This is a genomic window from Hansschlegelia beijingensis, from assembly GCF_014196425.1.
Taxonomy (GTDB): Bacteria; Pseudomonadota; Alphaproteobacteria; order Rhizobiales; family Methylopilaceae; genus Methylopila; species Methylopila beijingensis.
The window spans coordinates 55,552-167,149 of the sequence record NZ_JACIDR010000005.1; the positions used below are offsets into that span (position 1 = coordinate 55,552).

Annotated in this window: 114 protein-coding genes (2 of these 114 running past the window's edge); 65 read left to right on the plus strand and 49 right to left on the minus strand. The window is 69.3% G+C overall.

All coding sequences use genetic code 11. The annotated features are described in order from the left end of the window. From GGR24_RS14445 to GGR24_RS14465, 5 genes are all read left to right on the plus strand, one after another. Positions 1–840: the 3' portion of a sodium:solute symporter family transporter gene (locus GGR24_RS14445; protein ID WP_183396084.1), read on the plus strand. The gene continues 642 nt to the left of window position 1, outside the view; only the last 840 of its 1,482 coding nucleotides appear in the window; its start codon lies off the left edge, out of view; the stop codon is at positions 838–840. Positions 841–904: 64 nt separating this feature from the next. Next, positions 905–1,216, plus strand: coding sequence for a hypothetical protein (locus tag GGR24_RS14450; protein ID WP_183396085.1), 312 nt, complete (start codon positions 905–907; stop codon positions 1,214–1,216). 5 nt (positions 1,217–1,221) lie between these two features. Next, positions 1,222–2,322, plus strand: a complete 1,101-nt coding sequence (locus tag GGR24_RS14455; RefSeq protein WP_246398514.1) for an LLM class flavin-dependent oxidoreductase — start codon at positions 1,222–1,224, stop codon at positions 2,320–2,322. 59 nt (positions 2,323–2,381) lie between these two features. Next, complete coding sequence (locus GGR24_RS14460; protein WP_183396086.1) at positions 2,382–3,713, plus strand: LLM class flavin-dependent oxidoreductase; 1,332 nt, start codon at positions 2,382–2,384, stop codon at positions 3,711–3,713. Further along, the gene (locus tag GGR24_RS14465) at positions 3,710–4,237 is read left to right on the plus strand and encodes a flavin reductase family protein (protein WP_183396087.1); all 528 of its coding nucleotides are present in this window, start codon (positions 3,710–3,712) and stop codon (positions 4,235–4,237) included. The genes GGR24_RS14460 and GGR24_RS14465 overlap by 4 nt, the downstream gene beginning before the upstream one ends. A 13-nt stretch (positions 4,238–4,250) precedes the next feature. Here GGR24_RS14465 and GGR24_RS14470 read toward each other — a convergent pair whose 3' ends face one another. Continuing rightward, the gene (locus GGR24_RS14470; RefSeq protein ID WP_183396088.1) at positions 4,251–4,874 is read right to left on the minus strand and encodes a trimeric intracellular cation channel family protein; all 624 of its coding nucleotides are present in this window, start codon (positions 4,872–4,874) and stop codon (positions 4,251–4,253) included. Positions 4,875–5,004: 130 nt separating this feature from the next. Continuing rightward, positions 5,005–6,033, minus strand: coding sequence for an alcohol dehydrogenase AdhP (gene adhP, locus GGR24_RS14475; RefSeq protein WP_183396089.1), 1,029 nt, complete (start codon positions 6,031–6,033; stop codon positions 5,005–5,007). A 183-nt stretch (positions 6,034–6,216) separates the two neighbouring features. On the opposite strand from adhP, the gene GGR24_RS14480 reads away from it, so the two are divergent. Further along, positions 6,217–6,423: a hypothetical protein gene (locus GGR24_RS14480; RefSeq protein ID WP_183396090.1), complete on the plus strand. Its 207-nt coding sequence runs from the start codon at positions 6,217–6,219 to the stop codon at positions 6,421–6,423. 91 nt (positions 6,424–6,514) lie between these two features. On the opposite strand, the gene GGR24_RS14485 is transcribed toward GGR24_RS14480, so the two are convergent. Then, entirely contained in the window at positions 6,515–7,075 is a 561-nt protein-coding gene (locus GGR24_RS14485; protein ID WP_183396091.1) for a GNAT family N-acetyltransferase, read from the minus strand. A gap of 380 nt (positions 7,076–7,455) precedes the next feature. On the opposite strand from GGR24_RS14485, the gene GGR24_RS14490 reads away from it, so the two are divergent. The 13 genes from GGR24_RS14490 (at position 7,456) to phnY (ending at position 22,549) form a co-directional block, all read left to right on the plus strand. After that, on the plus strand, positions 7,456–8,997 hold the full coding sequence (locus GGR24_RS14490) for an ATP-binding protein (protein ID WP_183396092.1): 1,542 nt from the start codon (positions 7,456–7,458) through the stop codon (positions 8,995–8,997). Continuing rightward, a complete protein-coding gene (locus GGR24_RS14495; protein WP_183396093.1) occupies positions 8,994–9,629 on the plus strand; it encodes a response regulator transcription factor in 636 nt (211 codons plus the stop codon). The genes GGR24_RS14490 and GGR24_RS14495 overlap by 4 nt, the downstream gene beginning before the upstream one ends. A gap of 161 nt (positions 9,630–9,790) precedes the next feature. Next, on the plus strand, positions 9,791–10,141 hold the full coding sequence (locus GGR24_RS14500; RefSeq protein ID WP_343066267.1) for a response regulator transcription factor: 351 nt from the start codon (positions 9,791–9,793) through the stop codon (positions 10,139–10,141). A gap of 43 nt (positions 10,142–10,184) precedes the next feature. Further along, positions 10,185–10,838: a hydrolase gene (locus GGR24_RS14505; protein WP_343066268.1), complete on the plus strand. Its 654-nt coding sequence runs from the start codon at positions 10,185–10,187 to the stop codon at positions 10,836–10,838. Positions 10,839–10,894: 56 nt separating this feature from the next. After that, positions 10,895–11,365: a Rid family hydrolase gene (locus GGR24_RS14510; protein ID WP_428978232.1), complete on the plus strand. Its 471-nt coding sequence runs from the start codon at positions 10,895–10,897 to the stop codon at positions 11,363–11,365. Positions 11,366–11,501: 136 nt separating this feature from the next. After that, on the plus strand, positions 11,502–13,424 hold the full coding sequence (locus GGR24_RS14515) for an amidohydrolase (RefSeq protein WP_246398532.1): 1,923 nt from the start codon (positions 11,502–11,504) through the stop codon (positions 13,422–13,424). Between the two features lie 99 nt (positions 13,425–13,523). Beyond that, a complete protein-coding gene (locus tag GGR24_RS14520; protein WP_183396097.1) occupies positions 13,524–14,366 on the plus strand; it encodes an alpha/beta fold hydrolase in 843 nt (280 codons plus the stop codon). A 139-nt stretch (positions 14,367–14,505) separates the two neighbouring features. Beyond that, complete coding sequence (locus tag GGR24_RS14525) at positions 14,506–16,101, plus strand: MFS transporter (RefSeq protein WP_183396098.1); 1,596 nt, start codon at positions 14,506–14,508, stop codon at positions 16,099–16,101. Positions 16,102–16,108: 7 nt separating this feature from the next. Continuing rightward, positions 16,109–17,497: an alginate export family protein gene (locus GGR24_RS14530; RefSeq protein WP_183396099.1), complete on the plus strand. Its 1,389-nt coding sequence runs from the start codon at positions 16,109–16,111 to the stop codon at positions 17,495–17,497. A gap of 175 nt (positions 17,498–17,672) precedes the next feature. Next, a complete protein-coding gene (locus GGR24_RS14535; protein ID WP_183396100.1) occupies positions 17,673–18,599 on the plus strand; it encodes a fumarylacetoacetate hydrolase family protein in 927 nt (308 codons plus the stop codon). Positions 18,600–18,721: 122 nt separating this feature from the next. Next, a complete protein-coding gene (locus tag GGR24_RS14540; RefSeq protein ID WP_183396101.1) occupies positions 18,722–19,831 on the plus strand; it encodes a phosphonoacetaldehyde reductase in 1,110 nt (369 codons plus the stop codon). A 16-nt stretch (positions 19,832–19,847) separates the two neighbouring features. Next, positions 19,848–21,092 carry a phosphonoacetate hydrolase gene (phnA, locus tag GGR24_RS14545; protein ID WP_183396242.1) on the plus strand — a complete coding sequence of 415 codons (1,245 nt, stop codon included), beginning with the start codon at positions 19,848–19,850 and terminating at the stop codon, positions 21,090–21,092. Positions 21,093–21,097: 5 nt separating this feature from the next. Beyond that, positions 21,098–22,549, plus strand: coding sequence for a phosphonoacetaldehyde dehydrogenase (gene phnY, locus GGR24_RS14550; protein WP_183396102.1), 1,452 nt, complete (start codon positions 21,098–21,100; stop codon positions 22,547–22,549). A gap of 22 nt (positions 22,550–22,571) precedes the next feature. Here the strand turns inward: phnY and GGR24_RS14555 are convergent, their stop codons facing one another. Then, complete coding sequence (locus tag GGR24_RS14555) at positions 22,572–23,465, minus strand: LysR substrate-binding domain-containing protein (protein ID WP_183396103.1); 894 nt, start codon at positions 23,463–23,465, stop codon at positions 22,572–22,574. Positions 23,466–23,790: 325 nt separating this feature from the next. On the opposite strand from GGR24_RS14555, the gene phnC reads away from it, so the two are divergent. Genes phnC through phnE (GGR24_RS14575) form a run of 4 tightly spaced genes read left to right on the plus strand, consistent with a single transcriptional unit; the run spans position 23,791 to position 27,372 of the window. Next, a complete protein-coding gene (gene phnC / locus GGR24_RS14560) occupies positions 23,791–24,603 on the plus strand; it encodes a phosphonate ABC transporter ATP-binding protein (protein WP_183396104.1) in 813 nt (270 codons plus the stop codon). Positions 24,604–24,651: 48 nt separating this feature from the next. After that, entirely contained in the window at positions 24,652–25,584 is a 933-nt protein-coding gene (gene phnD, locus GGR24_RS14565) for a phosphonate ABC transporter substrate-binding protein (protein ID WP_183396105.1), read from the plus strand. A gap of 25 nt (positions 25,585–25,609) precedes the next feature. Then, on the plus strand, positions 25,610–26,503 hold the full coding sequence (phnE, locus tag GGR24_RS14570; protein ID WP_183396106.1) for a phosphonate ABC transporter, permease protein PhnE: 894 nt from the start codon (positions 25,610–25,612) through the stop codon (positions 26,501–26,503). Between the two features lie 41 nt (positions 26,504–26,544). Further along, positions 26,545–27,372, plus strand: coding sequence for a phosphonate ABC transporter, permease protein PhnE (gene phnE, locus GGR24_RS14575; protein ID WP_428978233.1), 828 nt, complete (start codon positions 26,545–26,547; stop codon positions 27,370–27,372). A gap of 65 nt (positions 27,373–27,437) precedes the next feature. On the opposite strand, the gene GGR24_RS14580 is transcribed toward phnE (GGR24_RS14575), so the two are convergent. Continuing rightward, the gene (locus GGR24_RS14580; protein WP_183396108.1) at positions 27,438–27,962 is read right to left on the minus strand and encodes an RNA pyrophosphohydrolase; all 525 of its coding nucleotides are present in this window, start codon (positions 27,960–27,962) and stop codon (positions 27,438–27,440) included. 135 nt (positions 27,963–28,097) lie between these two features. On the opposite strand from GGR24_RS14580, the gene GGR24_RS14585 reads away from it, so the two are divergent. From GGR24_RS14585 to GGR24_RS14595, 3 genes are all read left to right on the plus strand, one after another. Then, positions 28,098–29,240 carry a 2-aminoethylphosphonate--pyruvate transaminase gene (locus GGR24_RS14585; RefSeq protein ID WP_183396109.1) on the plus strand — a complete coding sequence of 381 codons (1,143 nt, stop codon included), beginning with the start codon at positions 28,098–28,100 and terminating at the stop codon, positions 29,238–29,240. A 125-nt stretch (positions 29,241–29,365) separates the two neighbouring features. After that, a complete protein-coding gene (locus GGR24_RS14590; protein ID WP_183396110.1) occupies positions 29,366–30,760 on the plus strand; it encodes an L-serine ammonia-lyase in 1,395 nt (464 codons plus the stop codon). Positions 30,761–30,857: 97 nt separating this feature from the next. Then, on the plus strand, positions 30,858–31,352 hold the full coding sequence (locus GGR24_RS14595) for an Hsp20/alpha crystallin family protein (RefSeq protein ID WP_183396111.1): 495 nt from the start codon (positions 30,858–30,860) through the stop codon (positions 31,350–31,352). A gap of 29 nt (positions 31,353–31,381) precedes the next feature. Here GGR24_RS14595 and GGR24_RS14600 read toward each other — a convergent pair whose 3' ends face one another. Continuing rightward, on the minus strand, positions 31,382–32,086 hold the full coding sequence (locus GGR24_RS14600) for a GNAT family N-acetyltransferase (RefSeq protein ID WP_183396112.1): 705 nt from the start codon (positions 32,084–32,086) through the stop codon (positions 31,382–31,384). Next, entirely contained in the window at positions 32,074–32,853 is a 780-nt protein-coding gene (locus GGR24_RS14605; RefSeq protein WP_183396113.1) for a hypothetical protein, read from the minus strand. The genes GGR24_RS14600 and GGR24_RS14605 overlap by 13 nt, the downstream gene beginning before the upstream one ends. Positions 32,854–32,967: 114 nt before the next feature. On the opposite strand from GGR24_RS14605, the gene GGR24_RS14610 reads away from it, so the two are divergent. Then, positions 32,968–33,996 (plus strand): substrate-binding domain-containing protein, encoded by a 1,029-nt coding sequence (locus tag GGR24_RS14610; RefSeq protein WP_183396114.1) that lies wholly within the window; start codon positions 32,968–32,970, stop codon positions 33,994–33,996. Between the two features lie 30 nt (positions 33,997–34,026). On the opposite strand, the gene GGR24_RS14615 is transcribed toward GGR24_RS14610, so the two are convergent. From GGR24_RS14615 to GGR24_RS14635, 5 genes are all read right to left on the minus strand, one after another. Then, the gene (locus tag GGR24_RS14615) at positions 34,027–35,373 is read right to left on the minus strand and encodes an NTP/NDP exchange transporter (protein WP_183396115.1); all 1,347 of its coding nucleotides are present in this window, start codon (positions 35,371–35,373) and stop codon (positions 34,027–34,029) included. Between the two features lie 34 nt (positions 35,374–35,407). Beyond that, positions 35,408–36,313: an aldo/keto reductase gene (locus GGR24_RS14620; RefSeq protein WP_183396116.1), complete on the minus strand. Its 906-nt coding sequence runs from the start codon at positions 36,311–36,313 to the stop codon at positions 35,408–35,410. A gap of 177 nt (positions 36,314–36,490) precedes the next feature. Further along, positions 36,491–37,483: an alpha/beta fold hydrolase gene (locus GGR24_RS14625; protein WP_281375396.1), complete on the minus strand. Its 993-nt coding sequence runs from the start codon at positions 37,481–37,483 to the stop codon at positions 36,491–36,493. A gap of 23 nt (positions 37,484–37,506) precedes the next feature. Further along, the gene (locus tag GGR24_RS14630; RefSeq protein WP_183396117.1) at positions 37,507–37,806 is read right to left on the minus strand and encodes an EthD family reductase; all 300 of its coding nucleotides are present in this window, start codon (positions 37,804–37,806) and stop codon (positions 37,507–37,509) included. Beyond that, on the minus strand, positions 37,803–38,654 hold the full coding sequence (locus GGR24_RS14635; RefSeq protein ID WP_183396118.1) for an oxidoreductase: 852 nt from the start codon (positions 38,652–38,654) through the stop codon (positions 37,803–37,805). Before GGR24_RS14635 ends, GGR24_RS14630 begins: the two co-directional genes overlap by 4 nt. 165 nt (positions 38,655–38,819) lie before the next feature. Between GGR24_RS14635 and GGR24_RS14640 the strand changes: the two genes are divergently transcribed. The 3 genes from GGR24_RS14640 (at position 38,820) to GGR24_RS14650 (ending at position 41,110) form a co-directional block, all read left to right on the plus strand. Beyond that, on the plus strand, positions 38,820–39,692 hold the full coding sequence (locus GGR24_RS14640) for a LysR family transcriptional regulator (RefSeq protein WP_183396119.1): 873 nt from the start codon (positions 38,820–38,822) through the stop codon (positions 39,690–39,692). 150 nt (positions 39,693–39,842) lie between these two features. Next, positions 39,843–40,526, plus strand: coding sequence for a guanitoxin biosynthesis heme-dependent pre-guanitoxin N-hydroxylase GntA (gene gntA, locus GGR24_RS14645; RefSeq protein WP_183396120.1), 684 nt, complete (start codon positions 39,843–39,845; stop codon positions 40,524–40,526). Further along, positions 40,523–41,110: a DUF1989 domain-containing protein gene (locus GGR24_RS14650; RefSeq protein WP_343066263.1), complete on the plus strand. Its 588-nt coding sequence runs from the start codon at positions 40,523–40,525 to the stop codon at positions 41,108–41,110. Before gntA ends, GGR24_RS14650 begins: the two co-directional genes overlap by 4 nt. Before the next feature lie 36 nt (positions 41,111–41,146). Here GGR24_RS14650 and GGR24_RS14655 read toward each other — a convergent pair whose 3' ends face one another. Both GGR24_RS14655 and GGR24_RS14660 read right to left on the minus strand, forming a co-directional pair. Beyond that, positions 41,147–41,713: a cytochrome b gene (locus GGR24_RS14655; RefSeq protein WP_183396122.1), complete on the minus strand. Its 567-nt coding sequence runs from the start codon at positions 41,711–41,713 to the stop codon at positions 41,147–41,149. Then, positions 41,713–42,747, minus strand: coding sequence for a catalase family peroxidase (locus tag GGR24_RS14660; protein WP_183396123.1), 1,035 nt, complete (start codon positions 42,745–42,747; stop codon positions 41,713–41,715). Before GGR24_RS14660 ends, GGR24_RS14655 begins: the two co-directional genes overlap by 1 nt. A gap of 222 nt (positions 42,748–42,969) precedes the next feature. Here GGR24_RS14660 and GGR24_RS14665 point away from each other — a divergent pair, with 222 nt between their 5' ends. Further along, the gene (locus tag GGR24_RS14665; RefSeq protein ID WP_183396124.1) at positions 42,970–43,695 is read left to right on the plus strand and encodes a spermidine synthase; all 726 of its coding nucleotides are present in this window, start codon (positions 42,970–42,972) and stop codon (positions 43,693–43,695) included. Here the strand turns inward: GGR24_RS14665 and GGR24_RS14670 are convergent. Further along, the gene (locus GGR24_RS14670) at positions 43,692–44,351 is read right to left on the minus strand and encodes a GntR family transcriptional regulator (RefSeq protein WP_183396125.1); all 660 of its coding nucleotides are present in this window, start codon (positions 44,349–44,351) and stop codon (positions 43,692–43,694) included. The genes GGR24_RS14665 and GGR24_RS14670 overlap by 4 nt on opposite strands. 133 nt (positions 44,352–44,484) lie before the next feature. On the opposite strand from GGR24_RS14670, the gene GGR24_RS14675 reads away from it, so the two are divergent. From GGR24_RS14675 to GGR24_RS14695, 5 genes are all read left to right on the plus strand, one after another. Then, positions 44,485–45,492: a TRAP transporter substrate-binding protein gene (locus GGR24_RS14675; RefSeq protein ID WP_183396126.1), complete on the plus strand. Its 1,008-nt coding sequence runs from the start codon at positions 44,485–44,487 to the stop codon at positions 45,490–45,492. 65 nt (positions 45,493–45,557) lie between these two features. Next, positions 45,558–46,121, plus strand: coding sequence for a TRAP transporter small permease subunit (locus tag GGR24_RS14680; RefSeq protein ID WP_183396127.1), 564 nt, complete (start codon positions 45,558–45,560; stop codon positions 46,119–46,121). Beyond that, the gene (locus tag GGR24_RS14685; RefSeq protein WP_183396128.1) at positions 46,118–47,434 is read left to right on the plus strand and encodes a TRAP transporter large permease; all 1,317 of its coding nucleotides are present in this window, start codon (positions 46,118–46,120) and stop codon (positions 47,432–47,434) included. The genes GGR24_RS14680 and GGR24_RS14685 overlap by 4 nt, the downstream gene beginning before the upstream one ends. Then, positions 47,431–48,807 (plus strand): malonyl-CoA decarboxylase, encoded by a 1,377-nt coding sequence (locus tag GGR24_RS14690; protein WP_183396129.1) that lies wholly within the window; start codon positions 47,431–47,433, stop codon positions 48,805–48,807. Before GGR24_RS14685 ends, GGR24_RS14690 begins: the two co-directional genes overlap by 4 nt. Next, positions 48,804–50,333 carry a malonate--CoA ligase gene (locus tag GGR24_RS14695; protein WP_183396130.1) on the plus strand — a complete coding sequence of 510 codons (1,530 nt, stop codon included), beginning with the start codon at positions 48,804–48,806 and terminating at the stop codon, positions 50,331–50,333. The genes GGR24_RS14690 and GGR24_RS14695 overlap by 4 nt, the downstream gene beginning before the upstream one ends. Here the strand turns inward: GGR24_RS14695 and tmpT are convergent. Continuing rightward, positions 50,330–50,962: a thiopurine S-methyltransferase gene (gene tmpT, locus GGR24_RS14700; RefSeq protein ID WP_183396131.1), complete on the minus strand. Its 633-nt coding sequence runs from the start codon at positions 50,960–50,962 to the stop codon at positions 50,330–50,332. The genes GGR24_RS14695 and tmpT overlap by 4 nt on opposite strands. A gap of 103 nt (positions 50,963–51,065) precedes the next feature. Here tmpT and msrA point away from each other — a divergent pair, with 103 nt between their 5' ends. Next, positions 51,066–51,590 (plus strand): peptide-methionine (S)-S-oxide reductase MsrA, encoded by a 525-nt coding sequence (gene msrA, locus GGR24_RS14705; protein ID WP_183396132.1) that lies wholly within the window; start codon positions 51,066–51,068, stop codon positions 51,588–51,590. Positions 51,591–51,614: 24 nt separating this feature from the next. On the opposite strand, the gene GGR24_RS14710 is transcribed toward msrA, so the two are convergent. Next, positions 51,615–52,031 (minus strand): (R)-mandelonitrile lyase, encoded by a 417-nt coding sequence (locus tag GGR24_RS14710; RefSeq protein ID WP_183396133.1) that lies wholly within the window; start codon positions 52,029–52,031, stop codon positions 51,615–51,617. A gap of 683 nt (positions 52,032–52,714) precedes the next feature. On the opposite strand from GGR24_RS14710, the gene GGR24_RS14715 reads away from it, so the two are divergent. The 3 genes from GGR24_RS14715 to GGR24_RS14725 all read left to right on the plus strand — a co-directional run bounded on the left by GGR24_RS14715 (position 52,715) and on the right by GGR24_RS14725 (position 55,861). Next, positions 52,715–54,226, plus strand: a complete 1,512-nt coding sequence (locus tag GGR24_RS14715) for a tripartite tricarboxylate transporter permease (protein ID WP_183396134.1) — start codon at positions 52,715–52,717, stop codon at positions 54,224–54,226. A 71-nt stretch (positions 54,227–54,297) separates the two neighbouring features. After that, positions 54,298–55,311 (plus strand): tripartite tricarboxylate transporter substrate binding protein, encoded by a 1,014-nt coding sequence (locus tag GGR24_RS14720; RefSeq protein WP_183396135.1) that lies wholly within the window; start codon positions 54,298–54,300, stop codon positions 55,309–55,311. Positions 55,312–55,345: 34 nt separating this feature from the next. Further along, the gene (locus tag GGR24_RS14725; protein ID WP_183396136.1) at positions 55,346–55,861 is read left to right on the plus strand and encodes a tripartite tricarboxylate transporter TctB family protein; all 516 of its coding nucleotides are present in this window, start codon (positions 55,346–55,348) and stop codon (positions 55,859–55,861) included. A gap of 8 nt (positions 55,862–55,869) precedes the next feature. Here the strand turns inward: GGR24_RS14725 and GGR24_RS14730 are convergent, their stop codons facing one another. Continuing rightward, complete coding sequence (locus GGR24_RS14730) at positions 55,870–56,130, minus strand: hypothetical protein (RefSeq protein WP_183396137.1); 261 nt, start codon at positions 56,128–56,130, stop codon at positions 55,870–55,872. Positions 56,131–56,267: 137 nt separating this feature from the next. On the opposite strand from GGR24_RS14730, the gene GGR24_RS14735 reads away from it, so the two are divergent. Continuing rightward, positions 56,268–57,167 (plus strand): PhzF family phenazine biosynthesis protein, encoded by a 900-nt coding sequence (locus GGR24_RS14735; RefSeq protein WP_183396138.1) that lies wholly within the window; start codon positions 56,268–56,270, stop codon positions 57,165–57,167. 4 nt (positions 57,168–57,171) lie between these two features. On the opposite strand, the gene parC is transcribed toward GGR24_RS14735, so the two are convergent. The 14 genes from parC to GGR24_RS14805 form a co-directional block, all read right to left on the minus strand. Next, the gene (parC, locus tag GGR24_RS14740) at positions 57,172–59,415 is read right to left on the minus strand and encodes a DNA topoisomerase IV subunit A (protein ID WP_183396139.1); all 2,244 of its coding nucleotides are present in this window, start codon (positions 59,413–59,415) and stop codon (positions 57,172–57,174) included. Positions 59,416–59,532: 117 nt separating this feature from the next. Continuing rightward, positions 59,533–60,768, minus strand: a complete 1,236-nt coding sequence (locus tag GGR24_RS14745; RefSeq protein ID WP_183396140.1) for a M23 family metallopeptidase — start codon at positions 60,766–60,768, stop codon at positions 59,533–59,535. Positions 60,769–60,892: 124 nt separating this feature from the next. After that, positions 60,893–61,555 carry a protein-L-isoaspartate(D-aspartate) O-methyltransferase gene (locus GGR24_RS14750; protein WP_183396141.1) on the minus strand — a complete coding sequence of 221 codons (663 nt, stop codon included), beginning with the start codon at positions 61,553–61,555 and terminating at the stop codon, positions 60,893–60,895. A gap of 13 nt (positions 61,556–61,568) precedes the next feature. Then, positions 61,569–62,336, minus strand: a complete 768-nt coding sequence (gene surE / locus GGR24_RS14755) for a 5'/3'-nucleotidase SurE (protein WP_183396142.1) — start codon at positions 62,334–62,336, stop codon at positions 61,569–61,571. Next, entirely contained in the window at positions 62,333–63,613 is a 1,281-nt protein-coding gene (gene serS / locus GGR24_RS14760; protein WP_183396143.1) for a serine--tRNA ligase, read from the minus strand. Before serS ends, surE begins: the two co-directional genes overlap by 4 nt. A 130-nt stretch (positions 63,614–63,743) precedes the next feature. After that, entirely contained in the window at positions 63,744–64,535 is a 792-nt protein-coding gene (tatC, locus tag GGR24_RS14765) for a twin-arginine translocase subunit TatC (RefSeq protein WP_183396144.1), read from the minus strand. Next, positions 64,532–65,044 (minus strand): Sec-independent protein translocase protein TatB, encoded by a 513-nt coding sequence (gene tatB / locus GGR24_RS14770; RefSeq protein WP_183396145.1) that lies wholly within the window; start codon positions 65,042–65,044, stop codon positions 64,532–64,534. Before tatB ends, tatC begins: the two co-directional genes overlap by 4 nt. 67 nt (positions 65,045–65,111) lie before the next feature. After that, positions 65,112–65,354, minus strand: a complete 243-nt coding sequence (locus GGR24_RS14775) for a twin-arginine translocase TatA/TatE family subunit (RefSeq protein WP_183396146.1) — start codon at positions 65,352–65,354, stop codon at positions 65,112–65,114. 156 nt (positions 65,355–65,510) lie between these two features. Next, a complete protein-coding gene (gene scpB, locus GGR24_RS14780; protein ID WP_183396147.1) occupies positions 65,511–66,260 on the minus strand; it encodes an SMC-Scp complex subunit ScpB in 750 nt (249 codons plus the stop codon). Further along, a complete protein-coding gene (locus GGR24_RS14785) occupies positions 66,257–67,075 on the minus strand; it encodes a segregation and condensation protein A (protein ID WP_246398516.1) in 819 nt (272 codons plus the stop codon). Before GGR24_RS14785 ends, scpB begins: the two co-directional genes overlap by 4 nt. A 19-nt stretch (positions 67,076–67,094) precedes the next feature. Continuing rightward, positions 67,095–68,114, minus strand: coding sequence for a beta-N-acetylhexosaminidase (gene nagZ / locus GGR24_RS14790; protein ID WP_183396149.1), 1,020 nt, complete (start codon positions 68,112–68,114; stop codon positions 67,095–67,097). 80 nt (positions 68,115–68,194) lie between these two features. Further along, positions 68,195–69,427, minus strand: a complete 1,233-nt coding sequence (locus GGR24_RS14795) for an SPOR domain-containing protein (protein ID WP_183396150.1) — start codon at positions 69,425–69,427, stop codon at positions 68,195–68,197. A 72-nt stretch (positions 69,428–69,499) separates the two neighbouring features. Then, positions 69,500–71,236: an arginine--tRNA ligase gene (gene argS / locus GGR24_RS14800; RefSeq protein WP_183396151.1), complete on the minus strand. Its 1,737-nt coding sequence runs from the start codon at positions 71,234–71,236 to the stop codon at positions 69,500–69,502. Between the two features lie 31 nt (positions 71,237–71,267). Continuing rightward, positions 71,268–72,449 carry a deoxyguanosinetriphosphate triphosphohydrolase gene (locus GGR24_RS14805; RefSeq protein WP_183396152.1) on the minus strand — a complete coding sequence of 394 codons (1,182 nt, stop codon included), beginning with the start codon at positions 72,447–72,449 and terminating at the stop codon, positions 71,268–71,270. Between the two features lie 116 nt (positions 72,450–72,565). Between GGR24_RS14805 and erpA the strand changes: the two genes are divergently transcribed. Together erpA and rpmG are read left to right on the plus strand one after the other, a co-directional pair. Continuing rightward, positions 72,566–72,907 carry an iron-sulfur cluster insertion protein ErpA gene (gene erpA, locus GGR24_RS14810; RefSeq protein ID WP_183396153.1) on the plus strand — a complete coding sequence of 114 codons (342 nt, stop codon included), beginning with the start codon at positions 72,566–72,568 and terminating at the stop codon, positions 72,905–72,907. Between the two features lie 120 nt (positions 72,908–73,027). Continuing rightward, positions 73,028–73,195, plus strand: a complete 168-nt coding sequence (gene rpmG, locus GGR24_RS14815) for a 50S ribosomal protein L33 (protein WP_183396154.1) — start codon at positions 73,028–73,030, stop codon at positions 73,193–73,195. 57 nt (positions 73,196–73,252) lie between these two features. Here the strand turns inward: rpmG and GGR24_RS14820 are convergent, their stop codons facing one another. Both GGR24_RS14820 and GGR24_RS14825 read right to left on the minus strand, forming a co-directional pair. Then, positions 73,253–74,623 (minus strand): PleD family two-component system response regulator, encoded by a 1,371-nt coding sequence (locus GGR24_RS14820; protein WP_183396155.1) that lies wholly within the window; start codon positions 74,621–74,623, stop codon positions 73,253–73,255. Between the two features lie 9 nt (positions 74,624–74,632). Then, the gene (locus GGR24_RS14825) at positions 74,633–75,004 is read right to left on the minus strand and encodes a response regulator (protein WP_183396156.1); all 372 of its coding nucleotides are present in this window, start codon (positions 75,002–75,004) and stop codon (positions 74,633–74,635) included. Between the two features lie 157 nt (positions 75,005–75,161). Between GGR24_RS14825 and GGR24_RS14830 the strand changes: the two genes are divergently transcribed. Continuing rightward, the gene (locus tag GGR24_RS14830; protein ID WP_183396157.1) at positions 75,162–75,452 is read left to right on the plus strand and encodes a DUF3572 domain-containing protein; all 291 of its coding nucleotides are present in this window, start codon (positions 75,162–75,164) and stop codon (positions 75,450–75,452) included. A 23-nt stretch (positions 75,453–75,475) separates the two neighbouring features. Further along, positions 75,476–76,747: a DNA polymerase IV gene (locus GGR24_RS14835; protein ID WP_183396158.1), complete on the plus strand. Its 1,272-nt coding sequence runs from the start codon at positions 75,476–75,478 to the stop codon at positions 76,745–76,747. A gap of 4 nt (positions 76,748–76,751) precedes the next feature. Here GGR24_RS14835 and GGR24_RS14840 read toward each other — a convergent pair whose 3' ends face one another. Then, on the minus strand, positions 76,752–77,591 hold the full coding sequence (locus tag GGR24_RS14840; protein ID WP_343066264.1) for a cell envelope integrity EipB family protein: 840 nt from the start codon (positions 77,589–77,591) through the stop codon (positions 76,752–76,754). A gap of 137 nt (positions 77,592–77,728) precedes the next feature. On the opposite strand from GGR24_RS14840, the gene GGR24_RS14845 reads away from it, so the two are divergent. After that, positions 77,729–77,899, plus strand: a complete 171-nt coding sequence (locus GGR24_RS14845; RefSeq protein WP_183396160.1) for a hypothetical protein — start codon at positions 77,729–77,731, stop codon at positions 77,897–77,899. Beyond that, the gene (locus GGR24_RS14850) at positions 77,896–78,666 is read left to right on the plus strand and encodes a glycerophosphodiester phosphodiesterase family protein (RefSeq protein ID WP_210286212.1); all 771 of its coding nucleotides are present in this window, start codon (positions 77,896–77,898) and stop codon (positions 78,664–78,666) included. Before GGR24_RS14845 ends, GGR24_RS14850 begins: the two co-directional genes overlap by 4 nt. A 2-nt stretch (positions 78,667–78,668) precedes the next feature. Here GGR24_RS14850 and GGR24_RS14855 read toward each other — a convergent pair whose 3' ends face one another. The 10 genes from GGR24_RS14855 to GGR24_RS14900 all read right to left on the minus strand — a co-directional run bounded on the left by GGR24_RS14855 (position 78,669) and on the right by GGR24_RS14900 (position 93,816). Continuing rightward, on the minus strand, positions 78,669–79,349 hold the full coding sequence (locus GGR24_RS14855) for a hypothetical protein (protein WP_246398520.1): 681 nt from the start codon (positions 79,347–79,349) through the stop codon (positions 78,669–78,671). Between the two features lie 242 nt (positions 79,350–79,591). Then, a complete protein-coding gene (locus GGR24_RS14860; protein ID WP_183396161.1) occupies positions 79,592–79,933 on the minus strand; it encodes an Hpt domain-containing protein in 342 nt (113 codons plus the stop codon). 31 nt (positions 79,934–79,964) lie between these two features. Further along, a complete protein-coding gene (locus GGR24_RS14865; protein WP_183396162.1) occupies positions 79,965–87,365 on the minus strand; it encodes a translocation/assembly module TamB domain-containing protein in 7,401 nt (2,466 codons plus the stop codon). A 49-nt stretch (positions 87,366–87,414) separates the two neighbouring features. Further along, positions 87,415–89,358 (minus strand): autotransporter assembly complex protein TamA, encoded by a 1,944-nt coding sequence (locus GGR24_RS14870; RefSeq protein ID WP_343066265.1) that lies wholly within the window; start codon positions 89,356–89,358, stop codon positions 87,415–87,417. A 93-nt stretch (positions 89,359–89,451) separates the two neighbouring features. Further along, entirely contained in the window at positions 89,452–90,075 is a 624-nt protein-coding gene (locus tag GGR24_RS14875) for a MerR family transcriptional regulator (RefSeq protein WP_183396164.1), read from the minus strand. Further along, positions 90,072–90,398: an integration host factor subunit alpha gene (locus tag GGR24_RS14880; RefSeq protein ID WP_183396165.1), complete on the minus strand. Its 327-nt coding sequence runs from the start codon at positions 90,396–90,398 to the stop codon at positions 90,072–90,074. The genes GGR24_RS14875 and GGR24_RS14880 overlap by 4 nt, the downstream gene beginning before the upstream one ends. Positions 90,399–90,526: 128 nt before the next feature. Then, positions 90,527–91,504 carry a beta-ketoacyl-ACP synthase 3 gene (locus GGR24_RS14885; protein ID WP_183396166.1) on the minus strand — a complete coding sequence of 326 codons (978 nt, stop codon included), beginning with the start codon at positions 91,502–91,504 and terminating at the stop codon, positions 90,527–90,529. Beyond that, complete coding sequence (plsX, locus tag GGR24_RS14890; RefSeq protein WP_183396167.1) at positions 91,501–92,580, minus strand: phosphate acyltransferase PlsX; 1,080 nt, start codon at positions 92,578–92,580, stop codon at positions 91,501–91,503. The genes GGR24_RS14885 and plsX overlap by 4 nt, the downstream gene beginning before the upstream one ends. Before the next feature lie 130 nt (positions 92,581–92,710). Then, positions 92,711–93,226 carry a YceD family protein gene (locus GGR24_RS14895; RefSeq protein ID WP_183396168.1) on the minus strand — a complete coding sequence of 172 codons (516 nt, stop codon included), beginning with the start codon at positions 93,224–93,226 and terminating at the stop codon, positions 92,711–92,713. Continuing rightward, a complete protein-coding gene (locus GGR24_RS14900; RefSeq protein WP_183396169.1) occupies positions 93,223–93,816 on the minus strand; it encodes a ubiquinol-cytochrome C chaperone family protein in 594 nt (197 codons plus the stop codon). Before GGR24_RS14900 ends, GGR24_RS14895 begins: the two co-directional genes overlap by 4 nt. Positions 93,817–93,946: 130 nt before the next feature. Here GGR24_RS14900 and GGR24_RS14905 point away from each other — a divergent pair, with 130 nt between their 5' ends. The 4 genes from GGR24_RS14905 to GGR24_RS14920 are packed head-to-tail and all read left to right on the plus strand — an operon-like array spanning position 93,947 to position 96,036. After that, on the plus strand, positions 93,947–94,399 hold the full coding sequence (locus GGR24_RS14905) for an outer membrane protein assembly factor BamE (protein WP_183396170.1): 453 nt from the start codon (positions 93,947–93,949) through the stop codon (positions 94,397–94,399). A gap of 25 nt (positions 94,400–94,424) precedes the next feature. After that, positions 94,425–94,862 (plus strand): hypothetical protein, encoded by a 438-nt coding sequence (locus tag GGR24_RS14910; RefSeq protein WP_183396171.1) that lies wholly within the window; start codon positions 94,425–94,427, stop codon positions 94,860–94,862. Between the two features lie 30 nt (positions 94,863–94,892). Then, positions 94,893–95,330, plus strand: a complete 438-nt coding sequence (locus GGR24_RS14915; RefSeq protein ID WP_183396172.1) for a DUF1489 family protein — start codon at positions 94,893–94,895, stop codon at positions 95,328–95,330. 28 nt (positions 95,331–95,358) lie between these two features. Continuing rightward, positions 95,359–96,036, plus strand: a complete 678-nt coding sequence (locus tag GGR24_RS14920; protein WP_183396173.1) for a DUF599 family protein — start codon at positions 95,359–95,361, stop codon at positions 96,034–96,036. Here GGR24_RS14920 and cimA read toward each other — a convergent pair. From cimA to GGR24_RS14935, 3 genes are all read right to left on the minus strand, one after another. Then, positions 96,010–97,638 (minus strand): citramalate synthase, encoded by a 1,629-nt coding sequence (gene cimA / locus GGR24_RS14925; protein WP_183396174.1) that lies wholly within the window; start codon positions 97,636–97,638, stop codon positions 96,010–96,012. The two genes, GGR24_RS14920 and cimA, sit on opposite strands and share 27 nt — an antisense overlap. Then, the gene (gene cysS, locus GGR24_RS14930; RefSeq protein WP_183396175.1) at positions 97,635–98,993 is read right to left on the minus strand and encodes a cysteine--tRNA ligase; all 1,359 of its coding nucleotides are present in this window, start codon (positions 98,991–98,993) and stop codon (positions 97,635–97,637) included. Before cysS ends, cimA begins: the two co-directional genes overlap by 4 nt. A gap of 76 nt (positions 98,994–99,069) precedes the next feature. Then, complete coding sequence (locus GGR24_RS14935) at positions 99,070–99,285, minus strand: hypothetical protein (protein WP_183396176.1); 216 nt, start codon at positions 99,283–99,285, stop codon at positions 99,070–99,072. Between the two features lie 136 nt (positions 99,286–99,421). Between GGR24_RS14935 and pqqA the strand changes: the two genes are divergently transcribed. From pqqA to lexA, 14 genes are all read left to right on the plus strand, one after another. Then, entirely contained in the window at positions 99,422–99,502 is an 81-nt protein-coding gene (gene pqqA / locus GGR24_RS17950; protein ID WP_128776471.1) for a pyrroloquinoline quinone precursor peptide PqqA, read from the plus strand. Between the two features lie 52 nt (positions 99,503–99,554). After that, a complete protein-coding gene (pqqB, locus tag GGR24_RS14945; RefSeq protein ID WP_183396177.1) occupies positions 99,555–100,505 on the plus strand; it encodes a pyrroloquinoline quinone biosynthesis protein PqqB in 951 nt (316 codons plus the stop codon). A 17-nt stretch (positions 100,506–100,522) separates the two neighbouring features. Then, complete coding sequence (gene pqqC / locus GGR24_RS14950; protein WP_183396178.1) at positions 100,523–101,275, plus strand: pyrroloquinoline-quinone synthase PqqC; 753 nt, start codon at positions 100,523–100,525, stop codon at positions 101,273–101,275. After that, complete coding sequence (gene pqqD, locus GGR24_RS14955; protein ID WP_183396179.1) at positions 101,272–101,553, plus strand: pyrroloquinoline quinone biosynthesis peptide chaperone PqqD; 282 nt, start codon at positions 101,272–101,274, stop codon at positions 101,551–101,553. The genes pqqC and pqqD overlap by 4 nt, the downstream gene beginning before the upstream one ends. A gap of 13 nt (positions 101,554–101,566) precedes the next feature. Next, a complete protein-coding gene (gene pqqE, locus GGR24_RS14960; protein ID WP_183396180.1) occupies positions 101,567–102,757 on the plus strand; it encodes a pyrroloquinoline quinone biosynthesis protein PqqE in 1,191 nt (396 codons plus the stop codon). 145 nt (positions 102,758–102,902) lie between these two features. Further along, positions 102,903–104,060: a DUF2865 domain-containing protein gene (locus GGR24_RS14965; RefSeq protein WP_183396181.1), complete on the plus strand. Its 1,158-nt coding sequence runs from the start codon at positions 102,903–102,905 to the stop codon at positions 104,058–104,060. A 66-nt stretch (positions 104,061–104,126) separates the two neighbouring features. Further along, on the plus strand, positions 104,127–104,747 hold the full coding sequence (locus GGR24_RS14970; protein WP_183396182.1) for an anthranilate synthase component II: 621 nt from the start codon (positions 104,127–104,129) through the stop codon (positions 104,745–104,747). 10 nt (positions 104,748–104,757) lie between these two features. Then, complete coding sequence (gene trpD, locus GGR24_RS14975) at positions 104,758–105,783, plus strand: anthranilate phosphoribosyltransferase (protein ID WP_183396183.1); 1,026 nt, start codon at positions 104,758–104,760, stop codon at positions 105,781–105,783. Continuing rightward, positions 105,780–106,583: an indole-3-glycerol phosphate synthase TrpC gene (gene trpC / locus GGR24_RS14980; RefSeq protein ID WP_183396184.1), complete on the plus strand. Its 804-nt coding sequence runs from the start codon at positions 105,780–105,782 to the stop codon at positions 106,581–106,583. Before trpD ends, trpC begins: the two co-directional genes overlap by 4 nt. A 15-nt stretch (positions 106,584–106,598) precedes the next feature. Next, on the plus strand, positions 106,599–107,165 hold the full coding sequence (locus GGR24_RS14985; protein ID WP_183396185.1) for a DUF1003 domain-containing protein: 567 nt from the start codon (positions 106,599–106,601) through the stop codon (positions 107,163–107,165). Continuing rightward, positions 107,162–107,539 carry a hypothetical protein gene (locus GGR24_RS14990; RefSeq protein WP_183396186.1) on the plus strand — a complete coding sequence of 126 codons (378 nt, stop codon included), beginning with the start codon at positions 107,162–107,164 and terminating at the stop codon, positions 107,537–107,539. The genes GGR24_RS14985 and GGR24_RS14990 overlap by 4 nt, the downstream gene beginning before the upstream one ends. Then, entirely contained in the window at positions 107,536–108,027 is a 492-nt protein-coding gene (gene moaC, locus GGR24_RS14995) for a cyclic pyranopterin monophosphate synthase MoaC (RefSeq protein WP_183396187.1), read from the plus strand. The genes GGR24_RS14990 and moaC overlap by 4 nt, the downstream gene beginning before the upstream one ends. Then, positions 108,024–109,244, plus strand: coding sequence for a molybdopterin molybdotransferase MoeA (locus GGR24_RS15000; protein ID WP_183396188.1), 1,221 nt, complete (start codon positions 108,024–108,026; stop codon positions 109,242–109,244). The genes moaC and GGR24_RS15000 overlap by 4 nt, the downstream gene beginning before the upstream one ends. Positions 109,245–109,365: 121 nt before the next feature. Further along, positions 109,366–110,079, plus strand: a complete 714-nt coding sequence (gene lexA / locus GGR24_RS15005) for a transcriptional repressor LexA (RefSeq protein WP_183396189.1) — start codon at positions 109,366–109,368, stop codon at positions 110,077–110,079. On the opposite strand, the gene GGR24_RS15010 is transcribed toward lexA, so the two are convergent. Continuing rightward, a protein-coding gene (locus GGR24_RS15010; protein WP_183396190.1) for a ComEC/Rec2 family competence protein crosses the window boundary here: on the minus strand, positions 110,073–111,598 show its 3' portion. 793 nt of this gene lie beyond the right edge of the window; 1,526 of the gene's 2,319 nt are visible here — the last part of the coding sequence; its start codon lies beyond the right edge, outside the window; its stop codon occupies positions 110,073–110,075. The genes lexA and GGR24_RS15010 overlap by 7 nt on opposite strands.

Sequence of the window (111,598 nt, forward strand, 5' to 3'; positions counted from 1 at the left end):
CTGATCGACGGCGGCGCGACCACCGTGTTCAACAAGGTCGCCGAAGACCCGGCCAAGTTGTCGGTGATGAACTGGGACGCGGCGGCGGGCTTCGGCATCACGCTCGCCTTCGGCCTGCTGGCCGCGACCGTCGCCGACCAGACCTTCTGGCAGAAGGTGTGGGCGATCCGCCCCAACCAGGTCGGCCGCGCGTTCCTGTGGTCCGGCGTGCTGTTCTATCCGATCCCGATCTGCTTCGGAGCGCTCGGGCTCGTCGGGATCGCCTATGGCCTGACGCCCGCAGACGTCGGCGGCGACATCGTGGCGGTCGGGCCGTACATCGTCTCGCACATCGGTCTGCCGGTCATCCTGATCGTCGCCTATGTGCTCGCGATCCTCGCGGCCTGCTACTCCACGATTGACGGCGCGAGCTCGGCCCTGTCCTCGATCGTCGCGGTCGACATCGTGAAGCGCTACGCGCCGAAGACGTCGGAGTCGAAGCTCTTCTACATCACCAAGCTCTCGATGTTGGCGGGCGGCATCGTCGCGGCCATCATCGTGCTCTCGGGCGCGGACTTCACCTCGCTGGTGCTGACGACCTATGCGCTGAAGACTTCGGTGCTGATGCCGCTGGTGCTGTCGATCCTGTGGCCGCGCACCAACACGCTCGGCTTCGTGGGCGGCATCGTCGCCTCGATCGCAATCGGCATGACGCTGCGCGGCCTCTATGGCGAGCTCGTCGGCACGATCTCGATCGTCGCCATCAGCGCGGCCGTCGTGATCATCGCCGGCCTCGCTTCGAGCCGCTCCTTCGACATGGGCGAGCTCGGCGTGAAGCGCGCCATCAATCTCGAAGGCTGAACGGGACAGCGACAGGCGGCGCTCGTGGAGCGCCACCTCACACCCCAATCATGAGGATTTCCAGATGACGCCGCTTCTCGCCGTCTTTCTCGTTCTCGCCGGGCTCGCCACGGCGCTCTTCATCGCAGGCTATGTCCGCGGCGCGAAGGTCGCGCTCGCGAGCTACGACGACGACACCGTCGAGGTCGACGACAGCGGGGACATCAAGACCTATTGGTGGGCGATCGCGATTGCGGTCGTGGGCGCCGGCGCGATCATCGCGCTTGAGGGAGTCCACCCTCTCTTCATCTATGCCGGCCCGCTGCTTGCGCTCGTGACCGCAGGCGGGATCGGCCTCGCCTTCTTCGTCGACGAATACTCCAAGCCGAAGGCGTGAGCGGAATGAGCTTGTCCGGCCCCAAGCCGATGCGCTTCGGCGTCTGGCTCCCGGTCTATGGCGGCTGGCTGCGCACGGTCGACCAGCCGTCCGCGCCGGACGTCGCGTCCTGCCTCGCAATAGCCCAGCAGGCCGAGGCGCTCGGCTTCGACTTCCTCTACGCGTCGGAGAACCTGCTGAACTGCATTCATGGGCCTCAGGAGGGCGTCGTCGACGCCTGGAGCCTGCTAGCGGCGATCGCCGCCACCACCAACCGCATCGGCCTCTGCGGCGCGGCGAAGCCCGGCTTCCGCTCGCCCTTCCTCGTCGCACGCATGCTCGACACGCTGACGAAGGTCGCCCGCCGCAAGCTCGCGCTCAACATCATCTGCGGCTGGTGGAAGGAGGAGTTCGAGCTCTCGGGCGTGAGCTGGCTCGACCACGCCGGCCGCTACGACCGCGCCAACGCCTTCGTGCGCGACCTCCACGGCCTGTTCCAGCCGCCGCCCGTGCTGCACGCCGAGAGCGGCGACGATCCGGTGTTCCCGGGCGGCGAGGCGGCCTCTCCGGAGAAGCCCCGCAGCTACGGCCTCGACGAGGCCTCGATGCCCGAGGTCTGGATCGCCGGACATTCGGACCGTGCGATCAAGATGGCGGCCGAATGGGGCAATTGCCTGTTCCTCAACGGAATGCCCGACGCCGCCATGGCGCGCCACATCGAGGCCGCGCGGCAGGAGGCGAACCGCTGGGGCCGCTCGATCGAGATCGCGGTCAACGCCTATGTGGTCGCGACCGAGACGCCCGAACAGGCCAGGGAGCGCTGGCGCGCCGTGCTCGCGCGGCGGAACGTCGAGACCATCGAGTTCTTCCGCGAGGTCATGCGGCAGTCGGGCGCCGCCGCATGGGCCGCGCTCGACGAGGAGCAGATGGTCGATTCCAACGCCGGCTTCGAACTCGGCCTGATCGGCTCATTCGACGAAATCCGCGAGCGCATCCCGAAGCTCGCCGAAATCGGCGTCGACCGGATCGTCTGCCAGTTCGACGACCCGATGCGCGACGCAGGCCCCTTCACCAAGCGGGTGATCCGCCCGATCCAGCGCGACGCTGCGGACCGGCGCGTCGCCTGAGGGCCGGCCCGGCCATCGCAACAAGCATTCCGCGGCGGCGCCGCGACAGGAGACCAGTGATGACTGACCAGGTCCGGAAGAAGCGAGCCCATCTCCTCGGCTTCATCCAGCACGGCGTGAACAGCCACGCGACCGGCATGTGGCGCAATCCGAAGGACAAGATCGGCTGGAACTTCGCCCGCCCCGAATACTGGCGGCACATTGCCCAGACGATGGAGCGCGGCATGTTCGACGCGATGTTCATCGCTGACGAGCTCGCGCCCTACAACACGTTCGAGGACTCCTCCGACGCGACGGTGAAGTGGGCGGTGCAGTGCCCGACCCACGAGCCCTCGACCATCGTCCCGATCATCACCGGCGCCACCAGGCATCTCGGCGTGGGCGTGACGCTCTCGACGGCCTTCGAGCACCCCTATTCGATGTGTCGGCGGCTCTCGAGCCTCGATCACCTGTCCGGCGGACGCGTCGCCTGGAACATCGTGTCGTCCTACTCCAAGAGCGAGTGGGACGCCTACGGCGCCGTGATGACCGACCGTTCGCAGCGCTACGCGCGCCTCGAGGAGTATATGGAGGTCTGCTACAAGCTCTGGAACTCCTGGGAGCCGGACGCGATCGTCGCCGATAAGGAGAGCGGGATCTACGCCGACCCGGCCAAGGTCCATGAGGTGATTCACGAAGGTCAGTTCTACAAATGTCGCGGCCGTCACTTCTGCGCGCCCTCGCCCCAGGGTCAGCCGGTGCTGTGGCAGGCGGGATCCTCCGGACAGGGTCGCGACTTCGCCTCGAAGCACGCGGAGGCGATCTTCGCCGTGCACCCGAACGTCGATCGGATGAAGCAGTACGCGGACGACCTCAACGACCGCACCATCAACAAGTTTGGCCGGGCGCCGGGGTCGGTGAAGCTGATCTACGGCCTGCAAACCGTCGTCGCCGAGACGCGGTCGGAAGCGCAGGAGAAGTATGAGCGGATCAAGGCCTGCATTCCGCTCGAAGGCGCGATCGCCTGGATATCAGGCCACTTTGGCCTCGATTTCTCGAAGTTCTCCATGGACGACATCGTCCAGAACATCGAGATCCCCGGCATTCAGGGCCTGTTCGAGTCGATCATCTACGCCAAGGGCGGCGCGCCCGTGACCGTGAAGGAGGCGGCGCTCATCTACGCGCAGGGCATGGGCATGCCGGTCGCCGTCGGCACCGCATCCGACATCGCCGACCAGATCGAGCACTACATGGACGAGGGCGGCGCCGACGGCTTCATGCTGGCCGCCACCTACACGCCCGGCTGCTTCGAGGAGTTTGCGGACCTCGTGGCGCCCGAACTGCAGCGGCGCGGACGGCTGCGCACCCGCTACGAGGGCGCGACGCTGCGCGAAAACCTGCTCGCCTCATGAGCGCGCTCGCCACGACGCGGGCGCGGAAGCCCGAAAACTCCCTCGTCGACGACTTCAAGGCGGCGTTTCGGCGGCTGGCCTCGGGCGTCTGCGTGGTGACGTTCGAGAAGTCTGGCGAATTGCACGGCTTCACCGCGACTTCGGTGACGTCGATCTCCGCCAGTCCGCCGATGCTGCTGTTCTGCGTCTCGAACCGCAGCAGCAGCTTCGCCAGCATGGCGGAAGGGCTGGAGGTCGGCGTGTCGATCCTGTCCGCCAGCCAGCGTCCGCTGGCCGAGCGCTTCGCGAAGCGGGCGGACGGCGGCGGCTATCCGGATGTGGAGATCTCTCGTCTCGATGACGGCGCGCCGGTTCTCAGCGGAGCTCTCGCCGGCGTTTCCGGGCGAGTGACCCGGATCGCATCGGCCGGCGAGAACATCGTGCTGTTCTGCGAGGTCGGAATGGCTCGTCACGCGCCAGACGGAACGCCGCTGCTCTACGGCGACGGTTCATATCTCGCGCCCCAGCCTGCGGCCGGCGTCTAAGCTCGCAAGGTGCTCATTCCGGAGGCTTCACGCTTGGAAGCCTCCAGTTCCAGTAGATCGCCGTCATGCGCAGGAAGACGCATGTCGCGGCGCCCGCGAGGGTGACGAGGCTCTCCGGCAGCTCCAGATAGAAGCCGGCCACGACCACAAGACCGGCGGCCAGGGCCGCGACGGCGTAGATGTCGGACCGCAGGACGACCGGGGTCCGGGCGGCGAGGACGTCGCGGATCATGCCGCCGCCGACGCCGCTGATCATCCCGAGCACGGCCGCCATCGGCCAGTTCAGCGCGGCGTCGAGCGCCTTCTGGGTGCCGACCACCGCGAAGATGCCGAGACCAACAGCGTCGAAGAACAGGACGGGGTGACGCAGACGGTCGAGCCGCTCGTGGAACCAGAAGGTCAACAGACCCGCCGCCATCGCCACGGCGAGGTAATGCCAGCTCGCAATGGCGGCCGGCGGGATCGCGCCGATCAGGAGGTCGCGGACGATCCCGCCGAACACTGCGGTGACGAAGGCCAGAACCAGAACCCCGAACAGGTCCATCCCCTGCCTCGACCCGAGCATCGCCCCGCTTATGGCGAACACGAAGGCGCCGACGAGATCCAAAACCCGAACGAGGAGATGCGCGGTGTCCATTCCGACCAAGCTAACACGCTCGCGCGGCGTCGCGGGCGTGGCGGCCCGGACCGCGGAACGTCGTCGGAGAGCAGGAGCCGCAGTTCGGGCCGCCGAGGCAAGCTCGCCCGAAGGGCGAGCCCGGCGCGCGTCAGTGGCCCATCCGCAGGACGATGCGGCCGTCGACTCCGCCCTGCTCCATGCGTTCGAAGATGGCGTTGATGTTCTCCATCGTGTCCCAGCTGAAATGCGCCGCGACCGCGCCGTCGCCGGCGAATTCGAGCGCCTCTTCAAGGTCCTGGCGCGTCCCGACGATCGAGCCGCGCACAGTGATGCGCTTGAGCACCGTGTCGAAGATGGGCATCGCGAACCGGCCGGGCGGCAGTCCGACGAGCGCCATGGTACCGTGCGGACGCAGAACGCCGAAGGCCTGCTCGAAAGCCGAAGGCGACACGGCGGTGACGAGCACGCCATGGACGCCGCCGAGGAGCTTCTGCAGCTCCGCCGCCGGATCGACCTCCTTCGCGTTGAGCGCGATCTCGGCGCCGAGCGACGTGGCGAGGTCGAGCTTGTCCGGGTGAATGTCGATGGCGGCGACATGCATGCCCATCGCCTTGGCGTACTGCACGGCCATATGGCCGAGCCCGCCGACGCCCGACACCGCGACCCATTCGCCGGGCTTCACCTCGGTCTCCTTGAGGCCCTTGTAGACCGTGACGCCGGCGCAAAGGACGGGCGCGGCAGGACCCCAGTCGAGACCGTCCGGGATGCGGCCGACATAGTTGGGGTCGGCAAGGGCGTATTCCGCGAAGCTGCCGTTGACCGAATAGCCGGTGTTCTGCTGCTGGCCGCAGAGCGTCTCCCAGCCCGTGCGGCAGTACGGGCAGTGGCCACAGGCGGTGTGAAGCCAGGGGATGCCGACGCGGTCGCCTTCCCGCACCCGCTTGACCGAACGCCCGACGCCGACGACCACGCCGACGCCTTCATGGCCCGGGATGAACGGAAGCGCGGGCTTCACCGGCCAGTCGCCGTTCACCGCGTGCAGATCCGTGTGACAGACCCCGGTCGCCTCGATCCGCACGAGGATCTGCTCGGGCGCAGGCTCCGGAACCGGAAGCTGCTCGATCCGGAGCGGCTGTCCAAAGGACCGCGCCACCGCGGCGGTCATCATGTTGGCCATGTCAGGTCGTCCTCCTTGATGTCAGAGAAGGAACTCGGTTCGGTCATCCGCCTCCAGGTGACGCTGGTCACATGATTTGAACGCTGCGGACGGCGGCATCATCTATGCCGCAACGGCTTTCCCACGGCCGTCCGAGGCCGCGACGGACTTTCCAGGCCGAGGCGCCTGCTTGGGAGATGGGGCATGCTGGACTGGTTCGTAAGGCTGTCGTTTGTGGTGGCGAGCTGGGTCACGGCGGTTTTCGTCGCCCGCGACGCCGTCAACTTCGGCGCCGTCAACGCCTTCGTCGCAGTCCTGCTGCTGGCGCTCGGCATCGCCTTCCTGGCCTTCTGGCCACAGATGCGGGACGCCTGGCTGCGCTTTTACCGGAGCCTGCGCCGCAGGCCCTGAGGCCACGACGACATCCGACGAGCCGATCTTCGAAGACCTTCGCCTCGCCGCCCTCCGGGTCAGGAGCGGCGGTTTGAGCCCGCGACAGACCTCAGAGGGCGGCCGTATCTGGCCGCCGCGCCGCCCACTCGCGCTGCAGGAGCGCGTATCCGAGTTCGTCGTGCCAGCGTCCGCCAAGCCATCGGCTCTCCACGGACTGGCTCTCCAATCGCATCCCCACCCGGTCCATCAGGCGGCGGGACGCGTCGTTGGTCCGAAGACAATGTGCAGTGACGCGATGGAGGTCTCGGCCGGAGAAACACCAGCCAATCAAGGCCTGTACGGCCTCGGTTGCAAAACCCTGCTTCTGGTGGACGGGATTCAACCACCAACCCAGGTCGCCCTCACGTGGACGCTCAGCAGAGCTGAAGACCCCGACCTCCCCCACAATGCCGGGTTCTTCGCGGCGCTCGACCGCGAACATTCTCCATCCGCAGGCATCTTCCCCCAGGCTGGACTGCGTATCGAGAAACGTCAGAGCGCGATCCGCATCCACGGCCGCCATCATCTGCGTGGCCAGGCCCGATAGCTCGTTGCGATAGGCCAGATAACCGCTGAGATCATCGGGACTTGGGGTGCGCAACACCAGACGAGGGGTGAACAGCCTTAGCAATATTCCCGCTCCGCCTTGAGTAACGGGCCAGCGGCGCACGTCGCCCCGACCCTGAGACTCTCCTGAGGCGGAAGTGAGGGCCCCTCGCCTCCGGGGGAACCCGGAGGTCAATCCCCACTCCGATGGATGGGAGGATCGGGCGGAGCCAATTGCGGGACGATACGGGCCATGTGCTCCGTGTCGGTCGGAGACCGACCTACACAGTCGGCCGATTCCGCCTGCGCCGTTCAACGCCTCGACGGCACACGAACGTTTCACTACGCCGGCTCGACAATCGACAGCCGGCGTCTGGTAGGTATGGCTGACGAGCCACGCCAGGCCGAGCAGGCGGTCGACTCCCGATGCTGCTGCACGATCGACCTCCGACACGAGCACAGACGTTGCTCGCCCTCTGGGTGGCGGCCGCCCTTCTTCTCGCGTTCTTCGCCGCCCTGCCCTTCGCCCGCGTTCAGTTGCCGGGCACGGAAGCCGCGCTGCCGGCCTACGCGACAGCCATTCTGATCAATGACGTCCTCACGGCCGCCCTTCTGCTCGCCCTGTTTTCGGCCCAGCCCGCGCCGGGAGTTCTTTTTCTCGCGATCGGCTATCTGTTCGTCGGGCTGCTCGCGGTTCCTTGGGCGCTGACGTTCCCGGGGGTGTTCGCGGAGCACGGACTCTTGGACGCCGGCCAGCAGACCACCGCGGCGATCGCGGCGCTCCGGCGATGCGGGTTTCCGGTCTTCGTGCTCGCCTACGCGCTGCTGCGCGGCGCTCGGTTTCCGCAGGGAAGCCTTCGGATCTGGTCAGGCCGGCGCGCGATTGCGGGCGCGGTCTTTCTGGTCTGCGCGGGCACGATCGTCGTGACGGCCGTCATCGTCGCGCATGACCAGAACATGCCGAAGTTGATGGCCGGCAGAATGGAGGCGTCCAGCCTCTGGACCTACGTGGCCGGCGCGTCGGTCGTGCTCTACGTGGCCGCGATCGTCGCCCTCCTGAGGGGCCCTCGTTCGGTGCTCGATCTGTGGCTGCTCGTCGTTCTCTTCGCGCTGCTGCTCGAGATCGTGCTGCTGTCGTTCATCAGCTCCGGGCGGCTGAGCGTCGGCTGGTGGGCAGGGCGCGGCTTCGGCCTCGCCGCCGCCAGCGTCGTGCTGTTCCAGATGATGTGGGAGACCACCGCGCTTTACGCGCATCTCGTGCGCTCCATCGTCGTGGAACGGCGCGCCAACCAGATGCGCCTCGCCAGCCTGGAGGCGCTCTCGGCCTCGATCGCGCACGAGCTGAACCAGCCGCTGGCGAGCATGGTCACGAACGCCGACGCCGGGTTGCTATGGCTGGACAGACCCGAGCCGAACGTGACGGAATGCAGGGGGGCGCTCGACCTCATCGCGTCGGAGGGGCATCGGGCCGGCAAGGTGATCGAGGCGATCCGGACCCTGTTCAGAAAGGACACGCGCGAGCGGGTCATGTTGGACCTGAACGAGGTCGTCACCGAAATGCTGCCCGAGATCCGTCGCCATGCTCGCCTCGGCGGCGCCGCCGTGCAGGTCGATCTGGCCGAGGGGGCGCCGCCGGTCGTCGGCAACGCCGTCCAGCTTCAGCAGGTGGTCTCGAACCTCGCCACGAACGCCGTCGAGGCGATGACCGATGTGGCGGATCGGCCGAAAATCCTTTCGATCAGGACGGCCGCGCGGGGGCCGAACGACGTGCTGATCGAGGTCACCGATACGGGCGAAGGGCTCGGCGCCGAAGACGCTTCGCGCCTGTTCGAGCCGTTCGTCACCACGAAGCCTGCGGGACTTGGCATGGGCCTGATGATCTGCCGCTCGATCGTCGAGGCGCATGGCGGACGGATCTGGGCGACCGCGAACGGTACGGCGGGCTCGACATTCACGGTCGCCCTGCCAGCGGCCGACGACCACGCGCCAGGGATCGCGGGATCATGACCCACTCCGGCTCGATCGTGTTCGTGGTCGACGACGACGCGGCGGTCCGCGCCTCGCTCGAGAACCTGTTCCGCTCCGTCGGGCAGGACGTGCGGACCTTCGCGTCCACGAAGGCGTTCGCGCTGGCCGACCCCGGGAACGCGGCGGCCTGCATCGTGCTGGACGTCCGGCTTCCGGGCCAGAGCGGGATCGAGTTCCAGCGTGAGCTCGCGCTCACCGGCCGGTCGCTACCGATCGTCTTCATCACCGGGCATGGCGACATCGCGATGTCGGTCGCCGCGATGAAGGCCGGCGCCGTCGAGTTCCTGACGAAGCCCTTCCGGCAGCAGGATCTGCTCGACGCGGTTCACCGCGCGCTCGAGATGGACCGGGCGCGGCGGTCGGCCTTGGCCGAGGCGCAGACGCTAAGAGACCGCTTCAACGCGCTCACGCCACGCGAGCGCGAAGTCATGGCGCTGGTGGCGACCGGAAAGCTCAACAAGCAGATCGCGGCCGAGCTCGAACTGAGCGAGATCACGGTGAAGGTTCACCGCGGCCACATCATGCGCAAGATGCAGGCGACCACCCTCCCCGACCTGGTGCGGTTCTGGGACCGCCTGTTGTCTGATCCAAACCGGCCGGCAGCCGGCTGACCGCACCGGCCGCCGAACTCGGGTTAGGCCGTCGGCGCCACCGTATAATTGAAGCCAACCTTTTCGCCGGCTTTCATTCGCGCACGTTCGATCGGATCCGCCATCGCGGAAAGGATCGGGCCCATCGAGGCGCGACCCGCGTGGCTTTGCTGATTTCTGTCGTGGACGACGACGGCGCCTCGCGCGCCGCCGTGACGGGACTGCTCCGTTCAATGGGCCACGACGCCGTCGGCTTCGCCAGCGCCGCGGAGTTTCTCGCGTCGGATGAACTCGGGAGGACGGGTCTCTTGATTGCGGATCAGCGCATGCCGGAAATCACCGGGCTCGATCTCCGCCGTCGCCTCCTTGCCGCCGGCGCGCCGATCCCGATGGCGCTCATGACCGCCTATCCAACCGAAGCCGGCCGCCGGCAGGCGCTGGACGCCGGAATATTTTCTTATCTGACCAAGCCGGTCTCTCCCGGCGAACTCGCAGCCTGCGTCGCCGCCTCTCAGGGCGGACCGCTCCGCTGAGCGCGACCGCCCCTTTCAGCCAGACATGGAGCTGACCATGACCATCACCGCCACCCCGACGCCCGGCTCCAGTCTCGTCTCGCCGGCAAACCACGCGCTCATCCTCATCGACTTTCAGTCGCAGATGTCGTTCGCGACCAAGTCGATCGACGCGGTCGCGCTGCGCAACAACGCCGCCCTCATCAGCCATGCGGCGAAGGGCTTCGGCGTGCCCACCATTCTGACCACGGTCGCGGAGAAGAGCTTCTCGGGTCCGATGTTCTCCGAGATCACCGACGCGTTCCCGGGCCAGAAGCTGCTCGACCGCACCTCGATGAACACCTGGGAGGACGCGGCCGTCATCGAGGAGGTGAATCGTATCGGCAAGACGCGTCTCGTCTTCGCGGGCCTCTGGACGTCGGTCTGCATCGTCGGCCCGACGCTTTCGGCGCTCGACCAGGGCTTCGAGGCCTATGTCATCGCCGACGCCTGCGGCGACGTCTCGGACGAGGCGCATGAGCGCGCCATGGAGCGCATGATCCAGGCGGGGGTGCGCCCGATGACCTCGCTCCAGTACATCCTCGAGCTCCAGCGCGACTGGGCCCGCGCCGAGACCTACGACTTCACCACCGGCGTCGCGAAGAAGTACGGCGGCGCCTACGGGCTCGGGATCGTCTACGCCAAGACCATGTTCGGCGCCTCCGAAGGCGGCCACTAGAGCCCCGCGCCGGGACGCCGCCTGCGCGGTGAGAACACAGTCGAAATGGGAGGACGATGATGACCGATCGCGGCGACGCGCGCGTCAGGCGGCTCGAAAACCTCGGCATGCCCTGGGAAAAGCTCTTCGGATACTATCAGGCGGTCCAGTACCGAGACACGATCTACCTCTCGGGGCAGCTCGGCCATGACGACGAGGGCCGGATCGTCGGGCCCGCCGGGCTCGACGACGCCGGCAAGGTCATCGACGTCTCGGGCATGGAGCAGCAGATCCGACAGACCTACGCGAACGCGTCGCGTCTGCTGGAGCGGTTCGGCGCGAGCCTCGACGACGTCGTCGAGGAGACGCTTTTCGTCCTCGACATGGACGAGGCCTTTGCGACCGCGCCCCAGGTCAGAAAAGAAGCCTACCGGACCGACATGCCGCGCTGCGCCAGCACGCTGGTCGCCACGCCGCGGCTCGCCATGCCCGAGCAGCTCGTCGAGATCACGTTCCGCGCCGTCCTCGGCGGCGGCGCCTCGTCCTGACCACGGCGAGGGCGCGCCCTGCTGGCGGCGCTCTCGCCGACCCTCGCTTTTCCGCTGAACCGGAGACACGCCCATGAGCCCGACGCGCCGCGAAGCGAGCTTCGGCGCGGCCGCCGCCGCTCTCGCCGCAGGCCTCATGTCGCCGGCGCGGGCCGCGCCCGCCGAAGGGACGAACATGACCGACGCGACGAACGCAGACCTCATCATGATCAAGGGCCTCGTGACGACGCTCGACCGTTCGGCGCCGACCGCCGAGGCGTTCGCGATCCGGGACGGACGCTTCCTTGCGGTCGGCCGCGAGACTGAGGTCATGGCCCATCGCGGGCCGGACACGAAGGTCGTCGATCTCAAGGGCCGGCGCGTGTTGCCGGGCCTCATCGACAACCACCTCCACATCATCCGCGGCGGGCTCAACTTCAACATGGAGCTGCGCTGGGACGGCGTGCCGTCGCTGAAGGACGCGATGGACATGCTGCGCGCGCAGGTCGCCATCACCCCGCCTCCGCAATGGGTGCGGGTCGTGGGCGGGTTCACCGAGAACCAGTTCGCGGAAAAGCGCCTGCCGACCATCGAGGAGCTCAATCAGGTCGCGCCGGAGACCCCCGTCTTCATCCTCCACCTCTATGACCGCGCGCTGCTGAACGGCGCGGCGCTGCGGGCGGTGGGCTACGGCAAGGACACGCCGAACCCGCCCGGCGGCGAGATCACCCGCGACGCGAAGGGAGAGCCGACCGGTCTGCTGCTCGCAAGACCGAACGCCGGCATCCTCTATTCGACGCTGTCCAAGGGTCCGAAGCTGCCGCTCGAGCACCAGGTCAACTCGACGCGCCACTTCATGCGCGACCTGAACCGCCTCGGCGTCACGGGCGCGATCGACGCGGGCGGCGGCTTCCAGAACTATCCGGACGACTATGCGGTCATCCAGAAGCTCGCCGACGAAGGCCAGCTCACCATCCGGCTCGCCTACAACCTCTTCACCCAGAAGCCGAAGCAGGAGAAGGAGGACTTCCTCGCCTGGACCAGGACGTCCAGGTACCGGCAGGGCGACGACTACTTCCGCCACAACGGCGCTGGCGAGATGCTGGTCTTCTCCGCCGCCGATTTCGAGGATTTCCGCGAGCCGCGGCCCGAATTGCCGGCCGAGATGGAGGCTGACCTCGAGGGCGTCGTCCGCGTGCTGGCCGAAAACCGCTGGCCGTGGCGGATGCACGCGACCTATGACGAGACGATCTCGCGCGCGCTGGACGTGTTCGAGACGGTCGACCAGGAGATCCCGCTGAAGGGCCTGAACTGGTTCTTCGACCACGCCGAGACGATCTCGGAGCGCTCGATCGACCGGGTCGCGGCGCTCGGGGGCGGCGTCGCGGTCCAGCACCGCATGGCCTATCAGGGCGAATACTTCGTCGAGCGCTACGGCGCCGAGGCCGCGGAAGAAACGCCGCCCTTCGCGCGGATGCTGGACAAGGGCGTGAAGGTCTCGGCCGGCACCGACGCGACCCGCGTCGCCTCGTACAATCCGTGGGTCTCGCTGTCCTGGCTCGCGACCGGCCGCACCGTCGGCGGTCTGAAGCTCTATCCCTCCCGCAGCCTTCTCGACCGCGAGACGGCGCTCAGGATGTGGACCGAGAACGTCACCTGGTTCTCGAACGAAGAGGGCAAGAAGGGCCGCATCGCGCCCGGCATGCTGGCCGACTTCATCGTGCCCGACCGGGACTATTTCGCCTGCGCGCCCGAAGAGATTTCGGCGATCACCTCCGACCTCACCGCCGTCGGCGGCAAGGTCGTTTTCGCCAAGGCGGACTTCGCGAAGCTCGACGAGACCGAGGTTCCCCCGGCCATGCCGGACTGGTCGCCAGTGCGCGCCTATGGCGGCTACGGCGCCTGGAAGGCGGAAGCCAGGAAGGACAGCGCGCTTCGCCTCCAGTCGGTCGCCTGCGGCTGCGCCACCGCCTGCGGCGTGCATGGCCACGCCCATGCCCGCGCAGCGTCCGGCCGGCTGCCCGTCGCCGATCTCAAGGCGTTCTGGGGCGCGCTCGGCTGCGCATGCTGGGCGGTGTGAAACAAGCGGCTCCGACGCTCCGTCGCACTCGTCTCTTTTACTTCCGGAGCCGCAGACGCAAAGATTTCGTCGGCCACCCGCCCTCATGGAGGACACACTATGACCAGCGCATTCGTGAAGACCAAAGACGGGGTCGACATTTTCTACAAGGACTGGGGTCCGAAAGACGCGCAGCCGATCATGTTCCATCATGGCTGGCCATTGTCATCTGACGACTGGGACGCGCAGCTTCTGTTCTTCCTGGCGAAGGGCTATCGCGTCATCGCGCATGACCGCCGGGGCCACGGGCGCTCCGCGCAGGTCTGGGACGGCCACGACATGGACCACTACGCCGCCGACGCCTCGGCGGTGGCCGAGCATCTCGACCTGAGGAATTCGATCCACATCGGCCATTCGACCGGCGGCGGCGAGGTCGCGCGCTATGTCGCCCGCCACGGAGAGCCGCAGGGCCGCGTCGCCAAGGCGGCGCTGGTCAGCGCGGTGCCGCCGATCATGCTGAAGACCGAAGCGAACCCCGGCGGCCTGCCGGTCGAGGTGTTCGACGGCTTGCGCGCCGCCACTGCGGCGAACCGCGCCCAGTTCTTCCGCGATCTTCCGTCCGGCCCGTTCTACGGCTTCAACCGGCCCGGCGCGAAGGTCGACGAGGGGGTGATCCAGAACTGGTGGCGGCAGGGCATGACGGGCTCGGCCAAAGCGCACTACGACGGCATCAAGGCGTTCTCGGAGACCGACCAGACCGAGGACCTGAAGGCGATCTCGGTCCCGACGCTGGTGCTGCACGGCGAGGACGACCAGATCGTGCCGATCGACGCCTCGGCGCGGCTATCGGTCAAGCTGCTGAAGAACGGGACCCTGAAGACCTATCCGGGCCTCTCCCACGGCATGCTGACCGTCAACGCAGACGTCCTCAACGCGGACCTGCTGGCCTTCGTGCAGTCCTGACAGCCCGCCGCCGTCGCTGTCCGCCCTCGCCCGTCCGGGGGCGTTCGGACCTCCGTCACGCGGCGTCCGATGAACTGGCCGTCCTCTCCCGGGCAAGCCGGGAAAGGACGGGCGGCGGAACACGCGGAACGAGACCGCCATGACCCAGACCCAGAACGCCTTCGCTCCTCTTCGCCGGCCCATCTTCGTCGTGCTGTGGGTCGCGACGGTCGTCGGCAACATCGGATCCTTCATGCGCGACGTCGCGAGCGCCTGGCTCGTGACGGACCTCGCGGCCTCGCCCGTCGCGGTCTCGCTGGTGCAGGCGGCCGCGACGCTGCCCATCTTCCTGCTGGCGATCCCCGCCGGCGTCCTCTCCGACATCATCGACCGCCGAAAGCTCCTGATCGCCATCCAGGCGCTGCTCGGGACGACCAGCCTGACGCTCGCAATCCTTGCCGCTTCGGGCGGCCTGACGGTCTATTCCCTCGTCGCGCTCACCTTCGTGGGCGGCGTCGGCGCGGCCCTGATGGGCCCGACCTGGCAGTCGATCGTGCCCGAGCTCGTGCCGCGGGGAGAGCTCCGCGACGCGGTGGCGCTGAATTCGCTCGGCATCAACGTCGCACGCTCGATCGGGCCGGCCGCGGGCGGCGTCCTGCTCGGCGTCGCGGGCGCCGCAGCGACCTATGGCGTCGACGTCGCCTCCTATCTGCTGGTGATCGCCGCCCTGCTCTGGTGGCCGCGGCCGAAGGCGGCCGAGGACGTTCTCGCCGAGCGCTTCCCGGGCGCCTTCCGGGCGGGGCTTCGCTACGCCAAGGCGAGCCGCGAACTGCATCGCGTGCTGTTCCACGCCGGCATCTTCTTCGCCTGCGCCAGCGCCGTCTGGGCGCTTCTGCCGCTGGTCGCCCGCAGCCTGCTGGGGGGCGACGCGAGCTTCTACGGTCTGCTGCTTGGCGCGGTGGGGCTCGGCGCCATCCTGGGCGCCCTGGTGATGCCGAGCCTTCGCGCCCGGCTCGGAGCGGACGGACTGCTGCTGTCCGCCGCGATCGTCGCGGCCCTGGTGATGGCCGGCCTCTCCTTCGCGCCCCCGAAGCCCGTCGCCCTCGCCGGCCTCCTGCTGCTCGGCGTCGCCTGGATCGTCGCGCTGACGACGCTGAACGGCGCCGCGCAGGCGATCCTGCCGAACTGGGTGCGCGGGCGTGGGCTCGCCGTCTATCTCACGGTCTTCAACGGGGCGATGACGGGCGGGAGCGTCCTGTGGGGTCTGGTCGCCTATCGCCTCGGCGTCGCGTCGACCCTGCTGGTCGCGGCCGCGTGCCTTGCCGCCGCAGGCCTGCTGCTGCGTCGCCGCGCGCTGCCGAAGGGCGAGACGGACCTCACGCCCTCGAACCATTGGCCGGAGCCCCTGACGGCCGCCCCCGTGGAGCACGACCGCGGCCCGGTGCTGATCCAGATCGAGTACCGGGTGCGCCGGGAGGACCGGGTCGGGTTTCTCGAGGCCATGGCGAGGCTCGCCGACGAAAGGCGGCGCGACGGCGCCTATGCGTGCGGCGTGACGGAGGACGCCGAGGATCCGGAGAAGATCGTCGAGTGGTTCCTGGTCGAGAGCTGGGCCGAGCACCTTCGCCAGCACAAGCGCGTCTCCAACGCCGACGCGGACCTGCAGCAGGCGACCCGGCGCTTCCATGTCGGTCCCGGGGCTCCGGTCGTGCGCCACCTGCTTGGCCTCGACCTGAAGACCGTCGCGGCGGGCTGACGGGACCGTGCTCCGCGCCCTCCGGACGGCCGCCGCGGCGGCCGTCGTCGGCGCGGCGGTCGCCGCCCCGGCGGCCGCCGAGCCGCCGTCCTTCTCGAACAACCGGGCGGACGAGGACTGGGGCGCCCTCCGGGATCCGGCCAACCGCACCGGCGCGGCATGGGAGTCGTTCAAGTTCCTGCCCCTCGACGCCGCGGGAGCAAGCTTTCTGACGCTGGGCGCCGACCTGCGGCTCCGGTTCGAGCGCTACGACAACAATTTCGATTCCGCGAAGCCCGACGAGGGGTACGGCTGGACGCGGATCATGCCCTATGCGGAACTCCGTCTCGGGCCGCACCTCCGTGTCTTCGGCCAGGCGCTGGGCGCGTGGGCGGACCGCAGCGCGCTGACCGAGGGGCCGGTGGACGAGACCGGGCTCGAGGTCCTGCAAGGCTTCGCGGAGCTCGCCGGGCCGGCGGGCACGGGCGAGCTTTCGGTCCGGGCCGGCCGGCAGATGGTCGCCTTCGGATCGGAGCGCCTGATCGGCCTGCGCTTCGGGCCGAACGTGCCGCTGTCGTTCGACGGCGCGCGGGCGCGGCTGCAGCTCGGCGGCTGGACCGCCGACGCGTTCGCCTATCGCCCCGTCGCGAACGCGCCGGGGGACTTCGACGACCGCGCCGACCTCGGCCGCAAGGTCTACGGCCTGTACGCCACCCGCGCTTCGCCCGAAATCGCGCCGAACGCCGGCCTCGATCTCTACTGGATCGGATATGAGCGCGAGGACGCGCGCTTTGACAGCGGCGTCGCCGACGAGCGACGGCAGACCTTCGGGGCCCGGTTTTTCGGCTCGCTCGACGGCTGGAGCTGGAACCACGAGGCGATGCTGCAACTCGGCTCCTTCGGCCGGGAGAGCATCTTCGCCTGGTCGGTGGCGACGGACACCCGCTACACCTTCTCCACAGTTCCCCTTGGGCCGTTCGTCGAGCTCAAGGCCAACGTCATCAGCGGCGACGGCGGGCCGGGCGGCCGCCTCGGCACGTTCAACGCGCTGTTCCCCAAGGGCAAGTATTTCGGAGAGATCGGGCTGATCGGCCCCGCCAACCTCATCAACCTGCATCCGGTCATCGGGGTGTCGCTCGGGTCGGGCTGGTCGCTGACGGCGGCCGCCGTCTTCTACTGGCGCCAGTCGCTCGACGACGGCGTCTACGGCAATCCCGGAAACCTCATCCGCCCGTCGGCCGGGAGCCGGGCGCGCTATGTGGGGACGCAGGCCGAGATCGTTCTGGGCTGGGAGGCGACGCGGAACATCACGCTCGAGTTGTCCTCCGCCGTCTTCGAACCCGGCCGCTTCCTGAGCGAGACCGGCCCCGGAAAGACCGTCCGCTTCGTCGGCGGAGAGATCCAGTTCCGTTACTAGAACCGGTCCTGCACTGCGGCCCGCGACGGCGCCGGGCCTGCGCCCCGGCGTCGCTTGGCCCTCACGCCGCCCGGATGGCCTCTTTGCCTCTCCCGTCATGGTGGAGCGAGTGGACAAGGCTCCCGTTCAGCGTAGGAACCGGTGAGCGGGACCCGCGTCGCGAGGAGGATCAGCCATGGCGCAGCAGAATTTCGACGACGTCGCGACGCTCGGCGCGCGGATCGCGAACCTCCGCCAGGACGGAGGTTACGCGCTCGGCGTCGAGACCGAGCAGGGCGTGCTGGACGTCGGCGCGACGGCTCGGGCCTTCGGGCTTCCGGCGCCGACCGACGTCGACGACCTCCTCCAGAATGGGCGCGGCGCGGAGCTTCGCGCGGTCATCGAGGCCGCGAAGGCGGCGCCGGCCGACGCCGTCCTGCTCGACCTTTCGGCCGTGGCCTTCGCGCCGCTCGTGACGCGGCCGGAGAAGATCATCTGCATGGGCTTCAACTACCGGGAGCACGCCCACGAGACCGGCACGCCGATCCCGAAGATCCCGCCGCTGTTCAACAAGTTCAACAACGCGCTCAACCACCATGGGGGCACGATCGCGCTGCCCACGCGGGTGGCGCGCCATTTCGACTTTGAAACCGAACTCGTCATCGTTTTCGGCCGGGAGTGCCGCGACGCGACGGAGGAGAACGCCCTCGACTTCGTCGCCGGCTACGCCACCGGCAACGATTTCAGCGCGCGCGACCTGCAGACGGCGACCTCGCAGTTCATGATCGGCAAGACGTCCGACGGCTTCGCGCCGATCGGCCCCTGGCTCGTCACCCGCGACAGGGTGGCGGACCCCAACGACCTGAAGCTCAAGACCGTGGTGAACGGCCAGATCCGGCAGGACTGGTCGACCAACGACATGATCTTCAACTGCCGCCAGCTGATCAGCTTCGCGTCCGGGATCATGACGCTGAAGCCCGGCGACGTGATGTTCACCGGCACGCCCCAGGGGGTGATCTTCGGAGAGAAAGCCCCGCCGGAGGAGCGCCGCTGGCTGCGGGCGGGAGATGAGATCGTGTCGACGCTCGAGGGCCTCGGCGACCTCAGGTTCACGCTGACCTGATCCGCGCGGGGGGCTAAGCGTCCGGCATAGCTTTTCTGTATGGCGGTCGCTCCAACTATCAATTGGAATGCGACAGCGATTGGCTGTCCTTTCTCCCCGACAGTCCTTGTCGGGGAGCGGAGATGTCGGCGGCGTGGGGATACGCGAACCCGGTCAGGGTGACCTTCGGGGAGGACGCAGCCTCCGCGATCCGCGAGAAGGTGGCGGGGCGCAGCTACTGCCTGCTCACCTATAACGATCACCCCTATTTCGACGAGATGGTCGAGGCGATCTCCCGGGCCGCCGGCGCGCCGGCGGTGGTGGTGCGCGACGTCGAGCCGAACCCGAGCTTCATCGGCCTGAGCACCGCCTGCCGCTCCTACGGCGCGGCGCCCACGGCGCCGGAAGTCATCGTCGCCTTCGGCGGCGGTTCCGTGATCGACACCGCCAAGGTGCTCGCCGCCGCCGGCTCAGACTTCGGACGGGTTCAGGCGTTCCTCGAAGGCCGCGCCGGAGCGGAGACGCTGAGCGCGACCCCGATCATCGCCGTGCCGACCACTGCGGGCACCGGAAGCGAGGTCACCAGCTGGGCGACCGTCTGGGACACCGAGGCCAGGAAGAAGTACTCGCTGAACCGGCCGAACCTCTATCCCGAGCATGCGATCCTCGACCCGAAGGCGTCGCTCGCCGCGCCCCGCGGCCTGACCATGTCGACCGGCCTCGACGCCCTCAGCCACGCGCTTGAGAGCATCTGGAACGTCAACGCCAATCCGGTTTCGGCCAATCACGCCGTGTTCGCCGCGACCGAGATCCTCGACGCACTTCCGAAGCTGCTCGACCGGCTCGACGACGTGGCGCTGCGCGTGCGCGTGGCCCAGGCGAGCCTCTTCGCCGGGCTCTCCTTCTCGAACACGAAGACGGCGCTCGCCCATTCGCTGTCCTACTACCTCACGCTGAACCACGGCACGGTGCACGGCATCGCCTGCTCATTCAGCCTGCCGGCGGTCATGCGCAGCGTGATCGGCCGGAACGCGGCTTGCGACGCGACCCTCCAGCGCATCTTCGGCCACGATCTCCACGTGGGGGCCGACAAGCTCGAGGCCTTCCTGAAGGCGCTCGGCGTCGCCACCCGCGCCACGGATTACGGAGTGACGCAGAATGACTGGCTGGCGGCGATCGAAGACGCCCTGAAGGGCGAGCGCGGCCTGAACTTCATCGGCAGCCGCGACGCCGTGCTCGCGGCGGCCGCCTGAGGAGAGCATCATGAACATGCACGCCAACACCGGCGCCGACGTCGTGGCGAACGGCCGGAGCTACAGGCGGCCGGAACGGCCCGTGGTCGTGATCTGCATCGACGGCTCCGAGCCCGGCTATATCGAGCGCGCGATCGAGGCCGGCCTCGCCCCGAACCTCGACCGCCTGATGAAGACCGGCGCGAACACGACCGCGCTGTCGGTCATCCCGAGCTTCACCAATCCGAACAACCTGTCGATCATCACCGGCCGTCCGCCGGCGATGCACGGGATCGCCGGCAATTTCTTCTACGACCGAGACGCCGGCGTCGAAGTGATGATGAACGACGCCCGGTTCCTGCGCGCGCCCACCATCCTGGCCGCGTTCCAGAAGGCCGGCATGAAGGTCGCGATGGTGACCGCCAAGGACAAGCTGCGCGTCCTGCTCGGCAAGGGCCTCGATTTCACCTACGGAACCGCGATCGCGTTCTCGTCGGAGAAGGCGGACAAGGCGAATCTCGTCGAAAACGGGATCGAGAACGTGCTCGAATTCGTCGGACTGCCGCTGCCGGAGGTTTACTCGGCCGACCTGTCGGAGTTCGTGTTCGCCGCCGGCGTGAAGCTCCTGAAGACCTTCCGCCCGGACGTCATGTACCTCTCGACCACGGATTACGTGCAGCACAAGGCGGCACCGGGCTCCGAGGTCGCGAACGCCTTCTACGCGATGTTCGACCGCTATGTCGGCGAACTCGACGCAACAGGCTGCACGCTCGTCATGACCGCCGACCACGGCATGAACGACAAGCATCTCCCGGACGGCTCTCCCGCCGTGATCTACCTGCAGGAGATCCTGGACGCGACGCTCGGCGCGGGCGCCACGCGGGTGATCCTGCCGATCACCGATCCCTACGTCGCCCATCACGGCGCGCTCGGCTCGTTCGCGACCGTCTATGTCGACGCGGCGATGAAGCCGGCCGTGATCGAGGTCGCCAGGGCGATCGAGGGCGTAACGGTCGCGATCACGGCCGAGGAGGCGTGCGAGCGCTTCGAGCTGCCGGCGGACCGCATCGGCGACGTCGTGGTGCTCTCCGACCGCAACAAGGCGCTCGGCGCGTCGGCGGCGAAGCACGATCTGTCCGGCCTCACCGAGCCGCTCCGCAGCCACGGCGGCCTCACCGAGCAGACCGTGCCGATGATCGCGAACCGCCCGATCGAAGTTCCGGCCGGGCGGACCCTGCGCAATTTCGACGTCTTCGACGTCGCGCTCAACCTGGTCCGGTGATGCCCATGAACGTCATCGTCAAGCCGCCCTTCCGCCGCGAGGCCATGCGGATCGCGGGCAAGCTCGTCCAGACCGACGACATCGTCGAGGTCTTCCACCCTTACGACAACTCCGTCGTCGGCACGGTGCCGGCGGCGCGGCCGGAGCACGTGCGCGACGCCTTCGCGAAGGCTCGCGCGTTCAAGCCGAAGCTCACCCGCTACGAGCGTCAGCAGATCCTGCAGAGAACCGCCGAGATCCTGCGGGACCGCAAGGAGGAGTTCGCCCGCCTCATCGTCGCCGAGACAGGGCTCTGCTGGAAGGACGGGCTTTACGAGGCCTCGCGCGCCTATGACGTCTGGTCGTTCGCGGCGCAGCTCACGATCAGGGACGACGGCGAGATCTACGCCTGCGACATCTCCCCGATGGGCAAGGCGCGCAAGATCTTCACGACGCGCACGCCCTTGCTCGGCGTCATCTCCGCGATCACGCCATTCAATCACCCGCTCAACATGGTGAGCCACAAGCTCGCGCCGGCGATCGCGACCAACAATCGCGTGGTGCTGAAGCCGACGGAGCTGACGCCGCTGACCGCTCTCGCGCTCGCCGACGTGCTGTACGAGGCGGGGTTGCCGCCCGAGATGCTGTCGGTCGTGACCGGCAACCCCTCCACCATGGGCGACGCCATGATCACCGACCCGGACGCCGATCTCGTGACGTTCACGGGCTCTGTGCGCGTCGGTAAGCACATCGCGAACACCGCGGGCTACAAGCGCGTCGTGCTGGAGCTCGGCGGCAACGACCCGCTGATCGTCATGGAGGACGCCGACCTCGACAAGGCGGCGGAGCTCGCGGTGGCGGGCGCCACCAGGAACTCCGGCCAGCGCTGCACGGCGGTGAAGCGCATTCTCGTGGTGAACGCCGTCGCCGACGAATTCTCGAAGCTCGTGGCGGAGATAGCGAAGACGCTGAAGTCGGGCGATCCGCTCGACCCTTCCACCGACGTCGGCACGGTGATCAACGAGCGCTCGGCCATCCTGTTCGAGAACAGGGTCAACGCGGCGGTCGAGCTCGGCGCCGAGGTGCTGCATGGCGCGCCGCGCCAGGGCGCGCTGTTCGCCCCGACCGTGGTCGATCACGTGCCCTATGACTGCGAGCTGGTGCGCGAGGAGACCTTCGGGCCGGTGATCCCGATCATCCGCTGCCCCGGCGACATCGCGGAGGTGATCCGCATCTCGAATTCGACCGCCTACGGCCTGTCGTCGGGCGTGTGCACGGACCGCCTCGACTACATCAACCGCTTCGTCACGGAGCTCGAGGTCGGGACAGTGAACGTGTGGGAAGCGCCGGGCTACCGGATCGAGATGTCGCCCTTCGGCGGCATCAAGGATTCCGGCCTCGGCGACAAAGAAGGCGTGGTGGAGGCCATGAAGAGCTTCACCCATGTCCGGACATGGTCGATGCCCTGGACGGCGTGAGCGCCCCCGAGGGTCCTCGAGATCACCTGCCCGCTTCGCCTTCGCGCGCTTCGCTCAAGGCGGCGGCGACCTCCATGAACGCGGCGATCAGCCGGGACTGGACGCGGTCGCGGACGCAGGCGACATGGGCGTGATTGAAGATGCTCGCGTCGGCGATCGGGCGGCACGTCAGGCGCTCGTCGCCCACATACTCCGCGAGCGAGACGAAGCCGAGGCCCACTCCGCTCGCCACCGCCTCGCGCACGGCCTCGCGGCTGCCAATCTCCATGACGATCTGCGGCGTGACGCCGGCCGTCCTGAGAGCCGCCTCGCTCGCGCGGCGGGTGTTCGATCCCCGCTCGCGATAAACCATCGGCTGGCCGTCAAGCTGCGCGATCCGCAGGCCGCCGGCCTCTTGCATGAGCGGGTGGTCGCGCCGACCAAAGACGACGATCGGATCCTCGCTGTACTGCCGGACCCACAGGCGCGGGTCGTTCTCGACATAGGCGAGCACCGCGACGTCCGAGCGAAAGTCGAGCAGGCTTTCGAGCACCTCCACCGAGTTGCCGACCGAGACGGAGATCTCGATCTGCGGATAGCGCGCATGGAACGCGACCAGCATCTCGGTCACGTGGAACGGGCCGACCGCGCCGACCCTGAGCTTGCCCGTCTTCAGCTCACGGCTCTCGGTCAGGAAGTGCCGGGCGTCGGCCTCCTCGGCGAACAGGCGGCGCGTGATCTGCTGGAGCTGCCGGCCGGCCTCCGTCAGCCGCATGCGCCCGCCTGCGCGAATGAACAGCTCGACGGAATACGCTTCCTCGAGCGCGCGGACCTGAGTCGTCAGGGTCGGCTGGCTGACGTTCAGCTGCTGGGAGGCGGCGGTCACGCTCTCCGCTGCGGCGACGGCGTGGAACGAGCGGAGCTGCGTGAACCTCATAGCTTTTTCATATAGCAAAAGTCTAAGCGATCAATTGGAGGCGCATCAGCGCGCCGGCCGTAGTCGCCACGTCAGGCGCCAGAGATGCGGCCGCGATGGCGCCGCCTCATTCGCAAGCCTCGGGACGATCACTCCGGATCTTTGAAACCGCGGGCCGGGGGTGGGCCACGCGGCCGCTCGCGCCCGCTTTATCAAGTAATTATCCCCAGATCGCGTCGATTTAGACTGTCACGAAGGTGTAATACAGCAGCGCTAACCAAGATCTCACAAACCTGGCGCAGCGCTTGATCGCCGCTCTGCAAGTCACTCCGGCTCCGGGATCGAAATGCTCGAACTCAATGGCCTGACACGACGATACGGGAGCAACCTCGCCGTCGCGGACGTGGACCTCAAGGTCGAGATGGGGGCCTTCGTCGGCGTGATCGGACGCTCCGGCGCCGGGAAATCCACTCTTCTTCGGATGATCAACCGGCTCAGCGCGCCCTCGGCGGGGACGATCCGCTTCGACGGTCGCGACGTCGGGGCGCTCAAGGGCGCGGCGCTTCGCGCCTGGCGCGCCGACTGCGCGATGATCTTCCAGCAGTTCAACCTCATCGGACGGCTCGACGTGCTGACGAACGTGCTGATGGGCCGGCTCAGCCACGCCTCCGCGATGCGTTCGCTGCTGCGCCTGTGGTCGGACGTGGACCGCGCGATCGCGTTCGTGGCTCTCGAGCAGTTCGACATCGCGCATCTCGCCTCCGAGCGCGCGGAGAACCTCTCCGGCGGCCAGCAGCAGCGCGTCGCCATCGCCCGGGCGCTGGTCCAGGAGCCGCAGATCATCCTCGCCGACGAGCCGATCGCGTCGCTCGACCCGCGCAACACCCGCGTCGTGATGGACGCGCTGGGCGCCATCAACCGGCGCTACGGCATCACCGTGCTCTGCAACCTCCATTCACTCGACCTCGCCCGGAGCTACTGCGACCGGCTCGTCGGGATGGCGGCGGGGCGCGTGGTGTTCGACGGCGCGCCCCGGGATCTCACCGACGACGTCGCCCGCGCGCTCTACGGCATCGAAGCCGATGACGCGGCGGGCGAGCGGCAGGCGGCTCCGGAACCGCGGTCCCCCGCCCTGGCGCGAGCCGTGGCGGTCGCCTGAGCCCATCCATCCGGCTTGGCCGGCGGCTTTCATGACGAGGACAATCCGATGCTCAACCGCAGAACCCTGATCGCGGCCGCGCTCGCGGCGGGCGTCATGGCGCCGCCCGCAGCCCAGGCGCAGGGCTGGAAGGAGAAATATCCCGAGCTCACCTTCGCCGCGATCCCGACCGAGAACCCGTCGGTCACGACGGACCGCTACAGCAAGCTCGCCGACTACCTGTCCAAAGAGCTTGGCGTGAAGGTCGACTTTCGCATCGCCAACGACTACGCGGCGATCATCGAGGGCCAGCGCGCCGGCAACATCCAGATCGCCTATTACGGCCCTGCCTCCTACGCCCGCGCGCTGATGACCGGCGTCGAGACCGAGGCGATCACGCGGGCCCGCCGCAACAACGGCTCCACCGGCTACACCTCCGTGCTGCTGGTGCGCGCCGACAGCCCCTATCGGACGCTCGAGGACCTCAAGGGCAAGACGCTCGCCCTGGTCGATCCGAACTCGACCTCGGGGAATAACGCGCCGCGCTTCTTCCTCGACAAGAAAGGCGTCAAGACCGACAGCTACTTCGGCAAGGTGTTCTTCGCCGGCAGCCACGAGAACGCGGTGCTGGCGCTGACCCAGGGCACGGCCGACGTCGCGGCGAACGCCTGGTACGCCGATACCGACACCCACGTCACCCGCATGGCCGAGAAGGGCATGCTCAAGGACGCCGCCGGCAAGCCGCTCACTCCTGACGACTTCCGCGTCGTGTTCCGCACCGATCTCCTGCCGGGCGATCCCTACGCAGTGCTGGCGAGCCTCCCGGCCGAGCTGAAGCAGGCGATCAAGCAGGCGATGCTCGACATGCCGAAGAAGGACGCGGCCGGCTTCAGAGCGCTCTCGGACGGCAAGGACATCGAGTTCGTGCCGACGGAAGCGAAGGAATATGACGGCGTCATCGAGATGCTGAAGTTCAACGACCGCGCCCGCAGGACCGGCTGACGCCCCCAGCCCGGGACCCGAGATCATGACGGACCGCGTCCCCGTCGCGCCGAGCCTTCCGGGCGGTCAGGCTCAGGCTCTGCTCGCCGGCTACGACCGCGCGCTCGCGGCGCGGCGGGGGCGCAGCCTGACCGCGCTCGGCGTGGTTCTCGGCTGCGCCCTGCTCTCCGCATGGGCCGCGGAGGTGCGGCCGGGCGACCTCGCCGCCAACCTGTATCGCTTCACGAGCTACATCGGCCGCATCACCCCGACGCTGACCTGGGCGAACCTCTTCGGGGACCTGGCCGAGTGGTACTGGAACGTCGGTCTCTGGACGCGGCTCCTCGTGGAGACGCTGCTGATCGCCTATGTGGGCACGCTGGTCGGCGGGGCGATCGCCGTCTGCCTTTGCTTCACGGCTTCCGGAAATCTCGGCGAGATCGCCTGGGCGCGCTTCGCCGTGCGGCGCGTGCTGGAGTTCCTGCGCACCGTGCCGGAGGTCGTGTTCGCGCTGCTCTTCGTCATCGCGTTCGGGCTCGGGCCGATGGCGGGCGTGATCGCCATCGCGCTTCACACCGCCGGGGCGCTCGGAAAACTGTTCTTCGAGATCGTCGAGAACATCGACATGAAGCCGGTGGAGGGCGTCCGCTCCTCCGGGGGCTCGTGGCTCCACGCGGTGCGCTTCGCGGCGCTGCCCCAGGTGGCGGCCGGCTTCGCCTCCTACGCCCTGCTCCGGTTCGAGATCAACGTGCGCGGGGCCTCGGTGATGGGCTTCGTCGGCGCAGGCGGCATCGGCCAGGAGCTGATCTCCGCCATCCGGCAGTTCTACTACCCGGACGTCAGCGCGATCCTGCTGATGATCATCGCGACCGTGTTCGTGATCGACATTGCGGACGAACGAATCCGCCACCGGCTGGCCGCCGTGGAGAGCCCGAAATGAAAGGCCCCGTTCCGAGCGTCCGCGCCGACGCGGTCGCGGACATGGCGCGGCTGATGGCGGCCTATCCGGCCGGCTTCGGCAACCGCCGACGCGCCGCCGGCCTCCTGCTGCTCGCCGCCGCCGTCGGTCTCTTCACCGGCTTCGCGATGTGGCGGCTCGATTTCTCGCTCGCGCGCATCCTGTCCGGGCTCGGAAGGCTCGCCGACTTCTCGCTGATGATGTTTCCCCCGTCGGCGGGCGGGCGCTTCTGGATCTATCTGCAGTCGCTCGGAGAGACGGTCGCGATCGCCTTCCTCGGCACCCTGAGCGCGGCGCTGCTCGCGTTCCCCTTCTCCTTCCTCGCGGCCAAGAACGTCATCCCCAACGTGTTCGTGCATTTCGGCGCCCGGCGCGTCCTCGACGTGATCCGCGGGGTCGACACGCTGATCTGGGCGCTGCTGTGGGTGAGCGTCGTCGGCCTCGGGCCCTTCGCCGGCCTGCTCGCCATCGCCTGCTCGGATTTCGGCGCGCTCGGCAAGCTGTTCTCGGAGGCGATCGAGACCGCCGACCGCAGGCCGGTGGACGGCGTCGCGTCGTCCGGCGGAAGCCGTATGCAGCAGGTGCGGTTCGGCGTCCTGCCGCAGGTGCTGCCGGTGATCGGCGGCCAGTGCCTCTACTATTTCGAGTCGAACACCCGCTCGGCGACCATCATCGGCATCGTGGGCGCAGGCGGGATCGGCGTGCATCTCGCCGAGCAGATCCGCGTGCTGAACCTGCAGGACGTCTCGTTCCTGGTGCTGATGATCCTGGCGGCGGTGACGGTGATCGACGTCGTCTCGACGCGGTTGCGCACGGCGCTCGTGGGCCGCAGGGCGGCGCCGCTCGGATGATCCGCCTGGCCGGAACGCACGCCCTGGACCGAACTCCGCGGCCTCAAGGCGTTGCGGGCGGGCGTTCAGGCCGCGAAGCGCCGGAACGCTCGTCCGATCTCGGCGTAAACCGCCCGCTTGAACGGCACGACCAGCTCGACCGCCGTCTCCAGCCTCTCCCAGCGCCAGTCGGAGAACTCCTGCGGGACGCCGGCCGGGGACCGCGTGACGTCGATCTCGTCGTCCGTTCCCTCGAAGCGCATCGCGAACCAGCGCTGCCGCTGGCCCCGGAAGCGCGACAGCCTGTGGGGCGGACCGTCATAGGGCGGGAAGTCATAGCTCAGCGTCTCGGGATGAACGGCGAGCAGCGACGCCCGGGTCACGCCGGTCTCCTCCGCGAGCTCGCGCCAGGCGGCCGCCTCCGGAGTTTCTCCCGGATCGATCCCGCCCTGCGGCATCTGCCACTCATGGCCGGGCGAGATGGTCTCCGGGCCGTCGTCGCCGATCCGCCGCGCGATCAGCACAAGGCCGCGGGCGCTGAACAGCGCCACCCCGACATTGGGGCGGTAGGCGCGATCGCCCCGCCCGCCATCATGCTCCTGCAGCGCCATGGCGCTCCCTGTCAGCCCAGCGTCGCCCGCCTGTGGCGGTCCGTCATGCCAGCCGCCTGGACGACGCGTCCAGCCCGGCGCATCTCTTCACGTTCCCGTCGCCCCGTCGCGCCCTCTCCTGCCGCGAGTGTCCCGATGTCCTCAACCAAACCCGCATCCTCGACGACAGGCGATCCGCTTCTTCTGACGCCCGGTCCGCTGACGACCTCCCGCTCGGTGAAGGAGGCCATGGTTCACGACTGGGGCTCGCGCGACGCCCGCTTCATCGCGATCAACAGGGCGGTGCTCGAAACTCTTCCGCGGGTGATCCTCGGCGAAGGCGCGTTCGTCGCCGTGCCGATGCAGGGCTCCGGCACCTTCGCGATCGAGGCGATGCTGACGAGCTTCGTGCCGCGCGACGGCAAGGCGCTGGTGCTCGTGAACGGCGCCTATGGCCGCCGCGCCAGGACGATCCTCGACATCGCGGGGCGCGCCAGCGTGGTCTACGAGACGACGGAGGACGTTCCGCCGGAGCCCGGCGAGATCGACGCGATGCTCGCGGCCGACGCGGCGATCACACACGTCTTCATCGTCCACTGCGAGACCACGAGCGGCATCCGCAATCCGGTCGAGGCGGTGGCGGCGGTGGTGGAGCGCCACGGCCGGCGCCTGCTGATCGACGCCATGAGCGCGTTCGGCGCGCTGGAGCTCGACGCCCGCGAGGTCGCCTTCGACGCCGTCGCGGCCTCCTCGAACAAGTGCCTCCAGGGCGTGCCGGGGCTCGGCTTCGTGCTGGCGCGCAAGTCCGCGCTGGAGGCGACGAAGGGAAACGCGACCACGCTGACGCTCGACCTGTTCGACCAGCACCAGGCGCTGTCCAGCAGCGGCCAGTACCGGTTCACGCCGCCGATCCACGTCATCGCGGCGCTGCATCAGGCGCTCGAGGAATTCTGGGCCGAAGGCGGAACCGCGGGGCGCGGCCGGCGATACGCCGAGAACGCCCGCATCCTGATCCAAGGGATGGGCAGGCTCGGCTTCCGGACGCTGCTTCCGGAGACCCTGCAAGCGCCGATCATCGTCACCTTCCGGACGCCGGAGCACGAGCGCTTCGTGTTCCAGCGCTTCTACGACGCGCTGAGGGACCGGGGCTTCGTGATCTACCCCGGCAAGCTGACCGTCGCCGACACCTTCCGTGTCGGCTGCATCGGCGAACTCCATGCGGCCGACATGGCGGCCTTCGTCGCCGCCGTGAAGGACACGCTCCTGGAAATGGGAGCGGGGCTGAGGACCGCGGCCTGACATGACATCGAGGACGGGCGGCTCTGCACGGCGCCGGCTGACCGCCATGCCGGAAGCAGCTATAACGGCTGCGGAATTCGCTCCGGACCTTCAGGCCTCGCGAATCCCGACAGCCCGGAAGCACCGTGTTTCTCAGCGTCTTCGACATCTTCAAGATCGGCGTCGGGCCGTCGAGCTCGCACACGATGGGGCCGATGCTGGCCGCCGCGCGGTTTCTGGACGCCCTGCGGGGCGGCTCGCGACGCGCGCCGGGCGCCGGCGCCCCCGCCCGGCTGGAGGCAAGCCTGCATGGCAGCCTCGCCTATACGGGCAAGGGCCACGCGTCGGATCGCGCCGTCCTTCTCGGCCTGCTCGGCTTCAGCCCCGAAACGCTCGATCCGGACGAGGCCGAGCGGCGGCTGGCGGCGCTGGCCGACGCCTGCCGGATAGACGTCCCCGGGGTCGGCGCGCTGGAACTCGACCCGCAGCGCGGCGTGATCTTCGATTACGGCCCGCCCCTGCCCGGCCACGCAAACGGCCTTGTGTTCCGCGCCTTCGACGCCGCCGGCGGTCTCTGCTTCACGCAGACGTACTATTCGATCGGCGGCGGCTTCGTGATGACCGACCGCGAGATCGCTCAGGCCAAGATCGAGAGCGACGACGCTCGCGCGAGCCGGCCCTATCCGTTTGCGACCGCAGCGGAGATGCTTGCTATGGGCGAGGCGTCCGGCCTCGGCGTCGCCGCGATGAAGCGCGCCAACGAGATGGCGGCGGGCCATGGCGATCTGGACGCAGGGCTCGACCGGATCTGGTCGGTCATGGACCAGTGCATCGACCGGGGCCTCGCGACTGACGGCGTGCTGCCCGGCGGCCTGAACGTCCGGCGCCGCGCCTGCGCGATACACCGGACGCTGCTCGCCGAACGGGGCAGCAACAGCGTGCAGCCGCACAGCGCCACCGAGTGGCTGCTCGTCTACGCGATGGCGGTGAACGAGGAGAACGCCGCGGGCGGCCGCATCGTCACCGCGCCGACCAACGGCGCCGCGGGCGTCACGCCGGCCGTCATCCGCTACTATCGCGACCACTGCGTCGGCGCCACCGCGCAGGGCGTGCGCGACTTCCTTCTCGTCGCGGCGGCGATCGGCGGGATCATCAAGACCAACGCGTCGATCTCCGGCGCGGAGGTCGGCTGCCAGGGTGAGGTCGGCTCGGCCGCCGCGATGGCCGCCGCCGGCCTCTGCGCTGCGCTCGGCGGCCGCAACGACCAGATCGAAAACGCCGCCGAGATCGCGCTCGAGCACCATCTCGGCATGACCTGCGATCCGGTGCGTGGCCTCGTGCAGGTTCCCTGCATCGAGCGGAACGGCATCGGCGCCGTGAAGGCCGTCGCCGCAGCCTCGCTCGCGCTGCGCGGCGACGGCTCCCACATCATTCCGCTCGACGCCTGCATCGAAACCATGCGGCAGACAGGGCAGGACATGAGCCTCCGGTACAAGGAGACCTCTACCGGCGGCCTCGCGGTCAACCTGCCGGAGTGCTGAGCCCGGCTCCTATTGCGGCAGATCAAGGCAGGCGGTTCGGGACCAGCCTCAATTGCAGACGCGCGGCCTCCCCAGGCCGCGGATGCGAGGCGAAGCCATGTCAAAGGAACTTGTCGAGACGACGATGTCTCAGTTGGCCCCTGCGTCGACCCGCCGAAGCCTGCTGCGCGAGTTCGACCGGCTGCTCGACCGGATGGGCTCCGCGATGGAGCTGCCGACGATGGAGCGCTTCTTCGAAGGCGCGCTCGGCCAGCCGGTGTTCGCGCCGGCCATAGAGGTCGCCGAGACCAAGGACGAGTACAAGCTGACCGCCGAAGTTCCGGGGCTCGATCCTTCCCAGGTCGACGTCTCGGTCGCCGGCGGAATGCTCGTCATCAAGGGAGAGAAGAAGCGCGAGGTCGACAAGAACGAAGCCGGACTGCAGTTCTCGGAGCGGTCTTTTGGCTCCTTCCGCCGCAGTTTCCGACTTCCGGACGATGTCGACGCCAGCGGGATCGAAGCTGATCACCGCAACGGAGTGCTGACCATCAGGCTGCCGAAGACCAGCGAGGCCAAGGAGCCGCAGAAGATCGAGGTCAAATCCGCGAGCTAACCGGACGTCGGCCGCCCAGCCCGCAAGCGTCAGAGCCTCTCCCTGATCTCGCCGAGCCTTGCGATCTGGACGCCGCGGGCGTCGAAGTTCGCCGGATCGAGCCATGCCTGGAAGGCCGCCCTGACCCGAGGCCATTCGTCGTCCACGATCGCGAACACCGCCGTGTCGCGGCTGCGTCCCCTGACGATCACGTTCTTCCTGAACACGCCCTCGGGCCGGAAGCCGAAGCGAAGCGCGGCGTCCCGGGCGGGCGCGTTCAGGGCGTCGCAGGTCCACTCGTAGCGTCGGTAACCCAGATCCTCGAAGACGTGGCGGGCCATCAGATACATGGCCTCGGTCGCGCCGGAGGTGCGGGCGAGCAGCGGCGTGAACAGCACGCCGCCGATCCCGATCGAGCGATGCTCCGGCTCTATCCGCACATAGGAGGCGCGCCCGACGGTCCGGCCGGTCGCGGCGTCGCGGATCGCTAGGGTGACGGTCGAGAGCGATGCGGACGCCGCCGCGATGTCGGCCTGCAGCGCGGCCTCGTCCGCGAACGGCCCCGAAGGGAGATATCTGAACAGCGGCTCGGCCGACGGCCCGCTGATCTCGGGAAAGAGGTCGGCGGCGTCGCGTCTCGGGACAGTCGGACCGATGCGGACGTAGCGGCCCGACAGCGCCGACGGAGACGGCCGGCGAGCCGGCGTGTCCGGAACCGGCTGCCTGCGCTGGGGCGCCCTGCTCACAACGGGCATGTGCGCACCATGAAACGACCCGCGTCGGCGCTGACCCGCGCGGAGCGAGGGTCCATCGTGATCATCTTGCGCTTCTTGAGCTCTGCCAGGGAGCTCTCGACATGGGCCTCGCGGAGCCCCGTGAGGTCGACGATCTCGGCCCGGTTCGTGACGACGCTGTCCACCTCGCCGCGGCGAAGAGCGCTCAGCAGCATGTAGACCTTCATCGCGCGAAGGCTGCTCGCCCGTCGACACGACAGCTTTCGCAGGCCGGCGATGCCGACGGCCGACTCGCGGGCGGGCGCCCCGGCGTGATGGATGCTGCCGAACGTCGAGCCGAGGCCCCGGAGAACGTAGATGGTCCGGCCCGTCGACGCGTCCTGGTCCGTTTCGACAAGCCCTCGCGCCGACAGGAACTTCTTGGCGGCGACGACCAGCGGGCGGGAAAGGCCGGCGAGCGCGTTGAGTTCGTCATGCGTGATCTGCGCCGCGAACATGCGATCCGGCGCCATGAATCTTTCGCTATCCGCCGCAATGGCGATGGCCGCCAGGAGCTTCAGCGCCGCGGTCGAACGCCCGGCGCAGGCGAGGTCCTCGCGGAAAGCCCTCAGCCCGCCCTCAAGGATCCATCGGTTGGGAAGCGGCGACCAGCACGTGCGGGGCTGCGGCGGCTCAGGCCGCGCGACGGGCTCGGCGCGGACGCGCGCCAGCCAGCCGGCGTCGACGGCCGCCTCGGTCAGCCCTACAGTCGGTGCATCGAGATCAGCCGCCGGCGCTCTGTCCATCATCCGCACATCTCGCGACGCGAGGCGCGCGCGCGTTTCCGCCCGGTCTTCATTGCTCGGCAACGCGAGCAGCTTAACCACCAAAAGCACCTAATCGAACGTTACGGGCGGCTCAATATGAAGAAGACATCCGATGCGGCGTCCGTGTCGGTGGCCCTCCATCTCGGCGGCGCCATCAGGATCGGCGGACAGCGGATCGCGATCGCCGAGCTGAAGGACCTTCTCGACGCCGTCATGGCCACCGGGTCGGTGCAGGGCGTCGCCGAATGGCAGGGCTTGTCCTACCGGGCCGCGTGGGCGCGGCTGAAGGAATGCGAGGCCGCGGCCGGCCGACCGCTGGTCAAGAAGATCCGCGGTCACGGCACCGGATTGACCGACGTCGGCAGGGCTCTGCACGAGGCGCTCGCCCGCGCCGCCTCCGCGCTCGAGGCGCCGCTCGCGCGCGAGACACGGGCCTTGAGCCGGAGCATTGCGGGCGTCCTTGCCGAGGGGACGCAACAACTGACATTCGCCGTCAGCCACGACCTCCTGTTCATGGAGGCGCTCTCGCGCCTCGGACTCTCGGACGTGGCGGTGGTGGGGAGCGGCGAAGCGCTCACGCGGCTCGTGCAGGGGCGCGCCGACGCCGCGGGATTCCACTTCGGCCCGGTCGAGCCCGCCGAGGCCGGGCCGCCCTTCGCCGACATCATGAAGAACCCGGGCTTCGTGGTGCGTCCGCTGTTCCTGCGGGAGCAGGGCCTGCTGCTCGCGCGCGGCAACCCGCTGGGGGTCGCCGGGCTCGCCGATCTCGCCGGAGGGCGCGTGCGGTACGTCAACCGCCAGCCCGGCTCCGGAACGCGGATCTGGTTCGACCAGATGCTGGCGGACGCAGGACTCAAGCCCGCCGATATCGCGGGCTATGAGCTGGAGGAGTTCACCCACTACGCGGTGGCGGCGGTGATCGCCTCGGGCGCCGCCGACGCAGGCCTGGCGGCGCGCAGCGCGGCGGAGCGTTTCGGACTGGAGTTCCTGCCGCTCGGCTGGGAGACCTACTATCTCGCCAGCATCGCCTCCCTGCCGGAAGACGCGCTGGACGAGCTTGTCGCCGAGCTCTCAGAAAGAGCGGCGGCGACGCCGGGCTACCGGACGCCGCCACCGGCGGGATGAACCAGGCGGCGCCTCCCGTCGCGCCGCCGCCTAGGTGACGAGGACCCGGGCTCCCTGCGACTCCGGCTCGTCGGCGTCGCGGCCGCGTTCCGCGGCCAGCGCGTCGTGGCGGCTCCCGAGCCACCAGCCATTGGCGAGCCAGAGCGCGGCGATCGGGACCGCCGCGACAGACACGCCGACGGTCCCGAGCCCCATCAGCGCGAGCAGGGCGTAGGACCAGCTGCCGACCTGGTCGCCGAGCCGGTAGACCACCGTGTCGACGACGTTCTTCGCCTTGTACTTGTCCTCACGGTCGAGCACCGTGAACAGCACTTCGCGCGTCGGCTTGGCGAGGCCGAAATTGCCGACGCGCCGCAACACCTGGAAGACCACCAGCACGCCGATCGTCGGCCAGATCGCGAAGATCGCGAAGCCGATCAGCGTGAGCAGCGGCAGGAAGGCCGCGGCGCGCGCCGTTCCGAATGTCTGCAGGACGCGCGCCGTCAGGAACAGCTGGACCGCGAGCGTCAGCACGTTCACCGCGAGATCCACGGAGGCGAAGAAGGCCGTGCGGCTGCCGCTGTCGGCGAAGTAAGCCTTCGCGAGCGCCGCCTGCTGGAAATACAGGAAGGTCGACGTCGTGGCGTAGAGCAGGATGTAGAGGCCGATATTGATCAGGTAGGGCGAGCGCGCGACATGCGCGAGGCCCGCCAGCACCCCGCCGCCGATCGGCTTCGACTCGATCGCGGCCCGCGGCTTCTCCGGCAGATCGCGCGCGAGGCGGAAGATCCGCAGCACGCAGGCCGCGGCGAAGACCAGCAGCAGGGCCGCGATCAGAAGCATCATGCCGGGGCTGAGCGTCCTGGCGAGGCTCGCCGCGATGGTCGAGCCGAGCGTCGCGCCGAGGGTGGCGGCGGCCGAAAACAGCCCGAACAGCCGCTTCGCCTGGGCCGAGTCGAGCAGATCGACCATCAGCGTCCAGAACACGGACACCACGAACAGGTTGAACACCGACAGCCAGATGAAGAAGGCGCGGCCGAGCCAAAGATGCGCCTCGCCGGTGGTGCGCGTCATCAGAGCGCCGAACACGCCGAGATTGGCGGCGAAGAACAGATAGACGATCGGGATGAACACCCGGCTCGGCAGCGCCCGGACCAGCGAGGCGTAGAGCGGGTTGATCGCGACCATCACCACGAGGGTCGCGGTGAACAGCCAGGGCAGGTTCTCGATCCCGCCCTCGACGCCCATGTTGTCGCGGATCGGCCGCAACACGTAATAGGCCGTCATCAGGGCGAAGATGTAGAGCCCGCCCCAGACGACGAGCGCGCCCTCGCCCGGCCGCACCTCGATGAAGCGCGCGAACCGGTTGCGCGCCTCAGGCGCGGCTTCCGCCGTCATTGCATCGCCGCCGCGACGCCGCGCGGCCTCGGGATCAACCCACCGCCTCGATCAGCGACTGGCGCTGCTGCGCGTCCAGCGTCGGCCCCCTGCCCGCCTGCAGATTGTCGGCCTGCCGGTTCGGCTTGCCGGTCGCCGGGATGACGACCGTCACCGCTGGGTCGCTGAGCGCGAACTTCAGGAAGGCCTGGGCCCAAGACGTGATCCCGACCTCCTTGGCCCAGGCGGGCAGCTCCTTGCCCTTCACCCGCGCGAACAGCCTGCCGTCCTCGAAGGCGCGGTTGATCATCACCGCGACGCCGAGCTCGCGCGCCTCGGGCAGGACGCGCTTCTCCGCGCCCCGGGCCCCGACGGAATAGTTGATCTGGAGGAAGTCCGGCTTGTGCCGGCGCACCAGCTCCGCAAGCTCGTCCTGCGCGGACTCGAGGTAGTGCGTCAGGCCGACATAGCGGACCTTGCCCTCCTTCTTGAGCTCGCGCGCGAGAGCCAGCTGGGTGTCGACGTCGCGCAGATTGTGGACCTGCAGCAGCTCGACCTTGTCGGTCTTCAGCCGCTTCAGCGTGGATTCGAACTGCTCCAGCCCTTCGTCACGTCCCCTGACGCCGGAAAGCTTGGTGGCGAGCCAGCATTTCGGCCGCAGCCCCTGCTCGGCCAGGATCGCGCCCAGGATGTCCTCCGCGTTGGAGTAGGTCGGCGCGGTGTCGATGACGGTTCCGCCGCCGGCGAAGAAAACCCGGACAACCTCCTGAAGCTGCTTGTATTCGTCCGATGCGGCCTCGACCTCGAAGCTGCCGGAGGTGCCCATGCCGATCACCGGGATCTTCTCGCCCGTGGAGGGGATCGCCCGCATCTCCATCGCAGCCTCCGCGAAAACAGGGCCTGCGGCCAGCAGCGCCGCGCCGGCCGCCCCCGCCTGCAGAACGTAGCGCCTGGTCATCATCCGTCCGCCTCCTTCCGAAGCTTCACGATCCGCCGCCGACACCTAGGGCGGCGGCGGCGCGATGACGTCGGGACGCCGTTCACTTCATGATGAGGCCCGCGTCGCGAACGCGGCCGGCCGGCCTCCTCGCCCCCGCCGCGCCCTCGTCCGGCCTCCGGGACCGCCAAGCGTAAGGCGTCAGTTCGCCGTCAGGAATCCGACGACCATCGGGTTGAGCGTCCCGCCGCACTCCTCCGGCAGCCAGTGGCCGCAGCCGGGCAGGACCTCCGCGCGCACATTCTTGGCGTATTCGCGGGTCTGCTCGCCCTGCAACGCTCCCAGTCCGCCATGGCCGCCCCCGCCGATCGCGAGCACCGGCATGGTCAGCTTCGTGGCGGCGAGCGGCGCGTTGCGGCGCGCCGTCTCGTTGAGCGCGCGGTAGTATTCGAAGCTTCCATGAAGCGTCCGCGGCTTCGCGTAGGAGCGGCCGTAGAGATCGAAAAGCTCCGGCGTGAACGCATCCTTGTTCGTGGCGTGCTGGCTTATGAAGTGCTCAAGGAAGAAGCGCTCCTTTCCGCTCACCAATCGCTCGGGCAACAGATCTCCGGCCGCGAAGAAGCTGAAGTGCCAGACCAGCGACTCACCTTCGGGCGTGAAGGCGGGAAACTGGTAGAGCCGCTGATCGGGTATCGGCGCCTCCATGTAGACGAGCCGGCGAATGTCGCCTTGATGCTGCACGGCCATGGGAAAGGTGTTCCAGATGCCGATGTCGTGCGCGACCAGATCGAAAGGCTCGCTCGGGCTGAAGCTCTTGGCGAACTTGTGGAGCAGCACCGCGACGTCCTGCCCGGCATAGGATTTCGGCGGCTCCGACAGACCGAGCGCGGGCAGATCCACGGCGACGACAGCGTGCGTCTTCGCCAGCAGGGGCATGAGCTGGCGCCATTCGTACCATGCCTGTCCAAAGCCGTGGACCAGCAGGACGAGCGGGCCCGACCCGCCCTGGACGTAGTGAAGCTTCACCCCGTCCACCTCCCGGAAGCCCGAGGTGAACCCCTCGGGCAAGGGAAACTCCTCGGCCGCGGGCTGCGCGCGCTCGACGGGCTCCGAAGCGGCGGCCTGCGGCGCGGTCTGATGCGCGCTCATAAGCACAAAGGCCAGCGCCACGCGTTTGAAGATGGAGGAAATCATGTCCTGATCCTTTCAACAGGTCTTCAGAGCGGGACGGCCACGCTGCGCTGCGGCTTGACGGGGGTGACGAGATCGACGTCGGCCATCACCCGGGCCGTGCCGGGCGATGCGAGCGCCGCATCCATCGCGGCCCGGTCCCGGAAGTCGCAGGTCGCGATCGCAATCAGCCCGCCCCCGATACCCTGCGGGAAAAAGCCGGCGACGCGCTCGAGCCCGTAGGGGCCCCAGCATTCCTGCACGAGCGGCAGATGGACGCTGATCCAGTGCGCGCGATCGAACGGCGTTTCGGCGTCGCCCGCATAGGTCACGTACATGGTGATCATGACGCGGCTCGCCGGCTCGGCGCGTCGAAGTCGGTCGCGATGGACAGGGCGCGCCAGGCGTCGATGTCGGCCCGGAAGGCCTCCAGCTTCGTCTCCGCGATCCGGTGCGCGACGGGCCCGATCGGGAAGTGCAGCGGCGGGCGCTCCGCGTCGATCGCCTGCAGCATCACGGCGACCGCCTTGGCGGGGTCGCCGGCCTGCCTGCCGTCATTGGTCTGGCGGTACTGCCGCCGCCTGCCCGACGTCTCTTCATAGGCGGGGATTTCGCGCGCCGCGACGGCCAGCGAACGGCCCAGGAACTCGGTGCGGAACGGGCCGGGCTCGACGATGATCACGTTCAGCCCCAGGGGGCGGAGTTCCTGCGCCAGCGCTTCGGACAGGCCCTCCACGGCGAACTTGGTCGCATTGTAGAAGCCGGAGCCGGCGGCGCCGGCGATGCCCGCTCCGGAGGAGAGATTGACGACGCAGGCGCCCCGCCTCCTGCGGAGCGCGGGCAAGGCCGCGCGGGTCGTCTCGATCAGGCCGAAGACATTCGCCTCGAACACCGGGCGGTATTCGCTCGGCTCGGTTTCCTCGATCGCCCCGATAAAGCCGAAGCCGGCGTTGTTGACGAGGACGTCGAGGCCCCCGAACGCGCTCTCGGCCAGCGCGACCGCGGCTGCGGCGTCGCCAGGGCGCGTGACGTCGAGGGAGACGGCCCGCACCGTGTCGGGATAGCTCTCGCAGAGCTCTCTCAACGTCTCGGCGTTGCGCGCGGTGGCGACCAGACGGTCGCCCCGGCCGGCGACCGCCTGGGCGAGCTGCCTGCCCAGGCCAGTCGAACACCCTGTGATCAGCCATGTCTTCATGGCGCTCTCCATTCCATTGCTGTGGGGGCGAGCGCTGGACCGCTCCGGCTCCCGTCCGGACGACCCGCGATGTCGAGCCGCCGCTGCGGAGGAAGCTAGGCGCCTAGATTTGTTCGATAACTGACGATGCCGTACGATCTCCGTTCAGTTTCGTGGGGGGCTCGCATGGAGTGGAGCGACGTTCGGGTGTTCCTCGCGATCGCGCGGTCAGGCACCCTGGGGGGCGCCGCGCGTGCGCTCCGACTGAGCCATCCAACCGTCGGCAGGCGCCTCAGGGCGCTCGAGGAGGCCACCGGGCAGACGCTGTTTCAGAGAACGGCCGACGGCTTCGTGCCGACCGAAGAAGGCGCCGCCATCATCCCGCTGGCCGAGCAGATGGAGGAAGGCGCCCTCGCCATGCAAAGGCGCCTCGCAGGGCAGGAGCAGAAGCTGCAGGGCAGCCTGCGCATATCCTCGGCCGACTGGTTCGGCGCCTATGTCTTGCCGCCGATCATCGACCGTTACGCCAAGGCCTATCCGGACGTTGATCTCGAGATCCTGACCGGCACCCGCCTGTTCAGCCTGGCGCAGCGGGAGGCCGACATCGCCTTCCGGATCGTTCCGTTCGACGCGCCCGACGTCGTGCAGCGCCGGCTGATGCGTCTGCCCTACGGGGTCTATATCGCGGCGGACGCGCCAGAGCCCGTGTTCGGAGACGGCGCAGGCTTCCGGCTCATCACCCACGACACGTCGACAGGCCAATTCCCGGACATCGCATGGCTCGGAAAGTGTTTTCCGAACGCCAGGCCGATCCTCCGGTCGAACAATCGCAACGTGCAGGGGCGAATGAGCGCGCAAGGCGTCGGCATCGCCGTCCTGCCGAGGCCCGTCGGCGACCAGATGGCCGACCTGCGTCGGCTGAACCTGCCGGAAGAGCCGCCGGCCCGTGAGATCTGGATGGGATATCATCGTGATCTGAAGCGGCTAAATCGCTTGCGCGCCTTCATCACCGCAGTGACGGATGACATCGCGAAGACACGCTTTGACCGGGAGGACTGAGGACCGTCATGGGCCGCGCGTTCTTAAGGATTCGCGGCGGCGGTTCGTCTGCCCCGGCCAGCCCATTCTTGTCCGACCGCATCACCGCACCTCCTGCGGAACGAATCCCCGCGCGGCCCGTTGGCGGAGTCCACGAGTCAAGGGCTTCGCATGCTGGATGTTGCGTCGGCTCCCCGCCCGGTGGAGCAGTTTCGGGACTTCGTCGAAAAGAGTGATTTCCCCTGTGTCGGCGCCAAATCTGCGCTGAAACGCGATCAGACGCGTTTCTGGGTCGGACGTGACTTCCTGAGCGGCGAGGACGACGAGGATCTTCTGCGCGAGCTCTACGACTTCATCGACTGGTACGGAGAGGAAACCCCGATGTTCGCGACCTTCGTCGCGACCTTCGACGGTCCGCTCGGCCTGTCCGAAACGGCGTTCGAGACAGCGCTTTGGGCGCGCCTCGACGCGCTGCACCGGCTGGACGCCAGGAGCTACCAATGGGATAGCCGGGTCTCCAGGGACCCGGAGTCGTCCGCTTTCGCCTTCAGCCTGAAGCAGGAGGCCTGCTTCGTCATCGGGCTGCATGACGGCGCGAGCCGGGCGGCGCGGCGGTTCGAGCGGCCGACGCTGGTGTTCAACCTCCACGACCAGTTCCGCAAGCTGCGGGAGGACGGGCGCTACGAGGCCCTTCAGGCGGCGATCCGCAAGCGCGACACCGCGCTCGACGGCGCGCCGAACCCGATGCTCGCTGACTTCGGCGACAGCAGCGAGGCGCGCCAGTACAGCGGCCGACGCGTCGGCGGCGCGTGGCGCTGCCCCTTCCAGCCCTCCGGACGCAAGGACGCGGCGTGAGCCTCCAGATCATTCCGCCGCGCTCCGGCGCCGCGTTCGAACTCACGCGTGGACAGACGCTGACGGTGATCGATCCGGAAGGCGAGCAGGTCTCGGATCTGGTCGCCTTCGCGCGCGAGGACCTCGACGAGGCGATTTCGTCCGGCCGCTCGCTGGACTACGCCTCGCGGATCTTCCTGACGACCGGCGACCCCCTCTATTCCAACCGCAGCCGGATCATGCTGGAGATCGTCGAGGACACGGTCGGCCGCCATGATTTCCTGCTGACGCCGTGCAGCGCCGACACTTTTCGCATCATCTACGGCCATGAGCATCCGCACCGCGGCTGCCACGGCAATCTGGTGGCCGCGCTCGAGCCATGGGGGATCGGCCCGGACCGCATCCCGATCGCGTTCAACATCTTCATGCATGTCGACGTGAACGGGACGACCGGCGAGCTGAAGGTGCTGCCGCCGAAGAGCAAGGCGGGCGACCGGATCGTGCTCCGGGCGGAGATGGACCTCGTCGTGGGCCTGACCGCCTGCTCGGCCGAGCAGTCCAACAACTACGCGTTCAAGCCGATCCACTACCGCATCGACGGATGAGCGCGGGCGGCGATGGGCCGCCTGCGCTCTGGCCGCTCAGCTCCTGCCGCCGGCCATCTGCTGGAACACGCCGTCGCGCCGCACCAGCGCATGGAACAGCGCCGCCGCGAGGTGGAGCAGCACCAGCGCGAACAGCACGAAGGCCAGCGTGCGGTGCGCGTTCCACAAGGCCGCGTGCAGCTCGCGGCTGGGCGACACGATCGGCGGCAGATTGAAGCCGCTCCACAGCGTCACCGGATAATCGGCCGCCGACAGCATCGCCCAGCCGATCAGCGGCATTGCGATCATCAGGGCGTAGAGGACGACGTGCGAGAGCCGGGCCGCGAGCTTCATCGGCTCCGGCAGGTCGGCTGGGAGCGCCGGCGCGCCGCGGGAGAGGCGGACCCCGACGCGGAGGATCACGAGGAGGAGCAGCGCGATCCCGAGCGGCTTGTGGATCGACACCAGCGTGAGATGCGCCTGCGAGACGGTCGACACCATGCCGACGCCGATGAACAGCATGGACAGGATGCCGATCGCCATCAGCCAGTGAAGCAGGCGCTGCAGCGGCGTGAAGCGGCCCGTGGCGACGGAGACGGCGTTCGGTTCGGCGATCGCGCTCATCACTGCGCTCCGTAGTTCTTGGCTTCGGCGGTGCGGCGATCGAAGGAGACCGCGTAGGCCGCCGATCGCGCGGCCGGGAACGGATCGTCCGACGTGCGAATGCCGTCGGGCAGGACGGTCGGGTCGAAGTTCACGTCGCGGCACGGGCCGTCGACCTCCTGCTCGACCTTGTCGGCGACGAGCGTGCCCGCCTCCACGGTCCGGCGGCCCTCGGGCCAGGGTTGGCTCGGATCAGCGGCCGGATCGCCGGGGCCGGCCACCGTGACTACCAGCTTCCAGCGCGCGGGCGCGGCCGCGATGCGCTGCGCGATCTCCTGCTCCAGAAAGTCCGGCCCGCGCTTGGCGAGTTCCTCCGCAGGCGCCGGCGTCGGCGTCGCTTCGGGGATCAACGACCAGCGCACGGCGTGGTCCTTGCCGCCCGCATCGGTGAAGATGAAGCTGTTCAGCCCGTTATAGCGCTCCTCGGCGTAGCTCCCGGTCCATGGCGCGGACTTGGTCCAGGCGCCGAACGCCGCGAACCGGGGATGGGCGCCGGCGAAGGCCTTCACCTGCTCGGGGTCCTTGGCGGCCAGCAGCTTCAGCAGCTGGTAGAAGTCCTGCGGCGTCGAGACCGGGAAGAACGGCGCGCTGATCATGGCGCTGCGCCATTCCTGCCCGTCCGGCGTCTGGATCCTGACGCTGAAGCCGCGCACGCGCGCGCTGGCGTCGGGGGCGTGCGGATCCGGCGTGCCGAAGTTGAAGCGGCCGACGATCGGATAACGGCCGGCCTCGAAGACCTTCGCCCTGGAAAGCTCCGCGCCGGCGCCGTTCGCCTCGAAGAAGCCGGTGAAACATATGCCCTTGGCATGGTTGCGGCGATGGCCGAGCGCCGGGCCGCCGGGCGGCGCGAAGGCGTCCACCACCTTGTCCGGCGTCAGCCGGCCGGGCGAAAGCCATCCGGCCGTATAGGCGAAGGCGGCGGCGCTTCCGCCGACCACGAGGGCGATCGCCGCGAGCGATACGAGCAATGAGCGTGGGCGGCGTGTCTCTGCCAATGGAGTTCCCCCTGTCCCAGGTGAGGCGGGCTTGCAAGGGCGTGGCGCCCGGCGTGTCACCGGGCGTCTACGGAGGGGGTCCGGGCGTCGTTACGGTCTGTCGAAACCAAATCGCCGCAGCGGGGCCGCCTGATTTGACCGCGCATGGTCTTCGATCCTAAGCGGTGGCCCCCGAGCGCCGCATTCCCGGCGCGGCAGGATGCGCCGAGCCCCGAAACGCCCATGATCCCATGGATTCACCTGGACACCGCGCAGGCGCCGGGCGGCGGCGAGCTCAAGCTCTCCCGGCGAGGCGACGAGTTCTCGATCAAGATCGGCGGCGCCGAGCTGATGAACAGCCGCCTCAGCGGCTCCGAGAAGGCGCTCGCGACGCTTGCTTGCGAGCGGATCAGGGACCGGCCGCGGCCGCGGCTCCTGATCGGCGGCCTCGGCATGGGGTTCACGCTTCGCGCGGCGCTGGAGGCGCTGCCGCCCGGCTCCTCCGTCGTGGTGGCCGAGCTGGTTCCGGCGGTCGTCGCCTGGGCCCGCGGGCCGATGGCCGAGCTGTTCGGCGACAGCCTCGACGACCCGAGGGTCACGATCGTCGAAGAGGATGTCGGCGCCGTGATCTGCGCGGCGCGTGGCGAGTACGACGCCATCCTGCTCGACGTCGACAACGGCCCCGAGGCCATGACCAGCGCTGCGAATGACGGGCTGTACGGCCCCGAAGGGCTCGGCGAGGCCCGTGGGGCGCTGAAGGGCGGGGGCGTGCTCGCGGTGTGGTCGCAGGGGCCGGACAGGGCGTTCGGCGGGCGGCTGTTCAAGTCGGGCCTCTCGGTGGAGGAGGTCCGCGTCCGCGCCCACCGCCCCGGCAAGGGCGCCCGCCACGTGATCTGGCTCGCGACCAAGGCCCCCGAGGGCCGGCCGGGCAAGTCGAAGCCCCGCCGGAGCCCGCCGGCGCGCCCCTAGGGCCGCGCGCGCTCCGCGAAGGCGGAGAGCAGGTCGCCGAACCGGTCGCCCTGCACCACCACGTGGGCGCGCAGCCGGGCGCGGGCGGCCTCCTCGTCGCCGGCGAGGATCGCCTTCACGATCTGCTCGTGTTCGTCGAACGACGCCCTCAGGCGGTTCTGCACGCGAAGCTGCAGGCGGCGATAGGGGCGCAGGCGGCGATGCAGCGCGCCGCACTGCTCGGCCAGGAAGCCGCTGTGGCTCGCCGCGTAGATCGCGTGGTGGAACTCCTCATTGTCGTAATAGTAGGCGTCCGTGCCGCCGGCCTCGGCCGAGGCGCGGCAGCGCTCATGGGCCGCGCTCAGCGCCGCCCGGTCGGACGCCGTGCAGCGCCGGGCCGCGAGCGAGCCGGCCAGCCCCTCGAGCTCGGCCATCACCTCGAACATCTCGTAGACGCGCTGCGGGCTGTGATCGACCACGATCGCGCCGCGGCGCGGCCGGAGCTCCACCGCGCCCGTGGCGCTGAGCTGCATCAGCGCCTCGCGCACCGGCGTGCGCGACACCCCGAAACGCTTCGACAGCGTGACCTCGTCGAGCCGCGAGCCAGGCGCGAACTCGCCGGCCACGATGCCGTTCTCGATATCGTCGCGCACCTTGCGCACCGCATTGTCGGCCATGCCGGGCTCCGCGCTCACCCAGCTCTTGTATACACGGCTTCGGAGTTTGCGCGCAGACGGTTTGACAGCGTCGACGATCGCGGCGCAACCTTCGCGGGAACGGCCAGACACATGGCCGGCGCAGGAGGGAACGATGGGAAGAGCAGGTCTCACTCTGCTGGCCGGCGCATGCGCGGCCGCATTCATCTCGCTCGCAGGACCCGCGGCGCAGGCCGACACGGTCCTCAAGGCCTCGCACCAGTTTCCGGGCGGCAAGGGCGACGTCCGCGACGAGATGGTCCAGATCATCGCGCGAGAGGTCGAGGCGGCCAATGTCGGCCTGAAGATCCAGGTCTTCCCGGGCTCGTCGCTCTACAAGCCGAACGACCAGTGGAACGCGCTGGCGCGCGGCCTGCTGGACATGTCGTCCTTCCCGCTCGACTACGCCTCCGGCAAGGTGCCGCAGTTCTCCGCGACCCTGATGCCAGGGCTCGTGGGCAATCTCGACCGGGCGAAGCGGCTCAATGACTCGCCCTTCATGGCCGACATCAAGAAGCTGATCTCCGACGCCGGCGTGGTGGTGATCGCCGACGCCTGGCTGTCCGGCGGCTTCGTGTCCAAGAAGGACTGCATCACCTCGCCCGAGAGCATCAAGGGTCAGGTGGTGCGCGCGGCCGGCCCCGCCTTCGAGCAGATGCTCGCCGCGGCCGGCGCGTCGATCTCCTCGATGCCATCCTCCGAGATCTACACCGGCATGCAGACCGGCGTGCTCGACGCAGCCAACACGTCTTCCGCGAGCCTCGTGTCCTATCGCCTGTTCGAGCAGGGCAAGTGCCTGACGGCGCCGGGCGAGAACGCGCTCTGGTTCATGTATGAGCCGGTGCTGATGTCGAAGCGCGTGTTCGAGGGGCTCACCGAGCCGCAGCGCGCGGCGATCCTGGCGGCGGGCAAGAAGTCCGAGGCGTTCTTCGACGCCGAGATCCGCAAGGGCGACCAGAAGATGATCGACGCCTACAAGAAGGCGAACGTCCAGGTCGTCGAGATGTCGAAGGGCGACTACGACGCCTGGCTCGCGGTCGCGAAGAGCTCCGCCTACGACAAGTTCGCCAACGACGTGCCGGGCGGCGGCGAGCTGATCGAGAAGGCCCTCGCGGTCAAGTAACCGCGCCGCATCGGCGGGCGGCGGAAGCGCCGCCCGCCTCCCACCCTCCGGCCCGGGGCGCCCGCATGATCTCCGCCTTTGTGTCCGCTGTCGGCGCGCTGTCGCGGCTGCTCGCGATCGTCGCCACCCTGTTGCTGATCGCCGCCATGCTGGTGGTCTGCGAGATGATCCTGGTGCGCTACGTCTTCCGCGCGGCGACGATCTGGCAGACCGACTTCGTGATCTTCGCGGCGACGGCCTCGGTCTTCCTCGGCGCGCCCTACGTCCTGCTCAAGAACGGCCATGTCGGGGTCGATGTGGTCGAGCTCCTGCTGAAGCCGAGGCCGCGGCGCGTGCTCAGGATCATCGGGGCGCTGTGCGGGCTCGCCTTCTGCGCCGCCATGCTGGCGGCGAGCTACATCAATTTCGAAGAGGCCTGGTCGGCCGGCTGGAAGCATTCGAGCGTCTGGGCGCCGCGGCTGTGGATCCCGCTGTCGGCGCTGCCGGTCGGCTTCGGGATGCTCTGCCTCCAGTATGTCGCGCAGATCCTCGTGATGCTGCGCGAGCCGCTGCAAGCCGACCCGGCGGCCGAGCACATCGCGATGGCCCACGCGGTCGCGCCTCACGCTCTCGAGGAGACCGCGCGATGAGCCCCGTCAGCTCCGGACTGCTGCTCGTGGGCGGCCTGTTCGCCCTGCTCGCCACCGGGATGCCGATCGCCTTCGCGCTCGGCCTCGCTGCCGTCGGCGCGCTCGTCCTGCAAGGCGGATTTCCGATCTTCTACGTGCTGTCGGAGACGATGTTCGCCGGCATCGCCAACCTCGCCTACGTGTCGATCCCGATGTTCGTGCTGATGGGCGCGGCGGTCGCCTCCTCGCCCGCCGGCGGCGACCTCTACGCCTCGCTCGACCGCTGGCTGAACCGGGTGCCGGGCGGCCTCGTGCTGTCCAACATCGGCGCCTGCGCGATCTTCTCGGGGATGACCGGCTCCTCGCCCGCGACCTGCGCGGCGATCGGCAAGATGGGCATCCCGGAGATGATGAACCGGGGCTATCCGGCCTCGGTCGCGACCGGCTCGATCGCCGCCGGCGGCACGCTCGGCATCCTGATCCCGCCCTCCGTGACGCTGATCGTCTACGGCATCTCCACCGAGACCTCGATCGGCCGGCTGTTCATGGCCGGCGTGCTCCCGGGGATCATGCTGACCGCGATGTTCATGGTCTGGGCGGTGTTCGACGCCAAGCGGAAGGGCTTCGAGTTCGGCGCGCGCGCGATGCGCTACACGCTCGCGCAGAAGCTCGAGACGCTGCCGCGGATCGGGCCCTTCCTGCTGATCATCGCGGGCACGCTCTATGTGCTCTACGGCGGCATCGCCACGCCCTCGGAGGCGGCCGGCGCCGGCGCGCTGCTGACCCTGCTCGTCGTGGTCATCGCCTACCGGCTGTTCCGCTTCAGACCGATCGCGGGGATCTTCGGCTCCGCGATGCGCGAGAGCGTCATGATCATGATGATCATGGCCGCCGCCGAGCTGTTCAGCTTCGCGCTGTCGTCGCTGTTCGTGACGCAGACGGTCGCGAGCGCGATCGCCTCGCTGGAGGTGAACCGCTGGGTCCTGATGGCGGTCATCAACCTCTTCCTGCTGGTCGCCGGCATGTTCCTGCCGCCGGTCGCGGTGATCGTGATGTCGGCGCCGCTGTTGTTCCCGATCGTCACCCAGGCCGGTTTCGATCCCTACTGGTTCGCCATCGTGCTGACGATCAACATGGAGGTCGGGCTGATCACCCCGCCGGTCGGGCTCAACCTGTTCGTCATCAACGCGATCGCCCCGCAGGTGCCGACGCGGGACATCCTCTGGGGCTCCCTGCCCTATGTGCTGGTGATGTTCCTGGCGATCCTGATCCTCTGCATCTTCCCGGAGATCGCCACCTGGCTTCCGAACCAGATGATGGGGGCGGCCACATGAGCGGCGCATCCTTCTTCGGCGACATGTTGCAGACCATCACGGAGCGCGGCCGGCAGCTGCTGGCGCTCGCCCCGTTCGGCGGCGACGCGCCGCGCCCCTCGCTCGAGCAGCTCTGCGAGCGCCTGCTGGGCGGCAACGGCGAGGCCTCGGGCATGGCGCTCGCGAGCCTGATCCTGGAGCGCTGGCGATCGCTCGACGGGCCCGAACAGGCGGCGTTCATGACGATGCTGCTCGAGCGCTTCGGCGCGGACGAGAGCCGGCTCGACGCCGCGATCGACGCCCACCGCGCGAAGCCGTCGGCGGACACGGTGCGGGCCTTGCACGCCGCCGCCGAGCCGCGCCGGCAGGAGATCATCCGGCGTCTCAACCTCGCGCCGGAAGGCGTCGGCCAGCTCGTGCGAATGCGCGAGGCGCTTCTCAGGATGCTGCCGGAGCGCCCGGAGCTCGCCGCCGTGGACGCCGACTTCGCGCATCTGTTCGGCTCGTGGTTCAACCGCGGCTTCCTGGTCCTGAAGCCGGTCGACTGGGCGACGCCCGCGAATGTTCTGGAGAAGATCATCCGCTACGAGGCGGTCCACGAGATCAAGGACTGGGATGAGCTGCGCCGCCGGGTGCAGCCGGTGGACCGGCGCTGCTTCGCCTTCTTCCACCCGCGCCTGCCGGACGAGCCGCTGATCTTCGTCGAGGTCGCGCTCACCACGTCGATCGCCGCCACCATCAGCGACGTGCTCGACGAGGACCGCGCGCAGATCCGCGCCGAGGACGCCACCACGGCGGTGTTCTACTCGATCTCGAACTGCCAGGAGGGGCTGCGCGGCGTCTCGTTCGGCAACTTCCTGATCAAGCAGGTCGTGGCGGATCTGCGCCGCGACCTCCCGAAGCTCTCGACCTTCGTGACGCTGTCGCCGATGCCGGGCTTCGCGGCGTGGCTGGCGCGGCAGCGCGCGGCGGAGCGGCCGGACCTGCTGGACCCCGCCGAACGCGCGCAGCTCGCGCCGCTCGACGATCCCGCGTGGGACAGGAACCCGGACGCCGTCGAGGAGCTGCAGCCGGCGCTCTGCCGGGCGGCCGCGACCTATCTGCTCCGCGCGAGGAACCCGGCCGGGCTCGCGGCCGACCCCGTGGCCCGTTTCCACCTCGGCAACGGCGCGCGGCTCGAACGCATCAACTTTCTCGGAGACCGCTCTCCCCGCGGCCTCCGCCAGGCGCATGGCATGATGGTGAACTATCTCTACGACCTGTCCGACATCGAGAAGAACCACGAGGCCTTCATCGGCCGCGGCGAGGTGATCGCCTCGCCCGCGGTCCAGCGGCTCGCGCCGACGACCAGGGCGTCGCAGCCGCGCTCCGTGCGGCCGGAGCACGCCGCATGAGCAACTGGCTGTTTGACGCCATCCGGGCGGCGGCCCCGGATCCGTCCACGCTGTTCCTCGAGACGCCGCGCGGCGACTGGAGCTATGCGGACCTGTTCGCCCGCTCGGCCCGGCTCGCCAACGCGCTCGTCGCGATGGGCGTCGCGCCCGGGGAGCGGGTGGCCGTGCAGGTCGAGAAGAGCGCGGAGGCGCTGACCCTCTATCTCGCCTGCGTGCGGGCGGGCGCCGTCTACCTGCCGCTCAACACCGGCTACACCCAGACGGAGCTCGATTATTTCGTTGGCGACGCCGAGCCGCGCGTGCTGGTCGTCGACCCGGCGGCCGAGCAGGCGCTGGCGCCGGTCGCGGCGAAACACCGGGCGAGGCTCGAGACGCTGTCGGCCGACGGCGGGGGATCGCTGCTGACGGCGGCAGCCCACGCCTCCGACCGCTTCGAGGACGTCGCGCGCGGGCCGGACGACCTCGCGGCGATCCTTTACACCTCCGGCACCACCGGTCGCTCCAAGGGCGCGATGCTGAGCCACGACAATCTGCTGTCGAATGCGCTCACCCTGAAGGATCTGTGGCGGTTCTCGCGCGAGGACCGGCTGATCCACGCTCTGCCGATCTTCCACACGCACGGGCTGTTCGTCGCGACCAACATCGTGCTGGCGGCCGGCGCCTCGATGATCTTCATGCCGCGCTTCGACGCCGCATCCGTGATCGCCGCGATGCCGCGCGCGACCGTGCTGATGGGGGTGCCCACCTTCTACGTGCGCCTGCTCCAGCAGCCCGGCCTGACCCGGGAGGCGACGGCCGGCATGCGCCTGTTCGTCTCCGGGTCGGCGCCCCTGCTCGCCGAGACCCACCGGGCGTTCGAGGAGCGGACCGGGCAGAAGATCCTCGAGCGGTACGGCATGACCGAGACCAACATGATCACCTCGAACCCCTATGACGGCGAGCGGGTCGCGGGGGCGGTCGGCTTCCCGCTGCCGGGCGTCTCGCTCAGGGTGGCGGACCCCGAGAGCGGCGCCCCGCTCCCCGACGGCGAGGTCGGCATGATCGAGGTGAAGGGGCCCAACGTCTTCAAGGGTTACTGGCGCATGCCGGAGAAAACCCGGGCCGAGTTCCGCCCCGACGGCTTCTTCATCACCGGCGATCTCGGCCGGATCGACGAGCGCGGCTATGTCTGGATCGTCGGTCGCGGCAAGGACCTCGTGATCTCCGGCGGCTACAACATCTATCCGAAGGAGGTCGAGCTCGAGATCGACCAGTTGCCCGGCGTGGTGGAGAGCGCCGTGATCGGGGTTCCGCATCCGGACTTCGGCGAAGGCGTCACGGCGGTCGTCGTCCCAGTCCAGGGGCATGCGGTCGACGAGAGCGGCGTGCTCGCGGCGCTCGAGGGACGGCTCGCGCGCTACAAGCAGCCGAAGCGGGTGATGTTCGTGGACGAGCTGCCCCGCAACACGATGGGCAAGGTCCAGAAGAACGTGCTGCGCGACCGCTACGCCGACCTTTACGCCAGACCAAGGGCGATTGGCGGCTAGCTCAGCAGCCAGACCTTCTCGGTCGCCGGGCACTTGCCCTTCATGCCGGCGGGGTCCTCCGCGCACTCGAGCAGCGTGACGCCGTAGGACCCGCCGTAGAGCGCCCTCACCTCCTGCTCGTCGACCGAGAAGGGCGGCCCGTCCGCGCGCGTCTGGTCATACACGAAGGTCACGAGCAGCTGCGGCGCGCCTCTGGCGATCGCGGTGACATGCGCGGCGTAGCGGGCGCGGTCGGCCCGCGGCAGAGCCACCAGGGCCGCGCGGTCATAGACGGCCTCCACCGAGCCGAGCGCCTCGCCGGTCAGCGCGAAAATGTCGCCGACGAACACGTCCACGCCCGGCGCGCTGTAGCGCCTCAGCGGCCCGGCGGGCTCGATCGCCGGCTCGACGCCGAGCTCCGCGAACAGCTGCTCCACAGCGGTCTCGACCAGCTCCACGCCGACCACGGGGTAGCCGTTGGCGAGCAGCCAGTGGATGTCGAGGGTCTTGCCGCACAGCGGCAGGAGCAGCCGCGCCCCCGGCTCCACGCCAAGCGCCGCGAAATTCCTGAGCAGCAGCGGGTTGGGTGAGGAGCGGTGGAACCCGATCGCGTTGTCGCGCCACCGCCGGCGCCAGAAATCCGCCTCCACCGCATCCTCCCTGCCCTCATGCGCGCCCTGACAACGCGCGTCTTTTGAAAAACCGCAGGCGCCGCCCGATATTGGGCTCACCGATCAACCCGAGGAGCCGGCGATGACCACTGCCACAGAACGCGCGATCCTCGCAGGCGGATGTTTCTGGGGGATGCAGGACCTGATCCGCAAGCAGCCGGGGGTGGTCGCCACCCGGGTCGGCTACACCGGCGGCGACGTCCCGAACGCCACCTACCGCAACCACGGCACCCACGCCGAGGCGATCGAGATCGTGTTCGACCCCGCCGTCACGAGCTTCAGGCGGATGCTGGAGTTCTTCTTCCAGATCCACGACCCCACCACCAGGAACCGGCAGGGCAACGATCTCGGCCTGAGCTACCGGTCCGCGATCTTCTATCTCGACGAGGAACAGAAGCGCGTCGCGGAGGAGACCATCGCGGATGTCGACGCCTCGGGCCTGTGGCCCGGCAAGGTCGTGACGGAGGTCGCGCCCGCAGGTCCGTTCTGGGAGGCCGAGCCGGAGCACCAGAATTATCTGGAGCGCTTCCCGGCCGGCTACACCTGCCACTTCATCCGGCCGAACTGGCGCCTGCCGGCGCGCGAGGAGGTCCGCCGCGCGGGCTGAACGGCGGGCGGGTCTCTGCCCCGCTCAGCCCCGCGGGCTCTCCGGACCGCGCGCGTAATCCTCGTCGGCCACCTGCTCGAGCCAGTCGACGACCTTGCCGTCCTGCGCCTCGCCGACCGCGACGTGGCTCATGGCGCTGGTCGCGGTCGCGCCGTGCCAATGCTTTTCTCCGGGCGCGAACCACACCACGTCGCCGGGCCGGATCTCCTCCACCGGCCCGCCCTCGCGCTGCGCCCAGCCGAGCCCGGAGACGACGATCAGGGTCTGGCCGAGCGGATGGGTGTGCCAGGCGGTGCGGGCGCCGGGCTCGAAGCTGACGGTGGCGGCCGAGACCCGCGCCGGCGCGGGCGCCTGGAAGCGGCCCTCGATCCGGACGGCTCCGGTGAAGTAGTCCGGCGAACCCGCCGTCGCGGCGATCGTTCCGTTGCGCTGGATGTTCATGGCCTTCTCCGCTGGGCCGGCAAATCTATCGCGCGGCGCTGCGCCGGACAAAGGCGCGCGGAGCGCGGACATGAGGCCTCTTCTCCCTCCACGAGGCGAAGCCGTGGGGAGGGTGGCCTCGGCAGCAAGGCCGAGGCCACGTGGGCCTTGGGCGTGAAGCGCAAATCGTCATGTCCGCTTGCGGGCATCCACGACGTCCTTCCCCGTCACGCTTGAGAGCAAGTCGTGGATACCCGCGCGAAGGCGCGGGCACGACGCGCGCGTTCGGGCGGCTCCGTCTGAAGACACCCCATCCGGCCGGGCTTCGCCCGCCTGCCCTCCCCTCTGCCGGGGAGGGAGAAGAGCGGCCTTCGCCTGACGGAGCGCTTCCAAAGCCGTGCGCGGGGGCGCCACAGCGCCACCACACAGAAAAGTGAGGCGGTGCGGCGTGCCCGCGCTTCCACCCGCTGTGGGACGCCATCGCGACCCTTCCTGCCCTCCGGCGCGTACAGCGCCGGAGCGAATAACCATGCCGGAAGAAGTGTTTCCGTAGTAGTGATCGACCGAACACTCGTAAGTACTAAGACAAAAGGTTAGTGGCGGCAGTCCTCGCGGCGTCGGACAACAATTCGTCGCCATCTGGCATACCTGGCGGCGGATTCGGGCGGCGGGCAGGCCCCGCAATAGAAGGTCGGGGGACCCGCATGGAGGAAATCAGCGCGCTGCTCGGCGGCTTCGCAGTCGCCATCACGCCGTACAACATGATGCTGATGGTCGTCGGCATCGTGCTCGGCGTGATCATCGGCGTGTTGCCGGGACTTGGCGGCGCGAACGGCGTCGCGATCCTGCTGCCCCTCACCTTCTCGATGGAGCCGACCTCGGCGATCATCATGCTGAGCAGCATCTACTGGGGCGCGCTGTTCGGCGGCGCGATCACGGCGATCCTGTTCAACATACCCGGCGAACCATGGTCGGTGGCGACGACCTTCGACGGCCACCCCATGGCGATGCGCGGCAAGGCCGACGAGGCGCTGGTCGGCGCCTTCACCTCCTCCTTCGTCGGCGCGATCTTCGCCGTTATCCTGATCACCTTCCTCGCGCCGATGATCGCCAAGTTCGCGCTGCGCTTCGGGCCGGCGGAGTTCTTCGCGGTCCAGTTCCTGACATTCGCGAGCTTCCTCGGCATGGGGCGCGGCTCGCCCTTCAAGACCCTCGCCTCGATGTGCCTCGGCTTCGCGCTGGCCTCGGTGGGACTCGACGGCGTCACCGGCACGCTGCGGCTGACCTTCGGCCATGAGGAGCTGCTGAACGGCTTCAAGTTCCTGGTCGCGGTCATCGGCCTGTTCGGCATCGGCGAGATCCTGTCCTCGATGGAGGAAGGGCTGAGCTTCCGCGGCGCGCACGCCAAGCTGAAGATGGACGCGGTGATCCGCACCTGGCGGCAACTGCCGCGGATGACCTTCACCTTCCTGCGCAGCTGCATCGTCGGCTGCTGGATGGGCATCACGCCGGGCGGCGCCACGCCGGCCTCCTTCATGGGCTACGGCCTCGCCAAGCGCTTCTCGAAGAACGGCCGGAACTTCGGCAAGGGCGAGCTGGAAGGCGTCGTGGCGCCCGAGACGGCCGCCCACGCCGCCGGCACCTCCGCGCTGCTGCCGATGCTCACGCTCGGCATCCCGGGCTCGCCGACCGCCGCCGTGCTGCTGGGCGGCCTGCTGATCTGGGGTCTGCAGCCCGGGCCGCTCATGTTCGTCGAGCAGAAGGAGTTCGTCTGGGGCCTGATCGCCTCGATGTACATGGGCAACCTCGTCGGCCTGGTGCTGGTGCTGACCTGCGTGCCGTTCTTCGCCGCCATCCTGCGCGTGCCGTTCTCGATCATCGCTCCCGTGATCGTCGTGATCTGCGCCATCGGCGCCTACACGGTGAACAACGCGATGTTCGATGTCTGGATGATGCTGGTGTTCGGCGTGATGGGCTACCTGTTCACCAAGCTCGGCTACCCGCTGCCGCCGCTCGTCCTCGCGCTGGTGCTCGGCGACCAGGCGGAGAGCTCCTTCCGTCAGGCGATGCTGAGTTCGCAGGGCGACGTCACGGTGTTCTGGTCGAACTGGCTGTGCGGCGGGATCATGACGCTCGGCCTGGTGCTCGCGTTCTGGCCGCTGGTCCAGACGGTTCTTGAAAAATGGAGAGGCGGAGCGGTCGCGACGCCCGCGTGAGGGCCCGGCCGAACTGCGCGCGTCGTGTCGAGACAAGCCGCGACCACAAGCGGCGATGCAGGAGAAATGAGATGTCCGTTCGTTCTCTGAAAGCCTCCGCCCTGGTGCTCGGCGCCGCGCTCGGCCTCGCGGCCGGCCCTGCGGCGGCCGCCTGGGAGCCCACAAAGGCCGTCACCTTCGTCATCCCGGCCGGCACCGGCGGCGGCGCGGACCAGATGGCGCGCTTCATCCAGGGCGTGATCCAGAAGAACAACCTGATGAACAAGCCCGTCGTCGTGCTCAACAAGGGCGGCGGCGCAGGGGCCGAAGGCTTCCTGGAGATGAAGGCCTCGGCGCGGGATCCGCACAAGATCATCATCACCCTGTCGAACCTGTTCACGACCCCGATGGGCACCGGCGCCCCCTTCAACTGGAAGGACATGAAGCCGGTCTCGATGCTGGCGCTCGACCAGTTCGTGCTGTGGACCAACGCCGAGAAGAACTATCCGGACGCCAAGGCCTATATCGACGCCGTGAAGGCCGCGCCCGACCGCCAGTTCAAGATGGGCGGCACCGGCTCCAAGCAGGAAGATCAGATCATCACCGCCGCGATCGAGCGGCACACCGACGGCAAGAAGTTCACCTACATCCCGTATGACGGCGGCGGAAAGGTCGCGGTCCAGCTCGTCGGCGGGCACGTCGACTCGAGCGTGAACAACCCGATCGAGGCGGTCGCGCAGTGGCGCGGCAAGCAGCTCAAGCCGCTGTGCATCTTCGACTCCAAGCGCTCGACCCACACGGGCAAGATCACCGAGGACATGGCCTGGAGCGACATCCCGACCTGCACCGAGGCGGGGCTTCCGGTCGAGTACCAGATGCTGCGCGGCATCTTCACGACGAGCGGCGCGACCGACGAGCAGGTCGCCTTCTATGTCGACCTGTTCAAGAAGGTGATGGCGACCGAAGACTGGAAGGCCTTCATGGACAAGGGCGCGTTCAACGAGACCACGATGAGCGGGGCGGAGTTCGAGGCCTGGCTCACGGAAGCCGAGAAGAAGCACCGCGAGCTGATGCAGGAAGCCGGCTTCCTCGCGCAGGCGCAGTGACCCGATACGACTGAGCGGAGACGACGAGGCAGCCATGAGCCACGCCCCAGAAGTCCAAGAAGAACGCCCGCTGGTCAGCACCCGCGCGGCCGACATAGCGGTGGCGCTGCTGTTCCTCGTCGCCTCCGCGGTCGTGATCGCCGACAGCATGCGGCTCGGCTTCAACTGGCGGCCGAACGAGGGGCCGGCCCCTGGCTACTTCCCGTTCTACATCGCCGTGGTCATGGCGCTTGCGAGCGCCGTGAACCTCGCCCGCGCCGTGGCGCTCCCGCCGGAGGGCGAGGCGACGCTGACCACCCGGCCGGGCTTCATGCGGATGATGGCGATCTTCATCCCGGCGGTGGTCTACGTGGCCGCGACGACCTGGATCGGGATCTATGTGGCGTCGGCGATCTACATCGCCGGCTTCATGATCTTCTTCGGGCGGTTCGCCCTCTGGAAGGCCGCCGGCGTGTCCCTCTCGATCGCCGCGATCGCCTTCATGATGTTCGAGGTCTGGTTCCTGGTGCCGTTGCCGAAGGGCCCGCTCGAGGCCGCGATCGGCTACTGAGGCGGGACTCAGTCGGCGAAATAGGCCTGTTCGGCCGCCAGCCGCGCCGCCTCGCGGCTGGCCGACACGCCTTCGAAGCCGTGCGGCGCGCGGGCGCCGCGGAAGCCGGTCCACTTCCAGCGATCGTCGCGCGCCGAGAAGCCGACGCGCGTGACTTGGAGGAAATCCTGGGGCTCGAGCTGGCCGGGCGCCGGCACGAGGTCTTCGAGGGAGAGCGCCCCGGCCCCGGGGCTGATCCATTCAAGCTGAGAGCTGCGTTCCAGGCTCATGGGACTACTCCGACGCGCCGCCGCCTCCTGCGGGGGCGCTTTCCCTATAGCCCGCCTTCCCCTTCGGCCCGGTTAAGCGCAGGCCGCGCATTCGAACGGCCTTCTTCACGGCCGGTCAGCGTGCTAACCGAGCCCACATGTCCCGCCTCTATGTCATCCTCGACGTCTTCACCGACGCCGCCCTCGCCGGAAACCCGCTCGCGGTGGTGCTCGACGCATCCGGCCTCGACGGCGCGGCGATGCAGCGGATCGCCCGCGAGTTCAACCTCTCCGAGACGGTGTTCCTGCTGCCCGCGGAGGACGAGGCCCGCAAGGCGCGCCTGAGGATCTTCACGCCGCACCGCGAGCTGCCTTTCGCCGGCCACCCCACGGTGGGCGCTGCGACGCTGCTCGGGCTGATGGAGGCCATGGCCGGCAAGGGCCGCGAGGCCGCCTTCGAGATCGAGGAAGCGGTCGGGGTGATCGCCTGCCGCACGGTCGCGAGCGGCAAGCGGGCCGGGCGCGCGGCGTTCGACCTGCCGCGCCTGCCGCAGCCGTCGGGCGCGCCGCCGGAGCCGGCGGCGGTCGCGGCCGCGCTCGGGCTGGCGACCGAGGATCTGGGATTCGACGGCCATGCGCCGTCGCGCTTCGACGCCGGAAACGCGTTCTGCTTCGTCCCGCTCTCGAGCCTCGACGCCCTCGCGCGCGCGAAGGCGAACAGCGCATGCTGGGGCGCCGGCTTCGGCGGCGACCTCGGCGCGTTCCTCTACACGCGCGAGACCGCCGACCCCGCCCTCGCCTTCCGGGCGCGGATGCTGGCGCCGGGCGTCGGCGAGGACCCGGCGACCGGCTCCGCCGCGGCCGCCTTCGCGGGCGTCGTCATGGCGTTCGACCGGCCATCGGATGGCGAGCATCTGCTGCGCATCGGGCAAGGCTACGAGATGGGCCGACCGAGCGTGATCGAGCTCGGCCTCACCGTCCGCGACCGCGCGCTGAGCTCCGCCAGCATCGGCGGCGCAGCCGTCGTGGTCGCCGAGGGCACGCTGTTCCTGCCGTGAAGCGCTAGCCCGAGAACTTGTTGGAGGCCGAGAAACCGCGCGGCGGAAGGCGGCCGGCCTCGGCGCGGTTTCCGACCCAGTCCCGAAGCTCCTCGCCCTTCAGCGACCAGACCTTGCCGCCATTGGTGACGAAGGAGAAGCCGTCGGCGAGGTTGAACACCTTGACGTCCGAGACGCTGCCGTCGCGATAGCGCTGCAGCCGCACGCCACGGCCGCGCGCCATCTCGGCGATCTGCGAGATCGGAAACAGCAGCAGCTTGCGGTTCTGGCCGATGATCGCGACCGTGTCGCCATCAGCGGGCGCAAAGCAGAGCACGCTCGCACCCTGGTCGAGGTTGACGACCTGCCGGCCCTTGCGGGTCGAGGAGAGCAGTTGGTCCTCCCCGACCACGAAGCCGCGCGCGTCGCTCGCCACGACGAGGCGTCGCGCTCCGGGCCTGTGCGCGAACACGTCCAGCACGTCCGCGCCCTCGTCGACGTCGACCATCAGCCTTATCGGCTCGCCCGCCCCGCGGCCGCCCGGCAGCTTGGAGGCGTCGAGGGTGTAGGCCTTGCCGTTCGTCGTCAGGACGATGAGCTTGGCGGTCGTCTCGGTCTGGAAGGTGAGCTTGAGGCTGTCGTCGGCCTTGAAGGTCAGGCCCGAGACGTCCTGGACATGGCCCTTCAGGGCGCGGATCCAGCCCTTCTCGGAGACCACGACGGTGATCGGCTCGCGCTCGATGAAGGCGTCCGCGACGTCCGCGGCTGCGGACGCAGGCGGCGTCTCGAAGGTGGTGCGGCGTCTGCCGAGCGGCGTGTCCGGACCGAAGCTCTTCGCCAGCCCGTCGAGCTCCTTGCCGACGCGCCGCCACTGCTTCGCCTCTGACGCCAGCAGGCCGCGCAGTTCCTCGCCTTCCTTCGTGAGCTTGTCGTGCTCCCGCCTGATCTCGATCTCCTCGAGCTTGGCGAGCGAGCGCAGCCGGATGTTGAGGATCGCGTCGGCCTGAAGCTCGGTCAGCGAGAACGCGGCGATCAGTTCGGCCTTCGGCTCGTCCGCCTGGCGAACGATGCGGATCACCTCGTCGACGTTCAGATAGGCGATCAGCAGGCCGTCGAGGATCTCGAGGCGTCGAACGATGGCGTCGAGTCGATGCTGCGAGCGACGCTGAATCACCTCGCGGCGATGGTCCAGCCAGTGCCGCAGCGCGTCCTTCAGGCTGAGCACGACCGGCGTCTGGCCGCGCACCAGCACGTTCATGTTGAGCGGAATGCGGGTTTCGAGCTCCGTCAGCCGGAACACCGACTCCATCATCACCGCGGCGTCGACGGTCCTGGCCCGCGGCTCGATCACCAGACGGATCTCGTCGGTCGACTCGTCGCGCACGTCGACCACCAGCGGCAGCTTGCGGTCGGTGATCAGCTCGGCCAGCCGCTCGACCAGCCGGCTCTTCGGCACGAGCCAGGGAATCTCCGTGACGACCGCCACCCAGGTCCCGCGGCCGAGATCCTCGACCTTCCAGCGCGCCCGCGTCCGGAACGCGCCGCGGCCGGTCCGGTACGCCTCGGCGATGGTCGCCGGACCGTCGATGACGACGCCGCCCGTCGGGAAGTCCGGGCCCTGCAGATGCGCCAGCAGATCGTCCGTCTCGGCGGCGGGGTTGGCCAGCAGCGCGCGCGCCGCCTCGACAAGCTCGGCGACGTTATGAGGGGGAATGGCCGTCGCCATCCCGACCGCGATCCCCTGGCTGCCATTGGCGAGCAGGTTGGGAAACGCGCCCGGCAGCACGATCGGCTCCTGCTCGGAGCCGTCATAGGTCGGGCGGTAGTCGACGGCGTTCTCTTCCAGCCCGTCGAGCAGCAGGCGCGCCACCTCGGTGAGCCGCGCCTCGGTGTAGCGCATGGCCGCCGCGTTATCGCCGTCCACATTGCCGAAGTTGCCCTGACCTTCGACCAGCGGCCAGCGCTGCGCGAAGTCCTGGGCGAGGCGGACCAGGGCGTCATAGACGGACTGGTCGCCATGCGGATGGTACTTGCCGATGACGTCGCCCACGACGCGGGCGCACTTCTTGAAGGCGGCGCCCGGGTCGAGCTTCAGCTCCCGCATCGCCCACAGCACGCGCCGGTGAACGGGCTTCAGCCCGTCCCTGACGTCCGGCAAGGCGCGCTGCGTGATGGTCGAGAGCGCGTAGGCGAGGTAGCGCTCCTCGAGCGCCGAGCGCAGCTCGACGGGGAGGACGCCATCCTCCGGCGGAGGCGCGAGTTCGCTCATGCCCCCCGATTAAGGGGTCGGCCGATTCGGAGCAACAAGCTCAAGGGTCGCGGCGCAAACGCAAAGATCCCGACGCGCCGGCGGCGGTCGGGATCTTTGCGCGAAGCGGCGGAGACCTCAGGCGTTCGGCAGATGCTGCAGCGGATCGACCGTGGTCGCGCCCTTGCGCACCTCGAAGTGAAGCTGAGGCGAGGAGACGTTGCCGGTGGAGCCGGACTTGGCGATGACCTGCCCGCGGCGGACGGTGTCGCCGCGCTTCACCTTCAGCGCGCTGTTGTGCGCATAGGCGGTGACCCAGCCATTGGAGTGGCGGATCAGCACGAGATTGCCGAAGCCCTTGAGCTCGCTGCCGGCGTAGGCCACGACGCCGTCGTCGGAGGCCTTGACGTCGGTGCCTTCCGGGACCGCGACATTGATGCCGTCATTGGTCGTGCCGCTGGCCTTCGAGCCGTAGGCCGAGATCACCCGGCCGCGGACGGGCCAACGGAACGACGGAGCAGAGTCCGCCGCCGGCGCCGGATCGACCTTGAGAGCCGCGGTCTTGACGTTGTCGTCCGCCGGCTTCGCCTCCGCGACGGGTGCAGGCGCGGGCTTGGCGACGGGCGCAGCAGCGACCTGCTGGGGCGCGGGCTTCGCCGCCGGCTCCGCGCCCTTCGGCTGCGCGCCGGTGACGAACTTCATCTCGCCATTGGGCGCAGCGTTCGCGACCTGCGCAGGGCCCGCGGGGCGCATCGGCGCCGGCGCGGGGCGGGTCATCGGAGCCGGAGCCGCTGCGACGCGCGCGGGACTCGGCGCCGGCGCTGCGGCGACCTGCTGGCCCGAGTAGGACGGGATGACGATCTGCTGACCCGGCGCCAGGCCGTTCGCGTTGCGCATGTTGTTGGCCTGCATGATCGCGGTCGCCGGCACGCCGTAGCGCTGCGAGAGCGTGTGCAGGCTCTCGCCCCGCTGCAGAGTCACGACGGTGCCGCCGTTCGACGACCAGCCGACCGCGCCTGAACGAGGCTCGGGGCTGCGCGCAGGCGGGAGCGCTCCCGTCGACCGCGGATCGACCGAAGACTGGCGATAGCCGCCGGAGTTCTCGAAGCCCCGCATCGGCCGGGCCTGCGCCGGAGGCGGCGCGCCCAGAGGCGCGCGCTCGACCCGGCTGCTCGGCGCCGCCTGAACGGAGCTCGTGTAGTCGGGCTCCGGCGCCCGCCTCTCCGCCGAGGCGGTCGAGAACGGATTGGAGAAAGGATCCTCGCCGAAGCGGGTGGTATCGGAGCTACAGGCTCCGAGAGCGCCAGCGCCAAGAGCGACCACAGCGGCGCGCGCCAGAAGCCGGGAACGCAGGCACGGAACGAAGTTACGCATGTTGGACACTCGCGACGAACTCGACCGACATGATCAGAGTTAAAGCGCGTTGAGGTAAACGGAGGGTTTAGGACGGCGCTCGCGGCCACGATCCGGCCGCAAATCTTGCCGCCGCGCCACGCGATCAGAGGGCCAACGCGACGCCCTCGAGCATGGGTTGCTGGCGGATCGAGCCGATCGTCGTCTCGTCGAGCGAGCCATCCTTGCCCTTGATGAAGCGGGTGAGTCGCTGACCGGCGGCGTCGCCGATCGGCGCGATCATCACCCCGCCGGGCTTGAGCTGGTTGAGCAGCGCCGATGGCGGCCTCTCGACCGCGGCGGCGACGAGGATGCGTTCGAAGGGCGCCTGAGCCGGACGGCCAAGAGCGCCGTCGCCGAGCACGAGCGTGCAGTTCGACGCTCCGCCAAGCTCCGCAATCCGGCGCTCGGCGTTCTCGATCAGCGTGCGGAACCGGTCGACGCTGACCACCCGGCGCGCGAGCCGGGACAGGATCGCGGCGCAGTAGCCCGTGCCGGTCCCGATCTCGAGCACGTTATCGAGATCGCCGACCGCTAGCCCGTCCACCATCATGGCGATCTGCGACGGCGATTCGAGCGTCTGCCCGCAGGCGATCGGCAGGGAGCGGTCCGCATAGGCCACGGCGCGGTGGCGGGCAGGCGCGAACAGCGCACGCGGAATCGTCTCGAGCGCCTTCAGGGTGCGGGTGTGCAGCACGCCCCGGCTTCTCAGCGCAAGCACCAGCTCGGCGCGCCGGGTGCGTTCGGCGTCGTCGGCGGTCATGCTCATGCGACTCGCATCCTCAGGCGTCGGCGAAGGCCGCAGTCAGTCCGTCGAAGAGCGCCTCGTCAGTCAAGTCGATCTTCAGGGGAGTGACCGAGATCTGGCGCGACCTGACGGCGGCGAGATCGGTGCCCTCCTGCGCCACGTAGTCGGCGCGACCGAAGACGATCCAGAAATAGGGATTGCCGCGACCATCGTTGCGGCCCTCGATCTTAAGCAGTTCCTGGTTGCGCTGGCCCTGCCGTGTCACGGCGACGCCGACCACCTCCTCGCCGAGGCAGCCCGGGAAATTGACGTTGACCAGGCGATCGCGCTGGAAACCCGCCTTCACGATCCGGCGCACCACGTCGGCGCCGTGGCACCGGGCGGAATCGAAGATGTCTCCGACCTCCCGGGCGCGGTCGTAGTTCTGCGACAGCGCGATCGACGGGATGCCGAGAAGGGTGCCCTCCATGGCGCCCGCGATGGTGCCCGAATAGGTGACGTCCTCGGCGACGTTCTGCCCGCGATTGACGCCCGAGAGAATCAGGTCCGGCCGCTTGTCCGCCAGCAGATGGCGGACGCCCATAATGACGCAGTCGCTTGGCGTGCCGCGCACCGCGAAGCGCTTGTCGCCGATTTCACGCAGCCGGAGCGGATCGCTCAGCGAGATCGAATGCGACGCCCCGGACTGGTCCGTCTCGGGCGCGACGATCCAGACGTCGTCGGAGAGCTCCCGCGCGATCTGCTCGAGCGTCTCGAGCCCTTCGGCATGCACGCCGTCGTCATTGGTCAGGAGGATTCTCAAGACGCCCGCTCAATCTTCTCGAGCCCGCCCATATAGGGCTGAAGCGCGGTCGGGATCGCGACAGAGCCGTCTTCCTGCTGGTAGTTCTCCAGGACCGCGACCAATGCGCGCCCGACAGCGACGCCGGAGCCGTTCAGGGTGTGCACGAAGCGCGGGCCCTTGGAGTCGGCCGGGCGATACCGCGCGTTCATCCGGCGCGCCTGGAAGTCGCCGCAGACCGAGCAGCTGGATATCTCCCGGTAGGTGTTCTGGGCCGGAAGCCAGACCTCGATGTCGTAGGTCTTCTGCGAGGAGAAGCCCATGTCGCCGGTGCAGAGCGTCATGGTGCGGAACGGCAGGTCGAGCCGCTTAAGCACCTCCTCGGCGCAGCCGAGCATCCGCTCGTGCTCCTCGAGGCTCTTTTCCGGCGTGGTGACCGAGACCAGCTCCACCTTGGTGAACTGGTGCTGGCGGATCAGGCCGCGCGTGTCGCGACCGGCCGCCCCCGCCTCGGCGCGGAAGCACGGCGTGCCGGCGGTGACCCGGAGGGGCAGCTCCTCCTCTGGAAGGATCTGCTCGCGCACGAGGTTGGTGAGAGAGACCTCCGCCGTCGGAATCAGCCAGAAATCGAAACTCGTGCGGAACTGGTCATCGGCGAACTTCGGCAGCTGCGCGGTGCCGAACATCGCCTCGTCGCGCACCAGAAGCGGCGGCGCGACCTCAGTGTAGCCGTGCTCGCTCGTGTGAAGGTCGAGCATGAAGCTCGCCAGCGCGCGCTCGAGACGCGCCACCTGCCCCTTCAGCACCGCGAAGCGCGCGCCCGACATGCGGGCGGCGGCCTCGAAATCGATCAGGCCGAGAGCCTCGCCAAGCTCGTAATGGGCCCGCGGATCGTGGATCTCGCGCGGCTCGCCGACGCGGCGCAGCTCGACATTGTCGCTCTCGTCCTTGCCGTCCGGCACGTCCTCGAGCGGGATGTTGGGGATCTCGGCGAGCGTCGCGTGAAGCTCCTCCTCGATCGCCTTCTGCTCGAACTCGACGACCGGAATGTCCTGCTTGAGCTGGGCGACCTCGGCGATCAGGGCCTCTGCGCGCGCCTCGTCCTTCTGAGCCTTCGCCTGGCCGACCTCCTTGGAGGCGGAGTTGCGACGCTCCTGCATGACCTGCAGCCGCCCGATGATCTCGCGCCGGCGCTCGTCGACCGCGATCAGCCGCGGGCTCTGCGGCGTCAGTCCCCGACGCGCGAGTCCCCGGTCGAACATCTCCGGATTGTCGCGGATCAGGCGGATGTCATGCATTGGAGCAGAAGTCCTTCGATTGATCTGGATGCGGGCGTCGTGACGCGGCCGCAGTCACTGGCGGAGAAGCCCTGTCCGCCTCCCCGGGATAGGCCAGAGGATCGATGAAGACGCGCAGGGCGGTCGGGCCCTACTCCGGCGCGCTTGCGGCGGCGTCCGCCTTCGCCTGCTTCTTCTCGACCATCTTCACGACCCAGATGGAGGCTTCGTAGAGAAGCAGCGTAGGCACCGCAAGCGCGACCTGGCTGATGACGTCAGGGGGCGTCAGCACCGCGGCGATCGCGAACACCGCCACGATGGCGTAGCGCCGCTTGGCGATCAGCCAATTGGAGTCGATGAATCCGGCGCGCGCCAGCAGCGTGAGGATCACCGGCGTCTGGAAGCAGATCCCGAAGGCGAAGATCAGCGTCATGATCAGCGAAAGATACTCGCTGGTCCGCGCGATCAGCTCGATCGAGGCGTGTCCGTCCCCGCCGGTCTGCTGCATCGACAGGAAGAACCGCATCGCCAGCGGCATCGCGGCGAAATAGACGAACGCCGCGCCGAGCAGGAACAGGACCGGCGTCGCGATCAGGTAGGGCAGGAAGGCCTGCCGCTCGTTCTTGTAGAGGCCGGGAGCGACGAACTTGTAGATCTGGTTCGCGACCAGCGGGAAGGAGATGAAGCCCGCGCCGAACATCGCGAGCTTGATCTGGGTGATGAAGAACTCCTGCGGCGCGGTGTACTGCAGCCGGATCGCCTCGGCCGACCCGGCCGCGATCTCGTAGGGCACGAGCAGGATGTTGAAGATGTGGCCCGCCACCGAGAAGCAGATCGCGAAGGCGACCACGAAGGCGAGGATGGATTTGATCAGCCGCGAGCGCAGCTCGATCAGATGGTCCATCAGCGGCGCCTTGGTGGCGTCGATGTCGGCCTGGGTCACGCGCGCGCTCCGGGAGCGGGATCACCGGACGCCGCCACAGGATCGGAACCGGAGGGGTGAGTTGATCCGTTGGCCCTGGCCGGCAGCTCAGGGTCGGCGGTCGGCGCGCTGCTCGGCGCCGGAGTCGCATCCGCCTCGGGCTCGGGAGCGAGAGCCGAGGGCGCGTCCGCCGCGCCGGTCGCCGCTGCGCCGGCCAGCGCAGACGGCGTGGGTTTGGAAGGCGCGGTCAGCGCGCTTCTGATCTCGTCGCGCGCCATTTTGAACGGATCGGGCGCGCTGACCATCTTGTTCGCAGTGTCCTTCAGGCCCGTGAGGTCCTTCTGGAGATCGTCGAGTTCGGCCTCCCGCAGGGCCTCGTTGAACTGCGACTGGAAATCGCCGGCCATCCGCCGCAGCGTGGCGACGGTCTTGCCCAGCTGACGCAGCAGCGGCGGCAGGTCGCGCGGCCCTATGACGACGAGCGCGACCACTGCGACGACCAGGAACTCGGACCAGGCTATGTCGAACATCTGTCAGGCCGCCGGCGGGCAAGGCGACAAGCGGCGCCCCGCGGCGCCGCCCGGCCGAGCCTGCAAGTTACGACTGGCGGCCGTCGACGCTGCCGACGGTCGGCCGAACCTGCGGATCGGCGCGGTGTTCGATCGTCTGGGCGCCCCGCTGCTGGGACATGCCGTCGGCGACCTCGTCCTCTTCCGAAAGGCCCTTCTTGAAGCTTTTGATGCCCTTGGCCATGTCGCCCATGATGTCGGAGATCTTCCCGCGGCCGCCGAACAGCAGCAACACGAGAACGCCGACGACCAGCCAGTGCGTGAGGCTCATGACGTTTCCTTTCGATCAGCCGGAAGGCGCTCGCAGCGGCCCGACGCATGACGGAGGCCAGTCCAGCATGATCGGAAACTAGGTCCCGGGAGTCGGAAACACAAGGACTTCGGCAGGTTGTGGCATCACGCCGCCGTCAGGCGCTAGACGGGCGCGCTAGAGGTCTCGACGTTCCTGCGATCCCTCGCCAGCCGCGTCGTCCGGGGCGACCGCCGGCTCGAACGGGTCGTCGTCCTCGAGCGGATCCTCGTCGGCGCGCAATCCGTCATCGTCGCTCGGCGGCGGCAGGTCGAGGCCCGGCGGCAGACGGGCGTCGAGCAGTCCGGCCGCCTTCAGCTCGGCGAGTCCCGGGAGGTCGGAGACCTGCTCCAGCCCGAAATGGTCGAGGAACGCCGGAGTGGTGCCGAAGGTCACGGGACGTCCGGGCGAGCGGCGTCGCCCCCGCAGCCGGATGAAGCCCGCTTCGAGAAGCGTCTCGAGCGTGCCGCGCGAGGTCGCGACGCCGCGGATCTCCTCTATCTCGGCCCGGGTGGTCGGCTGGTGGTAGGCGATGATCGCCAGGGTCTCGATCGCGGCCCGGGACAGCTTCTTGGTCTCGCGCGCTCCCGCAACGACAGCGGCGGCGACCTCCGGCGCGGTGCGGAACGCCCAGCCGGCCCCGACGCGTCGAAGATTGACGCCCCGGCCCGCGTAGTCCTGGACGAGCATCCGCAGGACCAGCCTGAGATCTGCGCCGGGCGGCAGCCGCGCGGCGAGCGCCGCCTCATCCACCGGCGCGGGAGACGCGAACAGCGTCGCCTCGACGATGTTGCGGTGGAGCGGATCGACACGCGAGCGTTCGTCGGCGGTCAGCCTGCCGTCGAGCCCTTCGAGCGGCAGCGGAGGAGCGTCGTGCGGCCCGCTCACCCTTCTTCCTTCCGAACCACTGCGAGCGGAGCGCCGCTGCGCACGAAGAGCGGCCCAAAGGCCCGCTCCTGTCTCAGTTCCAACCGCCCCTCACGGGCGAGTTCCAGGGAGGCGCCGAAGCCCGCGGCGAGCACCGAGGCCCGCATCTCCGGGTTCATGTAGCGCAACAGCAGCGCGTCGAGCCGCGACCAGTCGGCGGCGCGCCCGACGAGCCGCTCAAGAGCGGCGCGAGCTTCGGCGAGCGTCCATGTCGGACGCCGTTCCACGGTCACGGCGCTCTTGAGATTTCGGGTTCTCTGTCGGGCGTAAGCGCTGAGAAGATCGTACAAAGTCGCCGTCCAGAGAGGCGGCGCCTGCTGCGCCTGCGCTGGCGCCTCGCCTCGCGCGAAGACATCGCGGTCGAGCAACGGGCGGTCGAACAGCGCGTTGCCTGCGGCCCGCATGGCCTCCAGCCTGCGCAACCGGAACGCCAGAGCGGCCGCCACCATCGAGGCCGGCGGCTCCTCCTCGTCCGCGGGCGCATCAGGCGCGAGCAGCCGAGACTTCAGATACGCCAGCCACGCCGCCATCACGAGGTAGTCGGCCGCGAGGTCGAGACGCTCCGCGCGGGCGACCTCCACGAAGGCGAGGTACTGCTCGGCGAGCTCCAGGATCGAGATGCGGGCGAGATCAACCTTCTGGCGGCGCGCAAGGTCGAGCAGCAGGTCGAGCGGCCCTTCAAAGCCGTCGAGATCGACGACGAAGGCCTTGCCCGCGGTCTCCGCGCGCTCGTCCGCTTCGAAAGAGCCTGACGCTTCGAGCCCATCTTCGGCCAAGGCCGCGCCTCCGGCGGCGTCAGACGCTCGCGCTCTCGAGGAGTTGGTCGCGCGCCGCTGCGAGCGCCGCGACATCGACCTCCGCGCGCGGCCCCAGCAGAGCAAGCGCCCTGGCGGCCCGATCGGCTGACCGTCCCTCGAGCCGCGGCGCCGCCGCCGCGACCTCGAGCATTTCACTCATCGCGCCGTTGCAATGCAAGGCGACGTCGCAGCCCGCGGCGAACGCCCTCGCCGCCGAGTCGCCCACGCCCCCGGAGAGGGCCTTCATCGAGAGGTCGTCGGTCAGCAACAGCCCGTCGAAGCCGATTTGGCCGCGGATGATTCCGCCGATCACGGCCGCCGACAGGGTGGCGGGCTGCTCCGGGTCGATGGCCTCGAACACGATGTGACCGGTCATGCCGATCGGCGCGTCCGCAAGAGCCCGGAACGGGCGGAAGTCGGTCGCCTCCAACGTGGCGCGGTCGGCGCTGACGCGGGGAAGGTGGAAGTGGCTGTCGACGGTGGCGCGGCCATGTCCCGGCATGTGCTTGACCACCGGGAGCGCGCCGCCCGCCAGGAGGCCGTCGATGACCGCCCGGCCCAGCCTTGCGATCGCTTCCGGGGCGGTCGCGTAGGCGCGGTCGCCGATGGCGTCCGTCATGCCCTGGGCCGGGAGATCGAGCACGGGCAGGCAATCGACAGTCACGCCGAGGCTCGACAGCTCGGCGCCGAGAAGCTCGGCTCCCAGACGCGCCGCCGTGAGCGCCGCCTGAGGGTCAAACTCGTAGAGCCGTCCATACGCGGCCGCCGCCGGGTGCGCAGAGGCGAGCGGGGGCCGGATGCGCTGGACGCGGCCGCCTTCCTGGTCGATCAGCACCGGGGCGCCAGAGCGGCCGACCGCTTCGCGGAACTGGCCGCACAGGCTTCGGATCTGGTCTGGCGACTCGATGTTGCGGCCGAAAAGGATCAGGCCCCACGGCTCGGCGTCACGAAAGAACGCCCGTTCCTCCGGCGTGAGCGCAAGTCCGTGGCAGCCGGAGATGAATGCGCGGGTCGCCATGGAGCCGGACTGATGGGAGGAACTGGTAATGGAGGTCGCGCGGACGACAGGCGCCGCGCGACGTCTTGCAGCGGCCGGGCCTAGTTGCGCGCGACCACGCAGTCGCCGCCGGCGGCGCGCAGGTTGTTGCACACCGTGGAGGCGTCGGTGCTGCTGCCGAACGGGCCGACGCGGACACGGTAATAGGTCCCACGGTCGCCGACGGTCGCGCTCTGAATCGACGCCTGGTAGCTGCCCAGCACCTGCGGGAAGCGCTTCTGCAGCGAAGCGAAGGCCGCCCGGGCCTCCTCCTCTGAGCGCTGCGAACTCACCTGAACGACGTAGCCGCCGGCGGCCGCGCGGGCCGGGGACGGCGTCGGCGCAGGAGCGCGCGGGGCCACGGCGGCGACCTGCTCAGGCTCGGTCCGAGCCGGCGCGGCAGGCTTCGGCGCGGCCTTCGGAGCCGCGGCGGGCGCAGCTTTCGGGGTGGCGGCGACGCGCTGCTCCGGCTGGGGAGCCGCCCTCTCGGGCTGAGCCGGCCCTTCCGCCATGATGCCGTCGTCGAAGTCGCTGCGCGGCGCCTCGCCGGTCCTCGCCGCTTCCGCGATGGGATCGGCGGCCGGAGCCGCAGCGCCCGCCGGCGCGGCAGGCGCCTCCGCCATCGAGCCATCCGGGCGAATGGTCATCGTCTTGACCTTGCGGGGGCCCTCGCCATTGGTGGAGGGTGCCGTTCGCTCCGCCGTCGCGGCCCCCTGCGGCAGGATGATGCGCGCGCCCTCGTTCCGCGGCGCGGCCGAGGGAGCCGGAAGATCGACCGGCTCCTCCTCGCGGGAGACGACCTTCGAGTTCGCCTGCCCGCCTGCGTCGACCCTGTCATAGACCGCCTTGGAGGGCTGCTGCGCGGTGTCGGACTTTTCCGGAACGGTCTTCACCGGCTCGGTGTCGGCCCTGATCAGGGGCGCCTCGCCATTGGCGCCGCCAGAGCCGAGCATCTTGTATCCGACGACGCCGGCGCCGCCGACGAGCGCGACCGCGAGCACCGCGCCCACCATCATCAGCCCGCTGCGGCCGCCGCCCCCGAGCGAGCGACGATCGGGCTCGTACTCGTAATAGAGCGGGTTGCCGTCCTGATCGTAGCCGTAGGGCTCGTCCGGATTGGGCGCATAGGCGCGCGGATCGTAGACCGGCTCCTCGTCAGGGTAGCCGTGCGCAGCCTGAGGCCGGCCGGCCTGATCGTAGTGGTGGCCGGCGCGCAGGTCGTAGTCGTCATAGGCGGCGAACTCTTCGGTTCGAGCGCCCGCGGCGCCGCCGCGCCTTACAGCTTGGTTTTGCATTTCACCGGCCTCCGCGCGCCTTCCATAAGAGCGGCCGCGTCCGGATCGCCGTCATCGCCGGCGTCGGCCGCATCACCGCATCTCGTCAGGAGCCGCGACCCCCAGAATACCAAGGCCCGAGGCGAGAACCAGAATGAAGGCCCTCACCAAGGCCAGGCGAGCATGGGACAACAATGCATTGTTTTCCATAATGAAGCGTAAATCCGGCGAATCCTTGCCGCGGTTCCAGTGCGCGTGGAACTCGCTGGCGAGGTCGTGGAGGAAGAACGCGATCCTGTGCGGCTGCCGCGCCGCCGCCGCCTGCTCGACCGCCCGCGGCCAGGCCGCGATGCGCTTGATCAGGGCCTGCTCGCCCGGATCCGTCAGCAGCGACAGATCCGCCTCCGAGCTTTCGCCATGCATCTCCCGCCCATTGCGCAGGATCGACTGGGCGCGCGCATGGGCGTACTGGACGTAGAACACCGGATTGTCGCGCGACTGTTCCGTGACCTTGGCGAAGTCGAAGTCGAGCACGGCGTCGTTCGAGCGGAACAGCATCATGAAGCGCACGGCGTCGCGTCCGACCTCGTCGACGACGTCGCGCAGCGTGACGAAATCCCCTGCCCGCTTCGACATGCGCACCGGCTCGCCGGCGCGGAACAGCCGCACGAGCTGGCAGAGCTCCACGGTGACGCGGGCCGCGCCGCCCGAGAGCGCGCGGCCGACCGCCTCGAGGCGCTTCACGTAGCCGCCGTGGTCGGCGCCGAGCACGAACACCATCTCCTCGAAGCCGCGCTGATACTTCGAGCGGAAATACGCCACGTCGGCCGCGAAGTAGGTGTAGGAGCCGTCGGACTTCATCAGCGGCCGGTCGATGTCGTCGCCGAACTCCGCCGAGCGGAACAGGGTCTGCTCGCGGTCCTCCCAGTCCTCCGGAAGCTGACCTTTGGGAGGCGGCAGCCTGCCCTCATAGACGAGCCCCTGCGCCCGCAGATCCTCGACCGCGCGTACGATCGGGCCATCCGGCCCGTGCAGCGTGCGCTCCGAGAAGAAGACGTCGTGGACGATGCCGAGGCTCGCGAGATCGTCCCGGATCATCTCCATCATCGAGGCGATCGCGGCCTCGCGGACGATCGGGAGCCACTCTGCCTCGGGAAGGTCGCGCAACGCGGCGCCATGGAGGTCGACGAGGGCTGTTCCGACGGGCTTCAGATAGTCGCCCGGGTAGAGCCCTTCCGGGATCGCGCCGATGTGTTCGCCGAGCGCCTCGCGGTAGCGCAGGAAGGCGGAGCGCGCGAGCACGTCGACCTGAGCGCCGGCGTCGTTGATGTAGTACTCGCGAGCGACCTCGTCGCCGGCGAAGACGAGCAGGTTCGCGAGCGAATCCCCGAACACCGCGCCGCGGCAGTGGCCGACATGCATGGGCCCTGTGGGGTTGGCCGACACGTATTCCACATTGACCTTGGCGGGACGCGCCTTGCCCGGCTTGCCATAGTCGGCGCCGGCGGCGAGCGCCGCCTCCAGCGCGCGCCGCCAGAAATCGTGGCTCATCGTGGCGTTCACGAAGCCCGGGCCGGCCACGCTGACGGCGGCCACGTCCGGGTCCTTCTCGAGCCGCTCCGCGATGACGGTCGCGAGATCGCGCGGCTTGAGCCCGAGATCCTTCGCCAGGACCATGGCCGCGTTGGTCGCGAGGTCGCCATGGCTCGGATCGCGCGGCGGTTCGACGACGACGCGGGAGAGATCCGGAAGACGGGCGATCGCGCCGTCGGCGGCGAGCGCCTCGATGATCGAGCGCAGGCGCGCGGCGAAATCGGCGAAGACGTTCATGGGCTTTCCGGGTGCCAGGGAGGCCCGGCGGCTAACGCAAATCCGGGGTCGCGTCAAACAGGCGCCGGTGTTGGGTGAGCGCGTAGCCGTCCGTCATGCCGGCGATGAAGTCGGCGACAGCCCGCGCATGGCTTGTCTCGCCGCCTCGACCCGCCTCCCGCGCCCATTCGGCCGGGAGAGCGTCTCTGTCCGCGAAATACCGATCGAACAGGTCCGACAGCACGCCGGCGGCCTCCGCCATCACGCGGTCGACGTGGGCATGCCGGTACATGCGCGCCGTCAGCAGCCGCTTCACGCCGCGCTCGGCCTCGGCCATTTGGGGCGAGAAGGCGATCAGCGCTTGGGGCGCGGACCGCACGTCTTCGATGTCCCTCGGCGCGAGCGCTTCGATCCTGCGGGCGCTCTCGGAGATCGCGTCCTCGACAAGCCGCGTGATGACGCGGCGAACGAGCTCGTGACCCCGACGATCATCGTCCAGGCCCGGATAGCGCGCATCCACTTCGGCGAGGATGTCGGCGAGCATCGGATCGTCCCCGAGCTCGTCGAGGCGAAACAGCCCGGCCCGCAGGCCGTCGTCCACGTCGTGGGCGTCATAGGCGATGTCGTCGGCGATGGCGGCCGCTTGCGCCTCCGCGCTGGCATGGCCCTCGAGCGGAACGCCGGAGCGGCTCGCGACCTCGACGATCGCCGGCGTGAGCTCCTCCCCGACGAGCGGGCCATTGTGCTTCACGACGCCTTCCAGCGCCTCGAATGTGAGGTTCAGGCCGTCGAACTCGGCGTAGCGGCGCTCCAGCCGGGTGAGGACCCGCAGCGACTGGGCGTTGTGGTCGAATCCCCCATAGGGCGCCATGCGGGCGTCGAGCGCCCGCTCGCCCGCATGGCCGAACGGCGCATGGCCCAGGTCATGGGCGAGCGCCACCGTCTCGGCCAGGTCCTCATCGAGCCCCAGCGCGCGAGCGATGGAGCGCGCGATCTGGGCGACCTCCAGCGTATGGGTGAGCCGCGTCCGGAAGTGGTCGCCCTCGTGATAGACGAAGACCTGGGTCTTGTGCTTCAGGCGCCGGAACGCGGTCGAATGCAGCACCCGGTCGCGGTCGCGCTGATATTCCGTTCGGGTCGCGCTCGGCGATTGCGGAACGGCCCTGCCCCGGCTCCGCCTCGGATCGGCGGCATAGGGCGCGCGGGGCCGCAATATCCATTTCGAGACGTCCACGCGTCCTCCGGGCTGGCGATCGCGCCGCGTTGACCACAAGGCACGGCGTGCTTACCTCTCCTGAGGAAGATGAGGCAACGTTCCTCGTCCGCATCGATCGAACGTCGCGACAGCTCATGAGCACAGACACAGTCGCCCCCGTGAACGTCACCGACCGCGCGGCCGGGCGAATCCGCGAGATCCTCGCGCAGGAGCCGCCGAACACGATGCTGCGCGTCAGCGTCCTGGGCGGCGGATGCTCCGGGTTCCAGTATGATTTCGGCTTCGACACCCAGGCTCAGCAGGACGATCTGGTGATCTCCCGCGACGGCGCGACGGTGCTGATCGACCCGATCTCCCTGCCCTATCTCGCGGGCTCCGAGATCGACTTCGTCGATGAACTGATCGGAGCGGCGTTCCGGATCAACAATCCGAACGCCACCGCCTCGTGCGGCTGCGGCACCAGCTTCTCCGTCTGAGCCGGAGCAGGACGCGATTTCGCCAGCGCGTCTTGACAGGCGCCCGCGCCTGAGTAGGTTGCGCGCTCATTCGAATTCCAGACTGCGGCGCTTCGCGCCCCGCCCGCTCGAGGTTCCGTCATGGCGAAAGCCGCCAACATCAAGATCAAGCTGCTGAGCACGGCCGACACCGGCTTCTTCTACGTGACCAGCAAGAACTCGCGCACCAAGACCGAAAAGATGGTGCTGAAGAAGTACGATCCGATCGCGCGCAAGCACGTCGACTTCAAGGAAACCAAGGTCAAGTAATCCTCGGTTTCTGAACGCTCTGAAGGCGCCCCGCGGGGCGCCTTTTTCGTTTGAGCCTCAGGCCGCGTCCGCGACCACGCGGTTCCGCCCCGACGCCTTGGCGCGGTAGAGCGCGAGATCGGCGCGCTTCAGCAGAGTTGAGGCGTCATCGGCGCCGAGGAAGCTCGCCACGCCGACCGAGACGGTGACGTCGATCGCCGCCCGCCCGCCTGAGGTCACGAAGGGCGCCTCCGCGACCTTGGAGCGGATTCGCTCCGCCACGATCTGGGCGACCGCGCCGTCAGTCTCCGGCATGATGACCACGAACTCTTCGCCGCCCAGCCGGCAGGCGAGATCGATGCCCCGGACGCTCGCCTTGAGGCGCCGCGAGAACTCGCGCAGCACGTCGTCGCCGGCGTCATGGCCATGAGTGTCGTTCACGCTCTTGAAGAAATCGATGTCGACCACGAGGGTGGAGAGCGGCCGCTGCCGCGCGGCCGCCTGATCGAGCAGGCTCTGGAGATGCATCTCCATGTAGCGGCGGTTGTGCAGCCCGGTGAGCCCGTCCGTGATGGCGAGCTCCATGCTCGCCTGCAGGTTCGACCGGAGCTGCGCCGTGTAGCGCTGGCGGCGAACCTGGGTGCGAATCCGCGCCGTCAGCTCGGCGGGATCGAGCGGCCGGATGACGTAGTCGTTGACCCCGACCTCGAGGCCGCGCAGCACCCGGGCGTTGTCGTCGGGACTTGCGACGAGAACGACGGGCGTCATGCGCGTGCGCTCCAGCGAACGGAGCTGCGCGCACAGCCTCAGCGCATCGAACCCCTCGAGGCCGAGCGAGACCACCACGACGTCGTACTCACCCTCCGCCGCGCGAAACAGCGCTTCCTGAGGGCTGGTCTCGACGTCCACCGTCTGCGAGGAGGCGAGCGCCGCCGAAATCCGTCTCCAGGAGTTCTCCCGGTCGTCGACCAGCAGCACGCGGCCGCCGAGGCCCGGATCGTTGACCGCCTCCATCAGCGCGTCCGTAAGGCCGATCTCGCGCGTGGTCTGCGCCCGGAGGCGAAGCTCGTCGCCAAGCATCTTGAGGCGCGCCAACGAGCGCACGCGAGCGAACAGGGCGACGTCCACCACGGGCTTGGTGAGGAAATCGTCGGCGCCGGCCTCGAGCCCACGGATGCGATCCGACGGCTGATCCAGCGCGGTGACGATGATCACCGGGATATGGTGCGTCTTTGGGTCCGTCTTCAGGCGGCGGCAGACCTCGAAGCCGTCCATGCCTGGCATCATGACGTCGAGAAGCACGATGTCGCATTGCGCACGGGCGCAGACATCGAGGGCCTCAAAGCCGTCGGAAGCGGTGGCGACCTCGAAATATTCGGCGCTCAGCCGAGCGTCGAGCAGCTTCCGGTTGGCCGGAATGTCGTCGACCACGAGAACACGAGCAGTCATCGGAGCGCCTCAGCCTTCGCCGAGGAAGTGCCGCACGGTCTCGAGGAACTTCGCCACCGAGATGGGCTTGGACAGATAGGCCTCGCAGCCGCCGCCGCGAATCCTCTCCTCGTCCCCCTTCATGGCGAAGGCCGTGACTGCGATCACCGGGATGTCGCGCGTGCGCTCGTCCTCCTTGATCCAGCGCGTGACGTCGAGACCCGAAACCTCCGGCAGCTGGATGTCCATGAGGATGAGATCCGGCATATGGGTGCGGGCGAGATCAAGCGCCTCGATTCCGTTGCGGGTCTCGATCGTCGCGTAGCCGTGCGCCTCCAGAAGATCGTGGAAGAGCTTCATGTTGAGCTCGTTGTCCTCTACGATCAGGACGGTCTTGGGCATGTCGATCCTGTGCTCTTCCGCGACGACGCTCGCGCCGCCCGAGTCCGCCCGGGATCAGAGTGGACGAGGGAAAATATACTCCGCCCGCCGACCTTCGCCGAACTCTCGTACTCTCCAGAAATGTTAAAGATCATTCGTTGCGAAAAGGCGAACGAACATGCTGAAGCGCCGCCCCGAAATGCCCCCGGCCGAAGCGATCGGCGCGAAGGCGCTGAGCTTCCTGGCCGGCGACATGGAGCGGCTGGGCCGGTTCCTCGCCCTGTCCGGGCTTGAGCCGCGGACGATCCGCGACGCGGCGCGCGACACGTCGTTCCTGCCGGCCGTGCTCGACTACGTGCTCGGCGACGAACGATTGCTGTTCGAGTTCGTGGAAGCGGAGGGGCTGCCGCCGGAGGCGGTGTCGCGCGCGCGCAGGGAGCTCGCGCCCGAACAGTCCTCGGACGACTGACCCGACCGCCGAGGCCGAGCGAGATGGCCGCCTCCCCTCTGCGCTTCTGTCGGGACTGCCTCGCGCTGGCCGAGCAGGAGCGGCGCTGCGCAAGCTGCGGCAGCCCGCGGGTCGCCAGTCATCCGGCGCTGGGCGAGATGACCATCGCCCATGTCGACTGCGACGCCTTCTTCGCGACGATCGAGAAACGCGACGATCCCTCGCTGGCAGACAGGCCCGTCATCATCGGCGGCGGCAAGCGCGGCGTCGTCTCCACCGCCTGCTACATCGCCCGCATCAGCGGCGTGAAATCGGCCATGCCGATGTTCCAGGCGCTGAAGCTCTGCCCGGACGCCGTGGTCATCAAGCCGAACATGGCCAAGTACGTCGAAGCCGGCCGGGCGGTCCGGTCCAGGATGCTCGCGCTCACGCCGCTTGTGGAGCCGGTCTCGATCGACGAGGCCTTCCTCGATCTCAGCGGCACCGAGCGGCTGCATCACGCTCCCGCCGCGATCGTGCTCGCCCGTTTCGCCAGGGAAGTGGAGCGCGAGGTCGGCATCACGGTCTCGGTCGGGCTCGCTTCGAACAAGTTCCTGGCGAAGATCGCGTCCGACCTCGATAAACCGCGGGGGTTCGCCGCGCTGTCGCTGGAGGAGGCGCCGGGATTCCTGGCTCCGCGGCCCGTCGGCTTCCTGTGGGGCGTCGGACCCGCCTTCGCGGCGTCGCTGACGCGCGACGGATTGCGCACGATCGGCGATCTGCAGCGCGCCGATCCGCGCGAACTCGTCCGCCGCTATGGGGAACAGGGACTGCGACTGTCGCAGCTCGCCTTTGGCCGGGATTCGCGCCCCGTGCGGCCCGACCGCGAGCGCAAGAGCGTGGGTGCGGAGACGACGTTCGATACGGACATCGCCGATCCTGAAGCGCTCGCGGCCCATCTCTGGCGATTGTCCGAGAAGGTCGCCGGCCGGATGCGGGTTGAGGCGGTCGCCGGCCGAACGGTCACGCTCAAGCTCAAGACCGCGGATTTCCGACTGCGGACGCGCGCCCAGGCGCTGTCCTCATCGACCCGCCTCGCCGGGCGGATCTTCGATGCGGCGCGAGAGCTTCTGGCGCGCGAGGCCACCGGAGTGAGTTTCCGGCTCATCGGCGTCTCGGTGTCGGATCTCGCGCCCGCGGCGGAGGCCGATCCGCCGGATCTCGAGGGGCGGGTCGCCAAGCTTGACGCCATTGAGGGAGCGGTCGCCAGTCTCCGGGCGCGCTTCGGCGGCGACGCGGTCGAAAGGGCGTTCGCTCAGCGCCCGCGCAACCGCTGACCGATCAGCGGCAACCCGGCGTCGGCTTGAAGAACTCGAGCTCCTTCAGCTCGCCGTCGAGGACGAACTCCCCGTAGTCGATGCGGAGGTCGCGGCTGAGGCCGTTCTCGTAGAGCTTGAAGCTCATCTGGTAGTCCGGCGTCTGCTCGCCGTCCGCCTTCTTGCCCCGCTCGAAATAGCTGACCGTGACCGGCCAGAACCGGGCCTTGGCGAGCTCCGGCACGCGCGCGGGCGCCTCCAGATCAGCAGGGGGCGCGTCATGGCCTTTGCCGACGACGCTCAGCGTGTCGTAGGTCTTGTCGCCGTTCTCCGAGCCGTCATAGATCCGCGCCTCCAGCAGCTGATCGCCACGCTTGCCCGCCTCGATGATCTTCACCAGGTGCTCGGTCGGAAACAGCGTCCCGGGATCGAACGCGCTCGACGCGCTGGCGGGTTTTCTGAGCGTGACCTTCAGGGCCTCGCCGGAGCGTTCCGCCCGGCCGTCCGTGTCGCGATCGAGCTGCTGGTTCAGGAAGTTCTGGGCGGTGAACCGGAAGCTCTGCGCCTTGCCGTCCTCCCACGTCGCAGACCGCAGGTCCGAGACGTTGGTGTCGCCCTCCTCGCTCGCGATCTCGGTGACCTGGCGGAAATTGAGCGCGTAGCCGTCGCAGGCGTTGCCGGTGAACTCATAGACGATCCGGCCCCGGACCTGGTCGACCTGGGTCGAACCACGGGTCTCGCGCAGCTTCAGCTCATAGACCGCTCTGTGCGGGGCAAGCGTCACCTCGGCCCGAACGGCCGGAGCCGCCGCGAGTGCAATCGTGAGAGCCGCGGCGGCGGCGAGAGATCGACGGAGCTTGATCACGAGATGACGGCCTCGCCCGGTTGTCGTTTCATTGTGCGGCGCCGTCATCTAAACGCAATCAGGGGACGGACCAGGCGCTTCGGTAATCTCGCGGCGCGGCGGAAATAGGTCCTTGGGACGGACGCGGGAGAGACGCAATGGCTGAACGCCTGCTGGCGCGGCTGACCGGACTGGGCGCCACTGTGCCGCCGGCGCTGACGGGCAATCTCGTGCGAGCGGGCGGCGGAGGATCGGCCGGCGATGTCTCCCGACAGCCGGGCGCGGCTGTGGACGCTGTCAGCGACATCTCATCGGGAGCCGGAGCTTGAAGCTCGACTGGCTGACGGCGGCGCCGATCGCCCATCGGGGCCTCCACGACGCCGCCGCGGGCGTGCTCGAGAACACCCCGGGCGCCGTGTCCCGCGCGCTTGAGAGGGGTTACGGGGTCGAGATCGACGTGCGCGAGACCGCCGACGGCGAAGCCGTGGTGTTCCACGACGCCACGCTCCTGAGGCTGACCGGGCGAAAGGGCCGGGTGGGCGAACTGACCCTGGCGGAGCTGAAGGAACTTGAGCTGATCGGTTCCCGGGAGCGCTTCTGGACGCTCGGCGAATGCCTCGAGCTGGTCGCCGGCCGCGGGGCGCTGGTGATCGAGATCAAGGCGCCGTGGCGCAAGGTTCCGGACTTCGCCCGACGGGTGGCCCAGCAGGTCTCCGGACGCGACGAGCCGATCGCCGTGAAATCGTTCAATCCCCGCGCGATAGCGGCGGTCCGTGAAGCCGCGCCTAAGCTCCCGCGCGGGATCATCGGAGAGGCCTTCGCCGACGACAATCCGGCCTGGAAGCATGTGTCGCCCCGGCGGCGCGCAAGCGCTCGCGACATCCTTCATCGCAGGAAGACGAGGCCGCACTTTCTGTCCTGGGACATGACCGATCTGCCTCGGCCGGCGGTCGCGGAGATGCGCGAACGCGGCCTGCCCGTGCTGACCTGGACCGTCACCAACCCGGCCGAGCAGGCGCAGGCCCTCGCCTGTGCGGACCAGATCGTCTTCGAAGGTTTCACGCCGGCGCGCGCCGAAGACGCCCGGACGTCCTGAAGCTAGAAGCGGTAGCCGATCCCGAGCGAGCCGCCGCGCTCGTCCAGCGCATCCTTGCCGATGGGCGTGACGAAAGCGGCGGCATAGATCGTCAGCCGCTCCGTGAGATCGAACAGCGCCGCGCCCTGCAGCTTGTGGATGCGCTGCTTCAGCGCATAAGGGCCCTTCCACCGCGCGAGGCCGATCGTATTGAAGGACTGCGCGAGCACGAGCCAGCGCGGCGCGAGGCGCGCCCCAAGCGTCGCGTCGAAGCGGAGCTCGTCGGCCGGGTGGCCGCTGCGCGCCCGGTAGCCGGCTTGGAGGTCGAGAAACCAGTGCCGCCCGAACGCTTCGAAGCTGTGCGCGACGAGGCCACGCAGGTCCAGTTGATCATCCGTCTCGCCGACGGCGGCGAGACCCTCGCTCTTCCTGGCTCCGGCGAGGGTGAACGACGCCTGCGCCGAGGCGATCCATCCCTGCGCCTCGAACACGCGAAAACGGGCGCCCAGTTCGGATCGCCCCAGCCCCTTGCGGGTGGAGGTCGTCCCGTCCTTCGCCGAAATCTTCTCGAGGGCTGAGGATCCGAAGACGGTCAGGCCATCGCGCAGACCGTATTCCGCAAAGGCCTGAAGATCATACTTGCGGTATCGGCCGCGGGACCGGAGCCTGCCGCGGCTGTCGAAGTAATGATCGCCAGCCGTCATTAATCCCGAGACAAAGAGCTTCGCCTCGCCGGGCCGCAGCGTGAACGCGCCCGCGCATGCCGGCGCCGCATCGGCCAGCAGCCACGCAGCGAAGATGGAACACGCGACCGTGCGGCCCCCTAGCCGAAACACCCGACCGCCCCCCGATCGTGACGGATGCGCCGCGCCCCTGCCCGTGGCAGGTGGCTACCGCCCGATAGTGGATCGTTCCGGGCGGCGCCCGCAATGGTTTTGATTCGCGCTCAGCTCGCCACAGAGGCGAGCTGCTCAAGATCGCGTACGAGACCGGCGCTGAATTCTGGCGTCAGGCGTCCTGGAGGTTGGGTCGCAAGCGCGGCCTCCAGCGCCCGGGCCCGGGCGCCCAACGCCGCGAGCCCGATCGTGGGAGCGCTTCCCGCGAGACCGTGCAACCCCCTCGTCAGCGCGTCGCGCGCCGCCTGAGCTTCGGGCCCATCTCCAGCGGCCGCTTCAGCAAGAGCCGCAAACTCCGCCATGCGGTCCGGGAGACCGCCAATCAGCCGAACTCTCGCGGCGGCGATCCGCTCGGCGAGGAGCTTGCGGACGTGGTCGTCCCGATCGTCCATGCACCCAGGATCCCGTGGGCCGCGGAGCCTGTCAGTAGTCCCACTGAACGGCGACGCCCGCGGAGGCGTTGCCGGCCGCGCCGGCCTCGGCGCGCGCCTTGACGTGCTTCGTCAGGTCGATGTCGGCGGTGATCGCGGTGTCCTCAGGCGTCGTGCCGGTGCGGAAGCCGAGATAGATGTTGTCCGAGATGTAGCGGCTGACGCCGACGCCGAAGCCGCCGCCCTGCCCGGCCCCGAGATCCAGGCTGTCCACGCCCAGTCCCTTGCGCAGGCTTTCGAGCGGCCCAGAGCCCCCGCCGCCCACGCCGCTGTACTCCGCGACCGCCTGGGCGAGTTGGAGGGCCTGCGTCGGCGACAGTTCGCCCGACGACTTGTTGAACAGCAGGCGGGCGAGAACCTCGTCGGTCGGCAGCGTCGGGTTGGAGGTGAAGGTGACCTGAGGCGCCGAGGCCGTGCCGGTGATGACCACCTGCGCGGTGATGTCCCCGGCCCGGGTCTCCGCCAGGAAGTCGAGCGAGGGATCGAGATCGCCGGCGAAGGAGACGGAGCCGCGGGTGAACTCGAGCCGGTGGCCGATGACGGTGATCTGGCTGCGGCCAGGGCGCAGCTGGAACGCGCCGACGGGGATCGGATTGGCGGAGGTGCCGGTGATCTTGATCTGGCCGCCGGCTTCGGCCTGCATCCCCATGCCGCGAATGAAGATGCGGTTGTCGGCCTCGACGTCGATGTCGAGCGTCGCCAGGAAGCCCTCTTCCGAGCCGCCCTTCTTCTTGCCGGCGTTGACGCTGTTGAACTGGCGGAGCACAGCCGGCGGCGCGCCCTTGTGACGGACGTTGGGCAGCGGCGTGTAGCGCGCCGGTATGCGGTCCGGGATCTGGATCTCGACCGAGCGGGTGCGGATGACGCCGCGCACGACCGGTCGCCGCGCCAGCGGACCCTGCAGCCGGAGATCCGCGTCGGTGATGGCCGTCACGATGTCGGTGCCGATCAGTTCGGCGTTGTTCGCCCGGAAGGTGATCTCGCCGGGGAAGCCCGCGCCGGGATTGACCGCGACGCGGCCCGAGCCTGAGATCGTGCCGCCGTTGCGGGTGGTGGCCCGCAGGCTCCGGACGTCGATGTTCGGCCCGTCGGCGACGATGGACGCCTGGATTCCGCGCAACTGCAGCCCTGCGGCGCGATTGAAGTAGGAGCCGTTCTCGAGCCTGCCCGTGCCGTTGACGCGCGGCGCGGTGGTCGGGCCGCCGAGCTTCACGTCGAAAGTCGCGACGCCGTCGATCCGATCGCCGGAGATCGACAACGTGTCGTTGAGGAAGGCGAGCGGGGCGCGGCCTGCGACCGCGAGATCGAGATTGCCCGAACCGAGAGGCACGGTTCCGCGCGCGGTGACGCGCAGGCCTCGGGCGGCCGTCACCACCGTATCGGTCGAGACCCTGTCGCCCTGAAGCTGTCCCCTGGAGTCGATCTGCGCGGCGGGCACGCCGGCGCTGCGCGTCGCCGCGGTCGAGAGGCTTGTGACGCGCAGCGTGTAGCTGCCGGTGGGCGCTGCGATCGTGCCGCCGAGCTTCGCGTCTCCCTGCAGCGTCCCCTGCGCGCCCAGCTCCGGCGAGAAGCCGTTGGCCAGAGCGAGCGGCACGCTGCGAAGCGCGACCGTCAGATCCAGCGGGCCGACTGAGCTCAGCCCCGCGGAGCCGTTCGCGGTCAGGCGCAGCCCGCCGCCCCCGGTCACGGCGGCGTCCGTGGTCACGCGCCCGTTGGCGAGGTCGCCCTTGGCCGTCACCGTCATGGCCGGAACGCCGCGCGCCTGCGCCGAGGTGAGGTTGGTCACGCGCAGATCGTAGCGGCCGCCCGGAGCCGCGAGCGGCCCCGTGACCCGCGCGGAGCCTGCGAGCGCGCCTCCGAGGCCGAGGCTCGGCATGAAGCCATTGGCGATGGCGAGCGGCAGTCGCGCCACGTCGATCGTGATATCCGCGTCGCCCGATCCGAGGGGGATCGCGCCCTTCGCCGTGGCGCGCACGCCGCCGCCGCCGGTGATCGCAGCGTCCGTGGTGACGCGCTGGCCCTCGAGGTTCCCCTTGGCGACGACCTGCAGCGGCGCGACGCCGCGCGCCTGGGCGGCCGTGAGATCGGTGACGGTGAGGTCGTAGGTCCCCTGCGGCGCGGCGATCGTGCCGCCCACCTGGGCGTTGGCCTTCAGCTTGCCGCCGAGGCCCAGCTCGGGCGAAACCGCGTTGGCGAGCGACAGCGGCAAGTCGCTGACGGCCACCGCCATGTCGACGGCGCCGGCGCCGCCGAGCGGCGCAGAACCCTTCGCGGTGAGGTTGATCCCGCCCGCCCCCGTCACCACCGCGTCGGTCGTGACCCGCTCGCCCTGAAGTTCGCCCCGCGCCGCGATCTGAAGCGGCGGCGCGCCCCTGGCCCGCGCTGAAGTCAGGCCCGCGACCGCAAGATCATAGGTCCCGCGCGGCGCCGCCAGCGGCCCCGACACCTTCGCCGTCCCTCGCAGAGATCCGGCCAGGCCGAGGCTCGGCTGGACAGCGTTGGCGAGCGCGAGCGGCAGTTCCCGCAGGACGACGTCCATGTCGATGTCGCCCTCGCCGATCGGCGCGGAGCCGCGCGCCGTCGCCTCGATCCCGCCGCCGCCGGTGATCGCGGTGTCCGTGGTGACGCGCTGACCCTCGAAAGCTCCCTTGGTGACGACCTTCAGCGCCGGCACCCCCTTGGCGGCGGTCGAGGTGAGGTCCGCGATCGTGAGGTCATAGTCGCCGCGGGGCGCCGTCACCGGACCCTTCACGGTCGCGTCGCCCCTGACGGTTCCGGCGAGACCGAGCTCCGGGCGCACGCTGTTGGCGAGCGCGAGCGGCAGGTGGCTCACAGCGACCGCCATGTCGACATCGCCGTCGCCGAGCGGCGCCGATCCTTTCGCGGTAAGGCTGATCCCGCCTTCGCCTGTCACCGTCGCGTCGGTCGTCACCCGCGCGCCCTGCAGGTCGCCCCGGGCCGCGACCTGCAGCGGCGGGACCCCCTTGGCCTGGCTGGAGACGAGATCGGAGACCTGCAGATCGTATGTGCCGACGGGCCGCCGAACAGGGCCCGAGAGCTTCACATCGCCTCGCAGAAGTCCGGCGAGCCCGAGATCGGAACGAAGATTGTTGGCGAGCGCGAGCGGGAGTCCCCGGATCGACGCCGTCATGTCGACATCGCCGTCGTCGAGCGGCGCGGAGCCCTTGGCGACCACGTTGAGCTCGCCGCCGGTGATCCGGGTCTCGGTGGCGACGCGCTTGCCTTCCAGCGTTCCGCGGGTGTCGACCTGCAGCGGAGGGGCGCCCTTGAGCAGCGCGGCGTCGAGACCGGAGATCCGCAGCGCATAGGTTCCGCGCGGCGCAGCGATCGGCCCGAGCAGCTTCGCCTCGCCCTGCGCGGCGCCCGCCAGGCCGAGGCGCGGGACGAAGGCGTTGGCGATGGCGAGCGGGAACGCCTTCAACGCGACGTCCAGATCAAGATCTCCGTCGCCGATCGGAGCCGCGCCCTGGACGGTGGCCTCGACGCCTCCGCCTCCCGTGATCGTGGCGTCGGTCGTGATCCGCTTCGGCGCGAGCGCGCCCTTCGCTGCGACGCGCAGCGCCGGAACGCCGCGCGCCTTGCCCGAGGCGACGTCCACGACGGTGACGTCATAGCTGCCGCTGGGGCCCGCGAGCGGTCCCGTGAGACGAGCCGTGCCGCGAAGCGTGCCGCTGACGTCCACGTCGGGCGCCACCGCGCTCGCCAGTTGCAGCGGGAGCGACCGGATCACGACGTCCATGTCGAGATCACCGTCGCCGATCGGCGCCACGCCCTGCATGGAAAGATCGACCCCGCCGCCTGTCACCACGGTCCGCGTGGTCAGACGGCGACCTTCGAGCGCGCCATGCGTGGTGATCTGCAAGGCCGGAACGCCCTGGGCCATGGCGGCGGTGAGGCCGGAAACCTTGAGGTCGTAATTGCCGCGCGGCGCTTCGATCGGGCCGCTGAGCCGCACGTCTCCGCGCAGCGCGCCGCCGAGGCCAAGATCCGGCCGCACCGCATTCGCGAGCTTGAGCGGCAGGTCGCGGATCGCGATCGTCATGTCGACGTCGCCCTTGCCGAGCGGGGCGACGCCCTGCGCCGTGACGCTGATCCCGCCGCCGCCGGTGATGGTGGCGTCCGTTGTCACGCGCGCGCCCTCGAGGGCGCCCCTGGCCGTGATCGCGAGCGGCGGCACGCCCTGCGCCCGTCCGCTGACGAAGTCCGCGACCTTCACGTCATAGGCGCCGCGCGGCGCCGAAAGAGGACCGGCGACCTTTGCGTCGCCCTGCAGAACCCCGCCGAGCGCCAGGTCGGGCATGAAGGCGTTGGCCAGCGCAAGCGGCACGGCGCGAAGGCCGACGGACATGTCGAGCTCGCCCGCGCCCAGCGGCGCGGCGCCCTGCGCCGTCACGCTCACGCCGCCGGCGCCCGTGATGCGCGTGTCCGTGATGATCCGGTCGCCTTCGAGGCGTCCCGTGGTGGCGAGCGCGAGCGGAGGGACCTTCGCCTCGCGCAACTGCGCGATCGAGAGATCGCGCCCTTTCAGGTTGAAGGTCGCGTCCGGCGCCGATGCCAGGCCCGTGACGCGGGCGTCGCCTTCGAGCATGCCGCCGAGCCCCAGGCCCGGCGTGAACGCGTTGCCGAGCGCGAGCGGCAGCGCGCGCAAGCCGACCGTGAGGTCGAGCTGGCCGCCGGCCTTGCCGGCCACGTTCAGCACCCCGCCTTCGCCCGCCCGCAGCGAGAAGGCGTCGATGAACAACTCGGAGCCGACCAGCCGCAATCGCGCCGGAGCGTTGAGCGAGCCCGTCTTGCCGCCGCCGGCCAGATCGAGGCGGGCGACGTCGATCTTCGTCTCGGCGGGGCCGTAGACGACCCGCCCCGCGGCGGACGCCGACGAGCCCTGCGCGCTCATGTCGAGCGTGACGTCCATTCCGTCGGGCGCGCCCCTGCCGATGAGAGCGAGCTTGTCGACCGCGTGGTCGCCGTAGGAGAGACCCGCGGCGCTGGCGGTTCCGTCCAGTCTGATCTTGCCCGCGGGATCGATTACGGTCGCGGCGACGTCGAGCTGACCCGCGCGGGCGCCTGCGCCTGCGAGATCCGCGCCTTTGGCGTTGATCACGACGCGCTGGACGTCTCCCTCGGCCGACAGCGCCACGTCGCCTTTGAGGCTCCCCGAAAGCTCGGTCAGCGCCAGCGCGCCCAGGTCGGAGAGGTCCGCCGCGTCGATCGCCAGTTCGCCCGTCGCGAGCCCGGTCGGCGCAACCGTGACGTCGCCCTTGATGACCGCGGAGGCGATCGTCACGTCGAGTGCCTCGACACGACGGGCCCCCGAATCCTCCGTCACGATCCGGCCGCCGCCCCGGAGCGGCTCGCCGTCGAGCGACCCGGCCACGACGAAGACGCCGCGAAGCGTGTCCGTCACGTCCGTGGCGTCGACGTCGAAGGTGAAGTCCTTCAGTGGCCGATCCATGGCGCGGCCGTCGGGAACGGACAGCCGGGCCTTGAGCCCGAGGTCCTCGAGCCGCCCGCTCAGGGTCGCGTCGACCGTCGCGGCGCCGCTCAGTCGGGAGTCGACCAGGGCCAGATCGTCGACCACGGCCCGCGCCTTGGCGTCGGCGTTCGTCTGCGTCGCGGAGCCGTCGGCCGTCAGCCGCACATGCTCGCCGGTCACGCGCAGGTCACGGAACGCGAATGAGCCGTCCGGCGCGCGCGTCACCCCGCCGCTGAGCGAGACTGCGCCGCCGGACAGCGCGTCGACCTGCGAATAGCCAGTCTTGAGCCCGCTGCCCTCCCCCACGATATCGGCCGACAGGCGCGACAGATCGTAGGTGAGGTCAAAATTGGAGGTCAGGTCGACCGCGCCGGCCAGCGGCCGGCCGGCAAGCGCCGCAAGGGTGGAAAGGTCGCTCGCCTTCAGTGTCGCCCGCCCCTTCGCAGCCTCAGGCGAGACCTGCCCGGCATAGGTCGCGACGGCGTCCGAGAGCTTGATCTCGGCGCGGCGCACGTCGGCGTCGCCCCGCAGCGTGGTGGCGCCTTCCGCTGACAGGGTGAGATCGCGCCCGAGCGTGAACAGTCGGTCGTCCGCGAATTTGACCCCGGTCGCGGTCGCGTCGATCACGGCGGAGACGCGCGTGTCGTTCCGCGCCAGCGGACCGTCCGGGGTCGCGGTCAGGACGATGCGCGCCGTCTCGGCGCCGCCCTGAGGCGCGGCCAGGCCGCCGCCGTCGATCGTCGCCTTGACCTCCGGATGATCCAGCGGCCCGTTCGCCGTGCCGCTGGCGGCCAGCGAGACCCAGCTCAGGCCGGTCGGCAGCACGCCATCGAAGCGTCGGACCTCGCCGGCCTTGAGGTCGTAGGAGATCGCGATCGTCTCCGCCGTGGGATCGACGGTTCCGCGCACGCCGGCCTGGAGCGATCGCGCGTCGAGCGTGACGTCGCTGATCTGGATCGGCCCCTCGTCGGGCGCGAGCGCCTCAGCCGTGAGCCTGGTCGTTCCTTCCACCAGCGACGCGTAGGCGGGCTGAACAAGACGGCTGACGTCGCCGTTGAGGCCGATCTTGATGCGGCGCGCCTCGCCTTCCCGGTTGACCTCGGCGGCGCCGTCGATGCGGCCCTGCTCGCCGGCGATCAGAACGAGTTGCGCCCGCAACGCGTCCAGCGTGCCGGACCCCTGCACGCCGACATTGATCGGCGGCAGCCCCGGTATCTCCGCGAGACGGGCCACGAGACCGCCGGCGGGCTCGCTCCCCTTGAGCGTGAGCTCGACGCCGTCGGTGGCGGGGATGAACCTGCCCTTGCCCTCGATCTGCCCCGCGACGCCGTCGATGCGGCGCAGCTCGAATTCCGCCGCGACGCCTTCGGACGGCTGGCGGATCGTCGCGGACGCGCTCGCCGACAGTCTCGCGGGAACGCCGATGACGGGCTGGGCGAGATCCAGATCGGCCAGCAGCAACCGGCCCAGGCGGATCTCGATGGGCAATTGCGGGAACAGCGGGGCGTCCGGATCGACCGGAACGTCCGGCTCATCGGACGGCGGGATCTCCGGCGTCCGGGCCACCTGGACGTGCCCGACATCGACCAGATCGATGGTCAGCTTGCGGGAGAACAGCTGCAGCGGCGACCAGACGATGCGGGCGCGGTCGACCGCGAGCCACTCGCCCTCGCGGTCGGCGAGCCGCAGGTCCCGAACGGTGAGATCCGTCGGGAACGAGCCCTCGATCTTGCCGATCGAAATCTTCGCGTCAGGAGAGCTCGCGTAGCGCGAGGTGAGGCTTGCGACCGTGGCGAGGCCCGGCGCTGTGGTGAGGTAGAGAAAGGCGGCCGCCAGCACGACCACCGGGATCAGCAACAGGACGCCGAGCACGAGAAGGGCGCGCTTCAGGATGGCCATCAGGTCGCCTCCCCCGCCTCGGCGGACAGGATCGTCGCCGCTCCGGTCATCAGAACGCCTGCCCGATGCCGATGTAGAGCGCGACGCGCGAGTCGTTCTTGCTGCGGCCCACCACCGGGGTCGCCACGTCGACGCGGATCGGGCCGATCGCCGTATAGTACCGCAGGCCGACGCCCGCGCCGACCCGGATGTTCTCGCTGAAGTCCGGATAGGTCTTGTCGAAGGCCGCTCCGGCGTCGACGAAGGGCACGATCCCGATCGTGTCCGTCACCTTGATGCGCGCCTCGATCGAGGCCTCGAGCAGGCTCCGGCCGCCGATCGGCGTATCGTCGTCGCATTTCAGCGCGTGCTTCGGCCGCGGAACGATCGGGGTGCAGTACGGGCTCGCGCTCTGATAGGCGAAGCCGCGGATCGACCCGCCGCCGCCGGCGAAGAAGCGCCTGTTGGCCGGGACGTCCGCGAGATCCTTCGGCCCGACGATCGACCCGACGCCGATCTTGCCGGCCAGGATGAAGCGGTGCGCCTCGTCGAAGCTGAGATAGCTCGAGACCTGGCCCTTGAAGATGTTGAGGCTCTTGGTGTCGCCCTGGAAGTTGTAATAGGGCGCGGCGCTCAGCGTCGCCCGGATGCCCTTGGCGGGATCGAGCGCGCTGTCGGTGCTGTCGAAGGTGGCGAGCAGCGGGACGCCGGCAAGCAGGTAATCCTTCTCGCCGAAGGTGTCCCGGATGGTCGAAGCCTCGACCTCGACGCCTGCCTGGATAGACAGCTCGCTCGTCAATCGCCGCCGGATCGCGGCGGCGCCGCGGACGCCGTCGCGGTGATAGGCGTCCGGCCGCTCGCGCATCGCCTCGAGATCCACCAGCAGATCGTCGAACCCGGTCCAGATCCCCGGCTTCTCGAAATGCGCCTTGAGCCCGTACTCGTAGTCCCGGGGCTTGTTGGTGATCAGCCGCGACGCGCCGGCGTCGATCCGCAGCTTCTCGGCGCCGCCGAACAGATTGCGATGGCCCCAGAAGGCGTTGACGCTGGCGCCGTCGATCGTGTCGTACTTCACGCCCGCGCCGACGTAGCGGAACTTCTTTTCCTCGACCTCGATCGCGACGGGCACGCGGCCCTGGGCGTCCGGGGCCGTGGCCTCACGGATCCGGATCGAGGAGAACACATCGAGCTTGGCGAGCTCGGTGCGGAGCTCGGCGATTTTCTTGGGGCTGTAGCGCTCCCCGGGCCGGAAGGGCACGCGTCCCAGCACGACCGCGGGGTCGACTTCGCGCGTCCCCGTGACCGTGACGTTCCCGAACGGGGCGCGCGGTCCGGCGGCGACCTTGATCGTGACGTCGAGATGATGTCGGGAATGGTCGGCGACGACGTCGCGACCTTTCACGGCCGCGAACGGATAGCCGTCGTCCCGCAGTTCGTCGACGATCCTGGATTCCGCGGAGAAGATCGCCGTCGACGGCGCAGGTTGTCCGGGAACGAGGCCGACCTTGCGCGGTTCGAGCGACGCCGCCTTGCCGGAGCCTGAGTCAAGGCTCTCGATGCGCACGCGCCCCAGCGTGAACACGGGCCCGGGACGCACCCGCACGACCACCGGCACCGGCCTCCGCGCCCGCTGCGCGGCGTCGGCCGCACTCGCGGAAGTGACGGGAACGCCCGCCACCGTCACGTCCACGGTCGCCGCGTAGCGGCCTGTGGCCGCGAGGGCTGCGGCGATGCGCTCGATATCGGCCTTGGCGCGGCCGACGAGTCCAGGCGGGCCGGGCGGCGCGTCCTTCTGGAGCGTCTGGAGCGAGGAGGTGTCGCGCGCGATCTTCTCGACGGCCGCATCGCCGCCGTCGACCACGAACCGGGTGTCGTAGCTGATGCCCGGAACCGCGGCGGCCGCCGCCGGCGGAGGGCCGGAGGGAGCCTGAGCAAGCGCGTCGCCGGGACCGCCTGCAAGACAGGCGGCCGCGACGACGAAACCCGCCGCGCTTCTCCGGCTCTTACGCGCCACGCTCAAAAGAGCCGCCCCCCGCATCACACCCCGATACCTTCATAGCCCGTTACCGGGCTGGCGGGAAGGCGAAGCCCTCCATTCCTCGGGGCTTCACGACCGCTGGTCCAGCAGACGGCGACATGCGCGCAGCTCTTGCAGCGCCGCCGTCAGGCGGGCGGTCTGCTCAGGCGAGAGCCCCGGCGAAGCCGCGGCCGGAGGAACCGGGCTCGCGGAAACGGGGGCCGAAGACGGACCGCCGTCCTCTTCCGCATCCTCGAAATAGGTCTGCTCTTCCGGGGCCGGATCGGGCCCCGGCGCCACGGGCGCCTCTCTCCTTCCACGCGGCGCCCAGACCTCGGGTCCGGCTGCGCCCCCCGCGAGTCCATAGGACGCCTCGGGGCCGCCGGACGGGTCGCTCTCGGCGCTCCCGCCGGCAGCCGCCAGAATCGCCGCTTTCCGGCCGCCCTGCTCGCGAAGGATCCGCTGCACGCCGCGGATCGTGTAGCCTTCCCCGTAGAGCAACTGCTTGATGCCGCGAAGGAGATCGACGTCGTTTGGGCGGTAGTAGCGCCGGCCGCCTCCCCGCTTGATCGGCTTGATCTGCGGAAACCGGGTCTCCCAGAAACGCAGCACGTGCTGCGGCAGGCCGAGCTCCTCCGCCACCTCGCTGATGGTGCGGAACGCGCCGGGGTCCTTGCCGCCCTCGCGTGCAGCGTCGCCGGGATCGAACGTCAAGCCGAGCCGTTCCTCTTCGTCGCGGGTTCTTCGATGTGGTTGATGCGGCTCTTCAGGATGTTCGACGGCTTGAACACCATGACGCGGCGGGGCGGGATCGGAACCTCCTGCCCGCTCTTCGGATTGCGCCCGACCCGCTGTCCCTTGTCGCGCACGACGAAGGAGCCGAACGAGGAGAGCTTGACCGTCTCGCCGCGTTCCAGGCAGTCGCCGATCTCGGCCAGAACCATCTCCACCAACGAGGCGGACTCGGTGCGTGACAGGCCGACCTTCTGGTAGACCGCCTCGCACAAATCCGCACGTGTAACGGTGCGCCCCGTCATCCCCCGTTCCCCCTGCCCATGAAGCCGTCCGCGCGATCTGACGCCGCGTCTTTCGACCCCCGAAGGCTATGTGTCCCGCCAGCGGCGGTCAACGCTCCTAATCTCCGACGCCGTCAGGGATATTCTGCCTACCAGCGGAGCAGCGCCGACCCCCAGGTGAATCCCCCGCCCATGGCTTCGAGCAGGACGAGGTCGCCCTCGGCGATCCTTCCGTCCGCCCGCGCCTCGGCGAGGGCGAGCGGGATGGATGCGGCCGAGGTATTGCCGTGATGGTCCACGGTCACCACCACCTTCTCCGGCGCGATCCCGAGCTTCTGCGCGCTCGCGTCGATGATCCGCCGGTTCGCCTGATGCGGCACGAACCAGTCGATCGTCTCCGCGCTCTCGCCGGTTGCCTCGAAGGCGTCGTGAATCACGTCCGTGATCATGCCGACCGCATGGCGGAACACCTCGCGGCCCTCCATCCGGACGTGGCCGGTGGTGCCGGTCGAGGACGGGCCGCCGTCGACGAACAGCTTCGCCTTGTGACGTCCGTCCGAGCGGAGATGCGTGGTGAGGACGCCGCGGTCCTCGGAGGTCCCGGCCTGCTCCACCGCCTCGAGGACCACCGCGCCGGCGCCGTCGCCGAACAGCACGCAGGTGGTGCGGTCGGTCCAGTCCAGAATGCGCGAGAACGTCTCGGCGCCGATCACCAGCGCGCGCCGGTGCTGCCCCGAGGTCAGGAACTTGTCGGCGATCGCGAGCGAATAGACGAAGCCGGAGCAGACCGCCTGCACGTCGAAGGCGAAGCCGTTCGTGATGCCGAGCGCCGCCTGCACCGACGTCGCGGTCGCCGGGAAGGTGTTGTCCGGGGTGGAGGTGCCGAGCACGATCAGGTCGATGTCGGACGCGTCGAGCCCGGCGTCGGCGAGCGCAGCCTTGGCGGCGGCCGTCGCGAGGTCCGAGGTCATCTCGCCGGGCGCCGCGATGTGGCGACTGCGGATGCCGGTCCGCTGGACGATCCATTCGTCCGAGGTGTCGACCGTCTTGGCGAGGTCGTCATTGGTCAGGATTTCGGCCGGCAGATAGGATCCGCAGCCCTTTACGACGGAGCGGATGCGGGTCACGAGGCGGCCTCGGCGAGAGCCGGCTCCGTGGCGCTCGCCATGCCTGCGGCCATCGCGGCGCGCTCATGGACATGACCCTGCAGGATCTTGGCCGTCAGGTCATAGCGGGCCATGTCGTAGCCGAGCTCGACCGCGGACGCGAAGCCCTCGGCGTCGGCGCCGCCATGGCTCTTGATCACTACCCCGTCCAGTCCGAGGAAAACGCCGCCATTCACCTTACGGGGATCCATCTTGTCCTTGAGAGTGTCGAAGGCGTGCTTCGCCAGGAGATAACCGATCTTCGACAGAAAGGTTCGACCGAGCGCCGAGCGGAGGTATTCGCCGATCTGGCGCGCGGTGCCCTCTGCGGTCTTGAGGGCGATGTTGCCCGAGAAACCCTCCGTGACGACGACGTCGACGGAGCCCTTGCCGATGTCGTCGCCCTCCACGAAGCCGCGGAAATCCATGCCCGGAAAGGCCTGCTCCTTCAGCAGCCGGGCGGCCTCCTTGACCTGCTCGACGCCCTTGATCTCTTCGACGCCGACGTTCAGCAGGCCGACGGTCGGGCGTTCGATGTCGAACAGGATGCGCGCCATCGCAGAGCCCATGACGGCGAAGTCGACCAGTTGCTTGGCGTCCGCGCCGATCGTGGCCCCGACGTCGAGCACGATGCTTTCGCCGCGCAGGGTCGGCCAGATCGCCGCGATGGCGGGACGATCGATGTCCGGCAGCATTCTGAGGCAGAAGCGCGACATCGCCATCAGCGCGCCGGTGTTGCCGGCGGACACCGCGACATGCGCTCGGCGCCCCTTCACGGCCTCCAGCGCGAGCCACATGGACGACCGACGACGGCCCTGGCGCAGGGCCACGCTGGGCTTATCCTCCATCCGAACGGCGACGTCCGTGTGCTGGATCTCGGAGACCGCCGCGAGATTCGGATGCGCGTCGAGCAGCGGACGGATGCGGGCTTCGTCCCCGACGAACAGGAAGCTCGTGTCAGGCTTGCGGGTGAGCGCGATCGCGGCTCCGGGCACGACGACCTCGGGGCCGTGATCGCCCCCCATGGCGTCGAGTGCGATGCAAACCTTGTCTATCATTCGTCTTTGAAGCCGGAGACCGTGCTCTACGCGATTGAGGCGCCGAGAAGAACCGGTGACGTGCGGCTGTTCGGACGCGGGCGGACCATAGCGTCTGTCGCTCGGGTGGCAACCCTCATGGACCTCAGACTCAATGTTCGCCCGAACCGTTCGGACTGAGGCGACGCAGGATCGCGAAGGGCGACTCGGCGCCCGCCCCGCCCTCCTCCAGCTCGAAAGCCGCGCCGGGCTTGCGCGGGTACGGGTCGAGACCAAGCGTGAAGAACTCGGAGGTCACCGCGCCGAGATCCACGACGCCGCCGACCAGCGGGTCCGGAGCGTCCTCGTCGATTTCCTGCTCCCCGCCGACCGGCGCGACCTCTGGCGAGAATCGGACCGACACATCCTCGCGGACGGTCTCCTCGAACGGCTCCAGCGTGACGACGCAGGTGCGCGTCGTCCGGGCCTGAACGGAGCCGCTGACCTCCAGCCCGTCCGAGCCGAAGGGGCGGACATGGAGGCGAGCGATCAGCGATTCCACCGAAAGCACGTCGTTCAGAGCGGCGACGGCCTCGAGCTCCTGCGGCGAGGCCACGACCTCGATGTCGAGCCCCTCGGAGGGAACGGAGGCCGCCTGGAGCGGCCGGGAGAGCGGAGCGTCGATCAAGGCGCGGCCTCCTGAATGGCCGGGAAAGCGGGGCCGACTCCGATCAGCCCCTCGGCCGGCTGGGACTGCAGCGCGTCGGCCGCGAGGATGACGTAAGCCGCAAGGTGGTCGGGCGCATCGGCCGCGGCGGGATCGTCCCGATACACGATCCGCCTGAGAGCCGCCGCCAGCGCCTGTTCGTCGCGACGATCGAGCGCCGCGTCGTATTGGGCGGCGCCGTCGTAGAAGGCGCGGATAATCGGCTTCATCTTCTTGCCGACCGATAGATCTCCCACGCCGATCTCCCGCAGGCTTGCATCGAGACTGCGAAACATCTCCTCGACGACCTCCTGGGCCCTCGCGGCCGCCTCCGGACCCTCCGAACGCAGCCTTCGGAGATAGAGCACCGCATGCAGCACGATAAGCTCGAAACGTCCCGGCAACGTGTCCGGGACGGCGAGGTCGCGGTAGAACTCCGGCCTCCTGGCCTCGAGCACCAGGCCGGCGTAAATCCGCTCGGCCGGCGTGGGTTCGGCGGCGGCTCGCCTTTTAAGAAGCCCGAAGATCATCGCCGCGTCGCCCGAGACGAGACGCCGGCCGCGCGCCTCCACTGTTGAACTGGGACCTCCCGCGAGGTACGCCAAGAGCGGCGGAGCGGCAAGCCTCAGCGGCGGAGGGCGCGTTGCGCCGGCGCCATGTGGAGGCGCCCGTCGAGTAGCGTTTGGGGAGGAAGCTTCGAGCATGGGCATCAAGGGTTCGCCGGCGCTGGTCCGCACGGCCGGTCTCATCGTGGCCTCGGCTCTGGCGCTGGGCGCCGCCGGCTGCGCCGAGGACCAGTCGAAAGGCTATGTCTTCTCCGAGAGCGCCCTTCAGCAGGTGTCGGTGGGCTCCAGCCAGGAGCAGGTCCTCGTCGTGCTCGGGACGCCCTCGACGACCGCGACCCTCAAGGGTCAGGTGTTCTACTACATCTCCCAGAAGACCCACCGGCCCGTCGCCTTCATGAACCCGAAGATCACGGATCAGCGGGTGCTCGCGATCTTCTTCGACCAGAACCGCAGGGTCGAGAAAATCGCGGATTACGGCCTCAAGGATGGTCGCGTGTTCGACTTCCGGAACCAGGTCACGCCGACGGCCGGCCAGGAGCAGAACTTCATCGAGCACATGTTCAAGGGCCTGCTCTCGAACGAAGAGTGAGAGCGCCGTGTCGCGGGAGGTTCGGATGGTCGGGCTCAGGCGGGCAGTCGCCGTTCTTTGCCTGGCGGGCGCGGCGCTGGCCGCTCCCGCCGAAGCCGCCCCGGGCGACCGGCAGTTCGTCGGCGTCGATCGCCACGACCCGTCGACCTTCCTGAGGGCGGTGCGGGCCGGCGCCGACTTCGTGAAGGGCGGCCGTGGCCGGCAGTTCCGGGTGATCCTCGCGAACTCCGGCGTCATCGTCGTGATTCCGGGCACCTCGACCGTTCAGATGCAGCTCGCGGAGGCGACGCGCGGCGCCCGCGGCCTGCAGATCATCGCCTGCCGCGAGACGATCGACGCCCTGTCCAAGGCCAACCGTCGGCGCGTGCCGGTTCTTCAAGGCGTCACGTTGATGCCCTGCGCGAGCCTGCGGAACAAGATGACGGTCGCAGGCTGGCAGGAAGCTCCGGGGCTGGGCTACTAGCGTCCGGACACAGGGGCCCGGCGATCGCGCATGCCGCTTCATCTGCAAAAGCTCTGCGTGGGATGCGATTCGCCGGAAGACCTCCGCGGCTGGATCGACGAGCGCATGGCGGAGCGCCGCCGACGGGGAGCCCCGGAGGAGCAGGTCCATGTCACCCGGATGGCGCCGAAGCGCGCCGCCGAGCTTCTCGACGGCGGCTCGCTCTACTGGGTGATCAAGGGCGTGATTCTGGTCCGCCAGCCCCTTCTCGACCTGAGAACCGTCACGGGCGCGGACGGCGTGGAGCGTTGCGAACTGGTCCTGCTGCCGGAGCTCGTTCCGGTGCGGCCTGCGCCGCGTCGGCCGTTCCAGGGCTGGCGTTATCTGCCCCACGCGGACGCCCCGGCCGATCTCGCAGAGGACGAGCGCCGCGCGCCAGGGCTGCCGACGCATCTCGTCACGGAGTTGCGCATGCTGGGGTTGCTGTGAGCGCCCGCGCCTCCTCGGAGCCGCTCCCGTGAGCCCCTTCACGGCGCTCGACCTCGTGGCGCTCTGCGTCTTCTTCGGCATCTGGTTCGTGCATCACCTCGTCTCGGAGAGGTCGCCCGGCGGGCTAAGCTCCGTGATGGCGCGACGCCGCCGCGAGTGGATGGGGCGCATGAGCGCGCGCGAAGCCAGGATGCCCGACTCGATCACCATGCAGGGCCTGCAGAACGGCTCCGCCTTCTTCGCCTCGACGTCGCTGATCGCGATCGGCGGCGGCCTCGCCGCCCTTCAGGCGAGCCAGCAGGCGATCGAAGTGTTCGCCGCCCTGCCCTTCGGCGTCGCCACCACGCCCCAGCTCTACGACGTCAAGGTGGTCGGGTTTTCGGCGATCTTCGTCTACATCTTCTTCAAGTTCGTCTGGGCGTACCGGCTGTTCAACTACTGCTCGATCCTGATCGTCGCCGCGCCGCCGCCGGACATGCGCGGCACGCCCGAGATGGACATCGCCGTCGAGCGGGCGGCGCGCATGAACATCGAGGCCGGGCGGCACTTCAACCGCGGCTTGCGTTCGCTGTTCTTCGTGCTCGCCTATCTGGGCTGGTTCCTCAGCCCGATGGTGCTGATCGCGTCCAGCATCGTCGTCTGGATCGTGCTGTACCGCCGCCAGTTCGCGTCGGAGTCGCTACGCGCCGCAAGCTTCGGCGAGTGACGACGCGCCGGCCGGCGCGCCGGCCCTGAGGAGCTTGTAGGTCACGCTGTCGACCAGCGCCTCGAACGAGGCGTCGATGATGTTCGGCGAGACCCCGACGGTCGTCCAGCTTTCGCCTTTCCCGTCGGTCGACTCGATCAACACGCGGGTTATCGCCTCGGTGCCGCCGTTCAGGATGCGGACCTTGTAGTCCGTGAGCTTCAGGTCGGTGATGAAGGGCTGGTATCGCCCGAGGTCCTTGCGGAGCGCCAGGTCGAGCGCGTTCACCGGACCGATCCCCTCCGCCGCCGTGATCAGCGGCTCGCCGTCGACGACGACCTTCACGACCGCTTCGGAAACGGTGACGAGTTCGCCGACGGCGTTGTGCCGACGCTCGACCATCACGCGGAAGCTCTCGACGGAGAAGTAGTCCGGCACGCGGCCGAGCGCGCGGCGGGCGAGCAGCGCGAAGGAGGCGTCGGCGCCCTCATAGGCGTAGCCCTGCGCCTCACGTTCCTTGACCAGCGCGAGGAGGACGTCGACCCGGGGGTCGCCGCGGTCCGCCTCCACGCCCACGCGAGCGAGTTCGGCGAGCAGGTTGGACTTCCCGCCCTGGTCGGACACCAGCAGACGGCGGCGGTTGCCGACGCTTTCCGGCGGCACGTGCTCATAGGTGCGCGGGTTCTTCAGGATCGCGGAGGCGTGGATTCCGGCCTTGGTGGCGAAGGCGTTGACCCCGACATACGGCGCGTAGCGGTTCGCGGGCCGGTTCAACAGTTCGTCGAAGGAGCGCGAGAGCTGCGACAGCGACGCCAGAGCCTCGTCGCTGACGGCGATCTCGAAACGCTCCGCGAATTCGGGCTTGAGCTTCAGGGTCGGGATCAGCGTCGTCAGGTTGGCGTTGCCGCAGCGCTCGCCGAGGCCGTTCAGCGTGCCCTGGATCTGCCGCGCGCCTGCCCGCACGGCGGCGAGCGAATTGGCGACGCCGAGCCCCATGTCGTCATGGGCGTGGATGCCCAGCCTTTCGCCCGGCACCACGCCGGCGGCCCGGGCGACGATGGCGGCGACCTCCTCGACGGTCGTGCCGCCGTTCGTGTCGCACATCACCGCCCAGCGGGCGCCGGCGTCGATCGCGGCTTCAAGGCAGGCCAGCGCATAGGACGGGTTGGCCTTGAAGCCGTCGAAGAAGTGCTCGCAGTCGATCATCGTCTCGCGGCCGGCGGCGACGGACGCCTCCACCGTCTCGCGGATCTGCCCGAGGTTTTCCTCGAGCGAAATTCCCAGCGCCTCGACGACGTGGAAGTCCCAGCTCTTGGCCACGAAGCAGCAGGCCTGGGCCTCGGCCCGCAGCACGCCCTGCAGCCCGGGATCGTTCGAAGCCGAACGGCCCGCGCGCTTGGTCATGCCAAAGGCGGTGAAGCGCGCGCGTGCGGTGCGCGGCGCGGAGAAGAACTCGGTGTCCGTCGGGTTCGCGCCGGGGAAGCCGCCCTCGACATAGTCCACGCCCAGTCCGTCCAGCAGCCGCGCCACCAGGATCTTGTCCTGGAGCGTGAAGTCGACGCCCGCCGTCTGGGCGCCGTCACGCAGCGTGGTGTCGAACAGATAGAGGCGCTCCCGGGTCATCTCGCCACTTCCCAACTCGTGCCCGTGGCGCTGTCCTTCAGCAGGACGCCCTTAGCGAGCAGTTCGTCGCGGATGCGGTCCGCCTCGGCGAAGTTGCGCTCCCTGCGCGCAGCGATGCGGGCGTCGATCAGACGCTCGATCTCCTCGGTGGGAAGCGACTGCTCCGGGGCCCGCGCGGCCCGCCAGTCTTCGTAGGCCTCCTGCCGGAAACCCAGGAAGCGGAGCGTCCCCGACAGCGCCTTGCGGCCGCCCTCGGAGCGAAGCCGGTGCATCTCGGCGATCATCTTCGGCGTGTTGAGGTCGTCGGCGAGCGCCTCGATCACGCCAGGCGCCGGCCGAGGATCGGCGTCCGCCGCGGCGGCCTCGAACCACTGCCCGAGCGTCCGCTCGGCCTCCTGCAGGCCCTTGAGGGTCCAGTTGATCGGCTGACGGTAGTGCGCCGCGAACATCGCGAGCCTGGCCACGTCGCCCGGCCAATCGGCCAGCACCTCGCGGATGGTGACGAAGTTGCCAAGCGACTTCGACATCTTCTCGCCCTCGACCAGCAGGAAGCCATTGTGCAGCCACACATTGGCCATCCGCTCATGGCCGAAGCAGCAGGTCGACTGCGCGATCTCGTTCTCGTGGTGCGGGAAGATCAGGTCGATCCCGCCGCCATGGATGTCGAACACCTCGCCAAGCAGCGCGGCCGCCATCGCCGAACACTCGAGGTGCCAGCCCGGCCGCCCCATGCCCCAGGGGCTCGGCCAGGCCGGCTCACCCTCCCGGGAGGGCTTCCACAGGACGAAGTCCATCGGCCCCTTCTTGTAGGAAGCGACCTCCACGCGCGCGCCGGCCTCCATCTCGTCGAGCGAGCGGCGTGCGAGGCGCCCATAGGCCGGCATCGAGGCGACGTCGAACAGAACGTGACCGTCCGCCTCATAGGCGTGGCCGCGCTCGATCAGCCGCTCGACCAGCTTGATCATGTCGAGCTCGCCCTCGCCACGGCAGATATATTCCGTGGCGCGGGGCTCTTCGGTCGGCGGCAGGCAGCCGAGCTCGGCGACGTCGGCGTGGAAACCGCGCGCGGTCTCCGCGGTCAGTTCATGGATCGAGATCTTCCGCTCGGCCGCGCGCGCGTTGATCTTGTCGTCCACGTCCGTGATGTTGCGGACATATTTGACGTGCTCGGCGCCGTAGACGTGGCGCAGCAGCCTGTACAGCAGGTCGAAGACGATGACCGGCCGGGCGTTGCCGATATGCGCCCGGTCGTAGACCGTCGGGCCGCACACATACATCCGCACGTCCTGCGGATCGATCGGCGCGAACGGATCCTTCGAGCGCGTCAGCGAATTGTAGAGCTTGAGCGTGGTCACGCCCCGTCCTCCTCGTGGGCCGGGGTGTCGTTCTTCTCGCAAAAGATCAAGAAAAAACCGCCGCGGCCAGCCTCAGCTATGCGCAGATAATGACGATCCGGTTGGTGGCGTCGGCGCGTCCGGCGGCGTTCATGGCGCGGACAATGATCACGCGGGCAAGCTCCGTCAAGCCTTGGCGCCAGCGGGACAAACCGCCCGGCGGCCGGGCTGGAAATGGGGCGATGACGTGACGCGCGGCTTCGGAGCGCCCTCCGCCGGCGGCCCGGAATCCTAAGAAGATCTTGAGGATCAAGCACCTAGATTACCAAGATTTAAGGCGGCGCGCGCTGGCGCCCCTCTGCCGGCAAAGCTATCTTCCGTGACGCGCCAAGAGGAGCGTCTCCGCTTCTCGAAGGTGCGAAGTCTTAGGGAACCCTTAGGAGGCTATCATGGCCATTTGGACCGCTCCGATCGTCGAAGAGACCCCCGTCGGTCTCGAAGTCACGTCGTACAGCCCGGCCGAGCTCTGAGCTGAAGCCGTGACTGTATTCGAGACGATCTGAGGAAGGATCGGCTTTCGCCATGTCTCTTCGGATGATCGTTCTCGGATCAGCTGCCGGCGGCGGCTTTCCCCAGTGGAATTGCCGCTGTCCGGTGTGCGCTCTGGCGTGGGACAACGACCCGCGCGTGAAGCGCCGCACCCAGTCCTCGATCGCGGTCGAAACCGGTCGGGGCGCCTGGACGCTGTTCAACGCTTCGCCTGACCTGCGCTCGCAGATCCTGGCGACGCCGAAGCTGCAGCCGACCGGGCTGCGCGAGACTCCGATCCGTTCGGTGGTCCTCACCAATGGCGACGTCGATCATGTCGACGGGCTGATCACGCTGCGTGAACGTTCGCCGCTGACGGTCTACGCCACGTCGCAGATCTCCGCGGTGCTCGACTCGAATCCGATCTTTGGCGTTCTGGCTAAGGACGTCGTCGGTCGCCAGACGGTCGAACTCGACAAGCCGTTCAGGATCGACGACGCGACGATCGAGTTCTTCGGGGTGCCGGGCAAAGTCCCGCTCTATCTCGAGACCGAGAATCTGAAGATCGGAGATACGTCCGGCGACACCGTTGGCGTCGACATCCGCAAGGACGGCCGGCGTCTGGTCTACATCCCCGGATGCGCGGTCGTGAATGACGGCGTCCTGCGCCGGGTGGACGGCGCCGACGTCCTGCTGTTCGACGGGACTGTTTTCGAAGACGACGAGATGCGAAAGGCCGGCGTCGGCGAGAAGACCGGCCGACGCATGGGACACGTGCCGCTTTCGGGCGACGGCGGATCCATGACGGCCTTCGACGGCGTGAAGGTAGGTCGCAAGATCTACATTCACATCAACAATACGAACCCGATTCTCGTAGCCGGCTCGCCCGAGCGGCGGACCGTCGAGGATCATGGCTGGGAAGTGTCGGAAGACGGGCTCGAGGTGACGGTCGGAGAGGCCGTCCGCTCCGTTGAACGGCAGGATCGCGGGTCAACCGCGGCATAGACTGCGGAGGATTTGCGATGTCGGACCTGCTCACCGCGAGCCAGCTTGAGGAGCGCCTTCGCGAGGTCGGCGCGACCCGCTATCATCACCTCCATCCGTTCCAGCTGCGGCTGCAGTCCGGCGCGTGCTCGCGCGGCGAGGTCGAGGCCTGGGCGCTCAACCGCTACCTCTATCAGGCCTGCATCCCGCAGAAGGACGCCATCATCCTGTCGCGGATGGAGGACGCGCAGCTGCGCCGCGAATGGCGGCAGCGCATCATCGACCATGACGGCGAGCGCGAGGGCGAAGGCGGCATCGCCAAGTGGCTGAAGCTGACCGACGATCTCGGCCTCGACCGCGGCGCCGTGATGAGCGGCGAACTGGCCCTACCCGCCACGAAATTCGCCGTGAACGCCTACATGACCTTCGTGCGCGATCGTTCGCTGCTGGAGGCGGTCGCCTCATCGCTCACCGAGCTGTTCTCGCCGATGGTGATCGCGACGCGCGTCTCGGGGATGCTGGCGAACTACGACTATGTCACGCAGGAGACGCTCGCCTATTTCACGGCGCGGCCGGTGCAGGCCAAGCGCGACAGCGATTTCGCGCTCGACTACTGCAAGACGCACGCACGGACGCCGGAGCAGCAGCGGGCGGTGATCGCCGCCCTGGAGTTCAAGTGCTCGATGCTGTGGGCCATGTTGGACGCGCTCGAGCATGCCTATCTGTACGCCAAGCCTTGGCCCGACGCGTTCCGGCCCGCGGACCAGGCTGATCGGCAGGCGGCGGAATGACGGAAGTCTCGTCCGACGCCACGCCGAGCCTTCCGCGGGGCGTACGCCTGCGGAGGGACGAGGTTCGCAACCAGTGGCTGCTGCTCGCGCCGGAGCGCGTGCTGCACCCGGACGCAATCGCCGTCGCGGTGCTCGAACGCTGCGACGGGGTGAGGACGGTCTCCGCGATCGTCGATGATCTGGCGACCGCCTATGCGGCGCCGCGCGAGACGATCGAGACGGACGTCAAGGCGATGCTTGCGGACCTCGCCAACAAGCGCGTGCTGGACCTCGGCTGAGGAGGCCGAAGCCATGAACGACATGACGATCCCAAATCCGGCGGAAGCGGCCCGCGTGCCGCCGCCGGCGCCGCTCGGCATGCTCGCCGAGCTGACGCATCGCTGCCCGCTGTCCTGCCCCTACTGCTCGAATCCCGTCGAGCTCGACAAGCGCTCCGGCGAACTCGACACCGAGACCTGGAAGCGGGTGTTCTCCGAGGCCGCCGCGATGGGGGTGCTGCACCTCCACCTTTCGGGCGGTGAGCCGACCGCTCGCAAGGACATCGTGGAGCTCACCGCCCACGCCGTGAAGGTCGGGCTCTACACCAACCTCATCACCTCCGGGATCGGCGTCACGCGGGAGAAGCTGGAAGAGCTCGCCACTGCGGGCCTGGACCACGTCCAGCTGTCGATCCAGGACGCGCTGCCGGACACCGCCGACCGCATCGCGGGGCTCAAGGGCGCCCATGAGAAGAAGCGGATCTTCGCCGGCTGGGTGCTCGAACTCGGCCTGCCGCTGACGATCAACGCGGTCATCCATCGCGCCAACATCGAGAACATCGAGCCGCTGGTGAACATGGCGCTCGAATTCGGCGCGCGCCGCGTCGAGATCGCGCATTCGCAGTATTACGGCTGGGCGCTCGAGAACCGCCGGATGCTGATGCCGACCCGCGAGCAGGTGATGCGCGCGGCCGAGACCGTGGAGCGGCTGCGCGACGAGCTCAAGGGCAAGCTGGTGATCGACGCCGTCGTGCCCGACTATTACGCGCGCCGGCCAAAACCCTGCGTGGGCGGCTGGGGACGCCAGTCGCTCAACGTCACGCCCTCGGGCAAGGTGCTGCCCTGCCACGCGGCGGAGACCATCAAGCACCTGAAGTTCGACTACGTCACCGAGCGCAGCCTGCCGGACATCTGGGCGAACTCCTCCGCCTTCGAGGCCTATCGCGGCACCAGCTGGATGAAGGAGCCCTGCAAGGGCTGCCCGCGCAAGGAGATCGATTTCGGCGGATGCCGCTGCCAGGCGCTCGCGATCACCGGCGATCCCGAACAGGCCGATCCCGCCTGCTCGCTGTCGCCGTTCCACGCCAAGATCGTGGCCCTGGCGATCAAGGACGCCGCCGTGGATCAGACGGATTACGTCTACCGCCGCTTCGGCGGCGTGCCCGACCCGCGCGTGACCGTCACGCACAACAACGCGCCCGTCCCGGCTGGCCCGGTGGACTGAGCCGCCAGGAGGGCTCCGGCTGCTCTGACGGGCCGGATCCGCGCGACTCGGCGCAATCTCATTTTCCTCGGGCCCTGTGCGGATCGGGCCTCAGCGGCTAAACAAGCCGGGGGCAACGCGCGCCGACTCGCGCTTAGGGACTGGCATGAGGTCGTTTCTCGCCGCTGTCGCGGCTTTTCCGCTCGTCTTCGCGTCCGTCGGCGCGCAGGCGCAGCAGGGGTCCGAGACCTGCCTGCGGCTCGAGGCCCAGCTCGCCTCCTTGGGGCGGCCGCGCCAGGCGGACCCGCGTCAGCTCCAGCAGGCCGCCGCCCGCCAGCAGGCCGAGCTCGACCGCACGACCGCCTACGCCAAGGGGCTGGGCTGCGGACGCCGCTTCTTCTTCTCGCCCGATCCGCCCGCCGAATGCAGGCCTCTCACCGACCGCATCCGCCAGATGCAGGCCAATCTCGACCGGCTGAGCGCGCAGCTCGCCCAGGCGAGCCAGGGCGGCGGAGGCGATCCGCGTCGGCGGGAGCTTTTGATCGCCCTGGCCCGCAACGAGTGCGGCCCGCAATACCGTCTCGTCGAGCGGCGGGTTCCCGGCCAGCCGCAGAAGCGCGGCTTCTTCGACTTCCTGTTCGGCGGCCCGGGCTCGGAGGAGCCGTCGCAGGGCGAGACCGTGATCGAGCCGGAGATGTCGCCGGAATCGACCCCGCGCGTCTCCACCTTCCGCACCGTCTGCGTGCGGACCTGCGACGGCTTCTTCTTCCCGATCTCGTATCAGACGACCCGCAACGCCTTCGAACGCGACGAAGCGATCTGTCAGGCCACCTGCCCCGGCACGGAGGCGAAGCTGTTCGCCTACCCGAACCCGGGCGGCCAGATCGACCAGGCCGCGAGCGTCGACGGCGAGCCCTACACGAAGCTCGAGAACGCTTTCCGCTACCGCAAGGAGTTCGTTTCAGGCTGCTCCTGCAAGCCCGAGGGGATGAGCTGGGCTCAGGCGCTTCAGGGCGTCGAGGACAAGACCGTCAAGAAGGGCGACATCGTCGTCGACGAGCAGAAGGCCCAGGAGCTTTCGCGCCCCCAGGGCGAGGCGACGTTGCGCGCGGCGCCGAAGCCGCAGAGCCCGCAGCAGCGGGCGTCCGGCGCCGCCGAGCCGGCCCAGCCTCAGGACGACCAGCGGCCGACCGGCGGCGCGGCGCCGTCTCCCGCCGGCGTGCCGGACGACGTCATCATCCTGAAGCAGCCGCCGCTCGAGCGCGGACGGATCGAACGCCGGCCCCTCGATGGCCCGGCCGTCGAACGCGCTCCGCAGCAATGAGGCCGCGCCGCCCTTGACGCGCTGCGCCGCTGCGCATTGAGTGCGCGCCTTGAGAGAGCCGCCGCGATGACCGCCGTCACCCTGATCGACAACTACGACAGCTTCACCTGGAACGTCGTCCACGCTCTGGGCGCGCTCGGCGCCGAGGTGAAGGTCGTGCGCAACGACAAGGCCACGGCGGACGAGGTTCTGGCCGAAGGGCCGGACGCGATCGTCATCTCGCCCGGCCCGTGCACGCCGCACGAGGCCGGCGTGTCCTGCGAACTGATCGCGCGAGCCGCGGGCCAGGTCCCGGTCTTCGGCGTCTGCCTTGGCCATCAGGCCATCGGCGAAGTGTTCGGCGGCGCGGTCGTGCGCGCGCCGAGCCCCGTGCACGGCAAGCTGGCGCGGATCAATCATGCGGGGCGCGGCGTCTTCCGTGGCCTCAACGGGCCCCTTCAGGCGACGCGGTACCACTCGCTCGTGGTTCGGCGCGACGACCTGCCCGATGCGCTCGAGGTGACCGCCGAGACCGACGACGGCCTGATCATGGGGCTGTCGCATCGCCAGTGGCCGATCCACGGCGTCCAGTTCCACCCCGAAAGCATCGCGTCCGAGCACGGCGCTTCGATCTTCGGGAACTTCCTCGCCGACGCAGCCGAGTGGAACGCCGAACGCCGGCGGCTCGCGGCCGCGCGCGCGTCCTGAGACCCCGACAATGGATGGATTCAAGGCGGTGCTCGCCCGGATCGCTGATGGGCGTCCGCTCGATCGCGCTGAGGCGGAGGCGGCGTTCGGGCAGCTGATGTCCGGCGAAGCGACGGCGGCGCAGCTCGGCGCCTTTCTGATGGGCCTGCGGGTGCGCGGCGAGACCGTGGATGAGATCGCCGGCGCGGTCGCCGCGATGCGGGCCCGCATGACCCCTGTCGCGGCCCCGGCCGACGCGGTCGACGTGGTCGGCACCGGCGGCGACGGCTCCGGCTCCGTCAACGTCTCCACCTGCGCCGCCTTCGTGGTGGCCGGCTGCGGCGTGCCCGTTGCCAAGCATGGCAACCGCGCCCTGTCGTCCCGATCGGGCTCGGCCGACGTTCTGCGCGCGCTCGGCGTGGCGGTCGACATCGACGCGAACCGCATCTCGGCCTGCGTCGCGGAGGCCGGCATCGGCTTCATGTTCGCGCCCAACCACCATTCCGCGATGCGCCATGTCGGGCCTGCCCGGACCGAGCTCGGCGTCCGGACGATCTTCAACCTGCTGGGGCCGCTCTCGAATCCGGCCGGCGTCAAGCGGCAGATGGTCGGCGTGTTCGCCCGCCGATGGGTCGTGCCGATCGCGGAAGCGCTGGCCCAGCTCGGCTCGGAGCGGGCCTGGGTGGTCCACGGCTCCGACGGGCTTGACGAGATCACCACCTCGGGGCCGACCTTCGTGGCCTCGCTCGATAACGGCGCGGTGACGACCTTCGAGGTCTCGCCGGAGCAGGCCGGTTTCACCCCGCATCCGGTCGGAGCGCTCGCGGGCGGCGACGCCGACAGCAATGCGCGCGCCATGCGACAGGTGCTCGAGGGCCGGCCGGGCGCTTACCGGGACGTCGCGATCCTCAACGCGGCCGCGGCGCTGGTGGTCGCCGGGCGCGCGGCGGACATCGCGGAAGGCGCGGCGCTCGCGACGGCCGCCCTCGACTCGGGCGCGGCGCTGGCCCGGCTCGAGGCGCTCGTGCAGGTCTCGAACGCGGAGCTCGCGGCGTGAGCGACATTCTGGATCGCATCGCGGCCTACAAGCGGCGCGAGATCGCCGAGGCGAAAAGCGCCCGCTCCTTCGCGGAAGTGCGCAAGGCCGCCGACGTGGCCTCTCCCCCGCGCGGATTCGCGGACGCCATCCGTCGCACCCTCGACGCGGGCGGCACGGCCCTGATCGCGGAGATCAAGAAGGCCAGCCCGTCCAAGGGCCTGATCCGCGCCGACTTCGACCCGCCCGCGCTCGCCCGCGCCTATGCGGAGGGCGGCGCGACCTGCCTGTCCGTGCTGACCGACGCGCCGTCCTTCCAGGGAGCGCCGGAGTTCCTGGTGCGGGCCCGTGAAGCGGCGCCTCTGCCCGTGATCCGCAAGGACTTCCTCTACGAGCCCTATCAGGTCGCCGAGGCGCGCGCGCTTGGCGCCGACTGCATCCTCGTCATCATGGCCGCCGTCACCGACGCCGAGGCGCGAGATCTCGTCTCGGCCTCCGCAGACTTCGGCATGGACGTCCTCATCGAGGTGCATGACGCCGCAGAGCTCGAACGGGCTCTGCCGCTCGCCGCGCCCCTGCTCGGCGTGAACAATCGCAACCTTCGGACCTTCGAGGTCACTCTGGAGACCACCGAGAGGCTGGCGCCTCTGGTTCCGGCCGGCCGCATCCTGGTCGGGGAGAGCGGCATCTTCACGCCCGCAGACGTGGCGCGGCTCGCCGCCGTCGGCTGCCGGACCCTTCTGGTGGGCGAGAGCCTGATGAGGCAGGAAGACGTCGCCGCCGCCACTCGCGCCCTTCTGGCTTCGCCTCCCGCGGCTTGAACAACGGGCCGTCATATGTCCCCAGACCCCCGCGCCGAGCTCGACCCTGCAGCGAGACGTTGGCTGGGCAAGGACGCGGAGGCGCTGACGGAGGCTGAAGCCCGCGTGCTGAAGCACGCCCGGCGGCGCAGCGTCCTGATCCGGCGTCCTGCCGGCGACGAACAGAAGACGTTCGGCGAAAGTCTCGCCGACCAGGTCGCGTCCTTCGGCGGCTCCTGGACGTTCATCATCAGTTTCTGCGTGTTCCTGTTGCTGTGGGCCGGGGCCAATCTCTGGCTGCTGTCGCAGCCCTTCGATCCCTACCCGTTCATCTTCCTCAATCTGATGCTGTCGATGCTTGCGGCGCTTCAGGCCCCGGTGATCATGATGAGCCAGAACCGCCAGGCCATCAAAGATCGCGAGAACGCCGCGCGCGACTACGAAGTGAACCTGAAGGCGGAGATCGAGATCATGGGGTTGCACGAGAAGCTGGATCGGCTGAGGGACGAACACATCATGACGCTGATCGCGAAGCAGCAGGAGCAGATCGACCTCCTCACCCGCCTCGTGCGCAGGAACGACGAACTCGGGGGCGGCCGTTGAACGCACAGATCGGGAGCGCTGAGGCGGTCTCTCCTCAGGTCGGCGAGGAGCGGGTCGAGGCCGTATTCCGCAACGGCACGATCACGGCTTACGGCATCACCGTCTCGTTCACCTTGGGGTTCCTCTCGCAATGGGCCTCGAGCGCGGACGCGTGGCGCCTGTATGATGTGCCCGCCGTCGCCGCAGTCTTCGCAGGCGGCATGTTCCAGATCTGGGCGCTGGCTTTGCTTCTGCCGGTCGAAGGTTTGGTGAAGACGATCTATGACCGAGCCACTCGCCTTTATCTGATCGGCCTGGCGCTCACCGGAACAGGCGTCGTGACGGCGGTCTCGTTCGACGTCGCCAGAGGAATCCTTGGCAAGGACGTGACGTGAGCTCTCAACCAGCCGGCCTGACGCATCTCTCCGCCTCCGGCGAGGCCAATATGGTCGACGTCGGGGACAAGCCCGCCACCGTGCGGGAGGCGACGGCGGAGGGCCGCGTGCTCATGGCCCCCGAGACGCTGGCGCTGATCCTCGCCGGCGACGCCAAGAAGGGCGATGTGCTCGGAACGGCGCGGATCGCCGGCATCATGGCCGCGAAGCGGACCCACGAACTGATCCCGCTGTGCCACCCGCTGGCGCTCTCGAAGGTGTCCGTCGAGCTGACGCCGGACGAGGCGCTCCCGGGCGTCGTCGTGACGGCCATGGCGCGGGTGACCGGGCCGACCGGGGTCGAGATGGAGGCTCTGACCGCCGTCTCCGTCGCCTGTCTCACGATCTATGACATGACCAAGGCCGTCGACCGGGGCATGCGGATCGAGGGCGTGCGTCTGCTCGCTAAGTCCGGCGGGCGCTCAGGCGACTTCCGGGCCGAAGGATGAGCGGCCTCCTCCCTGTCGCGGAGGCCCGCGCTCGAATTCTGTCGGGGCTCGCGACGCTTCCCGCCGAACGCGTCGGACTTGGCGAAGCGCTCGGGCGGACGCTCGCCGTCCCGCTCAAGGCGGTCCGGACGCAGCCGCCATGGGACTGCTCCGCCATGGACGGCTATGCGGTGCGTTCGGTGGATGTCCAGTCCGCCCCTGTCCGGCTGCGCGTCGTGGGCGAGGCGGCGGCCGGCAAGGCGTTTGCCGGCGAGGTTGGCTCCGGGCAGGCCGCGCGGATCTTCACCGGGGCGCCGCTGCCCCGCGGCGCCGACGCTGTCCTGCTCCAGGAGAACGCCGACCGGGAGGGCGACGAGGTCGTCGTCCGGGAGCCCGTCCAGGCCGGTCGACATGTCCGCCGCGCCGGCCTCGACTTCTCCGCGGGCGAGACCCTGCTTCCCGCGGGGCGTCGGCTCGGCGCGCGCGACCTCGGGCTCGCGGCCGCGCTCGGCCACGGCGTTCTGGACGTCAGCCGGCGGCCGCGCGTGGCGATCCTGGCGACGGGCGACGAGCTTGCGCTCCCAGGGAAGGAGGCCGGCCCCGACCAGATCTTCGCCTCCAACAGCTTCGCCATCGCGGCCGCCGTGGCCGGCGAAGGCGGCCTGCCGCTCGATCTCGGCATCGCCCCGGACGAGCCGGCGGCGATCCGTGCGGCGATCGAGCGCGCGATCTCCGAGAAAGCGGACATCCTCGTCACGCTCGGGGGCGCGTCGGTGGGCGACCACGACCTCGTCCGGCCGGCGCTCGAGGCGTGCGGAGTCACGCTCGACTTCTGGAAGATCGCCATGCGTCCCGGCAAGCCGATGATGGCCGGACGGCGCGGCGAAATGGTGGCGCTCGGGCTGCCGGGCAACCCGGTGTCGGCGCTCGTCTGTTCCGTCCTCTTCCTGATCCCGGCGCTTCGCCGCCTCGCAGGGTGTTCCGACGTCACGCCCAAGACCCGGCGCGGCCGGCTCGGCCGGGACATGCCGGCGAACGATCACCGCGAAGACTATGTGCGGGCCGCCCTGTCCCATGACGCAGACGGCGTCCCGGTCGCCACCGCGTTCCCGCGGCAGGATTCCTCCATGCTCCGCGCGCTCTCCGAGGCGGAGTGCCTGCTGGTGCGCCCGGCGAACGCCGTCGCGGCTCGGGCGGGAGACCCCTGCGACATCCTTCTTCTGCCCCCACCCCTCTGATCGCCAGCAATCCGGGAACGTCGCCGCGCGGAGCATGCACCGAACGTTAACGGTTGCGGAACACATCTAGAACAGGTAGATTTCTGTTCATGATTTGTTTTGCATCGTCGCGGACCCGCCCATGTTGACCCGCAAGCAGTACGAGCTTCTGCGCTTCATTCATGAGCGGCTGAAGGAGGCCGGCGTTCCGCCCTCCTTCGAGGAGATGAAGGAGGCGCTGGACCTCAAGTCGAAGTCCGGCATTCACCGGCTGATCATGGCGCTCGAGGAGCGCGGTTTCATCCGCCGCCTCCCGAACCGGGCGCGCGCGCTTGAGGTGCTGAAGCTGCCCGAAGCCGCGGCCCCCTCCGTGACGCGGCCGGCGACGCGGTTCTCTCCGAGCGTGATCGAAGGCAACCTCGGACGGCTCAAGCCTGCCTCGTCGAGCGACGATGACGGCGAAGACCGGCGGTCCGCAGTGCATGTGCCCGTCATGGGGCGCATTGCGGCCGGCGTGCCGATCTCGGCGATCCAGACGAGAAGCCACACCATCGCGGTGTCGCCGGACCTGATCTCCACCGGAGAGCACTTCGCGCTCGAGGTGCGAGGCGACTCGATGATCGAGGCCGGCATTCTCGACGGAGATCTGGTCCTCATCCGGCGCCAGGACACGGCCGACACCGGCGACATCGTCGTGGCGCTGGTGGACGAGGAGGAAGCGACGCTGAAACGTCTGCGGAAGCGCGGCGCCTCCATCGCGCTCGAGGCGGCGAACCCCGCTTACGAGACGCGGATCTTCGGGCCCGATCGGGTCGCGATTCAGGGACGGCTCGTGGGCCTGATCCGGCGTTACTGATCATCAGGCGAAACGGCGTCGTCCGCGTCGGTCTCGTCCGGGGGATCGGTGGGATCGACCGGCGGCGGCTCGGGCTCCCGGGTGAGCGGCGGCGTCGCCGCGAAGATCAGTCGGGTCGCTGCCTCGGGAGGCGGCGCTGCGGGCTGCCGGGTCCAGGGCCGGGAGCCGGACGGCTCGAGAGCCGCGACGCCTGAGAAGCCCTTCCCGGAGCGGGTCAGGCTCAGGGCCCCGGTGGCGGCCAGGATCTTCCGGTCTATGACCGCCGCCGTTTCGGCGCATGCCGCGGGCGCCTCGCGCCGGGTGACCACCAGCGTCGCGCGTCGGCAGTCCTCCTCCAGGCCTCTCGCATCCCTGGAGAGCGCCACCAGGCCGCCGCCCGCGAGCGGCGCGACGCAGCCGTAGGCGTCGCAGCGGACGCCGCGCGCCGCCTCTCGCGTGGGCGCGGACGAGCCGTCCGCCGCGAACCAGACCTTGGCCGCGAAACCTCCCGGGCTGGCGCCCACAAGCGCCAGCCGGCCATCCGGCGTCCGCGCCGCGAGCGCCCGGCCGGACGCGTCGATGACGACGTCGGGCCGCGCCGGAAAGGCTGCGAGCGCCAGCGCCGCCGCGAGGATCGGCGCGCCGCCCCAGCGCAGCGGCGTTCGCCAGAGGCAAAGCCAGGCCAGCCCCAGCGCGAACAGGATGAGCGCTTCCGGCCCGAACGCCACCACGTTGCGTTCGGCGCCCGGCCACGACGCAACCGCGTGCGCGATCGCCAGGACGCCCTCGAGCCCAAGGCCCATGAGCCGCCACCAGAAGCCGTCCAGCCCGAGCGGCGCGAAGATGAGGCCGCCGATCGCCGCCGGCATCACGACAAGCCCGATGAGCGGCTCAGCGAGCGCGTTGCCGGCGAGCGCGTAGGGCGTGAGGCGCTGAAAGTGGTAGGCGGCGAACGGGGCGGTGGCCGCCCCGGCGACCAGCGTCGTCATCACCGCGAGCGTGGCCGCCCGCCGCAGGCGGCGCATGACCGCGGCCCCGCGCGAGGCCGGGGGCGGCGCGGGCGGCAGGTCGCGCCTTGTCTCGAACCAGGCGACCAGCCCGGCGACGGCGGCGAACGACATCTGGAAGCTCGGCCCGAGCAGCGCCTCAGGGGTCCAGGCGGCCACCAGCAGCCCGGCGAGCGCGAAGTTGCGGGGGGCGAGCGCGGGCCGACCCAGCATCACGGCGATCAGCGCGACGGCGATCATGACGTAGGAGCGCTGCGTCGCGACCTCCGCGCCGGACAGCGCGAGATAGAAGGTCGCGCCGGCCAGCGCGATCGCAGCGCCGATCTCCTTGACCGGCAGCCTCAGGGCGGCGCGCTGGGACAGCGCCAGAGACGCCCGGGCGAACCAGAACAGGGTTCCCGCGACCAGCGCCATGTGGAGGCCGGAGATCGAGAGGATATGGCTGAGGCCGGCCGCACGCAGATCGTCCGACACCGATTGCGGGATTGGGCCCTGCACGCCGGTGACGAGCGCGGCCGCGACCGCGCCTTCGG

Coding starts and splice junctions, on each gene's coding strand:
- GGR24_RS14450 (WP_183396085.1), top strand. CDS start 905: ATGACGCCGCTTCTCGCCGTCTTTCTCGTTCTCGCCGGGCTCGCCACG.
- GGR24_RS14455 (WP_246398514.1), top strand. CDS start 1,222: ATGAGCTTGTCCGGCCCCAAGCCGATGCGCTTCGGCGTCTGGCTCCCG.
- GGR24_RS14460 (WP_183396086.1), top strand. CDS start 2,382: ATGACTGACCAGGTCCGGAAGAAGCGAGCCCATCTCCTCGGCTTCATC.
- GGR24_RS14465 (WP_183396087.1), top strand. CDS start 3,710: ATGAGCGCGCTCGCCACGACGCGGGCGCGGAAGCCCGAAAACTCCCTC.
- GGR24_RS14470 (WP_183396088.1), bottom strand. CDS start 4,874: ATGGACACCGCGCATCTCCTCGTTCGGGTTTTGGATCTCGTCGGCGCC.
- adhP (WP_183396089.1), bottom strand. CDS start 6,033: ATGGCCAACATGATGACCGCCGCGGTGGCGCGGTCCTTTGGACAGCCG.
- GGR24_RS14480 (WP_183396090.1), top strand. CDS start 6,217: ATGCTGGACTGGTTCGTAAGGCTGTCGTTTGTGGTGGCGAGCTGGGTC.
- GGR24_RS14495 (WP_183396093.1), top strand. CDS start 8,994: ATGACCCACTCCGGCTCGATCGTGTTCGTGGTCGACGACGACGCGGCG.
- GGR24_RS14510 (WP_428978232.1), top strand. CDS start 10,895: ATGATGACCGATCGCGGCGACGCGCGCGTCAGGCGGCTCGAAAACCTC.
- GGR24_RS14515 (WP_246398532.1), top strand. CDS start 11,502: ATGTCGCCGGCGCGGGCCGCGCCCGCCGAAGGGACGAACATGACCGAC.
- GGR24_RS14520 (WP_183396097.1), top strand. CDS start 13,524: ATGACCAGCGCATTCGTGAAGACCAAAGACGGGGTCGACATTTTCTAC.
- GGR24_RS14525 (WP_183396098.1), top strand. CDS start 14,506: ATGACCCAGACCCAGAACGCCTTCGCTCCTCTTCGCCGGCCCATCTTC.
- GGR24_RS14535 (WP_183396100.1), top strand. CDS start 17,673: ATGGCGCAGCAGAATTTCGACGACGTCGCGACGCTCGGCGCGCGGATC.
- GGR24_RS14540 (WP_183396101.1), top strand. CDS start 18,722: ATGTCGGCGGCGTGGGGATACGCGAACCCGGTCAGGGTGACCTTCGGG.
- phnA (WP_183396242.1), top strand. CDS start 19,848: ATGCACGCCAACACCGGCGCCGACGTCGTGGCGAACGGCCGGAGCTAC.
- phnY (WP_183396102.1), top strand. CDS start 21,098: ATGAACGTCATCGTCAAGCCGCCCTTCCGCCGCGAGGCCATGCGGATC.
- GGR24_RS14555 (WP_183396103.1), bottom strand. CDS start 23,465: ATGAGGTTCACGCAGCTCCGCTCGTTCCACGCCGTCGCCGCAGCGGAG.
- phnC (WP_183396104.1), top strand. CDS start 23,791: ATGCTCGAACTCAATGGCCTGACACGACGATACGGGAGCAACCTCGCC.
- phnD (WP_183396105.1), top strand. CDS start 24,652: ATGCTCAACCGCAGAACCCTGATCGCGGCCGCGCTCGCGGCGGGCGTC.
- phnE (WP_183396106.1), top strand. CDS start 25,610: ATGACGGACCGCGTCCCCGTCGCGCCGAGCCTTCCGGGCGGTCAGGCT.
- phnE (WP_428978233.1), top strand. CDS start 26,545: ATGGCGCGGCTGATGGCGGCCTATCCGGCCGGCTTCGGCAACCGCCGA.
- GGR24_RS14580 (WP_183396108.1), bottom strand. CDS start 27,962: ATGGCGCTGCAGGAGCATGATGGCGGGCGGGGCGATCGCGCCTACCGC.
- GGR24_RS14585 (WP_183396109.1), top strand. CDS start 28,098: ATGTCCTCAACCAAACCCGCATCCTCGACGACAGGCGATCCGCTTCTT.
- GGR24_RS14595 (WP_183396111.1), top strand. CDS start 30,858: ATGTCAAAGGAACTTGTCGAGACGACGATGTCTCAGTTGGCCCCTGCG.
- GGR24_RS14600 (WP_183396112.1), bottom strand. CDS start 32,086: ATGCCCGTTGTGAGCAGGGCGCCCCAGCGCAGGCAGCCGGTTCCGGAC.
- GGR24_RS14605 (WP_183396113.1), bottom strand. CDS start 32,853: ATGATGGACAGAGCGCCGGCGGCTGATCTCGATGCACCGACTGTAGGG.
- GGR24_RS14610 (WP_183396114.1), top strand. CDS start 32,968: ATGAAGAAGACATCCGATGCGGCGTCCGTGTCGGTGGCCCTCCATCTC.
- GGR24_RS14615 (WP_183396115.1), bottom strand. CDS start 35,373: ATGACGGCGGAAGCCGCGCCTGAGGCGCGCAACCGGTTCGCGCGCTTC.
- GGR24_RS14620 (WP_183396116.1), bottom strand. CDS start 36,313: ATGATGACCAGGCGCTACGTTCTGCAGGCGGGGGCGGCCGGCGCGGCG.
- GGR24_RS14625 (WP_281375396.1), bottom strand. CDS start 37,483: ATGATTTCCTCCATCTTCAAACGCGTGGCGCTGGCCTTTGTGCTTATG.
- GGR24_RS14630 (WP_183396117.1), bottom strand. CDS start 37,806: ATGATCACCATGTACGTGACCTATGCGGGCGACGCCGAAACGCCGTTC.
- GGR24_RS14635 (WP_183396118.1), bottom strand. CDS start 38,654: ATGAAGACATGGCTGATCACAGGGTGTTCGACTGGCCTGGGCAGGCAG.
- GGR24_RS14640 (WP_183396119.1), top strand. CDS start 38,820: ATGGAGTGGAGCGACGTTCGGGTGTTCCTCGCGATCGCGCGGTCAGGC.
- gntA (WP_183396120.1), top strand. CDS start 39,843: ATGCTGGATGTTGCGTCGGCTCCCCGCCCGGTGGAGCAGTTTCGGGAC.
- GGR24_RS14655 (WP_183396122.1), bottom strand. CDS start 41,713: ATGAGCGCGATCGCCGAACCGAACGCCGTCTCCGTCGCCACGGGCCGC.
- GGR24_RS14665 (WP_183396124.1), top strand. CDS start 42,970: ATGATCCCATGGATTCACCTGGACACCGCGCAGGCGCCGGGCGGCGGC.
- GGR24_RS14670 (WP_183396125.1), bottom strand. CDS start 44,351: ATGGCCGACAATGCGGTGCGCAAGGTGCGCGACGATATCGAGAACGGC.
- GGR24_RS14675 (WP_183396126.1), top strand. CDS start 44,485: ATGGGAAGAGCAGGTCTCACTCTGCTGGCCGGCGCATGCGCGGCCGCA.
- GGR24_RS14680 (WP_183396127.1), top strand. CDS start 45,558: ATGATCTCCGCCTTTGTGTCCGCTGTCGGCGCGCTGTCGCGGCTGCTC.
- GGR24_RS14685 (WP_183396128.1), top strand. CDS start 46,118: ATGAGCCCCGTCAGCTCCGGACTGCTGCTCGTGGGCGGCCTGTTCGCC.
- GGR24_RS14690 (WP_183396129.1), top strand. CDS start 47,431: ATGAGCGGCGCATCCTTCTTCGGCGACATGTTGCAGACCATCACGGAG.
- GGR24_RS14695 (WP_183396130.1), top strand. CDS start 48,804: ATGAGCAACTGGCTGTTTGACGCCATCCGGGCGGCGGCCCCGGATCCG.
- msrA (WP_183396132.1), top strand. CDS start 51,066: ATGACCACTGCCACAGAACGCGCGATCCTCGCAGGCGGATGTTTCTGG.
- GGR24_RS14710 (WP_183396133.1), bottom strand. CDS start 52,031: ATGAACATCCAGCGCAACGGAACGATCGCCGCGACGGCGGGTTCGCCG.
- GGR24_RS14715 (WP_183396134.1), top strand. CDS start 52,715: ATGGAGGAAATCAGCGCGCTGCTCGGCGGCTTCGCAGTCGCCATCACG.
- GGR24_RS14720 (WP_183396135.1), top strand. CDS start 54,298: ATGTCCGTTCGTTCTCTGAAAGCCTCCGCCCTGGTGCTCGGCGCCGCG.
- GGR24_RS14725 (WP_183396136.1), top strand. CDS start 55,346: ATGAGCCACGCCCCAGAAGTCCAAGAAGAACGCCCGCTGGTCAGCACC.
- GGR24_RS14730 (WP_183396137.1), bottom strand. CDS start 56,130: ATGAGCCTGGAACGCAGCTCTCAGCTTGAATGGATCAGCCCCGGGGCC.
- GGR24_RS14735 (WP_183396138.1), top strand. CDS start 56,268: ATGTCCCGCCTCTATGTCATCCTCGACGTCTTCACCGACGCCGCCCTC.
- parC (WP_183396139.1), bottom strand. CDS start 59,415: ATGAGCGAACTCGCGCCTCCGCCGGAGGATGGCGTCCTCCCCGTCGAG.
- GGR24_RS14745 (WP_183396140.1), bottom strand. CDS start 60,768: ATGCGTAACTTCGTTCCGTGCCTGCGTTCCCGGCTTCTGGCGCGCGCC.
- GGR24_RS14750 (WP_183396141.1), bottom strand. CDS start 61,555: ATGAGCATGACCGCCGACGACGCCGAACGCACCCGGCGCGCCGAGCTG.
- serS (WP_183396143.1), bottom strand. CDS start 63,613: ATGCATGACATCCGCCTGATCCGCGACAATCCGGAGATGTTCGACCGG.
- tatB (WP_183396145.1), bottom strand. CDS start 65,044: ATGTTCGACATAGCCTGGTCCGAGTTCCTGGTCGTCGCAGTGGTCGCG.
- GGR24_RS14775 (WP_183396146.1), bottom strand. CDS start 65,354: ATGAGCCTCACGCACTGGCTGGTCGTCGGCGTTCTCGTGTTGCTGCTG.
- nagZ (WP_183396149.1), bottom strand. CDS start 68,114: ATGGCGACCCGCGCATTCATCTCCGGCTGCCACGGACTTGCGCTCACG.
- GGR24_RS14795 (WP_183396150.1), bottom strand. CDS start 69,427: ATGCAAAACCAAGCTGTAAGGCGCGGCGGCGCCGCGGGCGCTCGAACC.
- argS (WP_183396151.1), bottom strand. CDS start 71,236: ATGAACGTCTTCGCCGATTTCGCCGCGCGCCTGCGCTCGATCATCGAG.
- erpA (WP_183396153.1), top strand. CDS start 72,566: ATGAGCACAGACACAGTCGCCCCCGTGAACGTCACCGACCGCGCGGCC.
- rpmG (WP_183396154.1), top strand. CDS start 73,028: ATGGCGAAAGCCGCCAACATCAAGATCAAGCTGCTGAGCACGGCCGAC.
- GGR24_RS14820 (WP_183396155.1), bottom strand. CDS start 74,623: ATGACTGCTCGTGTTCTCGTGGTCGACGACATTCCGGCCAACCGGAAG.
- GGR24_RS14825 (WP_183396156.1), bottom strand. CDS start 75,004: ATGCCCAAGACCGTCCTGATCGTAGAGGACAACGAGCTCAACATGAAG.
- GGR24_RS14830 (WP_183396157.1), top strand. CDS start 75,162: ATGCTGAAGCGCCGCCCCGAAATGCCCCCGGCCGAAGCGATCGGCGCG.
- GGR24_RS14835 (WP_183396158.1), top strand. CDS start 75,476: ATGGCCGCCTCCCCTCTGCGCTTCTGTCGGGACTGCCTCGCGCTGGCC.
- GGR24_RS14845 (WP_183396160.1), top strand. CDS start 77,729: ATGGCTGAACGCCTGCTGGCGCGGCTGACCGGACTGGGCGCCACTGTG.
- GGR24_RS14855 (WP_246398520.1), bottom strand. CDS start 79,349: ATGACGGCTGGCGATCATTACTTCGACAGCCGCGGCAGGCTCCGGTCC.
- GGR24_RS14860 (WP_183396161.1), bottom strand. CDS start 79,933: ATGGACGATCGGGACGACCACGTCCGCAAGCTCCTCGCCGAGCGGATC.
- GGR24_RS14865 (WP_183396162.1), bottom strand. CDS start 87,365: ATGGCCATCCTGAAGCGCGCCCTTCTCGTGCTCGGCGTCCTGTTGCTG.
- GGR24_RS14880 (WP_183396165.1), bottom strand. CDS start 90,398: ATGACGGGGCGCACCGTTACACGTGCGGATTTGTGCGAGGCGGTCTAC.
- plsX (WP_183396167.1), bottom strand. CDS start 92,580: ATGATAGACAAGGTTTGCATCGCACTCGACGCCATGGGGGGCGATCAC.
- GGR24_RS14905 (WP_183396170.1), top strand. CDS start 93,947: ATGGGCATCAAGGGTTCGCCGGCGCTGGTCCGCACGGCCGGTCTCATC.
- GGR24_RS14910 (WP_183396171.1), top strand. CDS start 94,425: ATGGTCGGGCTCAGGCGGGCAGTCGCCGTTCTTTGCCTGGCGGGCGCG.
- GGR24_RS14915 (WP_183396172.1), top strand. CDS start 94,893: ATGCCGCTTCATCTGCAAAAGCTCTGCGTGGGATGCGATTCGCCGGAA.
- cimA (WP_183396174.1), bottom strand. CDS start 97,638: ATGACCCGGGAGCGCCTCTATCTGTTCGACACCACGCTGCGTGACGGC.
- pqqA (WP_128776471.1), top strand. CDS start 99,422: ATGGCCATTTGGACCGCTCCGATCGTCGAAGAGACCCCCGTCGGTCTC.
- pqqB (WP_183396177.1), top strand. CDS start 99,555: ATGTCTCTTCGGATGATCGTTCTCGGATCAGCTGCCGGCGGCGGCTTT.
- pqqC (WP_183396178.1), top strand. CDS start 100,523: ATGTCGGACCTGCTCACCGCGAGCCAGCTTGAGGAGCGCCTTCGCGAG.
- pqqD (WP_183396179.1), top strand. CDS start 101,272: ATGACGGAAGTCTCGTCCGACGCCACGCCGAGCCTTCCGCGGGGCGTA.
- pqqE (WP_183396180.1), top strand. CDS start 101,567: ATGAACGACATGACGATCCCAAATCCGGCGGAAGCGGCCCGCGTGCCG.
- GGR24_RS14965 (WP_183396181.1), top strand. CDS start 102,903: ATGAGGTCGTTTCTCGCCGCTGTCGCGGCTTTTCCGCTCGTCTTCGCG.
- GGR24_RS14970 (WP_183396182.1), top strand. CDS start 104,127: ATGACCGCCGTCACCCTGATCGACAACTACGACAGCTTCACCTGGAAC.
- trpD (WP_183396183.1), top strand. CDS start 104,758: ATGGATGGATTCAAGGCGGTGCTCGCCCGGATCGCTGATGGGCGTCCG.
- GGR24_RS14985 (WP_183396185.1), top strand. CDS start 106,599: ATGTCCCCAGACCCCCGCGCCGAGCTCGACCCTGCAGCGAGACGTTGG.
- GGR24_RS15000 (WP_183396188.1), top strand. CDS start 108,024: ATGAGCGGCCTCCTCCCTGTCGCGGAGGCCCGCGCTCGAATTCTGTCG.
- lexA (WP_183396189.1), top strand. CDS start 109,366: ATGTTGACCCGCAAGCAGTACGAGCTTCTGCGCTTCATTCATGAGCGG.